The sequence below is a fragment of the Gilvibacter sediminis genome (assembly GCF_028561565.1).
Classification (GTDB): domain Bacteria; phylum Bacteroidota; class Bacteroidia; order Flavobacteriales; family Flavobacteriaceae; genus Gilvibacter; species Gilvibacter sediminis.
Map to the genome: position 1 here is coordinate 542,505 of NZ_JAQQTE010000004.1, position 110,231 is coordinate 652,735.

At 42.0% G+C, this 110,231-nt stretch carries 100 protein-coding genes, 2 tRNA genes and 1 pseudogene (1 of these 103 only partly in view); 41 read left to right on the top strand and 62 right to left on the bottom strand.

Going from position 1 to position 110,231, the window contains the following annotated elements; translation table 11 throughout:
- From POW22_RS09770 to POW22_RS09780, 3 genes are all read left to right on the top strand, one after another.
- A protein-coding gene (locus POW22_RS09770; RefSeq protein WP_272832483.1) for a Rossmann-fold NAD(P)-binding domain-containing protein crosses the window boundary here: on the top strand, nt 1-424 show its 3' portion. The gene continues 242 nt to the left of window position 1, outside the view; only the last 424 of its 666 coding nucleotides appear in the window; its start codon lies off the left edge, out of view; the stop codon is at nt 422-424.
- A complete protein-coding gene (locus POW22_RS09775) occupies nt 417-1,298 on the top strand; it encodes a helix-turn-helix domain-containing protein (protein ID WP_272832484.1) in 882 nt (293 codons plus the stop codon). Before POW22_RS09770 ends, POW22_RS09775 begins: the two co-directional genes overlap by 8 nt.
- Before the next feature lie 87 nt (nt 1,299-1,385).
- A complete protein-coding gene (locus POW22_RS09780) occupies nt 1,386-2,837 on the top strand; it encodes a nuclear transport factor 2 family protein (RefSeq protein ID WP_272832485.1) in 1,452 nt (483 codons plus the stop codon).
- Nucleotides 2,838-2,893: 56 nt separating this feature from the next.
- Here POW22_RS09780 and POW22_RS09785 read toward each other — a convergent pair whose 3' ends face one another.
- The 3 genes from POW22_RS09785 to POW22_RS09795 all read right to left on the bottom strand — a co-directional run bounded on the left by POW22_RS09785 (nt 2,894) and on the right by POW22_RS09795 (nt 6,661).
- Nucleotides 2,894-4,825, bottom strand: coding sequence for a c-type cytochrome (locus POW22_RS09785; protein WP_272832486.1), 1,932 nt, complete (start codon nt 4,823-4,825; stop codon nt 2,894-2,896).
- A gap of 173 nt (nt 4,826-4,998) precedes the next feature.
- Nucleotides 4,999-5,928: a LamG-like jellyroll fold domain-containing protein gene (locus POW22_RS09790; protein ID WP_272832487.1), complete on the bottom strand. Its 930-nt coding sequence runs from the start codon at nt 5,926-5,928 to the stop codon at nt 4,999-5,001.
- 34 nt (nt 5,929-5,962) lie between these two features.
- A complete protein-coding gene (locus POW22_RS09795; protein WP_272832488.1) occupies nt 5,963-6,661 on the bottom strand; it encodes a hypothetical protein in 699 nt (232 codons plus the stop codon).
- A 375-nt stretch (nt 6,662-7,036) separates the two neighbouring features.
- Between POW22_RS09795 and POW22_RS09800 the strand changes: the two genes are divergently transcribed.
- The 5 genes from POW22_RS09800 to POW22_RS09820 all read left to right on the top strand — a co-directional run bounded on the left by POW22_RS09800 (nt 7,037) and on the right by POW22_RS09820 (nt 9,453).
- On the top strand, nt 7,037-7,513 hold the full coding sequence (locus POW22_RS09800; protein ID WP_272832489.1) for an RNA polymerase sigma factor: 477 nt from the start codon (nt 7,037-7,039) through the stop codon (nt 7,511-7,513).
- Nucleotides 7,510-7,848, top strand: coding sequence for a hypothetical protein (locus tag POW22_RS09805; RefSeq protein ID WP_272832490.1), 339 nt, complete (start codon nt 7,510-7,512; stop codon nt 7,846-7,848). The genes POW22_RS09800 and POW22_RS09805 overlap by 4 nt, the downstream gene beginning before the upstream one ends.
- A gap of 10 nt (nt 7,849-7,858) precedes the next feature.
- Nucleotides 7,859-8,530 (top strand): SusC/RagA family TonB-linked outer membrane protein, encoded by a 672-nt coding sequence (locus POW22_RS09810; RefSeq protein WP_272832491.1) that lies wholly within the window; start codon nt 7,859-7,861, stop codon nt 8,528-8,530.
- Between the two features lie 159 nt (nt 8,531-8,689).
- Complete coding sequence (gene hpf, locus POW22_RS09815; RefSeq protein ID WP_272832492.1) at nt 8,690-8,992, top strand: ribosome hibernation-promoting factor, HPF/YfiA family; 303 nt, start codon at nt 8,690-8,692, stop codon at nt 8,990-8,992.
- Between the two features lie 14 nt (nt 8,993-9,006).
- Nucleotides 9,007-9,453 carry a hypothetical protein gene (locus POW22_RS09820; RefSeq protein WP_272832493.1) on the top strand — a complete coding sequence of 149 codons (447 nt, stop codon included), beginning with the start codon at nt 9,007-9,009 and terminating at the stop codon, nt 9,451-9,453.
- Nucleotides 9,454-9,465: 12 nt separating this feature from the next.
- On the opposite strand, the gene POW22_RS09825 is transcribed toward POW22_RS09820, so the two are convergent.
- Nucleotides 9,466-11,115 (bottom strand): S41 family peptidase, encoded by a 1,650-nt coding sequence (locus POW22_RS09825; RefSeq protein WP_272832494.1) that lies wholly within the window; start codon nt 11,113-11,115, stop codon nt 9,466-9,468.
- Nucleotides 11,116-11,231: 116 nt separating this feature from the next.
- On the opposite strand from POW22_RS09825, the gene POW22_RS09830 reads away from it, so the two are divergent.
- Complete coding sequence (locus tag POW22_RS09830; protein ID WP_272832495.1) at nt 11,232-12,464, top strand: multidrug effflux MFS transporter; 1,233 nt, start codon at nt 11,232-11,234, stop codon at nt 12,462-12,464.
- Here the strand turns inward: POW22_RS09830 and POW22_RS09835 are convergent.
- Together POW22_RS09835 and POW22_RS09840 are read right to left on the bottom strand one after the other, a co-directional pair.
- Nucleotides 12,448-13,863 (bottom strand): S41 family peptidase, encoded by a 1,416-nt coding sequence (locus POW22_RS09835; RefSeq protein WP_272832496.1) that lies wholly within the window; start codon nt 13,861-13,863, stop codon nt 12,448-12,450. The genes POW22_RS09830 and POW22_RS09835 overlap by 17 nt on opposite strands.
- Complete coding sequence (locus tag POW22_RS09840; protein ID WP_272832497.1) at nt 13,864-14,100, bottom strand: hypothetical protein; 237 nt, start codon at nt 14,098-14,100, stop codon at nt 13,864-13,866. It lies immediately after the preceding gene.
- Between the two features lie 63 nt (nt 14,101-14,163).
- Here POW22_RS09840 and POW22_RS09845 point away from each other — a divergent pair, with 63 nt between their 5' ends.
- From POW22_RS09845 to POW22_RS09875, 7 genes and pseudogenes are all read left to right on the top strand, one after another.
- Nucleotides 14,164-15,174, top strand: a complete 1,011-nt coding sequence (locus POW22_RS09845) for an SMP-30/gluconolactonase/LRE family protein (protein WP_272832498.1) — start codon at nt 14,164-14,166, stop codon at nt 15,172-15,174.
- Between the two features lies 1 nt (nt 15,175).
- On the top strand, nt 15,176-17,053 hold the full coding sequence (gndA, locus tag POW22_RS09850) for an NADP-dependent phosphogluconate dehydrogenase (protein ID WP_272832499.1): 1,878 nt from the start codon (nt 15,176-15,178) through the stop codon (nt 17,051-17,053).
- Nucleotides 17,050-18,393 carry a GntP family permease gene (locus POW22_RS09855; protein ID WP_272832500.1) on the top strand — a complete coding sequence of 448 codons (1,344 nt, stop codon included), beginning with the start codon at nt 17,050-17,052 and terminating at the stop codon, nt 18,391-18,393. The genes gndA and POW22_RS09855 overlap by 4 nt, the downstream gene beginning before the upstream one ends.
- Nucleotides 18,394-18,454: 61 nt before the next feature.
- On the top strand, nt 18,455-19,009 hold the full coding sequence (locus tag POW22_RS09860) for an ExbD/TolR family protein (RefSeq protein ID WP_272832501.1): 555 nt from the start codon (nt 18,455-18,457) through the stop codon (nt 19,007-19,009).
- Nucleotides 19,010-19,141: 132 nt separating this feature from the next.
- Nucleotides 19,142-20,365: pseudogene (locus POW22_RS09865) on the top strand (dipeptidase); the annotation flags it as partial.
- 153 nt (nt 20,366-20,518) lie between these two features.
- A complete protein-coding gene (locus POW22_RS09870) occupies nt 20,519-20,947 on the top strand; it encodes a hypothetical protein (protein WP_272832504.1) in 429 nt (142 codons plus the stop codon).
- A gap of 34 nt (nt 20,948-20,981) precedes the next feature.
- The gene (locus POW22_RS09875) at nt 20,982-21,593 is read left to right on the top strand and encodes a M15 family metallopeptidase (protein ID WP_272832505.1); all 612 of its coding nucleotides are present in this window, start codon (nt 20,982-20,984) and stop codon (nt 21,591-21,593) included.
- An 8-nt stretch (nt 21,594-21,601) separates the two neighbouring features.
- Here POW22_RS09875 and POW22_RS09880 read toward each other — a convergent pair whose 3' ends face one another.
- Nucleotides 21,602-24,433, bottom strand: coding sequence for a M16 family metallopeptidase (locus tag POW22_RS09880; protein WP_272832506.1), 2,832 nt, complete (start codon nt 24,431-24,433; stop codon nt 21,602-21,604).
- Nucleotides 24,434-24,588: 155 nt separating this feature from the next.
- Here POW22_RS09880 and POW22_RS09885 point away from each other — a divergent pair, with 155 nt between their 5' ends.
- A complete protein-coding gene (locus POW22_RS09885) occupies nt 24,589-24,873 on the top strand; it encodes a DUF3817 domain-containing protein (RefSeq protein WP_272832507.1) in 285 nt (94 codons plus the stop codon).
- Complete coding sequence (locus POW22_RS09890) at nt 24,873-26,129, top strand: mechanosensitive ion channel family protein (protein ID WP_272832508.1); 1,257 nt, start codon at nt 24,873-24,875, stop codon at nt 26,127-26,129. The genes POW22_RS09885 and POW22_RS09890 overlap by 1 nt, the downstream gene beginning before the upstream one ends.
- Here POW22_RS09890 and POW22_RS09895 read toward each other — a convergent pair.
- Entirely contained in the window at nt 26,126-26,524 is a 399-nt protein-coding gene (locus tag POW22_RS09895; RefSeq protein WP_272832509.1) for an acyl-CoA thioesterase, read from the bottom strand. The genes POW22_RS09890 and POW22_RS09895 overlap by 4 nt on opposite strands.
- Nucleotides 26,525-26,654: 130 nt before the next feature.
- On the opposite strand from POW22_RS09895, the gene POW22_RS09900 reads away from it, so the two are divergent.
- From POW22_RS09900 to POW22_RS09910, 3 genes are all read left to right on the top strand, one after another.
- Nucleotides 26,655-27,413 carry an outer membrane lipoprotein-sorting protein gene (locus POW22_RS09900; RefSeq protein WP_272832510.1) on the top strand — a complete coding sequence of 253 codons (759 nt, stop codon included), beginning with the start codon at nt 26,655-26,657 and terminating at the stop codon, nt 27,411-27,413.
- Nucleotides 27,414-27,529: 116 nt separating this feature from the next.
- Nucleotides 27,530-30,607 (top strand): WD40/YVTN/BNR-like repeat-containing protein, encoded by a 3,078-nt coding sequence (locus tag POW22_RS09905; protein ID WP_272832511.1) that lies wholly within the window; start codon nt 27,530-27,532, stop codon nt 30,605-30,607.
- Between the two features lie 130 nt (nt 30,608-30,737).
- Complete coding sequence (locus tag POW22_RS09910) at nt 30,738-31,145, top strand: glyoxalase (RefSeq protein WP_272832512.1); 408 nt, start codon at nt 30,738-30,740, stop codon at nt 31,143-31,145.
- Here POW22_RS09910 and POW22_RS09915 read toward each other — a convergent pair.
- From POW22_RS09915 to POW22_RS09940, 6 genes are all read right to left on the bottom strand, one after another.
- The gene (locus POW22_RS09915; RefSeq protein WP_272832513.1) at nt 31,122-31,853 is read right to left on the bottom strand and encodes a DUF3307 domain-containing protein; all 732 of its coding nucleotides are present in this window, start codon (nt 31,851-31,853) and stop codon (nt 31,122-31,124) included. The two genes, POW22_RS09910 and POW22_RS09915, sit on opposite strands and share 24 nt — an antisense overlap.
- On the bottom strand, nt 31,846-32,508 hold the full coding sequence (locus tag POW22_RS09920; RefSeq protein ID WP_272832514.1) for a hypothetical protein: 663 nt from the start codon (nt 32,506-32,508) through the stop codon (nt 31,846-31,848). Before POW22_RS09920 ends, POW22_RS09915 begins: the two co-directional genes overlap by 8 nt.
- A gap of 105 nt (nt 32,509-32,613) precedes the next feature.
- On the bottom strand, nt 32,614-33,288 hold the full coding sequence (locus POW22_RS09925; RefSeq protein ID WP_272832515.1) for a DUF2461 domain-containing protein: 675 nt from the start codon (nt 33,286-33,288) through the stop codon (nt 32,614-32,616).
- A 51-nt stretch (nt 33,289-33,339) separates the two neighbouring features.
- On the bottom strand, nt 33,340-34,545 hold the full coding sequence (locus tag POW22_RS09930) for a class I SAM-dependent rRNA methyltransferase (RefSeq protein ID WP_272832516.1): 1,206 nt from the start codon (nt 34,543-34,545) through the stop codon (nt 33,340-33,342).
- A gap of 6 nt (nt 34,546-34,551) precedes the next feature.
- Nucleotides 34,552-35,040, bottom strand: a complete 489-nt coding sequence (locus tag POW22_RS09935) for a 3-hydroxyacyl-ACP dehydratase FabZ family protein (protein WP_336407713.1) — start codon at nt 35,038-35,040, stop codon at nt 34,552-34,554.
- A 15-nt stretch (nt 35,041-35,055) separates the two neighbouring features.
- Nucleotides 35,056-37,062 (bottom strand): alpha-ketoacid dehydrogenase subunit alpha/beta, encoded by a 2,007-nt coding sequence (locus POW22_RS09940; RefSeq protein ID WP_272832593.1) that lies wholly within the window; start codon nt 37,060-37,062, stop codon nt 35,056-35,058.
- 166 nt (nt 37,063-37,228) lie between these two features.
- Between POW22_RS09940 and POW22_RS09945 the strand changes: the two genes are divergently transcribed.
- From POW22_RS09945 to POW22_RS09960, 4 genes are read left to right on the top strand one after another with little or no spacing between them, the layout of a single operon-like run.
- Nucleotides 37,229-38,179 carry an isopenicillin N synthase family dioxygenase gene (locus tag POW22_RS09945; protein WP_272832517.1) on the top strand — a complete coding sequence of 317 codons (951 nt, stop codon included), beginning with the start codon at nt 37,229-37,231 and terminating at the stop codon, nt 38,177-38,179.
- Nucleotides 38,180-38,512 (top strand): translation initiation factor, encoded by a 333-nt coding sequence (locus POW22_RS09950; protein ID WP_272832518.1) that lies wholly within the window; start codon nt 38,180-38,182, stop codon nt 38,510-38,512.
- A gap of 12 nt (nt 38,513-38,524) precedes the next feature.
- Complete coding sequence (locus POW22_RS09955; RefSeq protein WP_272832519.1) at nt 38,525-39,394, top strand: nucleoside phosphorylase; 870 nt, start codon at nt 38,525-38,527, stop codon at nt 39,392-39,394.
- Nucleotides 39,391-40,266, top strand: a complete 876-nt coding sequence (locus tag POW22_RS09960) for a substrate-binding domain-containing protein (RefSeq protein WP_272832520.1) — start codon at nt 39,391-39,393, stop codon at nt 40,264-40,266. Before POW22_RS09955 ends, POW22_RS09960 begins: the two co-directional genes overlap by 4 nt.
- 227 nt (nt 40,267-40,493) lie before the next feature.
- Here POW22_RS09960 and ung read toward each other — a convergent pair whose 3' ends face one another.
- Entirely contained in the window at nt 40,494-41,159 is a 666-nt protein-coding gene (gene ung / locus POW22_RS09965) for a uracil-DNA glycosylase (protein ID WP_272832521.1), read from the bottom strand.
- Between the two features lie 52 nt (nt 41,160-41,211).
- On the opposite strand from ung, the gene POW22_RS09970 reads away from it, so the two are divergent.
- The 3 genes from POW22_RS09970 (at nt 41,212) to POW22_RS09980 (ending at nt 46,110) form a co-directional block, all read left to right on the top strand.
- The gene (locus tag POW22_RS09970) at nt 41,212-43,383 is read left to right on the top strand and encodes an endonuclease MutS2 (RefSeq protein WP_419180999.1); all 2,172 of its coding nucleotides are present in this window, start codon (nt 41,212-41,214) and stop codon (nt 43,381-43,383) included.
- Complete coding sequence (locus tag POW22_RS09975) at nt 43,380-43,787, top strand: thiol-disulfide oxidoreductase DCC family protein (protein WP_272832523.1); 408 nt, start codon at nt 43,380-43,382, stop codon at nt 43,785-43,787. Before POW22_RS09970 ends, POW22_RS09975 begins: the two co-directional genes overlap by 4 nt.
- A 109-nt stretch (nt 43,788-43,896) precedes the next feature.
- Complete coding sequence (locus POW22_RS09980; protein ID WP_272832524.1) at nt 43,897-46,110, top strand: mucoidy inhibitor MuiA family protein; 2,214 nt, start codon at nt 43,897-43,899, stop codon at nt 46,108-46,110.
- Between the two features lie 28 nt (nt 46,111-46,138).
- On the opposite strand, the gene POW22_RS09985 is transcribed toward POW22_RS09980, so the two are convergent.
- The 3 genes from POW22_RS09985 to gshB are packed head-to-tail and all read right to left on the bottom strand — an operon-like array spanning nt 46,139 to nt 49,158.
- On the bottom strand, nt 46,139-47,296 hold the full coding sequence (locus tag POW22_RS09985) for a peptidase MATCAP family protein (RefSeq protein WP_272832526.1): 1,158 nt from the start codon (nt 47,294-47,296) through the stop codon (nt 46,139-46,141).
- A 3-nt stretch (nt 47,297-47,299) separates the two neighbouring features.
- On the bottom strand, nt 47,300-48,130 hold the full coding sequence (locus POW22_RS09990) for an N-formylglutamate amidohydrolase (RefSeq protein ID WP_272832527.1): 831 nt from the start codon (nt 48,128-48,130) through the stop codon (nt 47,300-47,302).
- Nucleotides 48,130-49,158: a glutathione synthase gene (gene gshB / locus POW22_RS09995; RefSeq protein WP_272832528.1), complete on the bottom strand. Its 1,029-nt coding sequence runs from the start codon at nt 49,156-49,158 to the stop codon at nt 48,130-48,132. The genes POW22_RS09990 and gshB overlap by 1 nt, the downstream gene beginning before the upstream one ends.
- A gap of 121 nt (nt 49,159-49,279) precedes the next feature.
- On the opposite strand from gshB, the gene POW22_RS10000 reads away from it, so the two are divergent.
- Nucleotides 49,280-50,092 (top strand): mechanosensitive ion channel family protein, encoded by an 813-nt coding sequence (locus tag POW22_RS10000; protein ID WP_272832529.1) that lies wholly within the window; start codon nt 49,280-49,282, stop codon nt 50,090-50,092.
- 55 nt (nt 50,093-50,147) lie between these two features.
- On the opposite strand, the gene POW22_RS10005 is transcribed toward POW22_RS10000, so the two are convergent.
- The 3 genes from POW22_RS10005 to aroC all read right to left on the bottom strand — a co-directional run bounded on the left by POW22_RS10005 (nt 50,148) and on the right by aroC (nt 53,931).
- The gene (locus POW22_RS10005) at nt 50,148-51,419 is read right to left on the bottom strand and encodes a hypothetical protein (protein ID WP_272832530.1); all 1,272 of its coding nucleotides are present in this window, start codon (nt 51,417-51,419) and stop codon (nt 50,148-50,150) included.
- A 107-nt stretch (nt 51,420-51,526) separates the two neighbouring features.
- The gene (locus tag POW22_RS10010; RefSeq protein ID WP_272832531.1) at nt 51,527-52,849 is read right to left on the bottom strand and encodes a dicarboxylate/amino acid:cation symporter; all 1,323 of its coding nucleotides are present in this window, start codon (nt 52,847-52,849) and stop codon (nt 51,527-51,529) included.
- Between the two features lie 17 nt (nt 52,850-52,866).
- Nucleotides 52,867-53,931, bottom strand: a complete 1,065-nt coding sequence (gene aroC / locus POW22_RS10015) for a chorismate synthase (RefSeq protein ID WP_272832532.1) — start codon at nt 53,929-53,931, stop codon at nt 52,867-52,869.
- Nucleotides 53,932-54,104: 173 nt separating this feature from the next.
- Here aroC and POW22_RS10020 point away from each other — a divergent pair, with 173 nt between their 5' ends.
- On the top strand, nt 54,105-54,938 hold the full coding sequence (locus POW22_RS10020) for a UDP-2,3-diacylglucosamine diphosphatase (protein WP_272832533.1): 834 nt from the start codon (nt 54,105-54,107) through the stop codon (nt 54,936-54,938).
- On the opposite strand, the gene POW22_RS10025 is transcribed toward POW22_RS10020, so the two are convergent.
- Nucleotides 54,925-57,837 carry an FAD-binding and (Fe-S)-binding domain-containing protein gene (locus tag POW22_RS10025; RefSeq protein ID WP_272832534.1) on the bottom strand — a complete coding sequence of 971 codons (2,913 nt, stop codon included), beginning with the start codon at nt 57,835-57,837 and terminating at the stop codon, nt 54,925-54,927. The two genes, POW22_RS10020 and POW22_RS10025, sit on opposite strands and share 14 nt — an antisense overlap.
- A gap of 116 nt (nt 57,838-57,953) precedes the next feature.
- Here POW22_RS10025 and POW22_RS10030 point away from each other — a divergent pair, with 116 nt between their 5' ends.
- Nucleotides 57,954-58,439, top strand: coding sequence for a hypothetical protein (locus POW22_RS10030; RefSeq protein ID WP_272832535.1), 486 nt, complete (start codon nt 57,954-57,956; stop codon nt 58,437-58,439).
- On the opposite strand, the gene bshA is transcribed toward POW22_RS10030, so the two are convergent.
- From bshA to POW22_RS10075, 9 genes are all read right to left on the bottom strand, one after another.
- Nucleotides 58,436-59,569, bottom strand: a complete 1,134-nt coding sequence (gene bshA, locus POW22_RS10035; protein WP_272832536.1) for an N-acetyl-alpha-D-glucosaminyl L-malate synthase BshA — start codon at nt 59,567-59,569, stop codon at nt 58,436-58,438. The genes POW22_RS10030 and bshA overlap by 4 nt on opposite strands.
- A gap of 88 nt (nt 59,570-59,657) precedes the next feature.
- Nucleotides 59,658-62,579 (bottom strand): serine hydrolase domain-containing protein, encoded by a 2,922-nt coding sequence (locus POW22_RS10040; RefSeq protein WP_272832537.1) that lies wholly within the window; start codon nt 62,577-62,579, stop codon nt 59,658-59,660.
- Between the two features lie 20 nt (nt 62,580-62,599).
- The gene (locus tag POW22_RS10045) at nt 62,600-63,085 is read right to left on the bottom strand and encodes an ABC transporter ATPase (protein ID WP_272832538.1); all 486 of its coding nucleotides are present in this window, start codon (nt 63,083-63,085) and stop codon (nt 62,600-62,602) included.
- A 1-nt stretch (nt 63,086) separates the two neighbouring features.
- Nucleotides 63,087-63,878: a (Fe-S)-binding protein gene (locus tag POW22_RS10050; RefSeq protein WP_272832539.1), complete on the bottom strand. Its 792-nt coding sequence runs from the start codon at nt 63,876-63,878 to the stop codon at nt 63,087-63,089.
- Nucleotides 63,879-63,880: 2 nt separating this feature from the next.
- Nucleotides 63,881-64,315: an LNS2 domain-containing protein gene (locus tag POW22_RS10055; RefSeq protein WP_272832540.1), complete on the bottom strand. Its 435-nt coding sequence runs from the start codon at nt 64,313-64,315 to the stop codon at nt 63,881-63,883.
- Nucleotides 64,293-64,628 (bottom strand): hypothetical protein, encoded by a 336-nt coding sequence (locus POW22_RS10060; RefSeq protein WP_272832541.1) that lies wholly within the window; start codon nt 64,626-64,628, stop codon nt 64,293-64,295. Before POW22_RS10060 ends, POW22_RS10055 begins: the two co-directional genes overlap by 23 nt.
- Entirely contained in the window at nt 64,621-65,946 is a 1,326-nt protein-coding gene (locus POW22_RS10065; protein WP_272832542.1) for a 4Fe-4S dicluster domain-containing protein, read from the bottom strand. Before POW22_RS10065 ends, POW22_RS10060 begins: the two co-directional genes overlap by 8 nt.
- A 3-nt stretch (nt 65,947-65,949) precedes the next feature.
- Nucleotides 65,950-66,906 (bottom strand): MlaD family protein, encoded by a 957-nt coding sequence (locus POW22_RS10070; protein ID WP_272832543.1) that lies wholly within the window; start codon nt 66,904-66,906, stop codon nt 65,950-65,952.
- 56 nt (nt 66,907-66,962) lie between these two features.
- Nucleotides 66,963-68,072 carry an N-acetylmuramoyl-L-alanine amidase family protein gene (locus tag POW22_RS10075; protein ID WP_419180998.1) on the bottom strand — a complete coding sequence of 370 codons (1,110 nt, stop codon included), beginning with the start codon at nt 68,070-68,072 and terminating at the stop codon, nt 66,963-66,965.
- Between the two features lie 192 nt (nt 68,073-68,264).
- Here POW22_RS10075 and POW22_RS10080 point away from each other — a divergent pair, with 192 nt between their 5' ends.
- Nucleotides 68,265-71,003, top strand: a complete 2,739-nt coding sequence (locus POW22_RS10080; protein WP_272832544.1) for a putative LPS assembly protein LptD — start codon at nt 68,265-68,267, stop codon at nt 71,001-71,003.
- 11 nt (nt 71,004-71,014) lie between these two features.
- Entirely contained in the window at nt 71,015-71,398 is a 384-nt protein-coding gene (locus POW22_RS10085) for a RidA family protein (RefSeq protein ID WP_272832545.1), read from the top strand.
- Here the strand turns inward: POW22_RS10085 and POW22_RS10090 are convergent.
- The gene (locus tag POW22_RS10090; RefSeq protein WP_272832546.1) at nt 71,395-75,837 is read right to left on the bottom strand and encodes a translocation/assembly module TamB domain-containing protein; all 4,443 of its coding nucleotides are present in this window, start codon (nt 75,835-75,837) and stop codon (nt 71,395-71,397) included. The two genes, POW22_RS10085 and POW22_RS10090, sit on opposite strands and share 4 nt — an antisense overlap.
- A gap of 37 nt (nt 75,838-75,874) precedes the next feature.
- On the opposite strand from POW22_RS10090, the gene tsaD reads away from it, so the two are divergent.
- Together tsaD and POW22_RS10100 are read left to right on the top strand one after the other, a co-directional pair.
- Nucleotides 75,875-76,912: a tRNA (adenosine(37)-N6)-threonylcarbamoyltransferase complex transferase subunit TsaD gene (tsaD, locus tag POW22_RS10095; protein ID WP_272832547.1), complete on the top strand. Its 1,038-nt coding sequence runs from the start codon at nt 75,875-75,877 to the stop codon at nt 76,910-76,912.
- A gap of 21 nt (nt 76,913-76,933) precedes the next feature.
- Nucleotides 76,934-77,653 (top strand): 16S rRNA (uracil(1498)-N(3))-methyltransferase, encoded by a 720-nt coding sequence (locus tag POW22_RS10100; protein WP_272832548.1) that lies wholly within the window; start codon nt 76,934-76,936, stop codon nt 77,651-77,653.
- A 71-nt stretch (nt 77,654-77,724) separates the two neighbouring features.
- Here POW22_RS10100 and POW22_RS10105 read toward each other — a convergent pair whose 3' ends face one another.
- From POW22_RS10105 to POW22_RS10120, 4 genes are all read right to left on the bottom strand, one after another.
- The gene (locus POW22_RS10105) at nt 77,725-78,600 is read right to left on the bottom strand and encodes a hypothetical protein (RefSeq protein WP_272832549.1); all 876 of its coding nucleotides are present in this window, start codon (nt 78,598-78,600) and stop codon (nt 77,725-77,727) included.
- Nucleotides 78,601-78,611: 11 nt separating this feature from the next.
- Nucleotides 78,612-80,039 (bottom strand): RagB/SusD family nutrient uptake outer membrane protein, encoded by a 1,428-nt coding sequence (locus tag POW22_RS10110; protein ID WP_272832550.1) that lies wholly within the window; start codon nt 80,037-80,039, stop codon nt 78,612-78,614.
- An 11-nt stretch (nt 80,040-80,050) separates the two neighbouring features.
- Complete coding sequence (locus POW22_RS10115) at nt 80,051-83,104, bottom strand: SusC/RagA family TonB-linked outer membrane protein (RefSeq protein WP_272832551.1); 3,054 nt, start codon at nt 83,102-83,104, stop codon at nt 80,051-80,053.
- Nucleotides 83,105-83,289: 185 nt separating this feature from the next.
- The gene (locus POW22_RS10120; protein WP_272832552.1) at nt 83,290-84,663 is read right to left on the bottom strand and encodes a helix-turn-helix domain-containing protein; all 1,374 of its coding nucleotides are present in this window, start codon (nt 84,661-84,663) and stop codon (nt 83,290-83,292) included.
- 324 nt (nt 84,664-84,987) lie between these two features.
- Between POW22_RS10120 and POW22_RS10125 the strand changes: the two genes are divergently transcribed.
- From POW22_RS10125 to POW22_RS10150, 6 genes are all read left to right on the top strand, one after another.
- Nucleotides 84,988-85,644, top strand: coding sequence for a DUF4159 domain-containing protein (locus POW22_RS10125; RefSeq protein WP_272832553.1), 657 nt, complete (start codon nt 84,988-84,990; stop codon nt 85,642-85,644).
- A gap of 2 nt (nt 85,645-85,646) precedes the next feature.
- Entirely contained in the window at nt 85,647-86,159 is a 513-nt protein-coding gene (locus POW22_RS10130) for a TrmH family RNA methyltransferase (protein WP_272832554.1), read from the top strand.
- A 44-nt stretch (nt 86,160-86,203) separates the two neighbouring features.
- Nucleotides 86,204-87,292 carry an AI-2E family transporter gene (locus tag POW22_RS10135; RefSeq protein ID WP_272832555.1) on the top strand — a complete coding sequence of 363 codons (1,089 nt, stop codon included), beginning with the start codon at nt 86,204-86,206 and terminating at the stop codon, nt 87,290-87,292.
- A gap of 1 nt (nt 87,293) precedes the next feature.
- The gene (locus POW22_RS10140; protein WP_272832556.1) at nt 87,294-88,457 is read left to right on the top strand and encodes a class I SAM-dependent methyltransferase; all 1,164 of its coding nucleotides are present in this window, start codon (nt 87,294-87,296) and stop codon (nt 88,455-88,457) included.
- Between the two features lie 84 nt (nt 88,458-88,541).
- Nucleotides 88,542-88,625, top strand: a tRNA-Ser gene (locus POW22_RS10145).
- Nucleotides 88,626-88,737: 112 nt separating this feature from the next.
- A tRNA-Pro gene (locus tag POW22_RS10150) sits at nt 88,738-88,812 on the top strand.
- Nucleotides 88,813-89,142: 330 nt separating this feature from the next.
- Here POW22_RS10150 and POW22_RS10155 read toward each other — a convergent pair.
- The 26 genes from POW22_RS10155 to POW22_RS10280 form a co-directional block, all read right to left on the bottom strand.
- Nucleotides 89,143-89,703 carry a hypothetical protein gene (locus POW22_RS10155; RefSeq protein WP_272832557.1) on the bottom strand — a complete coding sequence of 187 codons (561 nt, stop codon included), beginning with the start codon at nt 89,701-89,703 and terminating at the stop codon, nt 89,143-89,145.
- Nucleotides 89,703-91,136 (bottom strand): S41 family peptidase, encoded by a 1,434-nt coding sequence (locus POW22_RS10160; RefSeq protein ID WP_272832558.1) that lies wholly within the window; start codon nt 91,134-91,136, stop codon nt 89,703-89,705. The genes POW22_RS10155 and POW22_RS10160 overlap by 1 nt, the downstream gene beginning before the upstream one ends.
- Nucleotides 91,137-91,200: 64 nt before the next feature.
- Nucleotides 91,201-91,944 (bottom strand): AraC family transcriptional regulator, encoded by a 744-nt coding sequence (locus POW22_RS10165; RefSeq protein ID WP_272832559.1) that lies wholly within the window; start codon nt 91,942-91,944, stop codon nt 91,201-91,203.
- Nucleotides 91,945-92,505: 561 nt separating this feature from the next.
- Nucleotides 92,506-93,273, bottom strand: a complete 768-nt coding sequence (locus tag POW22_RS10170; protein ID WP_272832560.1) for an MBL fold metallo-hydrolase — start codon at nt 93,271-93,273, stop codon at nt 92,506-92,508.
- A gap of 60 nt (nt 93,274-93,333) precedes the next feature.
- Nucleotides 93,334-93,912, bottom strand: a complete 579-nt coding sequence (locus POW22_RS10175; protein ID WP_272832561.1) for a Crp/Fnr family transcriptional regulator — start codon at nt 93,910-93,912, stop codon at nt 93,334-93,336.
- 152 nt (nt 93,913-94,064) lie between these two features.
- Nucleotides 94,065-94,574, bottom strand: coding sequence for an SRPBCC family protein (locus POW22_RS10180; protein ID WP_272832562.1), 510 nt, complete (start codon nt 94,572-94,574; stop codon nt 94,065-94,067).
- A gap of 18 nt (nt 94,575-94,592) precedes the next feature.
- Nucleotides 94,593-94,949, bottom strand: coding sequence for a SnoaL-like domain-containing protein (locus POW22_RS10185; protein WP_272832563.1), 357 nt, complete (start codon nt 94,947-94,949; stop codon nt 94,593-94,595).
- Nucleotides 94,950-95,008: 59 nt separating this feature from the next.
- Nucleotides 95,009-95,626: an SRPBCC family protein gene (locus tag POW22_RS10190; RefSeq protein ID WP_272832564.1), complete on the bottom strand. Its 618-nt coding sequence runs from the start codon at nt 95,624-95,626 to the stop codon at nt 95,009-95,011.
- 57 nt (nt 95,627-95,683) lie between these two features.
- Complete coding sequence (locus POW22_RS10195) at nt 95,684-96,193, bottom strand: SRPBCC family protein (RefSeq protein WP_272832565.1); 510 nt, start codon at nt 96,191-96,193, stop codon at nt 95,684-95,686.
- A 116-nt stretch (nt 96,194-96,309) separates the two neighbouring features.
- Nucleotides 96,310-97,185: an RNA polymerase sigma factor gene (locus POW22_RS10200; RefSeq protein WP_272832595.1), complete on the bottom strand. Its 876-nt coding sequence runs from the start codon at nt 97,183-97,185 to the stop codon at nt 96,310-96,312.
- Nucleotides 97,186-97,503: 318 nt separating this feature from the next.
- Nucleotides 97,504-97,911: a hypothetical protein gene (locus tag POW22_RS10205; RefSeq protein ID WP_272832566.1), complete on the bottom strand. Its 408-nt coding sequence runs from the start codon at nt 97,909-97,911 to the stop codon at nt 97,504-97,506.
- A gap of 151 nt (nt 97,912-98,062) precedes the next feature.
- The gene (locus POW22_RS10210) at nt 98,063-98,536 is read right to left on the bottom strand and encodes a YdeI/OmpD-associated family protein (protein WP_272832567.1); all 474 of its coding nucleotides are present in this window, start codon (nt 98,534-98,536) and stop codon (nt 98,063-98,065) included.
- Nucleotides 98,536-99,069 (bottom strand): SRPBCC domain-containing protein, encoded by a 534-nt coding sequence (locus POW22_RS10215; RefSeq protein WP_272832568.1) that lies wholly within the window; start codon nt 99,067-99,069, stop codon nt 98,536-98,538. The genes POW22_RS10210 and POW22_RS10215 overlap by 1 nt, the downstream gene beginning before the upstream one ends.
- A gap of 75 nt (nt 99,070-99,144) precedes the next feature.
- Entirely contained in the window at nt 99,145-99,708 is a 564-nt protein-coding gene (locus POW22_RS10220; RefSeq protein ID WP_272832569.1) for a Crp/Fnr family transcriptional regulator, read from the bottom strand.
- A 154-nt stretch (nt 99,709-99,862) separates the two neighbouring features.
- Nucleotides 99,863-100,663 carry a DJ-1/PfpI family protein gene (locus POW22_RS10225; RefSeq protein WP_272832570.1) on the bottom strand — a complete coding sequence of 267 codons (801 nt, stop codon included), beginning with the start codon at nt 100,661-100,663 and terminating at the stop codon, nt 99,863-99,865.
- 269 nt (nt 100,664-100,932) lie between these two features.
- A complete protein-coding gene (locus tag POW22_RS10230) occupies nt 100,933-101,697 on the bottom strand; it encodes a DUF6090 family protein (protein WP_272832571.1) in 765 nt (254 codons plus the stop codon).
- Between the two features lie 282 nt (nt 101,698-101,979).
- Nucleotides 101,980-103,371, bottom strand: coding sequence for a T9SS type A sorting domain-containing protein (locus tag POW22_RS10235; protein ID WP_272832572.1), 1,392 nt, complete (start codon nt 103,369-103,371; stop codon nt 101,980-101,982).
- A gap of 151 nt (nt 103,372-103,522) precedes the next feature.
- The gene (locus tag POW22_RS10240; protein WP_272832574.1) at nt 103,523-104,086 is read right to left on the bottom strand and encodes an RDD family protein; all 564 of its coding nucleotides are present in this window, start codon (nt 104,084-104,086) and stop codon (nt 103,523-103,525) included.
- A gap of 214 nt (nt 104,087-104,300) precedes the next feature.
- Entirely contained in the window at nt 104,301-104,588 is a 288-nt protein-coding gene (locus tag POW22_RS10245; RefSeq protein ID WP_272832575.1) for a hypothetical protein, read from the bottom strand.
- 317 nt (nt 104,589-104,905) lie between these two features.
- Entirely contained in the window at nt 104,906-105,391 is a 486-nt protein-coding gene (locus POW22_RS10250) for a hypothetical protein (RefSeq protein ID WP_272832576.1), read from the bottom strand.
- Nucleotides 105,392-105,604 (bottom strand): hypothetical protein, encoded by a 213-nt coding sequence (locus POW22_RS10255; RefSeq protein WP_272832577.1) that lies wholly within the window; start codon nt 105,602-105,604, stop codon nt 105,392-105,394. It abuts the gene before it with no gap.
- 257 nt (nt 105,605-105,861) lie between these two features.
- On the bottom strand, nt 105,862-106,494 hold the full coding sequence (locus tag POW22_RS10260; RefSeq protein ID WP_272832578.1) for a hypothetical protein: 633 nt from the start codon (nt 106,492-106,494) through the stop codon (nt 105,862-105,864).
- A gap of 115 nt (nt 106,495-106,609) precedes the next feature.
- Nucleotides 106,610-107,293: a helix-turn-helix transcriptional regulator gene (locus POW22_RS10265; protein ID WP_272832579.1), complete on the bottom strand. Its 684-nt coding sequence runs from the start codon at nt 107,291-107,293 to the stop codon at nt 106,610-106,612.
- A complete protein-coding gene (locus POW22_RS10270; RefSeq protein ID WP_272832580.1) occupies nt 107,290-107,577 on the bottom strand; it encodes a DUF1905 domain-containing protein in 288 nt (95 codons plus the stop codon). Before POW22_RS10270 ends, POW22_RS10265 begins: the two co-directional genes overlap by 4 nt.
- Before the next feature lie 170 nt (nt 107,578-107,747).
- A complete protein-coding gene (locus tag POW22_RS10275) occupies nt 107,748-108,662 on the bottom strand; it encodes a T9SS type A sorting domain-containing protein (protein ID WP_272832581.1) in 915 nt (304 codons plus the stop codon).
- A gap of 33 nt (nt 108,663-108,695) precedes the next feature.
- Complete coding sequence (locus POW22_RS10280) at nt 108,696-110,090, bottom strand: zinc metalloprotease (RefSeq protein ID WP_272832582.1); 1,395 nt, start codon at nt 110,088-110,090, stop codon at nt 108,696-108,698.
- Nucleotides 110,091-110,231 lie beyond the last annotated feature (141 nt).

Consider the following 110,231-nt stretch of genomic DNA (forward strand, 5'->3'; position numbering starts at 1 on the left):
TGAAGCCAAGTATTCTGCCATTACCTATGACATCACCAAGATTTTTGCGGATGTGCTTTATGAATTGAATCCAAACATGGTTTTCAACTACGTCTCTGGAACTGGAACTGACAGTACAGCTACAGGGCAAGTCATGTGGGCTCGGGTAAAAGGAAAAACAGAAAATTATATTCTTGATAAAGGCTTTAAAGATGCCTATGCCTTTAGACCAGGCATGATCATCCCAGAGCGCGGAATTAAGTCCAGCACCGGCTGGTACAACGCCATTTATGTTTTACTGCGTCCCTTTTTTGGTTTGCTTAAGAAGAGTTCCAAAATCACGACAACTACTAAGCTAGGAGCCGCAATGATCGCTAGCATTACAGCAGATCAGCCTTTAAAGCATCTAGAGAATAAAGACATCAACAATTTAGCAAGTGGCTAAAAGTATTCCTAAAATAGCCTATCGTGAAGCGGTTACTTTAGATATTGAGGTGATGAGCATAGCTCAAATGAGCCAGCGATTAGTACAATCAAAAGATCACGATCCCTTTGCAACTCATAAGATCCAATTCTATTTAATGATTATTGTCACAGAAGGTGCTTATACACACTACTTGGATTTCAATAGATACACCCTAAAACCTGGGAGCATTCTTTTTGTGGCCAAAGAGCAAGTGCAACACTTTACCCAAGCCATCCATAAAACAAAAGGTTTTGCTGTGATCCTTAACCATCAGTATTTAGAGAATGAGTATTTGGGGTCTTCAGAAATTGGATTAAATCGGTTATATAATTACCATTTAGAATCTCCAGTGATCCATCAGGATCAAATGGCAGAAGACAGCCTGCTGCCACTAGCACAAGAATTACACAACGAGTATTACTTGAAGAATTCTTTCGGCAAGTCAGAAGTGCTGAGAAGCCTCTTACACGCTTTACTTGTGAAGGCCGAACGTGTTAAGGATCAAAATGCTCAAACAACAGTGAGTCAACAGTGGCTAAATCACTTCAGTTCATTTACCTTACTACTTCACAATCAACACACTAAAACGAGAAATGCGCAAGATTACGCAGATAAGCTCTACATTTCATACAAGCTTCTAAACGATGTAGTCAAAGCACTTACCCTTAAAACCGCTAAAGCTTTTATTGATGATTTTGTTTGTATGGAGATCAAAAGGTTGCTCATTAGCACCAGCTTATCTGTCAAAGAGATCAGCTTTAAAACTGGATTTGATGAGCCTGCAAACATGATCAAATTCTTTAAAAAGCAGGCCGAAACCACTCCTGCCCAATTCCGAAAGAATATGCTTTAGGTTAGAGATTTACTATTTTCTTCCTGAGATTGATAACGCCTCAGCCTGTGTGATTTAACAACTTTGTATCCAGTTAAATCATACACTATGAAAACCGTAAAACATACACTAATCACCTTAATCGCTTTAAGTCTACTGAGTTGTGGACAACAAGGCCCTATTTTAGAAGTAACCACCTTTAAGATCAATGATACTGCAGATCTTGAAGCTTTCATTGCCTTAGACGAAACCGTCGAAGATACCTTCACCAGCAAACAACCCGGATTTTTAAAACGACAAAGCGCCCTAAATGAAGAAGGGCAATTCGTTGTCTTGGTCTATTGGGAATCTGAAGCAGAGGCGGCAGCCTCAATGGACAAATTCATGAATGATACAAGTGTTGCCGATTACGCCTCCATGATTGACGGTAGGACCATAAATATGGCTCGTTATCAAATGCCTGAAGGCTACAGCGGTAAGAAATCTGAATTTATCGAGATCATGAGCTTTCAGCTTAACAATGCTGCCGACCCAAAAGCATTTGAGCAAATTGATCAACAAGTCGCGCAGCAAGTTACCGCCCCAAAAACAGGGTTTGTTCAGCGCATCAGTGGCCTAAACAAGCATGACGAAAGGGTAGTGGTGATCTATTGGGACACCAAAGCCAATTCTGATGCAGCCTTACAACCTTTTATGAATAATACCATTGCCCAGGACTTTATGGGTATGATGGATCAATCCACAGTAAAAATGGGACGCTACAGTACCCTAAACACCGTAAATATTAACGACATGCAATTATCTAACAAAGACAAAACAGTAGCTTTATTGAACAGTTTCAATACAGGAGACACCACACCGATAAGCTATATCAACCCTGAAAAATACATTCAACACAATCTAGCCGTAGGAGACGGATTGGCTGGTTTTGGCGAAGTCATGAAAAATGCGCCAGAAGGTGGTTTTAAAGCCAATGTAGTACGTGCATTCCAAGATGGAGATTATGTATTCACCCATACGGAGTACGATTTCTTTGGTCCTAAAGCGGGATTTGATGTATTCCGATTTGAAGATGGACTGATCGTAGAACACTGGGACAACCTTCTTGAAGTACAGGACCCAAACCCTAGCGGGCATACCCAATTCGATGGAGCTACTGCAATCACAGACCTTGATAAGACTGAGGCCAATAAAGCTAAAGTTGAAGCATTTATCACAGATGTGCTTTTGAATCATCAAATGGAAAAGGTGACCGACTATATCAGTACAGAAACTTACATTCAGCACAATCCTGCAGTAGCAGATGGTTTAGAAGGCTTTGGTGCAGCCATGAAATACTTTGCAGAAAACGGTTTGGTCATGGAGTACACCAAACTCGTTAAAGTGCTAGGTGAGGGGAACTTTGTTCTTACCCTCAGCGAAGGAAAATTTGGTAAAGGCGAGCTTACTGCTTTTTATGATTTATTTAGATTAGAAAATGGACTCATTGTAGAACATTGGGATGTTATCTCTCCAATTCCACCCAAAGAGCAATGGGCCAATGAGAACGGGAAGTGGTAAGCATTGAAAAGGAACATCGGAAGGTGTTCCTTTTTTTTTGATTTGGTTAAGGTAGTTTAACTACCACTACGCACCGGAAAGCCCATCTGCGCCCAAACCAAAACACCTTCATCTATAATAGCCGTGTTTTTATAATTGTAGCGCCTCAAAGTATTTAAAACCCGCTTGGACGCAGCATGTGGACACGCACAATAGATGACAATTTGTGTGCCATCATTTGGAATATCTTCTATGAATTCATCGGGTTCCGAGTAGTAGGGAACCGGGATTGCACCAGGAATATGCATCTGCCTCCAGGCGACTTCAGATCGTGCATCGAGAATGATCATGCGCTTTCCGGCCAATAAAGCTTCATTAACTTGTTCAGCAGAAACAAATTTATCGTCGCGCAAAGTAAATTCAGGAGCGATACTGTCTGGATTTAGCACATAAGCTTCTGGCTTAGGAACCACAATGGAGTCCAAACGTTGTGGAACATCCCAACCGGCAGCACGGCTTCTTAAAAAGGCCGTTATGTCATCAATGTTTGTCTCGGATAAGGAATCTTTAAAGGCCAACATAGGCGTTCCATCACGCCCTTCTGCGATCGCGTAACGTAAAAAATGATCTGTGGCTGTTGCCAATAGCATAGGATTGGCAAGGGCAGGGGCGCTCACGCCTTCACCTTTGCCGCCATGACATACCGCACAATTCTTTGCGTAGAGTTCGGCGCCTTGAGCAATATCTCCCGCGATGGGTTCTCGTGAGAGTTCAATCGGCTTATCCACACCAGCTGCTTGATATAGATATTCCAGTAATAGCTCAACCTCGATATACTCTAAAGGACCGCCTTGACTGTTTATATAACCCGCCATCGCCGTATTTGCGCGACCAAATTGAATGGTGTAGCGCATAAAATTGTTATTCTTACTACTGCCCAAAAGTGATTCAGATTTAAGGGAAGGAGCATTGTCTGCGGCATAACCTTCACGATCTGCACCGTGACACAAAGCGCAATATTTGGTGTATAGACCACTGGCATGTTCCACAGCTAAGGGATCCAGAGAATCTTTAGGAGTCAATTTCTTAGCCATTTCAGCTTGATAATCAGGCTCCTGGACAAATTCCAATTGGAGACCGAACGCATAGGAAGCTCCAACAATAAGGCGATCTCCTGTTTTTCTAAGGGCTGATTCCGGCAGTTCTTTTTTAAAGAAGGTATAGGTGGAATCTAAATTTTCCACATCAAATTCTACAGCATACAAACCGTCATTTCTTTCATCTAAGTAGTCTTTGGCCGAGCTGTCTTGCGCCGCGGTAACCAAATGCAATTCCTGATGTCTAAATACACTGTATTTTACAATGGAATCGTTTCTAAACAAGGGCTCAAATCCCATGGTGTCATAATATTTGGAAATAGAATCCAGATCTTTTACAGCGATCTTCACTGCAGAAGTTCCCACCACGCCATTAGCGTGTTTATTGAACATGCGCGTATAAACATAGTAAGTTTTCCAATCGTCCTGAACCTCGTTGTATTCGCTGCCTAATTGTTGTTCAAATCGCGGTAAAAAAGCAGGAGGGGAGTCTGCATTGAAATCCAAGCTCTTATTGGATACATCACCGGTTTCCCAAGACCAACCTTCTACTGGTTCTGAAGAGCCGCGGTAAGCTTTTACCGTGTCCAATTTCATACCCAAAACAGAGAGATCGCGATACACAGAATCAACCGCTGAACTTGACAAGGCAAAAAATCCTGAACCATTCAGTTCTTGTTTTCTCAAAAAGGGGATGGTGCTATCCAATACCACAGAATCTTTTTTAGATAAGAGTTGAAAAGAACTCAGATCTCCCAGAGAAATACCTTTCTGGATCGCGCCTGGAAAACTCCCGGGACTCGCTTCGCCTCGGATGGAAAAGCCAAGAGTATCTCTAAAGATGGCTATGGCCTCATCAATATCATCCACCATGAGCGTGGTTTTGTCTATTCCCGTTCCTAATCCAATCAAAAAGGGTTTAGCAGGTTCTGGCTTGTCCTGACAGCTCCAGATACTTAGCGTTAGAAAACTTAATAAAATGATAGAACGTATGCTACTTGGGCAAAGACGCGAATATGACATTGATAGGATATTTTTGTTTGGTCGCAAAAAGATAATGCTTTTCATGCAAAGCCTTGATTATCTTATTGTTTCAATAGCGATTGAACACCTTGTTCGAGTCCATACAGGGCCGCAACTTCCTCCGCATTGAGCATACGACTGTAAATAGAAAGCTCATCCATTTGGCCAATATAACCAAGGCCTAGATAGATGTTTGACAAGGAATAATCCCAAGTAAAAGGCGCAATAGGCAAGGGGTTGTTCCCTTTGAATTGCCCGTTCATATAAAGGGAAGCCTCTCCGCCAGATGTATTTAAGCCAGAAAAAGTGATCACAATATGTGTCCAAGTATCACCAGAAAACGGAGGGTTTTCTACCGCGATCAAACGTGCGTTAAATATAGGATTTTCATTGTCTGGGCCTTCTGGATTCGGGTTCCAAACCTCACGATCTCCAATAACCCCTAATCTAAAATCCCTTGGGTTCTCCTTGGTGAAATCTACCCAAATACCGGCATCGTTATAACCAGAATCTGTAATTTGAATAGGGTCACAATATCCTGGCTCCAGGTCTGTTTCTGGGTCTAATTTGAGCCAAAAAGATATGGTCGCTGCCCAATTGGTGGTATTGTAAGTGATGTTGTTTTCGCTGGGATAGTAGATGTATCCAGGGCTACGCTCGGTAAAGACTAAACCGGCTCCAAATTTCCCTTTACCATCCTCTCGACGAATATCAGGCTTGTGCAAACCGACGCGAGCAGAATCTCTGGCTTGACGGTTAGGCACCGTATATAATTTAGGATCACCTAAAGCAAAATCAGCATCTACTGAGGAGTCAAAAGAGGCGTAAAAGGTCAAGGATTCCTTTAGAGCATTAGTTGTTGAATATTGCTCAGTTGCAGTTTCTGAATCTGTTGTGTTGCTACTTTCTTCGGATTTGTTTTGCTTACAGCTGATTAAGGATCCTGACAAAATCAAAAGTGAGAAAGCGAATTTGATTGGTGAATTGTTCATGGAAGGATTGTTTGGTTTACTCTAACTTATTTAGCTAGGGTTGTTGGGCGATGAACTCCAGAATTTCTTTAAGCTGGTTTTCCTCTTTCAAAGACAAATCTTTGGATTCAATGAACGCTTTGATATCATCTGCCGAAAGCGCGTCAGTAGCAAAGAGTTTGGAAAAAGCTCTATTAGTTAATTTCAATTTCTCTAAAGATCCATTTATATCAACATAAAAACGCTCACTACGCATGTATTTATTAGTCCGTCGATTGATCATTGGATTGGGAGAACTTTTGGTATAGCTGATAGAATAGTGCTTGTATACCGTTATCCCTTTATTAAAAAATAGTTCAAATAATTTGAGTTCTCCATCTTGAACTAAAGGCCTAAATATCTTTCCATCTATGGCAAACTGTAGCAGTTCATCGGTATTAAAAGTAAAGACATTATTGTCATTGTAAAGAGTCTCTAGGGTATTATCATATAGATTAATGTTGGCGTTTTCAACTTTATATCGACCTTGTTCTTTTAAGTAAATTATGGCCTCTGAATCCCAATTTTCATAGTAGTAGGCAGATCCTTCTGTACGCGTCTTAGGATTGACAAAACCTACGGTCATATTAAGTCCGCGGTAATCTCCGAAGGATTGTCTGGTGGTCTGTAATGGATTTGAATCTTGCTCATCTTCTTGAGCGAAAACTGTTAGAGATACTAGCAGAAATAGACTGAAAGATAATTTGTACTTCATGTAAATAATAAAAGCTAAGTTAATGGGGAGTCAACCAAAGATACTAGAAGCTACTCACAAATAGAAACTGCAATCCCAGTTAACTTCTGAGACTGTTAGAATAATTTCGATAATTCCACCGCAAATAACTTTGTCATAATATCTGCCGATATAATTCACTTAGGTGAAGTTATATCTGATATTATGCCAAATAGCGTAGCTATACGTTATTTGCTATAATTGTATCATAATTTATATTATGTAAAATAGAATAACTTGAGTATTCCCTCACAGTCCTTTAAATACCTTCGGAAATCCCAGATATAGCGTGTATCTTTAAAAAACTTCAATGCTGTGTCATATACGCGCCCTATTTTTAAGACTAAGGGATAACCGATGAAAAAGAATCAACTGGAATCATTAATTCGCGAACATCATGAAGCTGCATATTACTGGGCGCTTCAATTGTGTAAGCACCAACCAGATTCTGCTCAGGATGTATTACAAATGACATATTTGAAAATTTTAGAGAATAAAGCGCGCTATAAGGAACAATCCAGTTTTAAGACCTGGTTGTTTTCTGTTATTCGTTTTACAGCCTTTGATCATCTTAAAACTCAGCGAAAATTTCAAGCTTTAGAAACTGTACAATTGACCACGGAAATAGATTCTTTTGCAGAAACACCAAATCTGCGACCTATTCTAGATCAATTGCCAGAGCGTCAAAAACAAGTCTTGTTGCTGGCTTTTTATCACGATATGACTCTTGCAGCCATTGCAGAAGTCTTAGACATCAGTATTGGAAGCGTAAGAACTCATTACAGCCGTGGTAAAGAGGCTTTAAAGCAACATTTAAAACCGATTCGATCATGAATGAAGATCAAGAATTAAGGGACTTATTCACTGCGGAGCGAAATCGAGATAAAGTCGATTTTCCTGCTCCTGCTGTGGAAGATATTATGTCAAATAGCAAGACGATCTCCTTTAAATGGTATCATGCAGCCGCAGCTGTATTGGTTCTTGGAGGTTTGATCGGTTTGCTGCAAAACAGCGACCCTCTTCCCGCTCAAGATGCAGTAAATGATGAATTGACGCTGAATTTAGATTTAACTGAAACAGAAACCACGGATCCATTAATGACCGAAAGCGCCTCACTTTTTAGTTGGGAAGCGGCCACAGATGTATTGATCCAAGAATTTGATGAATAAAACACACACCATGAAAAAGTACACCCTCCTCCTCTTTTTATTTGCCTTTGGATTTATGAGCCAGGCACAAGACGCGCTGACCACAGAGCTTTTTGATATTGACAACATCATGAAGTACAAGACCGAGATCAGTCTTACTGACAAACAAATGGAAGCCATCAAAGCTCACTATTATGAGGGCAATAAGAAATTTACAGACGCCAAATGGAAATTGGCTGAAGAAAAGGCCAAACTCGATGATATGCTCAGCAAGTCAGAGGTTGCTATTGAAGAAGCCATGGACCAGATGTATAAAGTGACTCAGGCAGAATCAGAAGTAAAGCTCGCCCGCTTATTTACCCTACTGAGTATCAAAAATGAACTCAAAGCCGATCAGCAGGTAATTCTTAAGGAAATGATCTCCGATACCGACAGAAAACCCTTCTTCATCACTACAGACATCAATAATGAGAAAAAGGTAAAGTTTCAAATCTCTGGTTCGCAGAGTGCTGGTCCTACTCCACTCTATATCATAAAAAGTAAGTTTGGCGATTATGAGATCAACTCGGAACAACTAAAGACTAAGGTAGACCCAAACAATATTGAAAGCATTTCTGTAATTAAGGGAAAAAGCGCCATTGCCATCTACGGAACCCGCGGAGAAAATGGCGTGATTGAGATCACCTTGAAGAAGGAAAATTAATCCTCCAGATTCATAAAAACAAAGAAGCTGCTTTCTCAAGGGAAAGCAGCTTTTTTTCTTTATTTCTAGGCTATAACGAAGCTTTAACACTTTGTTATAAAGTTATTTTAAAGTTTTTGTATTCTCAGATTCTCGAGTAATTTATAGTAAAACAATTCTATGAAAATCAATTTTGAATACCACGATGTCGCGGCCAGTGATGTCCTTGAAAACTACACCCAATCCAAAGTAAACCACCTGATCAAACGCAGCGACCGCATTACCGGAGTTGACGTTTATTTCAAGGTTAATGACGCTTCCCAGACGCAAGACCGAATGGTCGCAGGGATTCGTGTGGAACTTCCCGGCACTACCCTCTTCGCAGAATCCATCAATAACGAATTCCAGAAATCTGTAGCAGAATCTACCGATGAACTCCTGGTACAACTAGAAAAGTATAAAGCCAAATCGTCTAACCACTAAAAACCAATCAAACAATGCACATACTCAGCAATGATCAAAGACAAATCACACTTATCTATAACGGGAATCACGGCTTGCACCGCAGGGTGCGCGCCTTGTGCACCGCAACCAAAAAAGCCTTACTCACTTTAGACATCAGTCAAGAGAAGATCAGTCAAACGCTTTGGGCGGCCATTGAATCTTCTTTACCTGGAGATCTCAATGAGGTTGTTGACCTCTATGAGATTGAGGGGCAGCCTGCAGCAAATTATTCTCAGCATGACCTCATGAAGATCTTAGAGAAGAATCCAGATAGCTTGGCCTTTCCACTACTGTTTCACCAGGGAGAATGTCATATCATTAAGCAAGAAGCAGAGGTATTGAGATTCATCAATGTAGACTCTGGTGGCTTTGAAAAAACCATGCATACAGAAGCTCCGCGTATCAAATCAACCACTCGAGAAGAGAGCTTCACCAATTAATGGTGATAGCTATTATTCAAGGGCCTTTCGTGCCTTTTCTCCATGCGGTCCGTAAGGATCCATTTGACTTACCTTCATATAGACTTGCTTAGCTTGTTCTAAACTGCCACTTGCCTTTAGTGCCTCAGCCAATCCTAAGTACAACTGGGTAGAATCTGTAAACAGTTTACTGCTCATGTCAAAGACAAAAAGGGCTCCTTGTACCTGATCACTGTTGAGCAGATTATAACCTGCCTGCGTAAAAAGCGCTTCAAAATCTGTGTATTGATGCATGGGGTCGTTGACCAATCGTGCAGCTTCACTGTTGACCTTTTCCAAGTCACCAGCCATAAAAAGTTGGGTCAAGTGCCCCATCGGATCCAAGACAACATCATCTCCTATATCAGCCATAGCAGCCTCTAAGACAGGGTCTTCGTTATTCACATACTGCTCAAACGTGGTTGCAACTGCAATATTAGGTGGCATCCACTCCTGGTTCTCCCATTGCGGCTTGTCTTGCCACCAAGCCCAAGACAATCGGGCCGTAAAACCGCTATTGGGCAACAATAGCTTTCTGTTGTCTCCGTAGAAATTCAAATTCTCCGCCGTAGGCTCTCCCACAAAGATCACATTAGTGTAATTGTCTAATTCATTGACCATGTTTTGGCAGGCAGAAAAGGTTCTGCGGCCAATAATACAGAAGAATTTCCCCACCTCGTTCACCTTAGATTTTAGCAATCCCGTTATGATGGGTTTGTTTAAATAGTTGTTTCCGCCGCCGTTCAGTCGTACGTCCAAAATAAAGCGATCCACCTCGTTGTTTTCAATAAAATCAAAGACTTCGCCATAAAAGTCAGCGATGCTCTTTTGCGAAGGATCGTCTTGCACCTGACTCTGACGCACATAAACAGTCTTTGTCGCTTCATTGTAGTCAAAGTTGTAGATCTTGTTGATCTCCTTCAGATATAATGGTGTGGTGGATTGATCTCTCGCGCTGATGCGCCCATCTCCAGGCTGAATAAGACTGTACTGCGTTTTGATGGCGCCTTTGTCACCAGCGGTAAAGGTGTGGGTAAACACCTCCCCGTCCTTTTCTAAGGTAAATACAACATCTTTAGTATGTTCAGGTATGATGCGTTGGGCGTGAAGGATCTCCGGAATGGTCAAATCATTGAGTCCGTAAGCCTTAAAAAACTGATCGTTCTCTGCAGATACCGTTGGATAGATCAAAGCAATAGCCTGGTCAATACTCTTTTCACCTATTTTCAAAACCTTTGCGCCTAGGGCCTTTTCATTGCCTTGGGTAGTCCCTTCAATAAAAATACCGTCTGAAAACTGATATAGATTCACAGGGATCTTGTGATAATCTACCTTTCCTCCGTTAAGACTGAGGTAGGTATGCCCGTATTCAAATAAGGCAATAATTCTAGAAAGCCCCACCATGACCTCATGATCTGCCATATTGGGAATTTGTGCTCTGAGTTGGGCTACTTCCCCATCCCACTTTTTGGCCGTAACCTTTTTAAATAAGAAGGGATAGTCTTGGTGAACCGTCTTTTGCAAAAAATCAAGATCTTCTTGCCATTGTGAAGCGGAGAGCTGGTTTTGAGCGCTTAGTCCTGAACTCATCAGTAGCAAGAAGACTCCCAAGCCAGTCCAAAGACGTTTTAGTTGAATTTTCATAGTGTTGTAATTAGTTGATTGATGAATGATGCCTTATAAGTGAGTCAGAAATCAATTTGTTACAGATCTTATCAAATTAAATAGTTCCCTACTGCCAAATGGAGTAATTTTGCAGCGTGAATACACGAAGGCAAAAATCACAACTGGAATTTGTCGCCATGATGGCGGCCTTGATGTCTATTGTGGCCCTCGCCATCGACGCACTGCTCCCTGCTTTGGATATCATCGGATTCCACGTAGGCACTACCAATCCCAGCGACAATCAGCTCTTTATAATCATGATCTTTTTGGGCTTAGGATTGGGGCCACTGCTCTTTGGGCCGCTTTCGGACAGTTTGGGTCGCAAGCCTGTGGTTTATATGGGATTTGCTCTATTCGTAGTAGCTAGTTTTATCTGTGTTTCTACCGATACGCTTTGGGTCATGATCTTAGGGCGTATCATACAAGGAATAGGTCTTTCCGCGCCGAGAACCATAGCCATTGCGATTATTCGGGATCTGTACTCCGGAGATTATATGGCCCGCATTATGTCCTTTGTAACGGTTGTTTTCTTATTGGTGCCTATTGTTGCTCCAGCCTTTGGTAAGCTCGTCTTAGACGCATATAACTGGCAGGCCATCTTCTATTTTCAATTAGGTATAGGCGCTGTGGTGTGTTTGTGGTTTTATCTGCGGCAGCCAGAAACCTTAAAAGCAGAGAATAAGATTCCTATGAGTAAGAATCTTTTTAAAGATGGATTCAAAGAAGTCATTCAATATCCGGTAACCATTGGTTGTACGGTGATCTCCGGACTTATTGCAGGTTCGTTCTTTGTTTATTTAAGCGGATCCCAACAGATCTTTCAAGAGCAATACGGATTAAAAGAGGCCTTTCCGTACATCTTTGCGGGATTGAGTATCGCTATTGGTTTAGCCGTATTCTCAAACGCGAATATGGTATTGCGTTTTGGAATGGAAAAGTTGGTGACCGTTGCATTAAGTGGCTTTTTTGTGGTGTCGTTTATTTACGTTTTGATCTTTATGGGTAGTGATAATCCATCCATTGAGATCTTGCTGGCCTTTATGGCATTGCAGTTCTTGTGTATTGGATTTCTATTTGGAAACCTGCGCGCCTTAGCCATGGAACCCGTAGGACATATTGCCGGGATCGCTGCGGCTATCACTGGTTTTATCTCTACTATAATGGCTGTACCCATAAGTACTTTTATTGGTCGCTACTTAAAAGATACTGCTTTGCCTGTTTTTATAGGATTTTCGATTTGTTCTTTGGTAGCCTTGCTGATACTATTTTACCTAAAGCGTAAAAATCCACAAGGATTGAACAAATCAGCGATTACTGATGCAACTTAAGGACTTCTTCAATAGCAGTGTCTCCGCCATTATTAAGCTCGTCTAAGACCTGATAGAAAAATACGTAGCGGCTTCTCGGGTAGTTCATGACCACATCAGCAGGAATCCCCAAGCCTTCATAATTTTCACCCTTCATGGAATAATAAACCTCATTGGAAAGGCCAAATTCCATTCCGTTGGGCATTTCCCGATCAAAGATGTCACTAAATACTCCCTCTGTCCTATCTCCAATACGCGTCACTGAAGGAATTTCCAAACTGGTCAAGGTCATGATTTCAGTGGCCGAAGCGGACTCCGGAGAGATTAATAAGTAAACAGGCAACGTACTTTGACGCTCCCCGGCATGCAAGTAGACCTTATTCTCTGGCGTCAAGGCTCCTTGAAACCAAGCTTGTTTGGAAAAGACTTGTTTGCGTTGTGGATTGAAAAAACTCAGGACTTCCATCCCGATCTCGTCAGAACCACCGCCGTTGAAGCGTACGTCAATGATCAAGGCTTCAACATCTTCAAAATCATCCAAGACCTGGTTAAACAAACGGTTGATCCCGGCCACTTCATTGTCTGAATGACTGATGTCTTCTTCTGCCATTTCAAAATACTGCTCAAAGAAAGCTTCAATATCATCCGTTTGCTCAATGTCGTAATCTGCAAAACCAAGCATCTGATTGAGTTGTAAATAGCCTACCTTTTCGTTTATCTTTCCCCATTGAAAGAACCCAAAGGTCGATACCTTGAGGTCTTTGACGTAGTGGTTGGCAATAGAGTCTCTAACACGTCTACCGCTTATGGGTGTTGGCCCCGATTCTGACTCTTCGGATTCAGCGGCCTCTCGCAAAGCGTAGGCGGCTTCTTCTACTTCATCACTTGCGGAAAGCCCAATATGACCGTCATCAAAACTGTCCAACATATCTTCCAAAACGTTGTAAAGCTCAGCGTCTGTGGTCTGCGGAGTCACTTTAGAGCGATACAAGGCATAGGTAGAATCCCAATTGATGTTGCGCTCTTTAAAATAGGCGTAATGATCTCTAAAGGTCTCTGCCACCACTTCAAAATTTAATACCGGATCTGCATAGGCTGTGGTGTCTCGGTTTTTACAGATCAAAGGAGCGTCGTCAATACGAGTAAACGTATACCGATTGATCCCATTGTCCAGACGTAATGTGTCATTCTCCACATAAATTTGATCCCCAAACATGGTAATATCCCCAGAAAGCACGGGTAAACAAGAGATCGACGTAGTCTGAGCCAATTTAAAAGCTCCTTGCTCTATTTTAACTATTCGACCATAACCTACGGATTGCCAAACCCCGTCCATGGGGTTGGTTGATTCTTCTGAGTTGCCACAATTTGCAAGGCATAGGCATAAAGCCAAAGCACCTAAGATTTTGATTGATTTCATTTATTCTTTGTTTTTTGATTGATCCTTGAGTTGCTCGTTGATGATCCCCGCTCTAATGAGCAGCACCACGCCGCTTAAAACCAAACCGATACCGGCAGTTCCTCCCAACGTCCAAAGCCAGAAGTCGGCCCCATTGTGTTTGAGTTGAGAACATTCTAAGGCAACACTTAGACCGCTTCCCAGAAGTAATGCACCCACTACTCCATTGAACCACCACTGCTTTTTTTGCTTGTTCATCTTTGGTTTTTGTAGCCTAAAAATAATGAATACCTTAGTGCAAACAACTAAACAACTACCCGAATGATCCCAAATTGGCTCCGGCTATCGAGCTACAGCGCACTGCTCCTAACCTTATCTTTAAGTTGCAAATCAGAAGCTCAAAAACCCTCCGAAGAACCCCAAGACCCTCCTAAAGAAGCCGTTCAACTTGCCTTTGAAAACAAATCAGAACTCGGTGAAGGTCCGGTTTGGAATGCCAAAACACAAGAGTTGTATTGGGTAGATATCCTCAACAAAGAACTTCATATTTTTTCTCCGGATACTCAAGAAGATAGCGCGCTCAAGGTTCCGTCTAGAATAGGAACGGTGGTGCCATATAGTCCGCGACAAGCTGTAGTTGCTTTAGAAGATGGCATCTACAAGATCAACCTTCAAAGTGGTGATTTGGAACTCCTTTCTGATGTGGAAAAAGAAGAAACGAAGAACCGTTTCAATGACGGCAAATGTGACCCTGCCGGGAATTTATGGGTAGGAAGCATGAATTTGGCAGAAAATGAAGCTTCTGGGAATCTCTACAAGATCCAACCAGACGGCACCACCACAAAAATGTTAGACAGTATTACTATTTCTAACGGAATTGTTTGGGACCGACGCGCCACTACCATGTACTATATAGACACACCAACTGGAGTAATTCGCGCATTTGACTATGACAAAAATACCGCCAGTATCAGCAATGAACGCGTAGTTGTCAAAGTAGATCCAGCTGATGGTTTTCCCGACGGAATGGCCATAGATGAGAACAACAATCTCTGGGTTGGACTTTGGAACGGAAACGCCGTTGTGCAGTACAATTCTAAGACGGGTGAAATGATGCAAAAAGTTGAAGTGCCTGCACACAATGTAACGGCCGCAGCCTTTGGAGGCCCTGATCTGGATATACTTTATATCACTTCTGCACGCGTGGATATGACGGATGAGGAACTTGAAAAGTATCCCCTAGCCGGATCTGTTTTTAGCTATAAACCTGGAGTAAAAGGCCAAAAAGCAGACGTTTTTGGTCAATCAAGATTCACAGAAAACACCCCTTAAATTGAGTTTGATCTACGTAATCATGGGCGTTAGCGGCAGTGGAAAAACTACCGTGGGTAAGGTCTTGGCCAACCAATTAGGTTTTCCTTTTTTGGATGCTGACGATTTTCATCCGCAAGCCAATATTGATAAAATGCAAGCTGGAAAGGCCTTGAATGACAAGGACCGTAAACCCTGGCTGGAAAGCCTAAATCAGGAGTTGAAAAAACACAAAGACACTGGTGTAGTACTGGCCTGTTCTGCCTTAAAGGCTTCCTACCGTGAAAGCTTAGAAGAAGGGATAAAGGTTCATTGGACGCATTTAGCAGGAGATTTTGAATTGATTCAAGCTCGTATGCAGCTGCGATCGCATTTTATGCCCGCTTCCCTGCTACAGTCGCAATTTGACACCTTAGAACCTTTAGAAAGCGGTTTGACGCTTGATATAGACAGTGATGTTGAATTTCTAGTGCATATGATCCGCGCTAAATACGAGACTAAAGGACCAGCCCATTGGGGAATCGTAGGCATGGGAGTTATGGGACAATCCCTTGCCCGTAATTCGGTAAATGCGGGTATAAGAACAGCCGTCTTTAACCGTGCTACTGAGGGAGAAGAACTGGTCATTGCCAAAATGCTGACAAAATATCCCGACCCCAAGCTTTACGGGTATACCGATTGGAAAGAATTTACAGCTAAGCTGAGCCTGCCGAGAAAGATCCTACTAATGGTTCCTGCAGGAAAGGCCATAGACGCGGTATTGGAAGAGCTTTTGCCGTTTTTAAGCCCTGGTGATTGTATCGTTGATGGAGGGAATTCGCATTTTTCAGATACACAGCGTCGCATTCAAGAACTTATAGAGCGAGACATAGAATACCTAGGGATGGGTGTTTCTGGCGGTGAGAAGGGCGCATTAGAAGGTCCTGCTATGATGCCAGGCGGCTCTAAAGTTGCTTTTAATGCACTACAACCCATTTTAGACAAGATTGCAGCCAAAGACCCTAAAGGCAATCCCTGTGTGGGCTATTTAGGTCAAGGCGGTTGCGGACATTTGGTCAAAACAGTACATAACGGTATTGAGTATGCAGAGATGCAGCTTTTGGCGGAAGTATACAGTCTGCTATTGGCTTCTGATATTCCAAGATCTGAATTTGGATCCATTTTTAATGATTGGGACCAAGGGGAATACAGCAGTTATCTCTTAGGTCTTATGCCCTCTATAATGAATAAAAAAGAGGGTGATGCCTATTTGATTGATAAAATTTTACCCATGGCTGGGGCTAAGGGCACTGGGGCATGGACGTCTATAACAGCCTTAGAGAATGGCCAAGACATGAGTATTTCTACAGCTGCCGTTAACGCCAGAAATCATTCTCAAGCCATTTGGCATAAATTTCCTCAAATACAAGAAAATCACAGAAAGCCGTCAAGAGGTGTCAAACTAGAATTAGAGCGCATTTTAAAGGGATATCAAGCTGCGAGAATACTGAATCATCTGCAGGGTTTACAGTTCATTCACACTATGGGAACAATTAGCAATTGGGATCTAGATTTAAGTGAAGTGACGCGAATTTGGACCAACGGCTGTATTTTAAAATCTCAATTGATAGAATTACTTACCGAAAAAATTGCTGCAGATTTTGACCATTTAAATTTGTGGAGTTATAACTGTTACATTGCGCTATTTCAGGATTTTAAATACACCCTGAATCTAGGTTGGCAAAACGATATACACATGCCTGTGTTCAATGCAGCTTGGCAATATGGCCTTGGCGTTAGTTCTGCCGAATCAAATGCCAATATTATTCAGGCCCAAAGAGATTTCTTTGGAGCGCACACCTATAAGCGAAAGGATCATCATCCTTCAGAAAACTTTCACACCGACTGGACCAAACCATGATAGATTACAACTTACTTTTAGCCGTATTTGCAGGAATAGCGGTGCTTTTGGCCTTAATTCTGCGTTTTAAAGTTCAAGCCTTTATCGCTTTATTGATTGCGAGTATACTCGTTGGGATTTTGGCAGGTATGCCTCCATTAGAGATCATCAGTACCATGAAGGACGGAATGGGCAACACCTTGGGCTTTGTGGCTTTAGTAGTTGGATTGGGCGCTATGTTCGGCGCCATATTAGAACATTCTGGCGGTGCCGGAGCTTTGGCGCGTTACCTCATTGGTAAGGCAGGAGAAAAACGAACCTCATGGGCGCTTACTGCTACAGGATTTTTAGTGGCGATCCCGGTCTTTTTTGATGTAGCTTTCATCATATTGGTTCCATTGATCTATTCGCTTCAACGCACTACTAAAAAGTCTTTGTTGCTATACGGAATACCGCTATTGGCCGGACTTGCCATTACACACACCTTTATTCCTCCTACTCCTGGCCCGGTTGCTGTAGCAGATATTCTAAAGGCCGATTTAGGTTGGGTGATCCTTTTTGGATTCATCGTTGGCTTGCCTACTGCCATAGTTTGCGGCCCCATCTTTGGAAAGTATATCGCTAGTAAAATTCATTTGGACGCTCCAGAGGCGGACCTTCCTCCTGCTGAGGAAACACAATTGCCTTCTGTGGGTATGATTGTAACTATAATTGGAATTCCCATTGTATTAATAGTATTAAACACGCTGATCAATAGTCCTTTGGGTGAATCTTGGGGTATTCCAGAGGGTGTCAGCAATTGGATGCAAATGGTGGGACATCCCTTCTTTGCCTTGATCTTGGCCAATTTGATCGCCTGGTACTTTTTAGGTTTAAAGCGAGGAATGGCAGCAGCTACCCTTCAAAAAATTACCACCAAGTCCATGGAGCCTGCCGGAATCATCATTTTACTTACTGGTGCTGGAGGTGTGTTTAAGGAAATGTTGATCAACACCGGTGCTGGTGAAATGCTGGCCAATTACTTCGCAGAACAAGGCTTACCGCTTCTACTGTTTGCCTTTATTGTAGCAGCCTTAGTGCGTATCTTACAAGGTTCTGCAACTGTGGCAATGATCACGGCCGCAGGAGTTACCGCTCCCATCCTATCTCAGGTTGACGGTGAAATGGACAAGGCTCTTTTGGTTATTGCGATTGCGGCTGGTTCCACTATTCTTTCTCACGTGAACGATAGCGGATTCTGGCTGGTGAGTAAATACCTCGGAATGACCGAACAGCAAACCTTTAAAAGCTTTACTACCATGACGGTAATTCTAGCCTTGGTTGGTTTTACTCTGGTAAGTATCTTATCCTTATTGGTTTAGAATCGGATTGTGGCATAACCTTTGTATGTTAAAGACTTGTTAACTTAAAACAAGCTTTCTCATGCGAAATTCAAGAATCAGACCGGATGTAAACGCCGGTAGCGTAGCCGATATTGCCTTTTTACTGCTGATCTTCTTTCTAGTCTGCACCACCATCAATGTGGAAGAAGGAATAGCAAGAGACCTCCCCAAACCCTGTGCCGATGGTGCTCCATGTAATGTATTCATCGCGCAGAACAACTTATTAACCATCGCTCTAGGTGAAAATAATCAACTCCTTGTAAATGATATGGTTGAAGATATTTCAAACCTCAAATTTATCTTGTTGGACTTTATTGATAATAACGCTTCAGATACCTGTGATTACTGTTTAGGAGCGGGCCTTCCATTGGCTTCAGATCATCCACAAAAAGCCATGATAAGCATTGAAACCATGAGAAATGCGAGCTATGACAGTTATGTAGCTGTTCAAGATGAGATCACCGCTGCTTATTTTGAATTGCGGGTACGTTATGCAGTACAACAATTTGACAAACCACTCAACGAACTCAATCCGCAGGAGCTCAAAGAAGTAAAGGAAGCCTATCCATTTCAGATCATGGAATCCAGCTTGTAAGCAAGATTATTTGTACTTTTAGAAGGTCGGACATTCCGGCCTTTTTTTATAAACTGACCAAAAGTGAAAAATCTCTCCCTACTGGGTCTATGCCTGTTATTGGCAGTAGGCTGCAAACAAACCAATGAAACCATGAGTGACGATGCATTATTGGCCTCGGCCAAGGATATCCATGAGCGTGTGATTACTCTAGACACCCACTGCGATATCAACGTTAGTAATTTCACGGACTCCATCAATTATACTCAGGATCTACAAACACAGATCACGCTTCCTAAAATGAAGGAAGGCGGCTTGGATGTGGCGTGGTTTATTGTATATACGGGCCAAGACTCGCTTAACACAGCCGGTTATGCACGTGCTTATGAGAACGCGATGGCCAAGTTCAATGCCATTCACAGGCTTTGCGATTCTATTGCACCAAATGAAATTGAAATGGCCTATACCAGTGAGGATGTACGCCGAATCAGCGCCAGCGGTAAAAAAGTGGCCATGATCGGTATTGAGAACGGATATCCTGTAGGAGAAGATATTAGCAATGTCAAGAAATTCTATGACCTAGGCGGCCGCTATATGTCGCTCTCTCATAACGGACACAGTCAGCTTTGCGATTCCAACACCGGAGAAGAAGATGGTGTTTGGCTGCACGACGGTGTCTCTGAATTAGGGAAAGAAGTCATTGCAGAAATGAACAAATGGGGCATGATGATCGATGTTTCGCATCCATCAAAGAAGTCTATGAAAGACATGATAGAACTTACAAAGGCTCCTATAATCGCCTCACACTCGTCAGCCCGAGCACTTTGCGATCACTCTAGAAACCTAGATGATGAGCAATTGATGTGGCTTAAAGAAAATGGCGGTGTGGTTCAAACTGTTGCATTTAAAAGCTATCTCAATACAGAAAAGTATGAAGCCCGCCAAGAAGCGGAGATCGTGGTCGCTAAACAGATCGCTGATTCCATGGGAGTAACTTGGATGGAGCGCAAAGAAGTAATGGCCTTACCTATGGCAGAGCGCCGTGAATACTTCAACTTTTACATGACTATGATGCCCATTCAAAAGCAGAAATTAGCTAAAATGACCGACCTCCCTCCTGCTGTTGATGTTGGTGATTTTGTAGATCATATCGATTATTTAGTGGAGAAGATCGGCATTGATCACGTAGGCATTAGCAGCGACTTTGATGGTGGTGGCGGAATTGCCGGTTGGGATGACGCTTCAGAAACCTTTAATGTAACCTTAGAGCTCGTAAAGCGCGGCTATACAGAAGAGCAGATCGAAAAGCTTTGGAGCGGAAACTTACTGCGTGTTTTGGATGAAGTTCAAGCTGTTGCCGCTAAAATCCAAGCAGAAGAAGCTGATGCTTAAGCCTTTCACCTAAACAAACCAAACAATTAACTACTGCATTAAACCGTTAAACGAATAACGCAAGAATCCTAAAATATTTAGAGTTAGGTTTGATCATCATATAATACATTGATTGTCAAATACTAACCTCACCAACTTATGTATCTGAAAAATTCCCCCTACAAAGATCAGATCCTGAAAGAAGTTCAGTTTCCTTATGGAACCTTTTACTTCTTAGATCGCATCATCATCAGTGAAATCAAACAAGGTGTTAGTTTTACCTATGAACAGGCTAAGCCCGTCATTGAAACCGCCCTCGAATTTTATGGCGAGGACGCCAGTATTGGCTATATCTCCAACCGTATCAATAATTACGCTCTAGCGCCTCAGGATTGGCTTAAATTCTTTAGAGAACGTGAAAACATTCACACGGTAGGCATTGTTGCCTACACACCCATCGGTCTTACCAATATAATTTTAGAGAAGATCTTTATTAGAAGCCGCGTCAAACGCTTTACGAGCTTAGATTTTGCAATTGCTTGGACACGGACTCAAAACAGTATTGCTACGGAAGGAATCACCGCCTAAGGATTAAGAACGCATTTTTTGGTACCTTGAAGTCATGTTTGATCGACTTCTATTTGGAATGGCCCTTTTAATGGTGGCATCTTCCTTCAATCACCAAGATGATTTTATTCGTTTGGATTCGATTTCACCGCACTTCTATTACGACATACGCTATGCTACAGAGAATAATTTTGTCGGCGAGGCGGTCTATGACTGCGGAATCTGTTTATTGCGTCCTGAGGCAGCTCAGGCCTTGAAAGAGGCAAACGAGTACTTCATGTCCTTGGGCTACTGCATTCAACTCTACGATTGCTATAGACCCTATCCTGTTCAAAAGAAACTTTGGGAAAAAGTGCCCAATCCCGCCTATGTGGCCAATCCCTATGACGGAGGCTCCATTCACAACCGTGGCGCTGCGGTAGATCTGACTTTGGTTGATTTCAATGGAGATCCCGTAGATTTTGGAACCGATTACGACTACTTTGGCCGCGAAGCCCATATAGATTATATGGAGCACAGTCCAGAGATCTTGGCCAACAGAAAATTATTGTCGGAAGGTTTGGCTAAATTCGGTTTTAAAGGGATTCGTACCGAATGGTGGCATTTTAGCTATACAAAAAACAGCGGCTATCCGATTTCCGAACAGCCGCTGCCCTGCGAAGAGTAAACAAGCGTTTAGTTCACAGGATTTCCGAATATATCGAGTTCTACCACATCCAAGCCTAGCTTTTTAACCTCTGAGAATTGCGTGGCTTTATCACCTACAACCACATAGATCATCTCTGGTTCTTGAATGTATTGGCCAATGACTTCTTTAAAATCGTCTAAACTCATTTCCATGAGTAGTTTTTGCTCTTGATCTACAAAGTCCTTAGAAAGACCATACTTGGAAATACTTTGTAAAATTCCCAGCTTAGCCCCAAAAGACTCAAATGCTCTGGTGTTTTGCTTGACCACTTTATTCTTGGTAAGCTCCACATCGGCCTCTGTAAATCCAGGCCCGTAATCACGCACCATCTCTTGAATGATCTCTAAAGAAGGTAATGTAGCATTGGCACGTACACTGGTACTGATCGTAAATGGAGCAATATCAGCGCGCCCCGGAACTCTGGAATAAGCCCCATAAGTATAGCCTTTGCCAATACGAAGCACTTGGAACAAACGCCCACTTGAGCCTCCACCCAATATCTCATTGGCAAAACGCAATTTAGGCGCATCTTCATTTCCAGAGGACAATGCCATCTTTCCAATATACAATACCGATTGCTTAGAATTCGGTACGTCTATAAAGTAAAGCGTACCCGGAGTGCCCGCAGGATTCACTGCCCATTGGCTCTCAGCACTTGCGCTTCCTGTCCAACGCTCGCTCAATCCGCTCAAAGCGGCTTCAATTTCTGTTTGTGTCAAATCACCAACCACATGGAACGAGGCATTGCCTGGCTTGATGTATTGCTCATAATAAGCTTTGACATCATCCAAAGTGATATTATCTGCAGTTTCTAAAGTACCGTTAGTCGGAATGCTGTAGATATGGTCAGGACCGTAAATGAGCTTGTTGAAGTTGATCGCAGCAATAGCCGTTGGGTTGGCCTCTCGTCCTTTAAGCCCAGTTTTGAGTTCTTGTGTAAGACGGTCAAATTCCGCCTCATCCCAACGTGGCTGTAAAAGCATCTCCTCAACTAAAGCCATGGTCTGCTCAAAGTTACGCGCCAAACAGTTTCCGCTGATCACGGTTTCTTCCAAACCAGAATAGATTCCTAAACTTGACCCTAAAAGACCAATAGCCTCCTCCAATTCCGCAGGCGTCTTTAAAGCAGTACCTTCATTCATAAGGTCTGCCGTCAAGGACGCTAAACCAGCTTTATCCATAGGATCCATACGATGCCCTCCAGGAATGGTGATCGTAAAGTTGATCAGTGGCAATTCGCTATTCTCAATGCCGTAAGTCTTCATACCGTTGGCCAATTCTCCTTCCCAAACGGTAGGCATGGTAAACAAAGGCGCTTCGCCAAAGTCAGGCTCTGAACGGTCGTATTTAGAAGGGGTCTTCTCATATTCGGCCTCTTCTCCTTGACCTACCTGCTCACTATCACTCATTGCGGTGACCTCTTCAATCCAAACCTCTGCCTCAGTAGCTCCACTAATAGCCAATTCCGGGTTGTTTTGTGGAACCACACTGGTCATCACATAATTCTTTCCTTTGATATACTTTTCATAGGCGGCCATAACCGCAGCACGGTCTACCTCTTGGTAGTATTTGGTACGCTTGCTGATGTAGCCAGGATCTTGACCAAACTCATTGTCTTGAACCAGTTGAAAGGCTTTATTCAATACTGTAGATACCCCATTGTACAATTGGGTCTCTAACTCCGCCTTGATGCGTTGTAATTCATTATCGGTAAATCCGTTGGTCTCAAAATCCTCTAAACCAGTATCAATGGCAGCTTTAACGTCATCTAAAGCAACGCCTTCATTAGCGCGAACTCTAATTACAAATTCTCCAGCCAATTCTTGACTGTTTTGATAGCTGCCTACGTTTGGCGCAAGTTTAGCCTCTTCTACTACAGATTTGTACAAGGGAGACTTTTTGCTTCCGCTCAATAAAGACCCCAATACATCTAAAGCGTACATTTCCTTATTGTAGTCCTCTACTGTTGGAAATACCATACGCAGTTCCGGCAGTTTGGCAAAGTTGTCTTTAAAGTAAAGCGATTTAGTCTCTGCAAGCGTTACTGGCATAGGCTCCATAGGACTAACCTCAGGACCTCTTGGTATTTCTCCAAACCACTTTTCAACCAATTGCTTGGTCTCTTCAATATCAATGTCTCCAGCAATCACCAAGGAGGCGTTTGCAGCTCCGTAAAATTCATTGTAGAACTCTTTTACATCAGCTAAAGTCGCTGCTTGCAGATCCGGTAAAGAACCGATCACCGTCCAGCTGTACGGATGCCCTTCTGGATAAAGGTTTTTTCTGATGATCTCATCCGTGTAGCCATAAGGCGCATTGTCTACACGCTGACGCTTCTCGTTTTTCACCACTTGTTTTTCACGCTCTAAAGCGGCCTCGGTCACCGTATTGATCATGTATCCAAATCGATCTGAATCGATCCAAAGAATCTTCTCAAAAGCATCTTTAGGAACCACTTCATAATATACAGTACCGTCACTCCAAGTACCACCATTTCTGCTTCCACCCCATTCTGGGATCATCTTTCGGTTAGCGCCCACAGGAACGTTCTCAGAATCGTTAAAGGACATATGCTCAAAGAAGTGAGCAAATCCTGTACGGCCTGGTTTTTCTCTGTTAGACCCTACGTGCATCATGGTAGCCACAGCTACAATAGGATCACTTTTATCCACATGCAGAATAACCTCAAGGCCATTGTCTAATACAAATTTTTCATAGTCGAGACTGAACTCGGTGGTTGCCTCAGTGTCCGTAGACTCTTTACAGGCATTGGTAATAAGCGCAAGCGTCAATAGGCTCATAAGAAATCGATATCTCATTGATCGTTAAAATTTTAATGTTTGGTATTCAGCTGATTCCTTGAATCGGAAAAGATGATTTCAAGATAAGACCTTTTGGCCAATCAGAATTTAAAAATAATGCTAAAAAATAGCGGGAATATGCTCGGGCCAGTATCTTTGCAAAAAATTATTGTATGACACTGTCCTTGATCCGTATTTTTCGCTGGGTTAGCACTTTAGAAGCGATCTCCTTTCTACTATTGTTGGGAATTGCAATGCCTTTGAAATATATTTGGGATATGCCGCAAGCGGTATCTGTAATTGGCATGGCTCATGGCGTACTGTTCGTACTCTATTTGATCCTGGCCTTCTATGTGGGAGAAAAATTGAATTGGTCGCTCAAAACCTTACTGATTGTGATGTTTTGTTCGGTGCTTCCCTTTGGACCCTTTTACGCGGAACGCAAATATTTGAAATAATGCAGGAAACACCTTGGCTTCATTGGTTTAGAGATCTTTTCATCGATCAAGGGATGAGCGCTCAATGGGCAGTTTATCTCAACGCTGCCATTGTTCTCATTGCCTTAATGTTAGTGCTTTTTGTAGCTGATTACCTGTTGCGCAAAAGCATTGTAACGGTCTTTAGAATCTTTAGCGACAAGACCAAAACCAGCTTTGATGATTTTCTGTCGGAAAGTAATTTTCCGCGCTTTGTGGCTCATGTGATTCCCGTGCTTATTGTGCGCTACACCCTTGGCCATTTATTTGAAGATCTGCCTGTAGCGAGAGGCATCAGTCTAATGGCCGTAGACGTTTACTCAGTAATTTTGGCGGCGCTCATTTGCCGTTCGGTATTGCGTTCTTTACGAGAATATCTTAAGACCAAACCGCTTTTCAAAGACAAACCACTAGACAGCTACGTACAAGTATTGATGATCATCATTTGGGTTTTTTCCATGCTGGTCGTTGCCTATCGGGTGTCTGGGGAGAGTTTTATTACCCTCACCAGTTTGGGAGCCGTATCGGCTTTATTACTCCTGATCTTTAAGGACACCATTTTGGGATTCATTGCCAGCATTCAAATTACCGTGAATGATATTGTGCGCATTGGAGATTGGATCACCTTTAACAAATACGGAGCCGATGGTTATGTGACCGAGATCAACCTGGCTACGGTTCGCGTTCAAAACTTTGACAATACCTATACTACTATTCCTACCTATTCCCTGATCTCCGATTCCTTTCAAAACTGGCGCGGAATGCAGAATTCAGAAGGTAGAAGGATCAAACGATCGCTGCTTATTAAACAGAATTCTGTGCGTTATTTAACCGATGAAGACCTCAAGGATCTGGAGAAGATTCAGCTGATCACCTCATACATTCAGCAACGCAAAAAGACACACGTCGATTTTAATGAGCAACACGGATATGACAATTCCTTGATTATAAACGGCCGTCAGCAGACCAATTTGGGCGTATTCAGAAAGTATATAGACGCTTATTTGCATAAGAACAACGCCATTAACAAAGACCTTTTTCTAATGGTGCGTCATTTACAACCCACCGCTCAAGGGATTCCTGTAGAAGTATACTGTTTTAGTTACGATAAGAATTGGGTGAACTACGAACACATACAGGCAGATATCTTTGACCACCTAATCGCTGCAGTCCCATACTTTGACTTAGAACTTTATGAATACCCTTCCGGGCACGATCTAAAGGCAATTAAGGATTAATCCGTAAGATCGTTCAAGCGATCTTCCACATATTCTACCTTAGTTTTTCCGTGTGGAGTCGGTTTGCCATCAGGCCCCATACTTACCATGACAATTTGCTCAATGGTAATGATCACTTCTCGTGTCATTTTATTGCGGACCTCACAATGAAGGCTCAAAGAGGTTCGTCCAAAGTGAATCACCTCAATACCGATCTCAACAATATCACCAGGCTGGGCTGAGCTCACAAAGTTGATCTCTGACATATACTTGGTGACCACTTTTGGGTTCTCCAACTGAATGATGGTGTACAAGGCCGCTTCTTCATCAATCCACTCTAATAAACGCCCCCCAAATAGGGTTCCGTTGGGATTGAGGTCTTCTGGCTTGATCCACTTTCGGGTATGAAATCGCATAAGGCTCAAGGGTTTACCGCAAAGATAAGGCTTTGCCGCTGTTAAAATTTGTGAAATCCGTATCTTTAATGTAACAAAATTGGCCCTTTTGGGTCTAACACTTGTGATCAAAAAAATTAAAAATTATCCGATGAAAATCTTAAAAACACTAAGCATTCTTTTGGTTATGGCATTGGCCGTACCCGCACAGGCACAAACTGTCGATGAAATTCTCAACAATTATTTTGAGAATACCGGCGGTGCAGATGCCTGGAATAATCTAGAATCTCTAGAAATGACTGCCATGGCAAACGCTCAAGGAATGGAAATTCCTGTAACCATGATCCAGACTAAAGAAGGTAAAATGATGCTCAAGATCAACTTCCAAGGACAGGAGATCGTTCAGCAAGCCTACGATGGAGAGACGCTATGGTCAACAAACTTCATGACTCAACAACCTGAAAAGGCTGACGCTGAAACTACAGCAAACATGAAGCTACAGACAGAAGACTTCCCTTCTCCATTCCTAAACTATAAGGAAAAAGGATTCACCGTAGAATTATTGGGTGAAGAGGTTAAAGAAGGAACTGACTGTTACAAGATCAAATTGACGCAAAAGCCTCGCATGGTAGATGGAAAAGAAGTTCCTAACGTAAGCTTCTACTACTTTGAAAAAGAGAACTTCGTTCCAATCATGTCAGAAGTTGAGATCCCATCTGGACCAATGGCAGGACAAATGTCTGTTTCTACGATGAGTGATTATCAAGAGGTTGACGGACTTTACTTTCCATTTGATATGGGAATGGGTGGTCAAGCAATCATGATCAAAGACATCAAATTAAACCCAGACCTTGACGATTCAATGTTTGTATTCCCTGGTGATGCAGACGGCGAAGAAGACAAAGACTAATAATACTTCAAGGCTGTTTAAACGCGTGAGGGAGTTCTTCCCTTAATTGTGCACAGGAAAAGCTATCGGCACAGGCGTTTAAACAGCTTTTTTGCTAACCAATAATCACAACACAAATGAAAAGAATTCTCTTTGCATTGGGCGCTTTGCTATGTATGCCAGCTGTCCAGGCGCAAGACATTGCTTTGAAAGGTAAGGAACTCTTTGGCGACATGCGTGCGCGTCATATCGGTCCCGCTCTTATGAGTGGACGAATCATTGATATGGAAGCCCACCCAACTGACCCACGAATCATCTATGCAGGTACTGCTGGTGGTGGGGTTTGGAAATCGTCAGACGGAGCTGCAACCTTCTCTCCTATTTTTGACGAACACGCACAGTCTATTGGTAGTGTTGCCGTAGACCCGAAGAATCCAGATCAAGTGATCTGGGTAGGAACCGGTGAAATCTGGACCCGTAACTCTGTATCTGTTGGAGATGGACTTTATAAATCTACAGACGGCGGAACCAACTGGGATAAGATCGGTTTTGAAAAATCAGAACGCATTGCTTCCATCGTAATCAACCCAGAGAATACAGATATTGTATATGTTGGTGTTTTGGGCGCACTATGGAGCGACAGCGACGAGCGTGGTGTGTACAAGACCACAAACGGCGGTAAAACTTGGGACAAGATCCTTTATGTAGATCAAACCACAGGTGCTGCAGATGTTATTATGGATCCTGAGAATCCTAATGTTCTTTATGCCTCTATGTGGGAGTTTAGACGTTCTGGATGGGGATTCAGTTCTGGTGGAGCCAACAGCGCTTTGTACAAGTCTACAGATGCCGGAGCTACTTGGAACAAAATTCACAACGGTTTCCCTGCTGGAGATCTTGGACGTATCGCTGTAGCCGTAGCACCAAGTGACAACAGCATCCTTTACGCAGTATTGGAGACGGAAGACAAATCCAAGAACGGTTTGTGGAAGTCAACAGACGCTGGAGCGAACTGGGAACACTTAAACAATGATTTTGGACTGACTGTACGCCCATTCTACTTCTCAAGAATTACGATTGACCCGCGCAACCCAGATGTGGTTGTAAAGGGCGGCTTGAGTGGTTCTATCAGCCGTGATGGTGGAAAGACCTTCAAGTCTTTAGGAAATATGCACAGTGATATCCACGATGTGATCTTCCATATTAACGATAGTGATATTATGTACTCCGGAACTGATGGTGGTGTTTACCGCTCTTGGAATGGAGGAACTACTTTTGAGATCGTAGAGAATTTACCGCTTTCTCAATTCTATCAGATCAGTGTTGATGACGCAGAACCTTATAATGTATACGGTGGATTGCAAGACAACGGATCTTGGTGGGGACCTAACTCTTCTCCAGGAGGAGTGAACGCCCGCGACTGGAACTCTGTTGGAGCTGGAGACGGTTTCCGCGTATTGAAGCACCCTACTAAGAACATCATCTACTCGGAGATGCAAGGGGCTGAGAACGTTTGGCGCTATGACGTAGATAAGAACCGTACACGTACGGTACAGCCTCGTCCTAAAAAGGGAGATCCTGATTTGCGTTTCAACTGGAATGCTCCAATGGCGGTAAGTGCACACCAACCGGACCGTTTCTATATGGGAAGCCAGTTTGTGCATAAGTCTGAGGATATGGGAGACACTTGGGAGATCATTTCTCCGGACTTGACTACCAACGATCCTGCTAAGCAAGATCAGTCTCAATCTGGAGGATTATCCATTGATAACTCTGGAGCCGAGAACCACACTACGATCTTTACCATTGCCGAATCTCCTTTAAATGAAAAGGTGCTTTGGGTAGGTACTGATGACGGAAACGTACAAGTTACTCGTGACGGTGGAAAGAACTGGGAAAACGTAACTCCTAATTTAGTGGGTATTCCTGCTAACACTTGGGTTTATCACATCGAAGCTAGTGTACACGGAGAAGGAACTGCATATGCGGTTTTTGACGGTCACACTACGGGTGACATGAATGCCTACGCCTTAAAGACCACAGATTACGGAAAGACTTGGACCAACATAATTTCTGATGATGTAGTTGGTTTTGTGCGTAACATCCAAGAAGATTACGAAAGTGAGAACCTATTGTTCCTTGGAACTGAGTTTGGACTTTATGTTACTATTGACGGTGGAAAGAACTGGTCTCAGTTTACTAACAATATGCCTCCAGTTGCCGTACACTTCATTGATATGCAGAAGCAGACCAATGACTTGGTTATGGGAACTCATGGGCGTGGAGTTATCATCATTGATGATATTTCTCCACTGCGCGAATTGAGTCAAGAAGTACTGAACAAAGACGTACACTTCTTCGCTTCTGAGCCAACCATCATGGTTGAGGAAAGCGGATTTAGCGGAAGCTTTGGTGGAGAAACTCAATTTGTTGGGCAAAACTCACCTACTTCAGCGCGCATTGTTTACTACTTGAAAAAGCGTCACACTTTTGGAAAGATGACCATGGAAGTTCAGGATATGGACGGAAACGTGATCTCAACGCTTGGACCAGGTAAGTCAAAAGGAATCAATGTGGTTTATTGGAACTATACTTCTGCGCAGCCAAAGGTTGCCGAAGCCAAGACTTTGAGTTTTGGTGGATTTACTTCGCCGCGTGTTCCTGCTGGAAAGTACAAAGTTGTATTGACCAAGAAGAACGATGTGTATGAGTCTGTGATCGAGCTTAAATACGATCCAAATTCATTGACAACCCTAGATGAGCGCAAGCAACAAGAGGAAATGACCAAGACGTTATACGACATGGTTGAGGACATGGCTTATGTGGTTTATACCATGAATGAGACCATGGACTATGCAGAAAGCGTGATGGAATCCAATCCGAAGGCAAAGAAGACTGCTCAGAAACTTCACGATGCCCTTACGGCCTTGATGAAGGATATGGTTGTAACTACCGGTGATAACTATGTAGCTTCTGCAGAGCCTGAGCTTCGTGAGAAGATGACGGAGCTTTACAGCAATGTTGCTACGAATTTTGACGGAGTTAGCGCTTCTGATCTGGCCAGCTTTGAGCTGATCAATACAGAATATCAAGAAGCCCTTGGACGCTTGACTGCCATTATGGACAAGGAAGGCAAGAAGTTCAATAGCTTCCTAGCTAAGAATGACCTCCCTGAGGTAACACTAAAAAGTAAAGAAGAGTTCTTAGGAAACTAAGGCTCAGATTACCAATACATTAAGGGCTTCTTCGGGAGCCCTTTTTTTGTTGATTAAACTGTTCATAACTGAACTCCATTGACCCAAAGAAAGAAAATTCTTATCGTAACTTTATTAAAACCTTTCTGTTATGGATGATAGAGACGAGCAATTGCTAGCCCTCAGACCTCAGATCCCCTCGGCCAGAATTCTGGATTCAATGAGCGCCGAAGAGTATTTTCAAAACAGCACCCTCCGCCCTATTGCAAAGCTTCAAAACGATCTACTCTTAGATATGTTTCGCAACTATGTTCGCAAACACAAGAACGTGTTTTACGAACTCTCTGTAGAAAAGCGCATGGATTACATCGAGAATGCGATCCACAAGGACATGAAGTTCAGAAACGCGCTAAAGGGCATGATCATTGGGCAGTTCACCATAGAGGAATATAGACTGTATACCTTACATTCCAGCGCACTGAACAAGCGTATGATGAACATAGTCAAGGAGCGCTTGAAAAGTCAATTACAGGTCTTAGAATACCAGTACGCGTACTAAACTGCCCACAATTATACTTAAGGCAAAACTCATCAGCGTACCGATAAGCACGTATTCGGTTTGCTTTCTGGTATTTCCTGATTTGGAATCTCCAAAGCGCAAAATAGATTTGGCACCTATCAAAAAGCCAATAGCACCGAAGTTGTCCGTAAGGATGAGGGTTAAGATGAGTATGCGTTCAAAGATACCAATGACCCTACCTGCACTTTCCAGGCTGTTCAATGCTTCATCTGCTGCAATTTCTTCTTGCCAACGTTTAGTAGCCTTACCAATGATGAATCCCACTGGGAAAATAACGATCAAATAAGCCGCCAATACTACCAAAAAGGAAGTGTTTGTGCTCAATTCGGTTAGTAATTCTGAAAATGATGTAGCAGCGGGATTTAAATACCACCAAGCGCCTACCAACACCAGTAAATGCAGCGCTTGATCCAGCAGAAATACTTTCAAATTATCCTGTTTTTTATTGAGTTTCCAGAGGTCAATAAAGAAGTGCGTGATCGTAACCACTATCGGCACCAAGAAATTGGTCCATTGTTGCAGCAAAAGATAGGTCAATATACCCGCGAGCAAGGCGTGGAAATACAAAAACCAAGATCTGGCCTTTTTAGCTTGCTTATGAGCCACAGTTGCTTTGGTTTGAAACACAAAATCCGTCAAGATGTGCGCCAACAGCAACTGTACTCCAATTAGAACCGACTCATTCATGGTCCAAAGTATTGATTACACTTTCAAAACGTTTTAAAAGGCCTTGTATTTCTTGCCAAGATGCCGCTTTTTTACGCAAGTTTATCGCAGCTTGACTGCGCTCCAAAGTATCGGCGATCTCTTGCTCTTTAAACCCTTTAAGCAAATAGTAGATCACTTCTGATGAGGCAACGGACCATCTGTCCGTAACATTGTCTAAAAAGGCAAAAGTGGTGTCAAATTCTTCATTGACGCCTGTATTACCACAGACAAACTGAGTTTTTCTACCCAAAGATTTCATGCCGTCTAATAAGCGTCCGGAAAGTTGATAGGCTTCACCGTTAGCCGTATGGGTTTGCGTTTCTGGAAAATCTCCAGTCCCAACACCAATAGCCATTCTCACATCTCCAACAGGGATCACAGCCTTTGAGATCATGGGATCCAATTGCGCTTTGGTCACTGTGGCTTTAAGGCGCAAAGCAATGCGCAAAGCGTGCTGCGGACTCTTCACTACCCCTTGAAAACTATCTCCTCTAAACATATCAAAGTGAACTTGTGCGGGGTAATCCTTCTCCAAGACTTTAAATTCCTTTTGGAGTTCTTCTAAGATAAACGCCAAGGTCTTTTTGTTATACTTGGTAGAATCGATTAAATCTGCTGTGATAACGGCTATCATCCTTTCAAAATTTGCAGAGCAGCTGCCCTATTTATAAGCTAAAGTACTTATAATTTTTAAATATAAGCTATTTGACTTATAATTTATCGTTATAAGCCTTTTGACTTATAACAGAGATTCTCCGTTAAGGTCTGTGGTCAAAACCTCACTCATATAATCAAAATACGGGCGTAAAAGTTCAAAATGATAAAGCACTTTCTCGCCAAAGTCAGGAGCTAAAACCTCTTTGTCAGTGAAAGGATGCATTACAAAAAAGGCTTTGTTCTTAATTAGGTCGATGTTCCGATGGTCCTTGCTAAAACCTTTTGGCGCTGTTTTTACTTGATATTCGGTATTTAAACCACCAAAGGCCTCCTTGAACTTAGGTTCGGCTAGTATTTTACGGATCGGCTCCGCATCAAATTCAAATTCCTTGCGAATTCGCAATAGATCTGCAGGTTCTGGACCCCAGAAACCTCCAGCCATGGCAGACGCTCCGGGCTCTATCCGCAGATAATAACCCCCGCGACGATGCGCTCCTTCTCGACTAAAGCTCACTGAGCGATGCACATTATAAGGCGTCTTGTCCTTACTGAATCTAATATCTCTATTGATGCGAAACACCTTAGTACGTTCAATGACATCGTTGGCGTTAAGACCGTCAGTAATGTCTTGGTAAAAGGCTTTTAAGGCTGCCTCATTACGCTTGTATTGCGCGCGATTGGCATCCATCCAGTCTTTGTTATTATTGCGTTTGAGCGCTTTTAAAAAGTCAAAACATTCCTTGGGAACTCGATTCATACCTGAAAAACTTGTAGAACCCTAAAGATACGTAAAACTGCAGGCTATCGCTTACTTAAATTTGTAGTAACCGCATTTGAGATAGGCTCCTTGCTCAAAGCCTATGGGATGATCCAGATCATGAGTGGTCTGTTTCCAAAGCTTATAACGGACCTCTTTTTGAGCCAAGGTGTCTGCGACCAGATCAAAGAAGGCCTGAGATGAAATCCGCGATGAACAGCTGGCCATAACCAACAGACCACCAGGCGCGACCAAGTCAGCTCCTAGTTTGACCAATCGTGAATAGGCTTTCTTGGCCCGTGATATCTCTTCCTGTTTTTTAGCAAATGCCGGAGGATCAATCACCACAATATCAAATTGTTTGTATTGCTCTTTCAAGGCCTGAAGGATCTCAAAGGCATCTCCGGCAAGGCAATGGTGTTTCCCTTGGTGAGGGTTTACCGCTGCATTTGCTTTGGCCAGTTCGAGTGCTTGCGCGCTAAGGTCTACAGAAGTTACCTCCTTTGCCCCACCAGCTAAAGCGTGAACGGAAAAACCTCCTGCATAAGCGAAAACATCTAATACTGTTTTACCACCAGCCAAGGAGCCTACTTGCTTCCTATTGTGCCTGTGATCCAAGAAGTAACCGGTCTTATGGCCTTTGATCACATTGGCGTAAAAGTTCAAGCCGTGTTCCTTAAAGATCACATCAGCATTGTTCAACGCACCATGTAATAGCTCGCCATCGGTAAAGGACTTTAAAGCACGCTGCATGTTTCTACTCAAACGCAGAACCACAACTTCTGCCCCGATCAACTCAACCAGAAACTCAGGCAACCATTTAAGGTGCTGGAGCCAAATTCCGCTGTATAATTTGATCACTGCAACCCCCGCATAAACATCAATGATAAGACCCGGCAGGCCATCGTTCTCCCCAAAGATCAAACGGTAACCGTTGGTTTTTTGTTCCAAAAGTGGAATGCGCGAGCCGTAAGCGGCTGCAATTCTGGTCTTGAAGAAATCTTGATCAATATCAGCTCCCTTCCCGCTGTGCAACAATTTGATTCTAATGGATGACTCCATATCGAAATATCCCAACCCTATAAGTTTGTCCGTATGATTGTCATAGATTACCGCCAGATCGCCCGTGACGGGCTCTGGACTTGCCTTAACAATCGCATCTTGAAAGATCCACGGATGGCCTTGCTTTACACTTCGCTGTCCGGCTTTATTGAGTTTGACGGCTATTCGTCTGGATTTGAAATCGGCCTCAGACATAAGGCTTTATGATTTCATCTTGGAGTACGGGAAGATCACCCCACTGATGGTTCCTTTACAAGCGATCTTTCCATCTTCTTTGTGCATGATTACCTCACATTTTAGTTTATTGAATCTGTAATAAACCAATGTGGATTGAACACTCACCTTATCCCCCGGAAACACTGGAGTTTTAAAGTCAATATAAGTATCAGCCAATGCAATACTCACGTCAATAGGCTCTGGGTTCACCATACGGATGCGCGCTCCAGGATGATCCAAATTATAGAGGTATATCCCAAAAGCGACCACCCCAATCTGCGCCATACATTCTGTGAGAATTACTCCTGGGGTAATTGGGAATTCTGGAAAATGCCCTTGATAGAAATAGGAGTCCTCTGGAAAGGTATAATGCCCAGAAGCGCCCTTCTCGTCTACGCTGAGCAGTTTGTCTACAAACAAAAAAGGATGGCTGTAGGGTAAACATTCTTGGATCTCAGCAGGAGTCATTGCCATAGCTTGTTCTTTTAATTAATATGCCAAAAGCTTATCTATGGCAGTGTTAAGGCGTTGTTGGGGTAAATAGTTCTTTTCTAGTGCTCCGGCAAAAGGAATGGGTGTCTCTAAACTGGCGACGCGGACAATTGGGCCATCCAAATGCTCAAAGCAGTGTTCAGCAATCAAGGCTGATATATCTGAAGCAATGCCTCCAAACATAGAATCCTCCTGCAAAAGCAAAACCTTTCCGGTGCGTTTTACGGATTCATAAATGGCTTCCGTGTCCAAGGGTTGTAGCGTTCTTAAGTCAATAAGATCAATAGAAACATCAGGACGTTGCTGAATTTCATGCAAAGCCCAATGCACTCCGGCACCATAGGTTATGATACTGATATCCGTTCCTGCATTGAGTTGCGCTGCCTTTCCAATAGGAAGCGTATAATAATCCGTAGGGACCTCTTGACGAATACTGCGGTACAAAGCTTTGTGCTCAAAGAACATCACCGGATTTGGATCTTCAATGGCGGTGGCTAACAATCCCTTCGCATCGGCAGGAAAAGCAGGATAAACCACTTTCAGCCCAGGAGTATGTGTAAACCAAGCCTCATTGGTTTGACTGTGGAAGGGGCCTGCCCCAACTCCAGCACCACAAGGCATACGCACTACAACATCTGCAGCCTGAGCCCATCGGTAGTGAGATTTTGCCAGATAATTGACAATGGGATTAAAGCCTGAGGTCACAAAATCTGCAAACTGCATCTCCATAACTGCTTTATGATCATTGATGGCCAAGCCCATACTGGCAGAGACTATGGCTGATTCACAAATGGGCGTGTTGCGCACACGTCCTTTACCGAACTGCTCTAAAAAGCCTTCAGTGATTTTAAAAACACCTCCGTATTCTGCGATGTCTTGCCCCATGATCACTAGGTTATCATGGCGTTCCATGCTCTGCTTTAAGCCTTGAGCTATGGCATCTACAAATCGAAGTTCTTCTGCATTTGAATTTTTATCAATATGCTGATATTCAAATGCTTTGAACACATCATTTAATTCATTACTCTCGGTAGAGCTAATCGCTTCTTCTGCGAATGCAATATCTAAATTGTCATTGATCTCCTGAACGATTTCATCTTTAAAAGTACCGATCTGGGTCTCGGTCAAAATACCTTCAGCCTGTAAGAAAGCTGCAAAATTCTCCACCGGATCTTTGGCAGCCCAAGCGTCCATTAATTCTTGAGGGACATACTTAGTTCCACTCGCCTCTTCATGCCCACGCATCCTAAAGGTCTTGAATTCTACCAATACCGGACGTGGATTTTCACGCATATCATCCGTAATGGATTTGAGCTGTTTGTACACCTCAAGGATATTATTCCCCTCGATAATGTGGGACTCCATGCCGTAGCCTTTTCCGCGATCCGCGAGATGCTCACAATTGTATTGCTCAGAAGTTGGTGTAGAAAGTCCGTAACCGTTATTCTCAATACAGAATAAAACCGGCAAGCTCCAGACAGAGGCTACGTTTAGCGCTTCGTGAATATCACCTTCGCTGGTTCCACCCTCACCGGTAAACACAGCACAAACCTGTTTGTTTTCCTTGAGCAGATTCCCAAGAGCAATACCATCAGCAACACCAAATTGCGGCCCTAAGTGAGAGATCATCCCAACGATCTTATACTCTTGAGTACCAAAATGGAAACTGCGGTCCCGACCTTTGGTAAACCCGCTTGCCTTTCCCTGCCATTGCGCAAAAAGCCTGTGTAGTGGAATCTCTCGAGTAGTAAAAACACCCAAATTGCGATGCATGGGAAGGATATATTCTTCTTTAGACAAAACAGAGGCGACTCCAACAGAAATGGCTTCTTGTCCTATCCCACTAAACCATTTGGAAATCTTCCCTTGACGCAGCAGGATAAGCATCTTTTCCTCGATCAATCGAGGTTTTAACATGCGCTTGTATAAGGATATTAAGGTCTCGTTGTCGAGTCCATCGATCGCATAATCAAAAGGTATGCTATGCTCCGCAGTAGATTTCATAGGTGATTTCTTCTGGTCAAATGTAGAAAAATTAAGTCGATGCATCACAGCGCTTTTCATTTATTTTAACCGTATTGACTGCTGATTTAAAATCGAGCTAAAGCCCCATTAATTAACCAATGAGCGGGAATTTTGATATATTTGCAGTAGCAATTAATCCACTGACATGAACAATATTCCAAGCGTTGATCTGGCTGACTTTTTATCTGACGATCCCGAACGCAAACAACGATTCGTAGATCAAATTGGATCTGCCTATGAAGAAATCGGTTTTGTCTCTCTGAAAAACCATTTTCTTACGGACGAATTGGTAGATCAACTCTACAAAGAAGTAAAGAATTTTTTTGCTCTTCCCTTGGAGACCAAACAACAATACGAGATTGAAGGGCTTGGCGGGCAACGCGGTTATATCTCTTTTGGTAAAGAACACGCTAAAGGGCGCAAAAAAGGAGACCTTAAAGAGTTTTGGCATTTTGGACAAGAGCCAAGCGCGGATGCTAACTTGATTGAAGAGTATCCGGCCAACGTACAGGTTGACGAACTGCCTGAATTCAATGCAACGGGCATGGAGGCTTATCGAATGTTAGAAAAAACTGGGATCTATGTATTGAGAGCTCTAGCCCTGTATATCGGTGTTGACGAGCATTATTTTGATCACTGGGCCAGCAATGGAAACAGCATTTTAAGACCGATCCACTACCCGCCTATCACTGAAGAACCCGATGGTGCCGTAAGAGCCGGTGCGCATGGAGACATCAATTTGATCACCTTATTAATGGGAGCTTCTACCGGAGGATTGCAAGTGCTTCGCAAAGATGGAGAATGGATCGATGCCATTCCTAATGAAGACGAATTGGTGATCAATGTAGGCGATATGCTAGAACGCCACACCAACAATAAATTGCGCTCTACCATTCACCGTGTGGTGAATCCGCCTAGAGAACAATGGGACCAGCCTCGCTATTCCATTCCGTTTTTTATGCATCCAAGAAGCGATATGCGTTTAGATTGCATGCCAGAATGTGTGGATGAGCAGCATCCTAAAGCCTTTGATGACATTACTGCCGGAGAGTTCTTGCACGAACGCCTAGTAGATATTGGCCTAATTAAGAAGTAAATGGATCTTCAAGACCAATTAAAGAACTTATTTCCGGATCACGTTCCGGAGCCTAGTGAAGACAAAGAGAAGCAGCCAAAACCTGAGTTTTGGATTCAGGATGAACCCCTGCTCTGTAAATATGAGAAGCGCCGCGGCAAGCCCACTACAATCATAGCGGGTTATAACGGTGCTGCTTCTGATTTTAAACTCCTCGCTAAGAAGATCAAGCAATTGCTGAGTGTTGGCGGTGGGATTAAAGACGAACAGATCATCATTCAAGGCGATTATCGGGACAAGATCATGGAATTTTTGAAAGCCCAAGGTTTTCAGGTAAAACGTGTAGGCGGTTAATACTTCTAGGCTATGAATATTCCAGAATCGGAATTGGTTCTAAACCCCGACGGCAGCGTATACCACCTGCATTTAAAACCAGAGGATATCGCTTCTACGATCATCACTGTTGGTGATCCCGAGCGTGTGGCCAAGGTCTCTGCACATTTTGATTCCATCCGTTTTAAAACCAACAAGCGCGAATTTGTCACGCATACCGGCACCTATCGCGGAAAAGAGCTCACGGTTATTTCTACAGGGATTGGCACGGATAATATTGATATTGTCCTTACGGAATTAGACGCACTGGTCAATATCGACCTTAAAACAAGAAAAATTAAAGAGGAGCACACCGCTTTGGATATTGTGCGGATCGGTACTTGTGGAGGACTGCAAGAAGACGTTCCCTTGGATTCTTTAGTTGTGAGTGCGAACGCAATTGGCTTTGATAATTTTGTGTACTTCTACGACCATAAAGGGCGTTTTAATACATCTTTAAGCCAATCTTTTATGGAGGCCTCTAAATGGAGCGCTCCCCTCTCCGATCCTTACTGCGTTGCTGCAGACAACGGGCTTATGGATCGTTTTATCAAGGCCGGATTCCAACCTGGAATTACCGTGACCAATGTAGGATTCTATGGGCCTCAGGGAAGGAGTTTACGTATTCCATTGGCACAACCAGAACTCAACTCGGCTATGAAAGCCTTCGAGTTTGAAGGCAAACGTATTTTGAACTTGGAGATGGAAACTGCCGGTATTTACGCAATGGCAGAGCTATTGGGTCATAGAGCATTGTCCCTCAATGTGATCTTAGCCAACAGAGAATTGGAAACATTTAGTAAGGATGCTGGCGCAGCTGTCGACCGATTGATAGACATAGCCCTAAATGAATTAGCAAGATGACGAATTTAAAGATCGGAGGAGTTCCAGAACATTTTAACCTGCCTTGGTATTTGACCTTGCGTGAAAAGGCGTACCATCCGGAGGGCATTAATCTGCGATGGCAAGATTTTCCTGGAGGAACTGGGGCGATGTGTAAAGCGCTGAGAGACGGCTCTATTGATATGGCCGTGATCTTGACAGAGGGCATTATTGCAGATATTGTTAAAGGGAATCCTTCTAAAATTGTACAGGTATTTGTATCCTCACCGCTGCGTTGGGGAATTCATGTGGCTGCGGATTCTGATTACCAAACCGTTGACGATCTCAAAGGAACCAAGGCTGCGATCAGCCGCTTTGGTTCAGGTTCTCACCTAATGGCCTATGTACATGCCCAACAAGAGGGATGGGACCTAGATACGGATCTGGATTTTGAATTGGTTAAAAACTTAAATGGGGCGTTAGAAAAGCTACCGCAAGGCATTGGAGACTACTTCATGTGGGAGAAATTCACCACCAAACCTTATGTAGATTCTGGCCTTTTTAGGATTGTGGGCGAATGCCCTACCCCTTGGCCTTGCTTTGTGATCGCCGTCCGAGAAGAACTCTTGGAGAATCAACCGGAATTGGTTCGCGCTATTTTGGAGATCATCAACACGACTACTTATGAATTCAAGCAAATTCCCGCTATAGATCGCATGCTGGCCAACCGTTATGATCAAAAATTAGAAGACATTCAACTGTGGTTGTCTCAGACCCAATGGAGTCAACAGAATTTAACGTCAAAACAGGTCGCTCAGGTTCAGGATCAGCTTTTAAAACTCGATCTCATTGAAGAAAAGATAGAAACCGACAACATTCTTTTCGATCTAAACTACACGTTTACAGTCGATTAAACCCATGAGGTTTGTTTCTTGGAATTTTTTTAAACTTTTTTTAGCATTAAGCGCAACCCTTTGAGAATTCCCGCATCTAATTAGTGACTAATTAACAATTAAGGGATGACTTACTTCTTTATCATATTAGGCGGATTGCTTTTGACCAACTTCCTATTACTACAGTTTTCTTGTAACGACTGCAGCGAGGTGGAAGTTCCAGAAGAGGAATAACCAAACTACCGCCATTACCAGTTAATTGGAGCCGTTCCCCGGGTTTCCAAATAGTCGTTTGTTTTACTAAAATGTTTATTGCCAAACCAATAGCCTCGGTTCACACTGAGTGGTGAAGGATGTCCTGTTTCCAGAACCAAATGCTTATCTCGATTAATTTTGCGGCCCTTCTTTTTGGCGTAGCCGCCCCAGAGTAGAAAAACAAGCCCTTCTTGTTTCTCATTTAACTTTTGAATAACAGCATCAGTGAATTGTTCCCAGCCTTTATTTTGATGAGAACCCGCTTGGTGCGCTCTTACAGTCAAAGTTGCATTGAGCAATAAGACTCCTTGGTCTGACCAATGCTTTAGGTTACCGTGATTTGGAGGTGTGAAGCCAATATCGGACTGCAGTTCCTTGTAAATATTGACTAATGATGGTGGTATAGCAATTCCTGGAGGAACAGAAAAACACAGGCCCTCTGCTTGTCCTGGCCCGTGATAAGGGTCTTGGCCAATGATCACCACTTTGACCTGATCAAAGGGTGTAGCATTAAAGGCATTGAAAATTAGTTTACCTGGTGGATAGCAAGTATGCTGCTGATATTCACTGCGGACAAAATCGGTCAAAGACTTGAAATAGTCTTTTTCAAATTCAGCTTCGAGTACAGAAGACCAACTGGGTTCGATTTTTACCTGCATAATGCGTATTTTTATAGCCTTTAAAAACACGAATTTACAATATAATCTCAAGGTGGTTTCCATACCTAAAAAGACATTAGAAGATCTCGAGTTTCCGCAAATGCTGGAGCATATTGCTGAGGGTTGTATCACCGCTTCCGGAAAGGAAGCTGTGGGAGCATTACAACCTTTTAAGAGCAAAGCCCCTGCCCTTGTGGCCTTAGAACAGACGCGAGAATTCTTGGCATCGCTCCATGGAGACAACCGCATTCCGAATCACGGCTTTGACAGCATAGATAGAGAATTGCACCTTTTAGATATTGAGAACAGTCAGATAGAACTGGAAGGTTTTAGAAAGATCGCAGCGCAGATCGCAACTATAGATACTTTGCAACGCTTTTTTAAAAAGAACAGAGAGTTCTATGTTGAATTGCACGATCAAGCTGAGGACGTAGTACTTTGCGTCCATTTAAAGACTGCTATTGACGGGGTGATTGACAGGCATGGTTTGATTAAAGACGATGCTTCAGAACAGCTTTTTGAGGTCCGTAAGCGTCTTAAGCACGTGCGCGGACAGATCAGTAGTTCGTTCAATCGCGCGCTCACAGTAGCGATCAAAAGTGACCACTTGGATGAGATCCGAGAAAGTGTCGTAGAAGGCAAACGCGTATTGGCCGTTAAGGCTATGCACCGCAGAAAGGTCAAAGGCGTAGTTGTTGGGAGTTCCAAAACAGGCAGTATTGTCTATATGGAACCTCGCGCTACTTTAGAATACGAGAACGAACTCAGCAACCTGCTTTATGAAGAAGCTGAGGCGATCAAAAAGATCCTGAAGGAACTCACCGATCTGCACCGCCCATCTTTAGAGGATCTCCGCGACGGTCAGTCTTATTTGACGCAGATTGACGTGCTTTATGCTAAGGCTAAGTATGCATCAGCTATCAATGCCTGCAAGCCACGAATTGCAGGAGTGAAACAACTCATCCTCAAAGACGCCTATCACCCTTTGCTTTTAATGAGCAATGCCAAGCGCAAAGAAAAGACCATTCCCCAGACATTGAGCCTTACAAACGACAGCCGCATTATAGTGATCTCTGGACCTAATGCTGGTGGAAAGAGTATTACCTTAAAAACAGTGGGCTTGTTGCAACTCATGTTGCAATCGGGGATTTTAGTTCCTGTTGACCCAACGAGTAGTTTTGGTTGGTTTGACCGGGTTTTGAGTGATATTGGAGACAATCAGTCCATTGACAATCACTTGAGTACGTACAGCTACCGACTCAAACAAATGAATTACTTCCTCAAGAAGTGCAACGGCAAGACCTTATTTTTGATCGATGAGTTTGGGACCGGTTCTGATCCAGAACTAGGAGGCGCATTAGCAGAGACCTTTTTAGAAGAGTTTTATGAGCGTGAAGCTTTTGGGATCATCACCACTCACTATACCAATCTCAAGCTATTGGCCAGTGAATTGCCGCATGCTTTGAATGCCAATATGCAGTTCGATCCTAAATCGCTGGAGCCGCTTTACACCTTATTTACAGGTGAGGCGGGAAGCTCCTACACCTTTGAGGTCGCTCAAAAGAATGGGATCCCTTATGGACTCATCAATCGGGCTAAAAAGAAGATCGCCGCAGGAAAGGTGCGCTTTGACAAGACCATTGCCAATCTGCAAAAAGAGCGTTCGGAGATCCGTAAAACTACAGCCAGTTTAAAATCCGAAGCAGAAAAGGCCAAAGAAGAAACCCGTCAGCTGGAAGAAACTCAGCAGAAAGTACAACAGAAGCTGGAGCGCTATCAGGAACTCTTTGACAGCCAACAGCGCATGATTCAATTGGGAAAAAAGATCGATGCCATTGCAGCTTCCTTTGCCAACCACAAACGCAAACGCCAGCTCATTGATGAGGTGATGAAGTTGGTTGCTGTGGAGAACGCCAAGCGCAAGCCTGCTAAAAAACCCAAGGCTCCTGCCAAGAAAAAGGAAGAAAAGGCTAAAAAGCATCAGCTTAAAGAAGAAGTGGAAAAGGAAATGGCAGTAATTCGCAAGCGCAAAAAGAAAGAAAAAGCGCAGCAAACCAAACAAGAGGCTGCCAAACCTAAGGTGCTGCCAAAGATTGGAGACCGCGTGCGTATGATAGACGGCAAAGCCATTGGAACCTTGGATTCCATTGAAAAAGATACTGCTGTAGTGAATTACGGTATCTTTACGACTAAAGTATCAGTAACCCAATTGGAGAAAGTATGAGTCAGGCAGATGGACATAAAATAATCCTGTTTGATGGGGTTTGTAACCTCTGTAATGGCGCGGTGACCTATGTGATCAAACGCGACCCGAAAGACCGTTTTAGGTTCGCGGCCTTGCAAAGTGATATTGGGCAAGCCTTAGTAGCCGAACACGGTATTGATACTTCCGCAGTGGATTCCATCATCCTTATCGATCAAGGCCAAGCTTACACCAAGTCTTCTGCAGCCCTGCGTATTGCAAAATACATGAAGGGCGGCTACCCCCTACTTTACGGATTTATGATCATCCCAAACTTCATTAGAAATTGGGTCTATGATTTCATTGCTCGCAACCGCTACAAATGGTATGGTAAAAAAGAGAGTTGTATGATCCCAACTCCAGAATTGAAGGCCAAATTTCTTTGATCCCTCATCCACTAGCAAGACAGGCTTGGTCAAAAGCCCTGTTCAATCATTCTCTCTTGTAGTCGCTTAATTCTCAGGCTAGTTTTACACCAAACTAAATTATATCGCCATGAGAAGAATTATACCTTTACTTCTAGTATTATTGAGTCTTTCCGGCTGGGCTACAGAAAAGAATCCGGTTGAAACTAAAATAGAATCCGTAACTGTTTATCGCGAAGGGGCCACCGTGACTCGCAGCGGAAAGGTCTTTCTAAAAAGTGGAGAAAACAGCCTACTTTTAAAGGATCTAGCTCCTGATATTGACGAGAATTCCATTCAGATCTCCGGTCTGAACAACGCCAGTGTGCGTTCTATACTGTATCGTATAGATTACCTGGAGAAAAAAGCGCCATCTCAGACTTATCAAGCGCTTCAGCTCAGACAAGATCAAATTGAACGCTCTATTAAATTGATCAATAATACCGTTGCTGGATATAAAGAAGAGCTCAAAATCCTTGGCAAGAATCAAGTGATTCACGGAGACCAAAGCAATATCTCTATTGAGCGCGTTAAAGAAATGACGCAATACTACAGAGACCGTACCATCACTGTCAATAATGAATTGTTGAATTTGCAGTACGAGATAGACAGTCTAAAGCTGATCAAGGTGGATCTGTACCAAGAAATGACCGCCTTGCAAACCGAAAAGAACGAAAAGCGCGGGGTTATTGAATTCATTATTGACGCTCCGGTAGCAACAGCTATTGAATTGAGTGTTAGTTATACCGTAGCAACTGCGGGCTGGTACCCAACCTACGACATTCGTGCCACTAGTACCACGGCTCCTGTGGATATTCTATACAAAGCCAATGTTTATCAGCAAACCGGTTCAGACTGGAATGACATCGACCTTATCCTATCCACCGGAGACCCAACAACCAACAATACAAAACCCGTTTTATCTCCTAAATACTTAAACTTCGGAACAAGCTTTAGCAGCAGTTTGCCGGCTCAGAGCAGTGCTGTGAAGTACAACCCAACCATCCGTAAAGTGAGTGGAACCGTTGTGGACGCCTCTGGATTACCGCTACCCGGAGTGAATATCATTGAACAGAACACCTCCAATGGTACGCAAACCGATTTTGATGGGAATTACACACTTAACATTCAAGGCGGGCGCAATTTGATCTACAGTTATATAGGCTTTGAATCTGTGGTGAACCCGATTCACGCTTCGCGTATGGACCTGCAAATGCAAGAAGATCCAAACGCCTTAGATGAAGTAGTGGTGATTGCTCAAGGGATACGCAGAGAAGCAAAGGCCTTAGGGTATGCCGTATCAACCGTTACGGCTGATGATCTTTACGGTTACAGTCAATACGGAGTTGCCAGCGCATTGAGTGGCAAAGCATCTGGTGTTAATATTACGGCGCAAAGCGGAGCTAGTGGAAGCGCGACTAGTGTGGTTATTAGAGGTTACAGCAGCCTTACCGGATCTGATGAAGCCTTGTTCGTTATTGATGGAATCCCTTACAGTTCAGATACTTTGAATTTGTCTGGAAGTCTAGGGTCTACGAGCTTTTTGGACATACAACCTGAGGATATTATTGACGTTAACATCCTTAAAGGCAACGCTGCGGCAACACTTTACGGAACCGCTGGGCGCAATGGTGTGGTGGTGATCACCACCAAATCTGGGGAAGGCTTGACCGGAGTTGGAAATGTGAAATTTGCTGGTTTGACCACCATGCGCTTTGAGATCCCTAAAAAGCACACCATCAATTCTGACGCTAAGATCACGGCCATTGATCTGGACAAATTTGAACTAGCCGCAGAATTTAGTTATTACGCTGCTCCTGGATTGAATGAAAATGTATTCCTAACCGCTAAGATCAAGAATTGGGAAGCCTATGATCTGTTGCAAGGAGAAGCCAATATCTACTTTGACGGGAACTTTGCGGGAAAAACGCTGATCAATCCAAACGTGGCCAGTAAGGGAATTCAAGTTTCACTAGGGCCGGACACTGCTATTGTCATTGCCCGTAAAGAGAAGCAAAATTTTAAAAGCAAGTCCTTCTTGGGTGGAAACCGAGTGCTGGATCGCGCGTATGAGATCACCGTTAAAAATAACAAGCCTATTGATGTGGAGTTGATCATTGAAGATCGGATCCCGATCTCGCAGAACAAAGAGATCAAAGTAGAAGATATGGCCTACGGGGATGGAAATTACAACGAGCAGACGGGAATCATCCGTTGGACCTTAAAACTACCTCCAAAAGCTACGGGAGAAAAGAGCTTTAGCTTTACAGTCAAGCACCCAAAAGAAGAAATGATCAATTTATAAAGAAAGAAAGGCCCCAAGCGGGCCTTTTTTATTTTAAGTTCTGTAAGATGAAATCGATCTTGGTATTGGTATTGTCATTCTTTTCAAAAGCGTGATTCTCATACTTAGGCCCCAAGGCGATTCCTTCTTTAAGCCACAGATCAATGAGCGGTTTGTTCTCTAAGGTCACCTTACCGGTGAGTAAAGTATTGAGATCTTCGCCTCGATGATAGAAATCATAGATCTTCTTCAAACCTGTCAAGTAGAGATAATCCTTGGTGTAGCCACCGCCACGATGCACGCGCAAAGCAATGGAGAAGGCTTCATCCTTATTGAGTTTGTACTGCGCGTAAAGCAGATCAAAAGTGTCACAGAAGTTATAACCTTTAAGCAGGCTATCTACTGCTAAAACGCGATAGGCCAATTCTTTTAAACGATACAAGGTCAAGCAATCACTCATGTACTCGCTCATTACGGCCAAGCCTTCTTGAGTCTCCACGTTGTTTGGAAAACCGTTAAAGAACAGCTGAACAGGTTGTCGCATTCCATTAAAGGTGGTCACCATATGCACACCGATCTCATGATTGGCCAATACTTTAAGCTGATTGGCACTGAAACGATGGTTCTTTTTCAAAACCAAGGTCTGCGTATTGTTAAGCACCATGGCCGCGGCGCTGAGTTTGGTGCTCAGCTTGATCTTGAACTTAAAATCGTAGCGTTTGGTAAACTCCTTAAAATAGGCCTCCGCCTCTTCTACCCCGTAGACCGGAAACATTTCATTGTTGTAGACCTCGTCTTCAAAATGCAAGATGAAACGCGCGTTTTCAACATCTCTTTGTCTTGGCGTTCCAAAGCTACGGAGGGAATTGTAATAGAATTTCTTGCCCTGTCCAATGGTCTCGATACATTTAATCAGCGCAGAGTACTCATCAATCACTTCTTTATAAAAGCTGTAACTGGCCTGATCTTCTAATTCATCGATCTTTATGGAATAGAGCTCTCGCTGCAACAAATGCGGATCAAAATCGATCTTACGGTATCTAAAGTTGGGTTCTAGATTAAAGCGATGTGCAAAAAACTGTCGTTTCTGATCTTCAATATTGATGGGATTGACATAGTTCAAGAGTTCAATCTTACGCACCAATTTGTGCAATTGCTGATCTATTTGAAATAACTTCGGATGGGTCTCTTTTAGGGAATCAATCATAAATTAACGCGAAAATTCATTGTAAAAGGCCGTAGCATGGGCCTTTACGCGGTCTCTCATCTGTTCTTCGATCGCGTGTACTACCTCGGGATAAATGATCTGTTTGAGTTCATCACAATAGATCTTTTTGTATTCCGTAGCCAGTACTAAAGTATTGTCAAAATGTTGGGTAATGTATTTTAAGAAGTAACCGTTGCCTTCAAAAGTATCGTTGATCTTAGAAGTTGCTTCTATGCCACCAGGGATAATCAGTTCACTTAAACTCAGACGCCAAGATTCCACATGAGCGCCAAAACGATCGTTATCAATATTCTTTGTCCCTAGGTTGATCACTGGCACTTCCCGATCCCAACGACGCCAATTATAAGAGTGCATATCATAAACGATCACACTTTTGTGCTTGCGCTCCAATTGATCGATCAAGGCTTGGACCACGCGATAGAAATTGTGGTGTTTGTCTAAACTCCGCTGTTTCTTAACTGGATCTAAGGGAGATCTCCAAAGCTTCTTCCCCCATGCATCCTCATAGATGGCGGATTCTGGCGCGCGATTCAAATCGTATTCAAAACGCGAATCGCAACCCGCTATTACAATGGGGTGGCTGATAACCATATTTTTGGTCTCTGGATCTTCCTCAAACCAACGCTCGTATTCTGTGTGCAGGCAGTTGTCCCATAGTTCTTCCCTAAACTGATGTCCATCATGTACGGCACCACAAACATAGGGCACGTAATCGTCGATCTTAAGGGTAAAGGAATAATCCTCAGCTACGGCATGAAAAGGCCGCTCCGCCTGAATATGGGCAATAATTTGATCTACGCTGAGTCTTTCCATTAGGCTTCATCAACATGTTTGCGCAGCTTGGTGCGGCGTTCAAAGGCTTTAACGCGTTCTAAGACCTTATCTTCGACAAAATCGATCACCTTTTCTTGAAGGCGAGTCTTGTACACTTTGTTGATGTAGGTAATCCCACCTGGGGACATCACATTCACTTCAACCAGTTTGCCGTTGATCACATCGATCCCAACAAAATAAAGTCCATCCTTGACCAGTTTTGGGCCAATTCTACGACAGAGTTCTTTTTCTTGTTTGGTAAGGCTGTGTTTTTGTACTGAGCCACCGGCACTAACGTTGGAACGGTGATCTTCTTCACCAGGTACGCGTTTCATAGCGCCAATAGGACGTCCATTGAGTAGCAGTATACGAACATCTCCTTGGTCAGCACCCTCTATATAGTCTTGCAGGATCACATAATTCGTTGTCCCGTCATTATTGTCAATATAGAAGTCTAAAAGCGAGTTAATGCTGAGCATGGCGCGCTTCTCGATGAGGATAACACCCGAACCTCCAAAGCCGTTCAAAGGCTTCAAGATCATCTTATCCGGACCTTCCTTGATTATCTTTTTGAGGTATTCCTTGTTCTTGGTCACGTGCGTACGTGGGATGATCTCGTTGTTCTCATCTTCAAAAACCGCAGTGTAGAGCTTGTTATTAGCTCTGCGGATACCATCCAGATCGTTCATGATAAAGACATCATCCTTAACAGAATCCAGGAAATTCAACATGATCATGTCCAAAGGTGGATTAGACCTTAAAATGATCACATCAAAACCCGCCAAAGGAAGCATCTCTTCATAGAGCTCCGTTTTGGCATGGAAGGATTTTAAATTCTTAGAAACCTTGTCTGGTCGCTTGATACAGCGACAAAAGGCATAGGCCACACTGTCGCGTATGGTCAAATTAGCCGGCGTTGTTATGGCCGTACCGTGACCGCGGCGAACAAATTCGTGAATGAGCGACAAAGTAGTGTCGTTCTCTGGGTCCATATCCTCCCAAGGATACATGATAAAACAAACATTCATAATTGATTGGTGATTGAAGTTTATCGAACTTTTCTGCAATTTACACCGTAATGATATAAAAATTAAATTACTGCACTATGATTTTTTAAAGGCAATCGTACATTTACACAAAACATACTTTATGGATACTGAAAAAATTATGGATCAGATCGGGACTTTAGTCACTGAATACGGTCTAAAGGTCATTGGGGCCATTGTTATTTGGATTGTTGGTTCTTGGATCATCAAGCGCGCTTTGAAAGTGGTGCGTAAAGCGATGAGTAAATCCAACTATGAGGAAAGTCTTCAACGCTTTTTAGCGAATTTATTGGGTTGGATGCTTAAGCTACTGCTCATTTTGGCCATTTTGGCGAACCTAGGCATTGAGACCACTTCCTTTGCTGCTGTGCTTGCTGCCGCTGGTTTGGCAGTAGGGATGGCTTTGCAAGGATCTCTTGGGAATTTTGCAGGTGGAGTAATGATCTTGATCTTTAAACCTTTCAAGATTGGCGATGTCATTGAAGCTCAAGGAGAATTAGGTTCAGTTAAAGAGATCGATATTTTCACCACAAAGATCTTGAAACCTACCAACCGTTTGGCCATCATTCCTAACGGTGCGCTTTCCAACGGGAATATCATCAATTACACAGCAGAAGGAACCTTGCAAGTAAGACACACTATTGGAGTGTCTTATGATTCTGACATTAAGCAGACCAGAGAAGTACTCTTAAAAGTGATGCAAGAAACTAATCTTGTTTTGAAAGATCCAGCTCCTACGGTGACTGTTGGAGCTTTGGCAGACAGTTCTGTTAATTTTAATGCCTGGTGCTGGTGTGACACCGACAATTACTGGACGGTTTACTTTGAGGTACTAGAACGTATTAAAATTGCCTTAGACGAAGCCGGTATTGAAATCCCTTACCCACATCAAGTGGAGATCCAAAAGCAGGGATAGTCAATTAGAAAGAAGTTTAAATTAAAAAAGGGCCTTAGCGGCCCTTTTTTTATGTTTAGTTGCTGGTGATCCTTATGTTATCGATGGCGATGTCTTCATCGTCAGAATTCAAATTAAAGGTAATTCGAATGTCTAAGGTAGTCCCCGTTCCAGTGATTGCAGCGTTAAAGTTGGTCCACGTATCTGTGATCACCGTTCCGTCTCCTACTCCATCAAAATCGGTGTCTAGAGCAGGTTGACTATTAGAACCCGATGCAATGTCAGCCTCAACAGCCAAAAGGTTTTGATATCCTCCACCGTCTATTTGATACTCTATCAAGAGTTGATCGCCCGTAGCGTCCCAATCTTCATTGGCTCCCTCATCATCCTCAGCGATCAAAATATCAAGCTCTAAATTGATTCCTCCGGTGATATCGATACCCGTAATGGTCAAGGTTTGATCACTCGAATAACCTGCCTCTCCATCAATATCCTGCGCTGCAAAGAAATAGGTGCCGTCTGGTGAACCAGAGAAGGTCACAGCTTCCGTAGCGGGAGTAAAGGCTAGATCAGACAATTGAGCTCGAGAGAAATAATCGTCAAAACCAGAACGAATATATTGCGGGCTGCTAAGGGCATATCGCACTCCGGCTCCATCGGTCTCAAAAGACTCCGTATAGGGTAAAGCAGAAGTACCGTCGTCATCTAAAATGGTTAAGGTGTGAACGCTCGGAGTTCCTATAGTTGCTGTACCCAATCCGCCAGAAATAGTACTGATGGTGAATTCAACATCTTCTGCAGCTTCTACGGTGGTATCATCATCAATACTGAATATTGCGACTGCAGTATATGCCGTAGTATTTGCGGGAATGATCACGGTCTGAGCCATGGTTTCAGTGAGGTCGGTATAATCATCAGCTTCAATGGTTATGGTTATAGCATCTGTCGGTGATGGATTGTCTATGGTGAATTCCAGATCTACACGTCCACTTCCTTCTGATAGGGTTTGCGAGCTTGCAGAATAATAGACCTCAGAACCAATTACTGGGCTGGATAAACAGTAGACGTTTTCCCAGTCGGTTCCTCCCCAGATCTGTAAACAATAGTTGCCGTTTGTGGCATCAGCTAAGAAAATAAGTAATCCGATATCATCAACACCTGGATTAATTGTTGTTCGCTCCGCAATGGAGCTAACTCTTGGAGGCATGAAGCCTTTAAAATTCGTGCCGTCAGAAGAACTGCTTACTTCCAGCATCGCGGCATCGCTTGGATTGGTGGTTCCTATTCCAACTTGGGCAAGGGAAATTGCGCCCACCAGGAGGAAAAGTGAGGTTATTAAAGAACGCATAGGATTGAAAATTTGACACAATCTACGCGAAAAAAGTTAACTACAAGTTACCAATTTATAAACTTGTAGATACTTTCGTTAAAGGACGATTAATCAGGTTAAAAGGGCTATTTCACCTCCTCATAATGGTCGTCCCATTCCTGAGGTTTTGGATCTCCCAGCTTGCCAACGGACTTCGCAACTATCATAGATACTGTTGCATCTCCAGTGACATTCACTACCGTTCTGCACATGTCCAGTGGACGGTCCACAGCAAAGATCAAAGCCAAGGCGATCGGCATCATTTCTGCGGGAAATCCAACAGCTTCCAAGACAATGACCAGCATCACCATTCCAGCTCCCGGTACAGCGGCAGAACCAATTGAAGCCAAAAGTGCCGTAAGTACTATGGTCAATTGATTGCTAAAGATCAATCCTTCCGGCCAGAGCACCTGCATAATGAACACCGCAGCTACAGCCTGATAAAGACTCGTACCATCCATATTGATGGTCGCCCCTACAGGAAGCACAAAACTAGAAACCTCTTTATCCACACCGATATGCTCTTCTACGCGTTCCATAGTAACCGGCAAGGTTGCCGCGCTGGAGCTCGTAGAGAAAGCCAATAATTGTGCTGGACTTATTTGTTTTAAAAACCAGATCGGATTCTTTTTGGCAATAGTCGCCACAAGAATCATATAGAAGCAGATCATCAGCAATAAACCAGTGAATACAACACCGGCATAGAACAGTAATCTCTTGAGAATTTCAGGGTCATCGGCAGTCACAACTACTTGCGCCAATAGTGCAAATACGGCTACAGGCGCACTTAACATGATCAAGTCTACCATTTTCAAAACCACATCGTTGAGGGAATCAAATAGGTCTTTTAGCGGTTTCGCAGCCTTTTCACCGATCAAAAGCATAGAGATCCCAAAGAGGATGGTAAAGAAGATCACCTGAAGCATCAAACCGTTATTACTAAAGGCTTTAAACGCATTATCGGGAACCATTTCCACTAAGAACTGCAAAGGACCGCGTTCCTTCCCTGCTTCTTGGATCTTTGAAGTAACCCCAGAGTTATCTGCATAGGTTTCTGAGAGTTTCGCTACGGTCTCCTCAGAGATACCGTCTCCAGGCTGAGCAATATTTACCAGAACTAATCCTATAGAGATAGCGATCACTGTGGTTAAAATATAGGTCACAATGGTTCTGAGGCCAATATTTCTGAATTTGGAAATGTCTTTTAAGTCGGAGATTCCTTTGATCAAGGAAGCCAAGATCAAGGGTATTGCAATGAGTTTTAACAGCTTTACAAAGATGGTTCCGAAGGGATTGATCCAGTCGCCAACGAATTCCTTACCTCCAGAAACACTGGTCATGATAAATCCGAAGATAATTCCCAGAAGCATCCCGATGAGGATCTTCCAGTGTAAAGCCATTTTTTTCATATTTAAGTGGGTTTGGCCTACAATTTAGCCAATTTATTTAATAACCATGCATCTGCCAATACTAGAGCGGCCATTGCTTCAACGATAGGCACGGCACGAGGAACCACGCAGGGGTCGTGACGTCCTTTTCCTTGCATTTCTACCAAGGCCCCTTCACTGTTGAGGGCTTCTTGTTTTTGCATGATAGTAGCGACAGGCTTAAAGCCTACCTTGAAGTAAATGTCTTCTCCGTTGCTGATTCCGCCTTGTACCCCACCACTGTGGTTGGTCTTAGTTGAACCGTCTGCATTGAAAAGATCGTTGTGTTGACTTCCTTTTAAACGCGTGCCTTCAAAACCGGACCCGTATTCAAAACCTTTAACGGCATTAATGGAAAGCATGGCTTTGCCTAATTCTGCGTGGAGTTTGTCAAATACCGGTTCGCCTAAGCCAACAGGCACTCCTTGGATCACACAGCTAATGCTCCCACCCACTGTGTCACCTTCTTTTCGGATCTCTCGGATCAAGGCTTCCATTTGCTCGGCCATAGCCGGGTCTGGACATCTTACCGGATTGCTCTCGGTCAAAGTGAAATCTAGATCTTGATAGGGTTTTTCTAATTGAAGGTCTCCCACAGCAGATACATAAGCATTAATGCTGATGTTACCTAACAGTTGCTTTGCCAAAGCTCCGGCAACTACACGACAAGCCGTTTCACGAGCAGAAGATCTTCCTCCACCCCTATAGTCGCGCAGGCCGTATTTCTGTTGGTAAGTATAGTCTGCGTGTGAAGGTCTGTAGGTATCTTTTATGTGGCTGTAGTCCTTGGATTTTTGGTTGGTATTCTCAATGACAAAACCGATGGGCGTTCCTGTAGTAACGCCTTCAAAAATACCCGAAAGGAACTTTACTTGATCCGTTTCTTTACGTTGAGTTACAATTGCTGATTGCCCAGGTTTTCTGCGGATCATTTCTGCCTGAATGGCATCAAAATCTACCGTCAAGCCCGCTGGGCAGCCGTCAATAATTCCGCCTAAAGCTAGGCCGTGAGACTCGCCAAAAGTGGTGAGTTTAAAAACAGTTCCAAAAGTATTTCCTGCCATGATAATCGATCAGAGACAAAGGTAATTTATCAGTGGGAATATTAAAAGCTACAAACCGCTTAATATTCAGGAAACAAAGCCTAAAAATGGGTAACAGTTTTGCAACCTACTCGTAATAAATCACTAACGATTTCTCATAAAAAATTTGCGCCCTTTGTAATACTAAATCTACAGTGTTGAAAAGGAAGGTGAAAGTAGTGGTGATTTCTGATGTGCATTTGGGCACTTACGGCTGTCATGCGCGAGAATTGCTGTATTATTTAAATTCAGTACAACCCAAGATCTTGATCTTGAATGGAGATATTATAGACATCTGGCAGTTCAGAAAACGCTATTTCCCCAAGTCACATATGCTGGTGATCAAAAAGATCCTTGCGCTTGCGGCTAAGGGCACTAAGGTTTATTATTTAACCGGGAACCACGACGAAAAACTCAGGAAATTCACAGATACCCATATGGGTAATTTGCACGTCATGGATAAACTGGTTTTAAAGTTGGACGATAAAAAGGCCTGGTTCTTCCACGGAGATGTTTTTGACGCTTCCATAAAACACGCCAAATGGCTCGCTAAATTGGGGGGTTGGGGTTACGACCTTCTGATTTTGTTCAATCGCGCTTTAAACTGGGTTTTAAAACTGATCGGGCGTGATAAATACTCACTGTCCAAGCGGATCAAGAACAGCGTTAAATCCGCAGTAAAGTTCATAAGCAACTTTGAAGAAACTGCAGCAGAGCTGGCCATTGAGAACGAATACGACTTTGTAGTCTGCGGGCATATCCATCAGCCTGCGATCAAAAAAGTAAAGAACAAAAAAGGGCGCACCTTATATTTAAATAGTGGCGATTGGGTTGAGAATCTCACGGCCTTAGAATACAACAATAAAACTTGGAAGCTCTTCTCTTACAAGACCAGAGAACGCGTCATGAAATTGGATCGGACTGAAAATGTGGACGCTGAGATCATGCCAGATGTAATTTCTGCATTTGTAGGACTCAATGAGCTTTAAGTGCTTTTTTAAGGATAGTGACGGGGTGCTGCGCTATTCTACGGGTTCCGTCTTCAATTTGATGCCTGCAACTCGTGCCATTCGCTGCAATGAGGGTTGTTGAATCGGCTTTAGATACCGCCGGAAACAACGTTTGCGCTCCGATTTTCATACTGATCTCATAATGCTCCTTCTCGTACCCAAAGCTTCCTGCCATACCGCAACATCCCGATGGAATGATTGTGGGTTTATAATTCTCAGGCAAATTCAGCATATCAAAAGTGCATTTTTGATCACTCAAAGCCTTTTGATAACAGTGATTGTGAATTTTAACTCGAGCCTCTTCAGTCGTAAATTGAGCCGAGGAAATATTCCCTGCAGCAGCTTCTTGAGCAATAAATTCTTCTATGAGCATTGCCTGTTTAGCCAACTGCTCTGCCGCTGCTTTATCCGAACTCATATATCGGTATTCATCTCTAAAGCCCAATATGGCTGAGGGTTCTATCCCTACCAAGACGTCATTTGCTCCTAATTGAGGAGCAAGTTGAGCCACATTGCTATCAATAACCTCAGAAGCCTCCTCCAAATAGCCTTTGGAAAGTAAAGCCCTTGCACTGTTCAAACCGCGGATTGGTTTTACTGCGTAACCCAAGCCAGCCAGCAGGTCATAAGCATCTTGAGCGATCTCTTTGTCAAAATGCTCGCAGAATTCATCTATATACAAAAGGACTTGAGGTAAGGCATCTTTTTTTGCTTCTGACTTTGCATGGAATTCAAATTGATGCGTGCTTAATGCTGGCAGCTTACGTCTGCGGTCAATACCGTAGAATCGTTTAATGGGATTACTCATAAATCCTCTAATGAATAAAGCATTACTCAACTTCGGAAGTTTTGCCAATAAGGCCGTCTTGGCGTCACTCTTGGCAAAAAAACGATCCCTCGGCTTCTCCCCTTTTTCTTTGCGATGTTGGTATTGGATCTCCGCTTTGAATTTGGCCACATTCACATTGCTCGGACATTCATTACTACAGGCCTTACAGCTTATACAGAGGTCCATCACTTTGTGAAGTTCAGGCTGAGTAAAGGGGTTTGATTCTACAGTGTTGGTCAGTAGTTCTCTCAATACGTTGGCACGAGCTCGAGTAGTATCCTTTTCATCTCGAGTGGCGTGATAACTTGGACAAAGCGTCCCATTGCCAGGCAGTTTTCTGCAATCTCCGGAACCGTTGCACTGTTCTGTAGCACGCAGTAAACCTTGACTTTCACTAAAGTCCAAAAAAGTAGTCACCTTAGGCTCTTTACGATCGGGCACATATCGGAGCCGCTGATCAATAGCCCAGGCGTCCACGATCTTCCCGCGATTGAAAATACTATGAGGATCAAACGCTTGCTTTACAGACTTAATATAGCCATAGACCTCCTCTCCCAGCATTTCAGGCAAAAGCGATCCGCGGACAATCCCATCTCCGTGTTCTCCAGATAAGGAACCGCGATACTTTTTAACCAAGACAGCGACCGCTGCGGTGATGTCTTTAAATTTCTTTACGTCTTGTGATTGCTTGAGATTCAGAATGGGCCTTAAGTGCAACTCTCCTGCTCCAGCATGAGCGTAATAGACCACTTGCTGATCAAACTCAGTCATGAGCTGAGTAAATTCTGAGATGTATTCCGAAAGATCTTCTACCGCCACAGCAGTATCTTCTATACACGCAACAGCCTTAGCATCTCCAATCATATTGCCCAAAAGTCCAAGCCCTGCTTTGCGCAATTCCATGGCCTGATCTATTTGAACTCCTTTTAAAACAGGCAGTGCATAAGCCCTTCCAGAATCTTTTAAGCTTTTTAAAAGTGTATCAATAGCTCGGTTTAAAGATTCTGGGCTGTCTTCACAGAGTTCAAGCAGTAGCACGGCTTGAGGATCCTGCTCAATGAAAGCTCTATAAGGCCTATACTTAGCATTATTTACGGTACAATCCAAGATCTTTTTGTCCATGAGCTCACAACTGTAGAGTTTGTGTCTCATCAGCGGAGCTACATCTTTTAAACAAGCTTCAACGCTTGCGTATTGCGGTGCGATCAGCGCTCGATGCTTTGGAGGAAGCTCATCCAAGGCCAGAGTGATCTTAGTCACCAAGCCGAGCGTGCCTTCGCTTCCGGCAATGAGTTTGGCCAAATTGAACGGATTTTCACCCCCAAAAGGCTCCATTTCTAATAGCGCATCTAACGCATAACCCGTATTACGACGGTGAATTTCTTTTTTAGGAAAGACCTCATGGATCTTTTGCTGAGCTTCTTTGGAGGCCAGTAATTCCTTGAGTTGCCTGTAAATTTTACCCAACGCCGTTTCTGAATCTGCGACTTGGTTAAAGGATGCTAAGGTTTCCTCTTTAAGACTGACTTTACTTCCGTCGTAAAGGATCATGTCTAAAGCGATCAGTTTATCTCGCGTTACGCCATAACGAATAGAAGTTGTCCCAGAAGAGTTATTTCCAACCATCCCGCCAATCATACACCGATTAGAGGTGGAGGTATTCGGGCCAAAAAGCAAACCCTGAGGCGCTAATTGCTCATTCAGGTCATCCCTAATGACCCCGGGCGCTACCGTGACCCTTCGATTCGCAATATCAATATCGTGAACTTGTGTGAAGTGCTTTGAAAAGTCCAAGACTATTCCATCCGTCACACATTGACCCGCTAATGAGGTTCCTGCAGTGCGCGCTGTTAGGCTGATTTGATGGGTTGTCGCAAATGAAATCAAGGCTTGAAGATCTGCTTCAGATTTCGGATAAGCTACCGCCAATGGTAATTCCCGATACACGGAAGCATCTGTAGCATAAAGCTGCTTGTGCAACCGATCCCAATGGATTTCACCTTGAAGCTTTTCCTGTAAAGCCTTTAAAGAAGCGTCTAGCTTGGACATGGAATAAAGGTAAGAACTTAAAGCTCCATCTGCCAAGATTCTAGGATCGGGTTTTTAATTAAAATAATTTAACTGTTGTATCTTCGTTTAACTAGTAATTCTTAAACAGACTGAATATGAGAACTACCTTATTTTGTTTATTATGCCTTATCGGTATTGGGTTTAGTGCATCCGCTCAGCGAATTTCAAAAAACGCCTTGGGATTGCGTATTGGAGATGATGACGGTTTTGGCGCAGAGATCAGTTATCAGCGCGCCTTGTTTGAATCCAATCGTTTGGAGTTTAACTTGGGTATCCGATCAGGAAACAATTATGACGGGTTCAAATTAACGGCACTACACCAATGGCTATTTCCATTAGACGGTAACTTCAATTGGTACGTAGGTGCTGGTGGAGGTGCTGGCGTATACAGTATTGACAATGATCTTCCTGGAAATGATGATACCGATTCGTTTGCTTTTATAGCAGGAAACGCGGGTATTGAATACAACTTCAACATTCCACTAATACTCTCTATAGACGTGAGACCAGAAATTGGCTTCGGGGATTTTAACGACGATTTTGACTTTGACCTCGGGCTCGGTATTCGCTATCAATTCTAAAGCGTCGCCGTATCTAAAACACTTTGATATAGTGCCTCATATTGGGGCACTATTTTTTTGATGTCAAACAACTTGGCGTGTTCTCGGGATTGTGCTTTAAAACGAGCCAAAGTAGTATCGTCTTCTAAGATACTCAAGGCCTTCGCTGCCATATCATCAATAGCACCGACCTCACTTAAATAACCAGAAACTCCGGGTTCATTGACTTCTGGCAGACCCCCTGTATTACTAGAGATCACAGGGACTCCCGCAGACATAGCCTCCAAAGCTGCCAAACCAAAGCTCTCTTTTTCTGAAGGCAATAAGAACAGGTCACTAAAGCACAAGATCTTATCGATCTCATTACTATTACCCACAAAACGGACTTTGTCGGCTATACCGAGTTCCTTACAACGGTGTTCTGCGTAAGCGCGCTCTGGCCCCTCGCCTACCATAATGAGTTTGGCGGGAATCTTTTGAGCAATCGCTTCAAAAACATGTACTACATCTTGAATTCGTTTTACAGGCCTAAAATTACTGATGTGCGTAATGATTCGCTCTTCTGGGCTGGCCATCAATTCTCGTTGACATTCTGTGAATTCTTGTGGTTTTGATAGTGCATCAATGAAGTTAGGAACTACTTCTATAGGCACTTTGATATCAAACAACCGCAGGGTGTCCTGCTTTAAACTCTCAGACACGGAAGTTACCACATCACTTTTATTAATACTAAAGGTCACAGCAGGTTTAAAAGAAGGGTGATTCCCAACCAAGGTAATGTCTGTTCCGTGAAGCGTGGTTACCATAGGAAGATCAATACCTGCTTCTGCAAGCATCTTTTTTGCCATATAGCCCGCATAAGCGTGAGGAATGGCATAATGTACGTGCAGCAGCTCTATGCCGTGTTGCTTTACGGTCTCTACCAATTTAGACGATAAGGCCAATTCATAAGGCTGATACAAGAAAAGCGGATATTTCTCAACATGTACCTCATGGAAGTGGATATTCTTCGCTAGAAAATCCAGGCGAACCGGTTGCTGATAGGTAACAAAATGGATCTCGTGTCCCCGTTCGGCAAGGGCAATTCCCAATTCAGTAGCAACAACGCCACTTCCTCCAAAGGTAGGATAGCATACTATGGCAATCTTCAAAGTACTTCGTTTGATGTTTCAGTAGTAAAAGTACAAGGAATGTTTGTACTCTATCAAGGCAATAAGGAATTTTTAACAGCTCTGCCGCTTATTCCCGGATGATGGCGTCATAGATAGCCTGCTGGATTCGTGAACGCAGATCACTGCTAATAAGCATGCGATTGTCAGCCGTAGGATAGGTTCTGTTGGATAGAAACACGTACACGATCTCTTCTTCCGGATCGGCCCAAGTAAAGGTTCCTGTAAAGCCGGAATGTCCAAAGCTCGTCATAGATACACAACCACAGGTTGGTCCTACATCACCCAATTGAGGTTTGTCAAAACCAACGCCACGTCTCACATCATCTTCACAGAAATAACAGGTGTTAAAATCGTCCAGAGTGCTCTCTTTAAAGAACTGTTTGCCCCCGTAGTTCCCCTTCCAGAGATACATTTGCATGATCTTGGCTACGTCATTGGCATTGGCAAACAATCCCGCATGACCACTCACACCACCCAGCATAGCGGCCCCTTGATCGTGGACATAGCCTTTTACAGCCTGCATACGGAAGTAATAGTCTTCTTCAGTTGGAGGAATACGATTTTCAGAAAAACGTCCTAAGGGATTGTATCCCGTTAAATTCGCCCCTAAAGGCCCGTAAAGGTCGCGTTCTACCAGATCCTCTAAGGGACTTCCGTAAAAATCTTCCAAATACTTTCTGAGGATATAAAAAGGAAGATCGCTGTATTTATACCCTTTTCTACTGCGGAGTTCACTCTCCTTGATCGCCTCGTAAATGGAATCTCTATAGTCTTGTCGCATATAAAGTTCATTGGCTACCTGCACGTTGAACGTGTCATTAGCAGTGGCTCGGTAATACAACTGAGAAGGACCATCAATTACAGAGTCCAGGGTTTGTGTATAAAAAGGGATCCACGCACGCAGACGTCCCGTATGGGTCAACATTTTCTTAAGGGTGATGGTAGCTTTGTTAGACCGACTCCAATCGGGCAGCATTTCTTGAATTTCCGTTTCCATACCCAAAACACCTCGATCGTAAAGCTGCATGACCATAGGTAGGGTTGCCAATATCTTGGTCAAAGAAGCCAGATCGTAAATATCATCTGATTTTACGCGTCGCTTTTTATCGGGCGTATGATACCCAAAAGATTGCTGATACACCACCTTCCCTTTACGCGCTACCAAAACCTGAGCTCCAGGCATCATGCCAGCCCAGACTCCATTGCGGGTAAGGGTGTCAATTTTTTTTAATCGCTCTGGGTCCAAACCCACAGAACCCGCTGCTCCGTATTGTAGTCTTCCAATGGCTTTGGTGTCTACTCCAGTATCTACTGGGTATTCTGCACCAACACCTACTGGTAGACGTCCTTGTGCAGCTCGCGCACCAAATATGGCCTGAGCCGCCAATTGCTGGGCTACTTCACTGTTTTGATAAGAGACTATCACGGTCTCAAAGTTTGTCAGCGTCTCTACACCCAAAAGCGCATAAGGGCTGGTGAATATATTGAGGATTACTTTATTCTGACGCGCGATCTCATACAACCAAACCACTTCCTTGTCGGCCATTTTATAAGACTTCCAAGGATTGTCATTAGACTTGTGGAACCCGATGATCACCCGATCGTATTTCTTTAAACTAGAGTTGAGTTGTTCCAACGAATTCGCCTTTACCCAGTCGACATTCGTATACTTTTTAAGCTGCTCGTAAAAGGCAGAACCCGAAGCATCTCCGAAGTTCACATAAGCAATCTTCTGATCCTTCAATTCTTTTATCGGCACCAGAGCAGAATCGTTTTTAACAACCGTCAACGCGCGTTCCAGCAAGAGTTCATTCAAAGCCTCATCTTCTGGAGTATTGAGGTCCTCATATAAATTGTCTTCATTAACCGGTTGATAATTATTCAGACCGACCCAATATTTAGCCTTTAAGATCTTCTTTACCGAAAGTGCCAAACGCTCTTCCGTAATATCACCGGCTCTATACGCAGCGATAATTCGGGCATGTGCCTTTGGAACATCTTCTGAGATCAATAAAATATCATTCCCGGCCATAAATGCCGCTAGATCGATCTCACCCGGTTCACTAAAGTTAGAAGCTCCCTTCATATTCAAAGCATCCGTAAAGATCAAACCATTGAAACCGAGTTCTCCTTTGAGTAAATTGGTGACAATATTGGTCGATATAGAAGATGGATAGCCGTCTTTGGTCTCCAAAGCAGGAACATTTAAGTGAGCGACCATTACGCTCGCTATTCCCTCACGGATCAAGCGTTTGTAAGGACTGAGTTCCAGACTGTCTAAACGCGCCTTATCAAAACCAATGGTGGGTAAGGTCTTGTGTGAATCCACATCGGTATCTCCGTGACCTGGGAAATGCTTGGCATTGGCCAAGACTCCAGCATCTTGCATACCCTGAAAGAAGGCACTGGCCTTATCCGTTACATTGGCAGCAGATTCTCCAAAGGAACGGTTACCAATAATTGGGTTCTTTGGGTTGGTATTGATATCTACAACAGGTGCAAAATTTATGTGTACCCCCAAACGCTTGGAATGCTCACCTATTCGGCGTCCCGCCGCGCGTATGAGAGAATCGTTTTGAACAGCTCCGAGGGTCATATTCCAAGGATAGGCAAAGGTACTGTCCAATCGCATGGCCAGACCCCATTCGGCATCCATACCTACTAATAGTGGTACTTTGGAGAGTTCTTGAAATTCGTTGTTGAGTTTGGCTTGTCTGTAGGGTCCTCCTTTTGAGAAGATCACCCCACCCAAATGGTAGTTACGAATCAGCTCCTTGACCTTGTCTGTTTTACTTTTGGGATCTTCTGAGAATACATCGACCATAAAAAGCTGCCCTACCTTTTCTTGTAGCGACATGCTGTTGTAAATGGAATCCACCCAAGCAATTTGAGCCAATTGGTCTCCAGAAGTTTGTAAAAGAGGATCGATCTGCTGTGCGTTAGTCACGCTTGCTATCAACCCCAATATGACGACAAGAACTTTCTTCATAAAGTAACGCAGATCAAAAACTATGCTAAGAATCTGGCGTGCCAGCTGTCTTTAGCCGGAACTTCCCAATATTCTTCAAATTCTCCTTTAGTATTGACCAAATTATTGAATACAATAGTATTCTTTGAAACTGATTTATTCTTAGCCATTTTCTTAAAGTCGGCTAAGGATTTATGGGCAATGTGCGGCCCATTATAATAAGTGACATTGAGCTTATCTAACAAACTCAAGCCCATTTGCTGCTCTAAACCTTGAATGAAATGTACCGAAGCATCTATACTGCAGCCAGAGGCAGACGCTTGGGATTCATCCAAAGCAATGACGATGAATCTTTGGTAACGCATCTGAAAAGCTGCCTTTAAATTGGCACCATGAGCAGTCCATTGGGTTAAAAACTCTTCCAGTTTTGGCAAAATGGTACCGATCTCATCTTCAGACATTTTTCGATCTGCCTGATAGATCCAAATACGCGCCTCATCCGGCAATGAATCAAAGGGTACTAACATACTAAAGGTCTTGAGCGTTTGCAATCATCTCTGCCACATCCATCACTTGGACGCTATCTTCCTTTTCTGCATTTTTAACCCCATCGGTCATCATGGTATTACAGAAAGGGCAACCCGCAGCAATGATCTCTGGTTTAGTTTCTAAGGCCTCCTCAGTGCGTTCAATATTGATGTCTTTGGTGCCTGGTTCTGGTTCTTTGAACATCTGCGCACCTCCTGCTCCGCAACAAAGCCCACGGCTTTTGCAGCGTTTCATCTCAACCAACTCTACTTCCAATTTTTGAAGCAGCTCGCGAGGTGCTTCATAGATGCCGTTAGCTCGCCCTAAGTAACAAGGGTCGTGGAAGGTGATCTTCTTTCCTTTATAGGTGCCACCAGCAACGGTCAATCGGCCTTCATTGAGCAAGGACTTCAAGAATTGGGTGTGGTGCATCACTTCATAATTGCCTCCTAATCCGGGATACTCATTCTTAATGGTATTGAAGCAGTGTGGGCAGGTAGTGACTACCTTTTTGATCTCATAAGCATTCATAACCTCAATATTCGTCATGGCTTGCATCTGAAATAAAAATTCATTTCCCGCTCGCTTCGCCGGATCTCCTGTGCAGCTTTCTTCCGTTCCTAAAACGGCAAAATCTACCTCAGCCTTATTGAGCAGCTTTACAAAAGCCTTGGTGATCTTCTTTGCACGATCATCAAAACTTCCGGCACAGCCCACCCAAAAAAGTACTTCAGGGGTTTTACCCTCGGCCATCATTTGGGCCATTGTTGGAACTCGCAAGGTTTCACTCATAATTATTCTTTAAATACCTGAATGGTTACGTCTTTTTCTACCAGATCGGTGAATTTACCTTTGTAACGCGTAGCTTTTACAAGGTGATTGTCAATCCAATGGTAATTCCCTCCACGCGGTTTGCCCATCAAAAGACTGTGAAACTTAAAGCCGTGTTTGTTGAGCCAGTTCTCGGTCACTTCACGGTGCTCCTCAGTTCTGGAGGTGAAAAAACAGATGATATGTCCTTGATCGTACCATTTATTGAGCGTTTCTAAAGCGTCTGGAAATGGTTCACAGGTCTCCATACGTTCAGGCTCCTCATTGGGAACGTCCTCGGTAATGGTTCCGTCTATATCGATCAAATAGTTTTTAATTCCTTCTGGTAGGATCGGGCTTACGTGTTCCCCTTCGTCTACCTTTTGTTGGAGTAATTTATCTACGTCTTCCTTCTTCATTGTTTAGTTTTGAGAAATCCTTTTTAGCTATCCGGATAAACAAGGCCAATCGGCGCTCGCCTTCCTTAATTCGATTTTCTGGGGCATAACGTTGGTCATAGGTCATGCTCCATGCTCGTTTTTTAATTACTTCTACCTGCTCTTCATTGCAATAATCGCAAAAGACCTTGGTAACGTCAATTTTCTGCGGATGGCTGCCTTTATAATTGATCACAGTGTATACCTTTATCTGTAGGGAATCCTTGCGGAAGCTTTGGGAATGAGCCAAAGTCCCAATACAGATAAAGAGCAGTGTGAGCAACCATTTATTCATTCACCCAATTTAATCGGTCCATCTGATTATACGGCCAAGGAGCTCCATTGTTTTCAATATTGGTCATGGCTCCGTTAAGCTCATTGCTCGCTGCGGATTGTTCCATTACCAAGTACTGACGCATATCCATTATAATAGACAATGGGTCAATGCTTACCGGGCATGCTTCTACACAAGCGTTACAGGTGGTACACGCCCAGATCTCCTCATGCGTTATATAATCTCCCAAGAGTTGTTTTCCATCTTCTTGGAAGGAACCGTTCTTATCAATATTCTTTCCTACCTCTTGCAATCGATCACGCGTGTCCATCATGATCTTACGAGGCGATAATTTCTTACCCGTTTGATTGGCAGGACATTCACTGGTACAACGACCGCATTCCGTACAGGTATATGCGTTGAGCAATTGCGTGCGTGAGAGGTCCATCACGTCACTGGCTCCAAATTTCGCTGGCGCTTCCTCCTCTGCTCCAGGATCTGGTGCTGCAAAAGGGTCTGCGTTTGGATCCATCATGAGCTTTACCTCATTGGTCACTGCATCTAAATTGACAAACTGCCCTTTTGGAGTGACTTTCCCGTAAAAGGTATTTGGGAAGGCCAACAAGATGTGTAGGTGCTTTGAGAAGTATAAATAATTCAGGAAAATCAAAATCCCGATGATGTGCAACCACCAAGCCGTGCGTTCTAATAGAATCAGACTGGATTCACTCATACCCTCAAAAAGCGGCGCAATAAAACTACTCACCGGATAGCTCCCTGCCGCAGTATAATGAGCAGCGCCCATTTGCTGAAGGTTTAGATCTGCAGCGTTCATGGTTAGAAACAAAACCATAAGCACCACCTCAAAGTATAAGATGATGTTGGCGTCATTCTTGGGCCAACCATTCATCTCCGGACTCATAAAACGTTTAATGCGTTGTACGTTTCTTCGGATCCAAAAAACGATCACTCCAACCAATACCAACAAGGCAAGTATTTCAAAGGTTGCAATCAAGAAATCGTATAAACCACCTAAAAAGGCAAAGATGCGGTGGGTTCCAAAAATACCGTCAATGATGATCTCCAAAACTTCAATATTGATCACCACAAATCCTATATAAACCACAAAGTGTAGCAAACCAGCAACAGGTCTTACCACCATTTTAGACTGTCCCATGGCAATCCGCGCCATATTGCCCCAGCGTTCCTTGTTGTGATCTCCGTAATCCACTTCTCGCCCCAGTTTAATGTTGCGAATAACTTTACGAATGTTCATCGTAAAATAGCCAATGCCCAAAACAAGGGCGATCACAAAGAGAATGTTAGGTAGGTATTCCATAAGTTAGTTGTCGTCTGGCTCCTCCTCAGGGGCTTCGTACTGTTTAGCACGTTTCCCAAACAAAGAGAAGTGCACATAGCGCTTCGGATTGAGTTTCATATCCTCTAGCAGTTGTTCCAGTTGCCCAGAAGCTCCTGCCAGATTGTTGTATAGTTCGTCGTCTTTTAAAAGTTTTCCCATGCTGCCCTCGCCATTTTCAATGGCAGCCATAATTCCGTTCACATCGTTGATGGTCTCCTCCAAGGTCAGCACCATGCGGTTGAGCTCTAGCTTAGCCAGAGAATCTGAAAGTACAGCTACGTTAGCTGCTGTTTTGTCTAAGTTGGTAAAGGTGCGATCCAGCTTGGCGCGATTCTCTTTGATCATGCCATTTAGCTCTGCAGATGCGCTTTGAAAAGAACTCGCCGTTGCATTGAGTTTTTGCAAAGTCTCTTGCAAGGCGCGTTGTCCTTCCGCATCTAGAACATTATTCAGACCCACTAGAATGGTATCCAATTGTTCCAGACTGAAGTTCACTTTCTGTTCAATGGGTAAAAGTCTGTCAGAGACTGCATCCATCATGCCTTGTTCTAACTCACCAGAAAGCATATCACCGCTTTTGGCCAAAGGGGCATCAGAAAAATCAGGAATAATCGCTAGAGATCGACCTCCGATCAATCCGCCACTAAAGATCTTAGCGACACTTTTGTTTGAGAATTCAAAGTCTGTTGCTACGGAGAACTTCACCAACAGTTCGCCTTGCTCGCCTTGAAGTTGAATATCCAGTACCTTGCCTACATCCAGCCCATTGATAGAAACCGGAGCCGAAACTGCCAAACCTCCTACATGCGGATAAGTGGCATAAAAGATACGTTCATTCTCTAGTAGATTTGAGCCTTTAAGGTAATTAAACCCAAAGAATGCCAATAGCAAAAATACTACGGCAAGTATACCTGTTTTTAGTTCTCTGGAAAGTTTCAAAAAGTGCGTTTTTTGGGTTTAAACAAAGGTAGAAATAAATTCAAAACCGCTAGGGGCTAATTGGATTTAATAATCGTGGAGAGTTTTTGCTTTTTCCCGTCCTTGAAAGCTACAATATAACAAGAGGCATAGCCCTTCTCTTGGGCAAAGGTTTTCATGAGCAGGATCTTGTTGTAATCTGAGGTCTCTCCGTAGTAATATTTATACAAATTGCCTTCTTTACTACGACTCAATTCGCGTAATCCTTTAAAATTATAAGGCTGTAGCTCGAGTTCTTTGCTGCTTGCCGCTAGCTGTACCTTAAAGGTCACTCCTTCGTAGATGTTTTCCTCTGTGGTTGCGATAGCGGTCTCGATCTCTTTTTCTGTAATCTCCGGATCTTGGCTACCCTCGGTGGCGAGTAGTATACTTTTCTTGTACGATAGAATAGCATCGCTGATGGATTTGGCCATCTCTGTCTTTCCTTTATTGGAGTTCAGGTAAGCTCCCTCTTTCTTATTGGTAATGAAGCCCGTTTCTATCAGCACACTGGGCATATAACTCTGATGCAATACAATGAATCCGGCCTGCTTTACGCTGCGATCTTTACGCCCAAGCTGATTAACAAAATTGTTCTGTACCAAACTCGCCAGCATAATGCTTTGATCCAAATACTCTTCCTGCATCAAGGTCAAACCAATGAATGATTCCGGAGAGTTGGGGTCATAACCTGCGTAATTTTCCTCGTAGTTGTCCTCCAAAAAGATCACTTCATTCTCCTTTTTGGCAACTTCTAGGTTCTGTTTGTTGGCATGTAGCCCGAGCACATAGGTCTCTGCGCCGTAAGCACTTGAATTATGCGCATTACAGTGGATGGATACAAAAAGGTCGGCATCGGCTCGGTTAGCAATGGCACCGCGCTCATAGAGATTCACAAATACATCCGTGTCTCGGGTATAGATCACTTTAATGCCCGGTTGCTTCTCTAACAAAGCTCCAACCTTCAAAGTAATGTCTAAGGCAATCTCACTTTCCTTGATACCGTTGTGGTATTTCCCGCTGTCTTTCCCACCGTGACCGGCATCTAAGACCACGACGAATTCATTTACCCAAACTGGATTCTCAAAGGATTGAAGGGCTAAACCGCTCGTAAGGAGTATCGCAAATGTTAAAAGTATTCTACGCAAATCGTTAATCTTTCTGTTAATAACGCAGCTTTAAGCGCAAAGTTGCGTCTGATTTTTATAGGTTGGACGCTGCTAATCAACCACCACGCACTTATGGGTTTGAATTTAGGGCATTTTTAAAAGGCTGCCTAAAAAATTAATGTAATTTTGAGACGTCAAAAATTGAGCCACTTTTTAATAAATAATACTGCATTGCCCGGTATCACGAAACGTCTGCTTTTTGTGATCGGCTTGTTGTTGGTGACCCTCGCTCCAACAGATGCTTTGGCTCAAGACCTACCCGATTCCACTTCCGTTGTTATTCCAAGAGCCCGCAGAGACTCCACCCGAGTGGCTATGGACAGCTTGTTTACCCAGCCTGTCAATATCGCTCAAAGAGACAGCATTACCGGAGACAGTTTAGTTCCAGAACAAGAAGTGATCACCGATGTGGTGGATTATTTTGGGAAGGATTACGTTTTTATCAACCGCAGGGAAAACAAAGTATACCTCTACAATGAAGCTTTTGTGACCTATCAGGACATGAAGATCGAGGCCGGTATCATCGTCTTGGATTACAACAAAAACGAGGTGACCGCCAAAGGGATCGTTGATACCGCTGGCACTTACACGCAAATGCCTGTTTTTACTCAAGGCCAAAGCGAGGTAGAACCGGATTCCATCATCTTTAATTTTGACACCCAAAAAGCGCTTATATACAATTCAAGAACGGTTCAAAATGGATTCCGAGTGCGTGGAGAAGTCGCCAAAAAGGTGAATGATTCTGTGGTCTATATGAGCAATGTGCGTTTCACGACCTCAGAGAACGTTGACGACCCGGAATATTACTTTTACGCGCGGAAGGTGAAGTTTGTGCCCAAAAAGAAGATCGTTACGGGCTTGACCAATATGTATATCGCAGACGTGCCGACGCCTATTGGCTTGCCTTTTGCTTTCTTTCCGCTGACTGAGGATAGAAAGTCTGGTTTTATTTTACCGCTTATTGGAGAAGATAACGACCGTGGTTTTTTCTTTCAGAACTTCGGATACTACATCCCTATTGCCGATTATGCCGATCTCACCGTAATGGGAGATTATTTTACCAACGGTAGTTATGGAGTCAAAGTAGAAAGTGCTTATCGGGTTCGCTACAAATTCAACGGTAATTTGAGTTTCCGCTTTGAGAACAACCTGACCAGTGAACGTGGATTCCCCGATTTTGCGCAGCAAACCATTTACAACTTGCGATGGAACCACTCTCAGGATACCAAGGCCAACCCGAATTCACGATTCTCTGCCTCGGTAAACTTAGGTAGTTCGCAGTTTTACCGTCAATCGGTTAACCAAAATAACACGGCTAACTTTTTGAACAACAACCTGTCCTCATCAGTCTCATACACCAAGGTATTTCAAGGAGATCCTCAGATCAACCTTGCGCTAACGGCATCGCATCAACAGAATGCTCAGACCGAACAGATTACCATGACCCTGCCCACATTCACAGGGAGCGTTTCAAGGGTCTTTCCTTTTGCGCCTAAATCGGGAAGTAAAAAGGGTATCATTCAAAACATCAACCTGCAATATGATGTGCAGGCCATCAATCAGTACAATACCACAGACAGTCTATTTTTTAGACCAGAAATGTTTAGAGACGCGCGTTTGGGTGCGCGACATACCATTCCCATCACCACGAACTTTAAGTTGTTTAATTACATCAGTGCTTCTGTAAACGCCAACTATCAAGAGGTTTGGGTGTTCAAAACCTTTGAGCAGAGTTTTGATCCAGAGCTCAATGAAGGCGCAGGTGGAGTTGCCATAGATACCGTTCGCGGTTTTGACTCCTACAGGACCTACAACTTCTCAGCAAGTTTAGGAACAACCATTTACGGTAATTTCCCCATGGGGCTTAAAAAGGACTCCACAACACGGAAGATTCAAGCCATTAGGCATGTTTTAAGGCCTTCTGTTAGTTACAGTAACACCCCGAGTTTTGACCAGTTCTATGATGAATACACGGCTCAAGTCGCAGGAACTCCAGACCGGGAAGAGGTCATACAGTATTCTCGTTTTGAAAATACCTTATACGGAGCTCCAAGCAACTTTGCTTCCAGCAATATTGGTCTGAGCATTAGTAATACCATTGAGGCCAAAGTGCGGGATAAAGACTCCACGGCCACGGAGCCCAAAAAGATCATGCTGCTCAACAACCTCTCGTTCAGCACTAACTACAATTTGTTAGCGGACTCCTTGAATTTGGCACCTATAAGTTTTAGAGGAAGTTTACCGGTACTGCCCAAATTAGACCTCAACTTTGGTGGAAGTTTGGACCCTTATGCGCTGAATAATAATAACCAGCGGATTGATATGCTCAACATTAATAATGGCGGGAGTTTATTTAGACTCACCGACTTTAATATGAGCATGAACTACGCCTTTAACAGCAAGGACTTTTTGACGGGTGGTGCTACGGATGAAGATCGATTGGACAATGAAACCTTTAGAAACGGTGGACGCCCAGACGACCTTTTTGGTAACTCCAACGAGTTTGGCAATAATGCGCGGAACCGCAATCAGAATCAAGACCAAGAAGACCCGACAGAATTTAAACGCTATCGCTACAATTTCCCCTGGGATCTGCGATTGGCTTATACCATTACCTATTCCAACAGGCAACGGGAGAACACCATTTCTTCTCACTCGCTCATGTTTAGTGGAAATGTAGAATTATCGCCCCGGTGGTCCGTAGGAGCTTCTTCTGGATATGACTTTACCAACAAAGGCTTTACTTTTACGCAATTCCGCTTTAATCGAGACTTAGAGAGTTGGAACATGAACTTTACCTGGGTACCTTTCAGCAACAGAAGTTCCTGGTATTTCTACATTGGAATTACTGCGGATGTGCTTAGCGACATTAAATACGATAAACAACGCCGACCCGATCAGCGTTTATAAAACCCAACACTATGGCTAAAAAAATCATCAATACTGCAAATGCTCCCGCTCCCATTGGACCTTATTCACAAGCAGTGATGTACGGAGATCTTCTGTATACCAGCGGTCAGATTGCGATCAATCCAGCCACTGGTGAAATGGTCATGGACACTATTGAGAAGGAGACCCGCCAAGTCATGGAAAACCTCAAGGCTGTGCTTTCTGCGGCTGATATGGGCTTTGAAAACGTGATCAAAACCACCATTTTCTTAAACGATATGCAGCAATTCGCTGCGGTAAATGCGGTTTATGGCGAGTATTTTGATGAACAGAACGCACCGGCGCGTGAAACGGTACAAGTGGCCAACTTACCTAAGTACGTCAACGTGGAGATCGGAATGATTGCTGGGCGCTAGTTGTTATTCTTTTTAGCACCGAAGTTTACAGGACCTAGATCTGGGTCGGAATCATCTGGAACTATGTTAAGCGGAGCGTCCTGATCTAGGGCAATGTCTTTATTGAAGATCTTTTTAACCAATTCTCTAAAGGTGTCAAAGTCTACCGTATAGGAGATTCCCGCACCTTGTTCAAAGTTGAGCTGCTCTCCAATGAATTGAATCTGTGCTTGACGGTTAAAGAAGTTCATCCGCAGCGAACCGTCCTCATTGATAAGCCATTGGATCTCCACATCCCCTGCAACTTGAGTATCGTTCACGCCACCCACAGGAATACCTACTTCTCCGTTAATGATGATTCGGTCTGTGATATTTGCAGAAATAGACGTTCTAAATCGGTCTCCAGTATCTAAGTCAGGACGGCGGTCCCCAACGTCATAGGCAACAGAAATATTGAGCTTGGAGTCTTTGTCATTCAAGAGATCGTTCAATACAGAGCCCACAGCTTGAGATACCACGCTGCCCACTGGATTGTCAAAACCTCCAGCGGTATCTTGGAATTGATCAATGGCCAAAAGGAAGATCGCCTGTTGTTCACGTTGCTCTTTAGAGCGAAGCTTATCGGCCAGCTCATCCGCCACTACATTGTTAGCACGCGGAAATTCTACAAAGAAATCCAGTTCTGGCTTTAATATCTCACCACTCAAGGCAACAACCGCATCTACATTGATCTTTCTGTTGGCTCCTGGGTTGTCTAGCAATACCGATGGATTTGCTGTTGTTTTATACCGTGCTTTGATGTTGAGATTGGCCCGAGTTGGATCTCCGTTCCAGGAAATAAGGCCGTCATCATCCACGTCAATCGTCTTGGAAATGATGTTCTGGTATTTGAAATCGTACTTCCCTTCTATCACCCGGAATTCTCCCCACATGTTGAACTTCCCTAAAGTGTTGAGCTCAACCAAGATCAATCCCGCTCCACGTCCTCGAAGCGTGGAACCGCTTTTTTGGTCAATAACCACCTCTACTAAGGCATTTGAGTTTATATCCAGGTCAAAATTCATTGCCAAACCAGTGATTTTTTCTTGCTCAATGATCTCTCCCCTTAAGCGGGCAGCTTTCTCTTCTGGTGACAAAAAGCGGATATAGCCTTCTTCACCTAAGGCTTCCACATCACTCAGTGGAATATTGAAAACAGTATTGGGCTCCGTAGTGGCCAAAACGTCTATAGTCAGCGCATCTGTTGGCCCGTAGATATCTGTTTCTCCACTTACAAAGGCGGTACCGTAATACAAGGCATCTTCCTCAAAAGGTGTGTCTAAAACAAGCAGATTATCTGTAATCACTTTCAAATTCAGGTTCCAGGTCTGAAAGTTTTGATGCGACACGTAGCCGGACAGTATTCCTCCAGAATTGTATTTGCTGTCTTTAAAGGGGATGTTCCCCAAATTCCATCGGCTTCCACTAATGAAGAGTTCTGAAGCATCTGCAAAGGCGTAATCAACATTTAGAACAGGAATTGCCAGACCACTGGCGTCCAAGGTGATCTTACCATTCACATCGGGTTTTTTATAACTTCCGCTGACTTGAGCGTAACCGCTGGCAAACCCACGTATGTCTGTGATCACGTCGGTCCCGAAGGGTGTTAACGCACTGAGATTCAATCGGTCTAAATTCACATCCAGATCGATCTGTGGCTCTCTCGGTCTCAGATCTATGCTACCTACGGCCGATATGGCTTTGACATTACCGCTGGTTAAGGTGCAATTGACATCGTATTGCGAGAGGTCTTGATTTCCGGTAACCTTAAGCAATAGATCCCCGTAATAGACCTCATTGATGTTCACATCGGAGATCTTTACGTTAGAATCTGGGTAATAGGCGCCATCCCGTTGTAAAAAGTTTAAACGACCGTTCACAATACCGTGAAGGTCCAAATTCTCAACAAGTGGAGTGATGTTTCCAATGTCTACATCGGTAAAATTGAGCTTAAAGTCCTTGTAGTCACTACCGCGCAAGAAACCGGCCATCTCAATGTATTCATTGTCGTGATTCATCACCAAGGAATCGATGCTCACATCTCTAAAGTTGTTGTCAAAGACGATCTTATTGCGTCTGTTGTTGTTTCTGTTGATATACCACACATTTTCTTTGAACTCCACCGTAGAGCGCTTAATACCCACCACCGACTTGCCGTCTGGATTGATAGTATGATATAAAGAAAGGTTGTATTTGTCTTTATTGTCAAAGCCTCCGGTAAATTCAGAACGAATGAACAGGGTGTCCTTTAGGGTGAAGTTGATCAACTCTACGTCTTTGAGATCGTAAAAGCCCATGTCTAGGGAATCCACTTGAATGTAGGTGTTAAAGAGCGGATTGTCATTGTCTACACGCAGATTGACCTTTCCGAGATAATTACCATAAACGCCGATCTCCGGCGAAATGAAATTGAGCTTGAACTCAGACTCATCAGAAGAAACCGAACCCGATACTTTAGAATTCTCGCCCAATTTGATCTCGGGTACAAATACATCCACAATTTTACTGAATACTTCAAACTCGTAATCCAGGTATTGATTGGTAGTCACCTCTATGGGTTGATAGTTTGCGTAAATACTACCCACACCGTTGCGGAAGAGATACGGCAGGTCCATGATCTTGAATTGCCCGATCAAACGACCGTCAATGACATCTGGAGAGATCACTTTGATCTCGCGCTCCTCGCCTACATTACCTGCTTGGACGATCAGATCATCAAAATAGTAGTAGTCCTCTAGGTTTTGATAAATGGTTTCCTTGAACTCAATCATCCCCACAGCATCATCTACATTAGTTCCTGTCATATCCATAAGGATCTCTCCGGAGAAAATACTGATGGAATCGCGCTTGATCAAATTGAGCTTGTTGAGATCTGCGAATTCCACATCCGCAGTAAAATCATAACGATTAATGGCAGCAGAAACATCGATCAAACCTTCAAAATCCATTTGGAGGTTGGGGTCATTGACCGTAAAGGCTCCGTTGAATTCAGGCTTTTGAAGTGTTCCACTTACAGAGACCCCTCGATAGGGGTAATCCATGACCTCCAAAACATTAAGGCGGCCGTTAATGCTTGATTTCACCGTCTCTACATTAAATCCTTGACCGTCAAAATTCAAGGAACCGTCTAGAATTCCAATACTTGAGGTACCCACAAAAGTGCCCAGATTGAATTGATCCATCCGCAGAAAACCTTTGTAAGTAGCGTTCTCAATCTCATTGATGCGCCCCATTTTAAAAACGGTCTGCAGATCCCCAAGGCCTGTGGCAATATATACGTCAGATTCTAAAGTGGTACCCGTAACGGTAGAACTACCGTTCACATCAAAGACCCCTAAACTCAACAGTTCTTGCGGCAAGTCTGCGAAGGTATTGGGCAATAAGCGTCTCAGATCGGAATAGCTGGTAGAAATTCGATGGTTCTTGGAATCTATGCTAAAACCTTTTTCTGAGCTGAGCAGGTTCACTCCGTGATAGCGGCCTCTGAGTCGTGTAGATCGAAAACGCGTATTGTCAGAATTAAAAACAAAATCGTTAAGTACTCCTTCAAATTCTCCAGAAACAAGGAGTGTTTCATCAGCTCCAAACTCGTTGTAAAAAGCGCGCAAGTCATTAGTACCAATTTCTGAAGGCTCAAAGTCTGCCGTGATCTTCACTTTGTTGATGAAATCCCCCAGCTTGTCTGGATAATCCAACATTACTGAAGCCGAGATATTGGAATAACCCGTTTGTAAAAGCAGGTCTTTGATCTCCATATGAGCAGGTCCATAGGTATAATGGCCACTCATATGATTCACACAAACTCCGTTGCGTTCGTTGAAGTAAATATGCCGAACCCAAAGACTCACGACATCGTCGTTGATCTCAAAGTCTTCAGCATTAAGTATGAAATCCCGAAAGTCAAACATCAAGACCAACTCCTGATTCTCATCGCGAATGCGAATGTGTGTCTCTTCCATGTTCACCTCAGTGGCTTTAAGCACAAAAGGTTCTCCACTGGGCGGATTGTCACTTTCAAATTTCTCAATGAAGAGGGTTAAGTTATCATCCTCTTCTCCTTCATAGGTGGTCAAGTGAAAATTTAATCCCGCAAAATCAACATGCCCTAAGTCTGGATTGCCATCATACAAGCTCTTGAAGCTCAATATGGAAGCCGATAGCTTTTCGGTGAAGATCAAAGTATCGTCATGGTGGTCTCTGATCATCAACTCCTTAAGCACCACATCGCCATTCCAGCCAAGCCCTACCCGCTCAATACTGATGTTGGTATTGAAGTCCTCATTGACTGTTTTGGTGAGCTTTTTAGCTATTGCGGTCTGAACCACCGGCAAGGAGATCAAGATGATTCCGGTCACCAAAAACAACAGCAGGATCAATAAGATCCGCAGGAAACGTTTTCGGTATTTTTTCAGAGCGCTCAAAGTCGTAATTTTGTAATCAATAAACGTACCACGTATTATGGCAAAGCCTACTTATATCTTGGGAATAGAGTCCTCTTGCGATGACACCAGTGCTGCTGTCATTGCAAACGGGAAAATGCTTTCGAATGTTGTCGCTACACAGAAAATTCACGAGCAGTATGGCGGGGTTGTTCCCGAGCTTGCCTCGAGAGCGCATCAGCAAAATATAGTTCCGGTGGTACATCAGGCCTTGGTTCAAGCAAATATCGAAAAAAAAGACCTAAGCGCCATAGCTTTTACCAGCGGACCTGGACTTATGGGATCCTTGCTTGTTGGCACCTCATTTGCCAAGTCTTTAGCTATGGGATTGAACATTCCGCTCATTGATGTGCACCACATGCGCGCGCACATTTTAGCACACTTTATTGATGTTGAGGGACAAAAGCCTCCAGAGTTTCCTTTTATCGCCTTAACCATTAGTGGTGGACATACGCAGTTGGTACTAGTTCACGACTATTTTGATATGGAGCTTTTGGGAGAAACGATAGACGATGCCGTTGGCGAGTGTTTTGATAAGTCTGGAAAGATCTTAGGCCTGCCATATCCTGGCGGCCCGCTTTTTGATAAATTGGCTCAGCAAGGGAATCCTAAGGCTTTCCCTTTTCCAAAACCTAAAGTCGGACCTTATGAGTTCAGCTTTAGTGGCCTCAAGACAGCAGTCTTGTATTTTGTGCAGAAGAATACGGCCCAAAACCCGAATTTCATTGAGGAGAACATTAAAGATATCTGCGCCAGTGTGCAGTTTACCATTGTGGATTATATCATGGATAAACTCAAGAATGCAGTGCGTGATACGGGTGTGAATCGAGTCGCTATAGGCGGAGGAGTTTCTGCCAACAGCAGTATTCGTCAAGCTATGGTAGACGCCAAAACCGAGTTAGGTTGGGACACCTTTATCCCTCCGTTTCAGTTTTGTACAGACAATGCGGGGATGATTGCCATGGTAGGTCAACTCAAATACGAGCGCGAGAACTTTGCGGGTTACGAGTTGCACGCCAAAGCGCGCATGCCTTTTACGCGTCCTGCAGAGATCTAAGTCTTTTTATACCTTTACTACATGCAATTGTTCTTCCAGCCCGATCTTGACTCCAACAGTACCAGTGTTGGATTTGATAAAGACGAAAGTCGTCATATAACGCGCGTTTTAAGGAAATCCACTGGCGATGTGATTCACATCACCAACGGTAAAGGTTTGCTTTTTACAGGCGAATTGGGCGTGGTGGAACCCAAGCATTGTGAAGCCTATATCACCAAGGTAGAAAAGCTGCCTGCCCTTCCCTACCGTTTGCATATGGCGGTTGCTCCGACCAAATCTAACGACCGATTTGAATGGTTCTTAGAAAAAGCTACGGAGCTAGGAATAAGTACGATTACTCCGCTGCTTTGTGATCACAGCGAACGCAAGCAGATCAACTGGGAGCGCTACAACAAGATCGTGGTGAGTGCCATGAAACAATCGCTACAAACCTTTTTGCCAGAACTCAATGAGCTGACTGCTTTTAAAGACTTTATCAGCAAACAGGCGAATCTTAAAGCGGTAAAGGCCATTGCTCATTGTGAAGATGGCGCCAAAGAGCCTTTAAAAGACCTTGTTAGCAAAGAGCAACAGCAAATTGATGTTTTGATATTAATTGGTCCTGAAGGCGACTTTAGCCCAGAAGAGATCGCCTTTGCTGCCGAGGCCGGTTTTGTTCCGGTATCTTTAGGAACACAGCGCTTACGCACAGAGACCGCTGCAATTGCAGCCTGTCACACCCTAGCCTTATTGCGCGGATAAAAATTGAAACCCAGAGCCGAAGCCCCGGGTTTCGCTAACCAACCTTGATTCAAAAAAATTGAAAAAAAGTATCATTGTTTGGTCCACTGCAGGGTCACATCAGGGGAACCTTCTCCACAGGCATCGGTAATATCATCCTGAAAGGTCAAGGTAAAACTGCTGTCGTCTCCAGATATATACATTCCATTACCTCCCACTCCTGGACCCAAGAATATGGAGTTCTCGCCACAAGCGGTAAAGGTGAACTGCTCATCGGCAAAGATCACCTCCTCGCACACAAAATCCATCACATATGAAGTAAGGTTGTCTATGCCAACAGAAGCCACATAAAAGGCTTCAAATGCGCGTTGGTTCGGGCCTGTTAAAGTCACTCCTAAGGCAGCCTCAGATGTGGATTGATCAAAGAGCGTTAACACCACGCCGCCTCCGTCAGGATCAAAGGTATCCAAGCCAAATATGGTAGGCGTCACTTGCTCCACTAAATAATCTCCAGTAAATGCGCCAGGCTCTACAGGACATGTAATGAAAATCCTGATTGTAAGTGTACTAGATACAACTACCTCACCAGAAACTTCAATACTTACAATCACCTCTTCTGTAGGGATCTGCTCTCCTAAAGGGTCTATTCCAGAGATGGTAAAACTCCCTTGATAGGCGTTTGCAGGAATGGTGAAACTACTCGGGATATTATAGTATTCTGAACCCAAATCGGCGGGTGCGTTTATTGATAGATTAAAGTTTCGATCCATCGGCGCACGGGTGGAGCTGTTCACCACCACTTCTGCCGTTCCAGAATCGTTGATCAGAATGGCGAGTTCTACAGTAGATTTCGCAAAACTGAGTAGGGTCTGACCGTTATCCGGATCAAACAGGATACGGTCCTTATCGGAATCGCAGGCGGTAAATGCCACGCAATTCAACAGTATTAAGATGATATACTTTTTCATAATTGCTACATTTAATTGGTGTCATAACCAGGGTTCTGTTCAATATTCGGGTTCACATCGATCTCTGCCTGTGGGATGGGCAACGTAAACTTGAAGTCCGTAGGCAGGAGTTCGCAAGGCGTTGGTCCGCCGCAATCGGCATCGTTACGAACGATCCCCAAACCAGTGATATCACGGGTTCTTCTCAGATCAATAAATCGATGCCCTTCATAGGCTAATTCTTTGCGTCGCTCACTTAAAATGTCAGTAATGGCTTCGAGAACAGTGGAATAATTAGGAGCCGGCTGATCGGATCCAAAGCGCGCGTCACGAAGGGCATCGATGGTTATGGCTGCCTCGGCCAGCTGCCCCAAACGGGCTTGAGCTTCGGCTTTGATTAAATATTGCTCGGCCACGCGATAGAGTTTCAGGTCATTCAACCCAAACTGTCCATCACGACCGGGATATTTCTTGATAAATAACGTCTCGGGAGGATTACTTACCGGATCAATGGTTCCGCCATCTTCATCATCGTCTAACAAAACATCATAGCGGATATCTAAAGGGTCTAAGGAATCAAAGAGTCCAAAAGACATCTCAAAGAAAGCACCTCCGGTACCTGTGAAATAGAACAATCCTCCAGCTCTCCCGTCTGCTACGGTACGGGAAGCCTTAAAGATCACCTCCGTGTTGTCTGCATCGGCATACATAGCTACATATTGAGCTCTATCGGCCAAGGGATAGGTGGCGATCAACTGATCGGCCAAAGAGATGGCTTGCGCATTGTTTCCTCGGTATAGGGCGATACGCGCCTTCAGCGCCGTGATAAAGTCCTTATTGAGAAAGATATTGGCGGAATCCTCTAAAATGGCTTCAGCAGCATCTAAATCGCTTAAAATACCCGCAAACACATCTCCAACGCTGTCACGCCCGGGCAGTTCCAAGATGACCACAAAGTCTATATAAGGCACTCCCAAGTCGCCATCGGCAAAACCTGGGGCGAAAACCGTTAGTAGATCAAAATGCGCCAAAGCTCTCAAGGCTAATGCTTGTCCTTCAATTTGCCTTAGACGATCTACCTGAGCCTCCGTCAAGGAAGATGAGTCTATAGTCTCAATGGCTTCTAAAACGCGATTGGCGCGATTGATCACCGCGTAATAGCTGGAATAAATATTATTTACCACGCCACTGCCTGCGTTTATGGTCTGATTGTGCTCAACGGTTCCCTGACCGCCGTTGTCTACTCCAAAACGCAGATCGTCTGTGAATCTGGAGGAGAATTGAATGATCAGCTGTGGATTGTAAGCCGCATAGGCCCCGCTTAGCGCAAGGTCAATGTCTTCCGGAGTGGTCAAGGCGCCCTCTGCAGCTACGGAATCTACCGGAAGTATGTCCGTAGCGTCACGGCAGCCTGCAAACAGCAGCGCCACCGAGGCGATATATATAAATAACTTCTTCATGATTTCAATTTTTAAAAGGTTAAGTCTAAACCGAGTGTAAATGTTCTGGCGGTCGGGAAATCGAAAAAGGAAGATCCTGTATTGGTCTCCGGATCGAAGCCTCGCCAACGACTAAAGGTTAACACGTTCTGTCCTTGCATATAAATACGCGCAGCTGCAAACGGTTTCTTCTTGAACTGTTCTCCACGCAGGGTGTAGGACAGCACAATATTTCTCAAGCGCAAAAAGGAACTGTTTTCCAAATAGCGGTCTCCAGCTTGAAATCTAAATCCGCCCAAGTTGGGATCCGGAACATCGGTGATGTCTCCCGGCTGACTCCAAGCGTTAAGCACTGTGGTGCTCTGATTGGCAAATCCCGCTAAAGAGGGATCCTCGGTTACCGCAAGGGAACCGTTAGTGCGGTACTGCTCCGCAGCAAAACTCCAAAGGCAAGAAAGTCCAAAGCCTTTGTATTGTACATCGGCACCAAAACCACCGCTGTAGAGCGGCTGAGTACCCTTTCCTAGGAAAACGGCATCATCTGGATTGAACTGATTGGTGATCTGCCCGTTGGCGTCTAAATACAGTGGTTCTCCGTTAGCCGGATTCACACCTGCATAGCGCACCAAGCGGAACTCTCCAATAGATTGACCCACTCCAAGATTACCGACTCGCTCTTCTCCGTCAAAAAGACTGAGAATCTCGTTGTCGTTGTAGTTCACATTACCGTAGAGGTTGACAAAGAGCTGCTTGGCTTCATTGCGCACCAAGGCATAATTGAATTCAAAGTCAACCCCTTTGTTTCTGAGCTTTCCGACATTGTCTGGGAAGGTGTTGAAACCTGAAGTCAGAGAAACGGGGCGAAAAAGCAAGGCATCTCTGGTGGTGTTGGAATAGAAATCCAGGTTTCCACTAAAGCGGTTCTCAAAGAAGCTGAAATCAATTCCAAGATTGGCCTGGGTGGTTTCCTCCCACTTCAGGTTATCATTACCAATAGCGCTTGGAACTACACCTGGCGTAGCATTGTAGCCAATGGCTGGAGAAAACAGACTGAACTGCCCAAAAGGAATAAACAGCTCCTGATTTCCTACCGTACCATAACTGACACGCAAGGCGAGCTCATTAACCCACTCTTGTTTGGCCATAAAAGCTTCATTGGCAATATTCCATCGGCCGGAAACGGCATAAAAAGTTCCGAACTCATTCTCATCTGGGAAAAAGGACGATCCATCACGACGCAAACTGGCCTGCAGCTCATAACGCTTGTCGTAACGGTAGCTCAGCACTCCAAAGTACGAGAAGAGCCCGCGATCGTTCTGAGATCCAAAAAGAATGGGGATGTACGGTCTGGTTTCGGCTCCGCCTTGTAACTCTACCACTTGCCCAGAAGTGATCCCGTTGATTGACTGCTCAAAAAGCGGATTAAGTCCAAAACCGACAAAACCGAAGGAACGCACATGCCGTTTATTGTACTCGGTAAACAGCGAGGCCGTTACATCGTGCACATCCCCAAAGGTGTTCTTATATTTTAAACTGGCGTTGAAATTCAAGCGCAGGTCTCTAAAATCACTTTCTTGGCGCGAGCCTTTCAGATCAGAATCCGCAGTGGGTGTAATTAAACCGCGAATACTCCCTGGTGTAGTGATAATGGTCCCGTTCTGTTGGCGGTAATCCGCTCCCAAAAGGGCTCCTAACTTGAGATTCTTGGCCAATTCATAAGAGGCGTCCAAGGAACCGATCAAGCGCAGTTCTTCTTCATTATCGGTGTTGAAAGTGGCCGTATTCAGTGCCAAATAAGGCGTGTTGAGAAAGCCATTGGCTCCCGAGGCATTGATGGATCCATCCGCGTTAAGCGCTCCAGAAGCCACAGTACCAAAGGTGTTCAAACTTCCATCAGCATTAAATGCGTCCTGAAACGGCAAACCGATATAAGGCACAATGAACGGATTGTCCAACTGACCTCCTGTATTGCCGCCACGAGCGCGATCGACCACAAAATTACTCTTGCTAAAATTCGCTGTGAATTGACTGGAGAGCTGAAAACGGTCTGAACGCACTTCATTGTTCGTTCTAAAGGTGAATCGCTGCAAGGAAGATCCTAAAGTGATTCCCTCCTGCTCAAAATAACCCAAGGAATTGAAGCTTCTGCTGTTCTCACTACCGCGAGATACGGCGATCTCATGAGAAATGGTCGTTCCATTTCTAAAGAAGATATCGCTCCAATCCGTGTTGATCTGTGCAAGATCTGCGATCTCTTGATCAGTCAGGCCGTTCCCGGCTCCTGTACCGATGAGTCTTTGGTATTCCAACAGCTCACGCGAGGATAGCACGTCAAAGTTCGGATCGGGTTTTAAGGAAACACCATACTGAGAACGATAGGTCAAAGTGAGTGGGCTGTTAAACTTACCGCGTTTGGTAGTCACCACGATCACCCCACCGGCTGCACGGCTTCCGTACAAGGCAGAAGCAGAAGCGTCCTTAAGGACTTGAATGTCTTCAATGTCGTTGGCATTCAAACTGCGGAAGTTGTCTTGGTCTACAAAGACTCCATCAATTACAAACAGCGGTTCACTGTCGCCATTAAAGGAATTCACCCCACGAATGGTAATGGTTCCCTGTTGTCCCGGCTGTCCAGAACCTGTGGCTACGTTAAGTCCGGCAACACGTCCCTGTAAGACCTGATCTAAGGAAGCAATAGGCACTTGCTCTACTTCTTTGGCTTTAACCGTGCTCACGGCGGCCGTTGGATTCTCCAAACCGTAAATAGGCGCTGAGATCACGACAGTCTCTAAAGCTTCGGACTCCAGAACCACGTCGATCTGGCTGCGTCCATTAATAGCGACTTCCAATGGCGCGGTTGATACATACGAAAACACCAGGGTTTGACTGCCATCTACATTGATGGTATACGTTCCGTCAAGGTCGGTTTGTACCCCTAAATTGGTGTCTTTGATTTGCACAGTGGCTCCAAACAAAGGAAAGCCCTCTGTGTCTGATACGGTACCTGTTACTGTGAGCTCTTGCGCCATCCCTAGCCAAGGGACCAACAAGAATAGCAAGCAGGCATTTTTCAAAATACTCTTCATACTAGCAAATTTTGATGAAACAAAAACGAGGCTTTAAAAGCAGAGCTGCTCTTAAATGCGCTAGTACAAAGATTTAATGGAAACCCAGGCTTTATGGGTGCAATGGATAAGGATTACCCTTTACCTTTTTAAAGTTTACCTAAGCCCGTTCGGGCTTTACCTTTACCTTTTTAAGGAATGTAAGCCTATGTATATAAGGCTTTTACGTATTGTGAAGGAGTAACCTCGTTGATCTTTTTGAACGATTTGTTGAAGGTCACCTTGTTGTTGAAGCCTACCTCGTAAGCCACGTCTATGATGTTCTTCTCACGCTCGGTATCGGCTTTGAGAATTTCCATAGCTTCCTTAATTCTGTAGCTGTTGATCAGCTCAAAGAAGTTCTGTCCAAAATGCTCATTAATGATCTGAGAGGCGCTGTGACGTGTAGTCCCTAAACGATCCGCCAAAGAGTCGAGATTAATATCGTTCTCCCGATAGATCTTCTCTTCATCCAACAAACGCATGAGCTGGTTTTTCAGTTCAAGAGAATAACTATTGGTCAAACCAGAGTTCTTGTATTTGAGGTAGTTGGATTCTAAATGGAAGCCCATCAATACCTTTGGACGGCTGTAGGCCACATAGGCGACATACAATACCATACCAGACATTAAGATCAACTGGGAGTTGAAAATAAGCCCTGTGTTGATATCGGCCATCAAAAGAATACCGTAGATCACATATACTAAGGCATACAAGATCTGAAAGCCCACAATGTTGCGCTGCCACAAATACAATGGTGTTTGCACTTGGGTACGATGTGTTCTGGTCTTTAAGAACAACATGAGCGTCAATGAGGCGTAAACGATCAAAGAAATGATCTTACCTCCTGCAACAATCTGACCGTAAGGGTTAGCACTGTAAGTTCCTAAACCAAGCATCATACGCAGCTTTTCTTCTGCGGTTAAAGAATAAATGGGTAGAAACATGATCACCAATGCCAATGTTGGTAATAAATGCAGGGCATCGATTATTCTTGGTTTATAACCTGTCTTGATTCGTCTAAAATAGAAGTACAGCAGCGGTCCATAAAGGAAAGAGAATACCGTAGACATACTTTGTGTATGCGGTAATTCAAAGGTGTAATTCATGGTGTATAATCCGACGTGGATGATGAACACAGAGTGGATGAGCAAAAAGAGGCTCAAAAAGAGTGCTGCGAGCTTATCCTTTCGTTTTCTGATGTTGATGATAAAGACTATGAAGAACCCAATAAGCCCTGAATAGATATAAAAGAGCGCGATCCATTTAAATTGAGGCACGTATTGATCTACTAACGATATATACTCTGGTGCGTCAGAAATGTAATTGAACGAGCTGTGCTCTACAAAGTGAAAGTCTAGAGTTCGCTTTACGTATTTGTCAATGTAGATGGCAGCGGTCTCTGCATCATTGGTCTTTGCGGCCTTAAATGCCAACTCGCGGAACATGAGGACAGAATCTATCTGAACTTCCTCTTGCATATGGGCTGATGAGATCTGGGCAAAAGAAGTTGTGCCGCTCAAAACGAGGAGCAGTAGCACAATTGTTTTTTTGAATTTCGCCTGGATGGTTAGCATAGCCGAATTTTACATTAAAGATAAGCCTCAACAAGGTAAAATAAAAGCGGACCGTAATTCCCGATAGAAGTTTACTCGTAAACCTTTATCAGGAAACCTATGTAACTACTTGTCTTACAAATATATAAATCACCTCTCAAAAACGAGCAAAATTTTAACATCTGTAAAGCAATAGATTCGTTAAACCTTGTAAGATCTTTAGTAATTGAACAATTTACCCTCAAAATACCCTGCAATTTTATCACTTTTTGGCATTTATTTATGAGAAAGGAAGCTTACCTTTAAACCATGTCAAACAGACTGAGAAATCTTCTGCTATTCATTACTCTCTTAAGTGGTATTTACACATCACAAGCGCAAGAGATCGCTGTGTTGCAATACGGTGGTGGTGGAGATTGGTACAGTAATCCTACAGCGGTTCCTAATTTGGTGCGTTTTTGCAATCAAGAGATCGGGACGGTGATGAAAGATAGAATTACCAGCGTAAAACCAGGCAGTATTGATCTGTTTAACTATCCGATGTTACATATGACGGGACACGGCAATGTCTATTTTTCTGACGAAGAAGCCGAGAATCTACGCGCCTATTTGTTAAGCGGAGGCTTTTTACACATTGACGACAATTACGGTATGGATCCTTATTTACGCAAAGAGTTGGTAAAGATCTTTCCAGACAAAGAATTGAGGGAATTACCAGCCTCCCACCCTATTTTTAGCGCGCACTTTAAATTTCCAGAAGGATTGCCCAAGATCCACGAACACGACAGTGGCAGACCTCAGGCCTTTGGGATTTTTGAGAATGATCGTCTTTTACTATTGTATACTTTTGAGTCTGATATAGGCGATGGCTGGGAAAACCCAGAGATCCACAACGATCCGCCAGCCGTGCGTCTCAAAGCCTTGCAAATGGGCGCTAATATTGTCAAATTTGCCTTTAATCAATAAAGGTGAATCAACTTACTCACGATCAAAATCCATTCAAGCCCAAAAGCTTTCCCATAGCCTTACTTACGGATGGCGTGCGCTCTCCAGCCAATATTGGCGGGCTTTTTAGACTGATGGATGCTTTTGGAATTAAGGATATTTTCTTGGCTGACTCTCAGGTTGATTTGAACTCCTCCAGACTCAAGCGTACTGCGCGTGGCACCGAACGAAAGCTTAATATCCTAGCCTATGACACTGCAGCCGATGCCCTTGCCGCTATTCAAGAGCAGCGTCCTGAAGCAAAATTGATCGCCTTGGAGATCACGTCCGACAGCGAAGTGATAGACAGCTTTGAAGTTGCTTCTACTGTAGAGTATATCTTAGTTCTCGGCGGAGAGCTTCACGGAGTAAGTGAGCCCATTTTAGCGCAATGCGAAAAGGTGGTTCACATCCCTATGTACGGCAACAACAGCAGCATGAATGTGACCCAGTCTGCGGCTATTGCGCTGCATACACTAACTCAAAAGCTTTTGTAGTTGCGCTGCTAAATGCCTACTTTTAATTCATCAAACTGACTGAAATGACCTCCAAGACCATCTCCAATGGAATTTTACGTGCAATAGGAATACTGGTCGCAATCGCCATGCTTATTTGGTTTCTTTACCAAATACGCTCAGTTTTGGTCTATATCTGCTTGGCGGCAGTGATCACCTTGATCGGCAGACCCATCGTGGTCTTTTTAAGAAGACGCCTGCGCTTTGGAAATACTTTGGCGGTAATTAGCACCATTACGCTGATGTTTGGGGTCTTTTTAGGAATCATGTCGCTTTTTATTCCGCTTATTGCCAAACAGAGTAAAAACCTCTCCCTGCTGAATATGAATGGCTTGCAGAGCAATTTTGAATCACTTTTTGATCAAGCCAATGCCTATTTCTCTAACAAAGGCATTGATATCCTGACTTCATTGGAAGAAATGGACTGGCTCTCTAAGATTGATTATAATGCCGTTCCAGACTTTTTGAATCATATCTTCGGAGCCTTGGGTTCCTTTAGTATAGGGCTGTTCTCTGTGCTGTTCATCACCTTTTTCTTTTTGAAGGACAGTGCCCTTTTTGACAATGCCGTCTTGAGTTTGGTGAAGAATTCTGATGAGAATCGGCTTAAAAAAAGCATTACCAAGATCCGCAACCTCTTGACGCGCTACTTTGTAGGCCTCTTGGCACAGGTGATGGTGATCTTTATTCTCTACACCATTTTACTGCTGATCTTTGGCATTGAGAACGCTGTGGTAATTGCGTTTTTATGTGCGCTGCTGAATCTAATTCCCTATGTAGGACCACTTATTGGTGGGGGATTGATGTTGCTTCTGAGCATGAGCAGTAATATAGGTGCGGACTTTCAGACCGTGATTCTGCCTACAACTATTTACGTTATGATTGGAGTGGTGATTGTGCAACTCATTGACAATTTTGTAAACCAACCGCTGATCTTCTCTTCCAGCGTTAAATCACATCCGCTAGAGATCTTTTTGATCATTATTATTGGCGGATTACTACTGGGAATTGTTGGGATGGTTGTCGCTGTTCCTGTCTACACGGCTGTAAAAGTAATTGCCAAGGAATTCCTTTCTGAATACAAGGTGGTACAACGCCTGACCAAAAATCTATAGCGTGAACCTGGAGCTTTTAGCATCTGAGGCGGTTCAGGCCTTTATTTTGCAACATTTAAAGGAGGATCCGCATCAATTGGCACTAAAAAAAAATGAGGTTGCTGGAGTGTCCATGCCGGAGATCGCGCAACAAGTGGCGGCTAGACAGCGCATCAAAGCCAAATTACCTAAGCTTTATGACCGAGCGGGTTTGGTGTTTCCTCCCAAGCTGAATTTAGAACAGAGCTCCTCGGAGCAGACGGCCAAGTACAAAGCCGCTTCACACAACGGAACGCGTCTATTAGACCTCACTGGAGGCTTAGGGATTGATTCTATGGCCTTCGCGGAGCGGTTTGAATACCTTACCTATTGCGAGCACAATGCAGCACTGGCGAAGCTGGCTGCGCATAATTTTAAAATCCTCGGATTTGACAATATTAGCGTACACATCGGTGACGGAACAGCACTTTTAAAAACCCAAGCTTGGGATATGATCTATTGCGATCCGGACAGGCGTTCTAAGGTACAGCGTGCCTTTAAACTGGAGGATTGTGAGCCCAGCGTTATTGCCTTACAAGATGAGCTTTTGGCCAACAGCGCTAAGCTACTGATCAAAGCCCCGCCGATGTTGGATCTGCAACAGGCGCAATCCGCTTTAAAGCATTTAAGCAGCATTGAAGTTGTTGCTGTTAAAGGCGAGGTTAAAGAACTCTTACTGCTCGCGGAACTCAATGCCACACAGGTCATGGAACGCGCGGTAAACATCGGAACCGATGACACTGTAACAGACATCATCACAGCAGATGCTGAGCCTCTGGCCTATTCTGATCCTCAGCGCTACCTCTACCTCCCTCATGGCGCGCTGATGAAGCTGCAGGCCTATGATTATATAAGCGCTCAATACGGCGTTCACAAGTTTGCGAAACACAGTCATGTTTTTACGGCAGACCGATCCTTTGATTTCCCAGGAAGACGCTTCCAGGTTATGGAGGTTTTGCCTTATGATAAACGGCAGATGAAATCCTTTCTTAAAAAGGACTATTTGGTCATTGCGAAGAACTTTCCGCTAACCGTGGCGCAATTGCGGCAGAAATTCAAGCTGAAAGACGCCGGAGACAAATACCTCATATTTACCACATTAAAAGACGGGAGTCGTATTGTGATCACAGCCGAACTGGATTTGTAAAAAAATCTAAGAATTGGTTGTGTTATCTAATTCGAAAAGTTAACTTTGCCTCCGCTAAAATCAGCAATGGTATTAGTGTTTATTGGAGAGGTGCCAGAGTGGTAATGGAGCAGATTGCTAATCTGTCAACGGGCAACCGTTGCCCGGGTTCGAATCCCGGTCTCTCCGCAACGATCTTACAAAGGATAAGCGTTACAATTTTAATTGTGCATGAACAGCCCGCCCGCCGGCTGGCCCGTTCGCTAAAAACATCCACTGGATGTTTTCTTAACGCTCCGTCCGGGGTGTAGCGTAGCCCGGTTATCGCGCCTGCTTTGGGAGCAGGAGGTCGCAGGTTCGAATCCTGCCACCCCGACAAAAGAAAAAGCCTGTACAGCGTAGAAAGTTTACTTTCTTAAGCGGTACGGGCTTTTTCTTTTAGCAACAAACCAAAACCAGGATCACGAGCGTGCCTCCTTCGCCGTAGGCTACGGAGGCTGAAGAGCGAGTAATCCTTTGGTTTGTTGCATTTCTTAAACAACAGATACTTGTTTCCGGTGAGCGAGGGAAACAAAAAAGCCAAAAAATCGCCCTGCGATTTTGGCTTTCTCTAGCAACATCCCCCACCCAGGATCTTTTGCGAAGCAAAAGAATCCTTTCATGAATACATCTTACAACAGTTTAGTTTATGCGTTGTTAACTCTAGCTATTTTTCTCTTTTTGGCAAATTAATTTTGTCATCAACAACCCATTTTTCATCTTCATATATTGATGAATATTTTAAGTGAAAATTCCATTGTGGGTCGTAATTTTCTGGATTCAATTTTAGATACTTTATAATTTGAGGTACGTTTTTAAGAGGTGCTTCGAATTCAAAAATTACGATTCTGTCATTTGGTGAAAGAGTTGTTCCATTGTCCAAACCACTTGTTTGTCTAAGAATTCCAAGAGTTTCTAGTTTATCAAATTTCTCAAAAACAAAAGTGCCAAAATCTAAAGGATACGTTTTGCCCTCAAATACAATGTTTGCAGTATTCACAATTGCAGGACCTAAACCTTTATTTGTTATTGATTGTTCAAAAATGACTAAGGAATCTATTGTAGTCTCAGATGAGGAAAATGACAATCTTGGTTTGACAGATAGTTTACTTTGCTTGCTTATTATGTTTGTTTGGTAAACAAAAATTATCAGAGTTAAAAGACTGATTAGCATTGCAGATAAACCAATTAATCTGTCTGTTTTTGGTAGCTTTAATTTACGCTTCATTAATTTGATTCATTTGAATTGGTAATCAAGTTTAAGGTAAATTCTAATTTAGTGTTCTTATTTGTCATATAATCTTCCCAAGTTTGTGGAACTTTATAATCTGGTATAATTCCTCTACCTATTTCTTTTGGATTAACGTCTATTTTAAAGTGTACGGTAGGAATGTCAAACTTGATTTTTGTTTTTGGAAGTTTTACATCTTCTGAATATCCACTAACATTGCCTTCGTAAGCTCCTCCAGTCTCCTCGCCAATAAATACTCCTCTATTTGTCATTTTTATCATACTTGCAAACTCAGCGCCACCAGAAAAGGTAACACCACTTGTTAGTATATATAATTTACCGTTATATATATAGTCTTCGTTAGGTTTCTGATAGCCTAAATCAGAAAAATAATCACTATAACAAGTGAATTCACCACGGTAAGCAATAGTATCCTTTAATTGCCACTTATCAAATATATAATCTTTATCATTTTTGTTTTTTAGATAAGCCGCCCTTAACATGGTGACTTCTTTATACTTTTTGATAACAGTTGGTGTTAGGTAGTGGAATAAAAGATTTTCATTGCCTTCAATTCCACCAACATTATCCTGTATATCAAGTATTAAATGCTTTATGTTTTGCTCCTTAATTTTTTTAAAAGATTCTTTATAAAAAAAAGGGAAATCTGATCTGCTGTAGAAGTCTGGAATACTTAAATAACCTACTGAATCATTAATCCGGCGATAAACGAATGACTCATATTCAAACTGTTTAAAATTAAATTTTCCGTTTTTAGATTTAAATTTTGTGAATTTTACAGCAGGTAATTGAAAGCTTTTAACCTTTTCGGTACCATATTCAATAACTTCCAGATTGAACGTTTCCTGTTTGCCATATACTAATCTGTAGAGTAAAGAAAGGTTAACACCACCTAACCATTCGTAGCTGGACGTTTCATTAAACCCGTCGGTTGGAATTAATGGTAACAGCCTGTTAATTACATCCTCTATACTTTTTCCGTTTATACTAATAATCCTATCGCCTTGTAATAGTCCTTTAGTATTATCGCCATAATTTTGAGTCACTACTAGCTTGGAATCGAAAAATTGGACACTTAATGGAAAGAATGATTTGGACAAACCTGTTTTAACCATAGTCCACGTAGGCAAATCGACAGAGCCGTGACCTTCATTCATTATTCCAAGAAGTTTTCGCATTATTTCATAGAATTCGAGTTTGGTCATTGGACTATCGATTTCATTTTTCAGCTTTTCAATTTTTGCGTCAACGATGTCTTTTTGTTCATAATTGTAGAATCCTTGGTGTAAAAGATGTAGCTGCTCTACTGCAAAATCAAAATCTATCAGTAGTTTTTCAGTTTTGAATTCTTTTTGCGAGAATCCTAATTGAAATAGAAATAATAATATGAATGTCAGCGTTGTCTTCATTTCAGATAGTTTAATTATCAAAGAGAAGAAAACTAATTTTTGCAGATTGGTATAATATTGACTTTTAAGGCAAGAATTTTTGCTGGTAGGTCGTGGGCCTTACACCAACAAATTTTTTGAACGCTTTTGAAAAATGTGAGATGTCGGTAAAGTTATATTCATAGGCCTTTTCGGTAAGGGTACATTGCTTTGTTATAGTCTCTTTACAATGAAATACTTTTTTCATAAGCGTATAGTGCACAGGTGTAATACCTGTAGTGTCTTTAAACTTTCGTGAGAAGCTATATTTGTTGAGATTGGCAATACTTGCCAATTGGTCTAGGCTTATATTTTCTTTTATATGTTGCTCAATATAAGTCTCTATATCTTCCCAATTATCTAAAGGCTTGCTGATTTTTGGTTCTTGGGTCAATTCGCTATAAGAGGACAACTTTACAACAAACTCTTCTAATAATGGTTTTTCCACTTCAGTTGAAGTAATCATTATCTTTTCAAACAATTCATTAAGTTTCAAGTCTCTTATAACTCTATTATCAAAATGGAACGTCTTGCCTAAGGGAAGTATTTCTCTTATTAATGCGTCTGAAACGTAAAGCGTGTCAAATGATAGCAGGTTTGTTTCAGAATACATAGGATTAGCGTGCAGTTCATAGGGATGTGTAATGGTAATATCGTTAGCTTGTCCAACGAATTGTTTTTCCTTTATATTTATAAGTTCAACGCCTTTTTTAATTAGCGATATGCAAAACTCAGAATGATAATGAAGTGGAAAAGCGTCTTTTTGATTTTTGAATGATAATTTATCCACAGTATTTTTCAGCTTGCAAGTGACGGTAACGTATAAGAATAGTAGCAGACTTTTGATCATTTACCATTCCGTTTGTAACCGCTGTTTGATTTATATATTTCAATTTGGTTGTAGCGATTAAACCGGTTTTTTTTTATACAATGTTGTACGCTGGCTTTTTTATAGCATAGTTGGCATTTCCAATTCGTTAATATTTGTCCTATTAGTTAAATTTAAGATTGTTCCTATAACTACAAATACATCATCTAACGGTGAGGCGTAGTCCATTGATGTGTTTGATTGTTAAAAATCTTCTATGACTTCTGGTGTCGCAATGTATCCTGGTTTCAACTAAGCTGTTCCAATTTTCGCTACAGCATTTTCTATATCCGACAGTTTTGTAATGTCCGTTTCAATCCATTTTCCGAATGGTGATTTTCTTCATGAGAGCGAAATTAACTCTTCACACTTATCACTCAAATATTTGGCTGTAGCTAATCCAATTCCACTACTACCTCCAAAAATTATTATTCTTCCGTATTTCATTTTTCAGGTCTAATATGTTTATAATGTTTATTTCTCTTAAAAATCCATAATCTCTCCGTCTTGTGGAATTAGGGTTTTTTCCTTGAGATCTTTGCTTGCTAATTCAAATGCTAATTCTTTTCTTGTAATTGGACAATGATTAACTGCTTCTAAATGGTTAGCTATAACTTTGTTGGGTGAATTTTTAACGAATTTTATGATGTCTTCCATTCTCATCAATAATGGTTGGAAAAGGTCTAATTGAGCTCTACCGCTCGCTACCACACTAATATCTGGTTTGTATTCCGATAATACTTTGTGAACATCATCTGTGTAAACGGTATCAGCACTTAAATAGATGGATTTCTCATTTGGCAACTGTATATAAAATCCCATTACATTGCCCATAGGTTTGGCTATGAATCCATATCCGTGAACTGCTGGTATTCCTTCTATTGTACCTTCTAAAAATTCGGAAGTTTCCCAATAGTTTACTGTTTGTATAATATTTAATCCGCGTTTACGAAGTTTTTTTTCATCTTTTACACTACAGATTATAGGAATGTTTTTTGATTTTAGAAATGCTTCCGCTTTTTTGTCCAAATGGTCAGGATGCAAATGAGTTATCAAACAATGTGTAGTTTTATTCACAATGTCTATTGCATTGGCCGGTAAATCGATTATTGGGTTCTTTCTTGCTTTATATCTAAATAATGTAAATGTTGGTCCTGCTTTACCCTTTGCACCTAACATTGGGTCAACCAAAATTACCTTGTCTTTAGTTTCGATGACCATTGTAGCATTTCGAATGTGTGTTATCTTCATAATTTTGCCTTTCTAAAGGACAAAATTAGATTTACAGTTATTCAATTCCATTGATTTGAATCAAGAAACGCGTTTGCGAATTCTACTCAATGTTTCAGGTGTAATATTTAGAAAAGAAGCAAGGTGATATTGTGGAATAGTTAACAACCAATTTTGTTTATAAATAAGTAAATCGTTATATAATTCTTCGGGTGATTTGGTTACTCTGTTGTATTCAAAAAGTTCTTTTTGTTTTAATAGTTTTTGAAAAGATAAATCAATAAATGATTTACCACATTCATATTTTTTTAAAATTTGTCTGAAAGAATTTTTATCAATTACCAACAATTCTATATCCGTTAAGGCTTCTTGATATTTTTTAGTAGTTAAATCGTAAATAAACGATGATAAATCTGTAATAAACTGAGGTTCAGTGTAAAAATTTATGTTTGTTTCTCTGTCTTTAGATGTATAAAATTCTCTAACAATACCTTGATTCAAAAAACGTAATTGCTTTTCTTCTGTATTTGATATAAGAATTTTTGAATTTCGCTTAAATCTCTTTACGCTAAATAGGTCTAATAACTCTTTTAATCCATCTTTATTCAATGGATATTCTGTTTCAAAAAATGATGATATTTTGGTTAAATCACGGTTCATTTAGCTTGCGTACAACGGTTTTGTGTATGAGCAGTAGCGGATTTCAAACAACTACTTTTCAGATTACAATATACTTTAATCTAACAAAAAAGCGGTTCGAGTTAGCACTCAAACCGCTATTGTTTATACACTTTGTTAAGCACAGGCTTTTTTTACTCCATTGCTAATTTCGCATAGTTAGTTACTATTTCAGTACTTGCTCCTTTAAAAAAAGCTTTAAATTGTTCTTCAGTCATATTCGGATTTTCCATAAACTCAAAATTTGACCTAAAAATTATCATCGACTTGTTGTAGCCCAAGTCAACCACCTTGAAGCTATTTTTGACGTTTTTAGCTGGAACTCCCTCTACCACTTCCCATTGATAGTATCTTTGGGTATCATCAAATTGTTGTATTTTTTCTACATAATATCCTTTTCCATCAGGTGCTACGCATTTTCGTTCGCCACCAACTCCTTTGTTGCCTTTCCAAGACAGTTTGGCCACATATGAAGATATTTTATCGATGTTATCCATCTTCCTAATTTGTTCCCACACTTTATCTGCCGAAGCATCGACCTCTAAAGTGTATGACAAATCTGGATTGCTGTTCTGTGCGTTCACATTTGCTGTGAATAGTGTAATAGTGAATAGTGCTATTGCCGTTTTAAATATTGATTTCATTTTGCTGAATTTTAAGAATTAATAAAAGAATTGTTCGAGAATGATTTTTCCATTTTCGACTTGATAAATGATGATTTCATCCAACGCTACCTTGTTGCCATCTTTCATCGTAAAAGATGCCTTGTAAGGTAAAGCGATAAAATCTTTACTGGTAATTGCTTCGCCAACCTTTATCGAATGAAACTCTGCAATGTTTCCTTTCATTACCTCGTCCTTTTCTTTGATTGCTTTTACTCCTGTTAGGTTTGAGAAGTATGTCGATTGTGGTTCTATATGTTTAACCTTTTCTTGGTCAAACAAAGTGTCATAGATTTCTTCAAATTTTCCCTCTCGCAAAAGGGCTCCAAGTCTATTTGCTATTTCTTGATTTGTCATTCTATAAGTGTTTTTGATTTTGGATAATTGCAACTGCCGTATGTTATAGCAACCGCACATTATTTACTTTTAATTTCTGTTGGCTCTGGATAATTGGCCTTGATTTTCTCGTACACGCCATTGCCACCCGTTACTCGTTCTCCTGTTTCTATATAATGCTTAAGCCCTACAAGGGTACCTTTAAGTTGTTTACGAAACTGTCCCTTTGCGATGAAACCCATAAACGCAGGTTTTGTACGGAATTGAAACTCGTATTCTGCGGTAGAAGTACCATCTCCGTTATCGGTTACTCTGTAAAAGGCTTGTGAATTGTCTAAATTGAGCGGTAACTTTTTACCCTCAATAATAATATTCCGCATAATCATATCCTGATGGTTGATTTCTGCTATTTTTTCGTGAGACCATTGTGTTCCCTTTTCGTTGAAATTGCACTTACGCGTTGCACCAACCTCTCCTTTTAGTGAGCCATTTGTATATTCAGAGGTGTAGATGTAAGGTGAGAAGTTTGAAATTTCTCCATAGTCCAACACCATTGCCTCCCATACTCTTTCTGCTGGGGCATTGATTTCAAGTTTTACGTGTACTGTCTTGTATTTTTTCGCCATAGATTGAGCGAAGGTCGATGTCGAGGCCAAGATAGAAACCAAGACGATTGTTGCTTTTAATACATTTTTCATTCTTAAAGATTTTCCGATTTTTATTTTGATACAGTTATGATATAGGTGTTACAAAACTTACGCTACCGCTTTTACTTTTTTTTTGTTCTTTTTGATGTCCTTGATTTTTTCTGGGGAAGGCTTACCGTTTTCTACATAAAACTTAAAATCTTGCAAGGCGTCTTTTATAGTTATGCTCAAGTTTAATTTCATCATTGGCTTCATAATCACGCCAAGAATTCCTTGAGTTTCCCCAAGGAAGTGAATATGTACTTTAGTTCGATTGTCATTTAATTTGGTCAGATACCAATTGTTAAGACCGCTTTTTATGAATCCAGGAAACCCCTCAATCACTTCGTAGGATAGTTGTTGATTTGGTTTAAAAACATTTATTTTTTCCTTAATCGCTCCAAAAGAGGTATTGCAAGCCCTATTGCTACAATGCGCATCTTCAACTGCTGGTTGCCCAAAACTTTCGCTATGGTAAAGTCCACGAGCCCACTTGTAAGCATCGCCAAATTGATTGCCCAATATTCCCCAAACTTCAGAAATGGGTTTGTCGACTATGATTTCTTTTTTTACTTCCATATTTCTTTAACTTTTGATGTTCACAGTTTGGATACGGAAAAACGGATGGTGTTACAAAACCAAAAAAGCCTTTCAAGAATTAGTCTCGAAAGGCTTTTGAAAAAGTGTTGAACAAATTAGTTTATACGCAAGTGTTTTCTTAAATCATCGTCTTTAAGCAACTCGTCCACTATGGTTTTCTTGCCAAAATCTTCTTTGGTGGGATGTTCTCTAAAAAGTTCGGTGTATTTGTCTTCGATGGTGTCCATCAATTCTGTATGGTTTTTAGAAGCGTAGTCTTTGATTTTCTTTGTTGTATCAATGTTGAAAACCATTGTGTCCTCATTCAAATAGCCCGATTGCTTTAGAGCCTTAGTTTTTTTGGGACATCTACACGGATTTGATTTTTTGACCAATCCGCATTTGTTGTTCATAAAATTGTACAGTTCTTTTCTTGCTCTGTGCAATTTTATTCTAAAGTTCTGTGGCGAAATCTCAAAAATATCTGCACCCAAGTTGTGGTCTATGCCAAAAGTATCGCCCAAAATATAAATGAGCCGTTGCTCTTCGTTTAGGCACATTAGCATACCCGACATACAACTTATCTGCATTTCTTTAGATAATTCGGCGTACTCAATTTCTTCTTCTTTAGTCAATGCTGGGTTTGGGATATTGTCTAAGGTATCACCATAATACTCAAAGGAAACAAACTGGGGATTTTTTGATTTGCGTTTGGTCTGCAAAAACTCATTGACAACAATTCTATATAGCCACGTTTGAAATGCACTTTTGAATGAAAATTGGGAAAGGTTGGTAATCACTTTGATAAGGACTTCTTGTGTCAAATCCTTAGCATCAGTAGGATTGTGCGTCATTTTCCAAGCCACGTTGTAGATGAATGGTTGGTGTTTTCGTATCAATTCGTCTAATGCGTTACGGTTACCATTCAGCGATTTTTCTACCAAACTTCTGTCGGAATTTTTTGTGTCTTTCTTTGCAAGTGGATTGTGCATCTTTTTCACGGTTTTTCTTTTAGATGCAAATTTTGAATTGGTGTTACAAAGTTTTTTTCAGCTTGTGCCTAACGTCCCCGTATACTGCTGTAACGAACTATTGCGAAGCAATAGCAAATGTCCGGTGGACATTTGGTGGAGGCATCCCGAAGGGAAGGCTATCTCTTTGTTTACAGTCTAGGTAACGTTGTTTCTTTTTAAATTAAATTTTCTTCTCTGCCACCCTTGCCTTGTGAGCAATGGTTGCTTCGCAACGTCCCCTCATCAAAAGGTCTACTAGACCTTTCTCTTCAAGGAATATGCGTTGTTGGTAACTGTTTAAGATAGAATTTGATCTATTGATTCGTAGTCCACACCTATGGATTTAAGAATGAACTTGGCAAATTCAACTTCAGTTTCTTTATACTTTTTAAACAAGTCCATTAGACCAGTAAGATATAATCTTTCATTAACTGTTGTGGCCTCAAGACTTTTAGCTTTCGAAATGCCTTCATTTACTTTTTGCTGTAACTCAAACCACTCGATTTGCCTTTTCATTCTTTTAACTATCTCATCATCACCATCATTATAAATATCTCGTAATGTATAATTTGGATGTCTTGGATCGATAGTTTCTTTAAACTGATTAATGCCAAGATTAAAGATTGCTTGCCCAAATCGTTGATCAGGATGATCTTTTAAATACGACTTTAAAAGTTCCAATATTTGATGATGCTCTTTTTTCAATTAAATTGTTGCCAACGGTCTAGTTTATGAGCAGTAGCGGATTTAAACGACTACTTTTCAGATTACAATTTACTTTTTTTATATGAAAAAACGGTTCGGGTTAGAACCCAAACCGCTATTGCTTAGAAACGTTGTTAGGTGCAGTATTTTTTCACGATTTTATTTTCCGTCTCTCTATTTCTATGAAGTCTTGAATGTTTTTTACTTGACTATCGATGTCTTTGACCTTTAAAATTCCATAAATCAAACTACGTTTTTTTCCGTCCGTAAGCTGGTCAAAGATTCGTTTGGATTCGGGCTCCTGCTCCAAAAAGGCGGTCAATACTTCTGGTATATCAACTCCCAATTGGTCTGGGTCTTTCTCGATTTTGTATTCAACTGTGTCGCCAAGTTCTTTTTCTAATTGGTCAAGGTATTTACTTGCAAGAATTATAAAGTAGTTACCATCGCCCAAATGGTTTAGTCCGCAACGATAGGTAACATTTTCATCAATCGTACAAATCAATCGTGTTGCTCTTTTACGACTAAATTGTTCAATAATTTTTGAATCAATTTTCAAGTAGAAGTAGCCACCTTTTCGTTTTTCAAGTTGTTTGATTGACTGCGTGTCTTGATAAAAATCCATTATTGTTCTTTTTCTACGTATTCCTTTAGTCCTGCCAAATCTTTTAAGTGCATTTTGTGTGTCCAATTTATAATTCCAAAAATGTGCGGAAAGACGTGACTTGGTCGCTTTAATGTATTGTCAAAATACAGAGAAACATTGGTTTGATTTTCATTGATTGGTCTTAAATAGAAATGCATTTTTGTATGTTGCTCGAAAGGTGCTTTACTTGTAAGATAAAAGCTGACTTTTTCATTTTCAACAAGTTCAGTTACTTCTTGATAGCCGAACTGTTTTCCTTTTTGCAAATAGACGGTTTGAGCCCCAATTTGTCCATCCACATTTTTAACGGCACATTGTGAATTGGTTTCTGAAGGCCACGCAGACCAATCCATTAATTGTTCCTGAAATCTTACTGCATCGTAAACTTTTTTAACTGGTGCGTTTACTCGGATTTCCTCAACGTACTGGATTTTGGTAGGAAGTTTGAATACTAAAATTAGTAAAGCAACTAAAATTCCAATACCTGTTGCTATTAAGATTGTTGTTATCATCTTTTATGTGTTTTGTTAGACGGTTACAAAACTAAAAATGATAATTTCAGCAATTTTTGCCCTATGGCAAAAAAATCAATCTTTTTTTGCTCTAACTCTGCTCAACGAACTTTGGGTAACTCCAATAAAGCTTGACACATATTTCAAAGGATATTTTTCGAGCCAATTCTTCTCTTTTTCCACTCTTCGATAGCGTTCTTTGGCGTCTTCACTTTGGAAGGATATGATGTTTCTGGACATACTCGCAAAAGCCTCCTCAACCGTTCTTCTCAAAAGTGTGTTGTATGCAATAGACTTCAGAGCAAGTTTGTCACTTTTTTCCTTTGTAATTCGATAGACCAAACTATTTTCCAGACTCTCAATGGACACAAGTGCAGGACTTTGATTGAGGTAACTGTCCAATTCCGTGAATATCTGTCCCTCTTGACCAAGCCAAACGGTAAATTCTTTATCTTCTTTCATATAATAAAGTCGAACCGCTCCACTTTCGACAAAGAAATATTGATTACAAATGTGTCCTTGTTTCAATAAAAAGTCGCCTTTTTCAAGTACGGTCAATGTCAAATTATCGTAAATCTCGTTTATCTCGGATTCCGTGCCATTTGATAGTCGTTTTATTTCGGATTTTAATTTGTTCACGGATGTTTTTTAATATTGCACCTAACGTTCTCGGCTATGAGTAGTTGCGTGGTTTAGCGGTTAACTTTGCAAGTACACACCAAATTGAAAATCCGCGAGGATTTTCAGAAGTAGGTGGGAACAAGCAATTACTTGTAGCCAATGTTGTGCATCGTTATTTGTTAGTGTCCAATATTTGGTCATACATTCCAGACATATGATTTACCAAACCTTTGTTTGTATTCTCGATAGAGCCTCCTTTTAATGGTGGTTTTGGGTCGTATTCTAAGTTCAGCATTACCAACTTTGCATAAGTTTCTCCTTTAATTTCGTTGACAAGAGCTAAGCTCATATCAATTCCAGCAGAAACTCCAGCAGAAGTCCATAATTTCCCGTCTTGGACATATCTTTCTTGGACGAATTCAGCATTGTAAGACTCAATCTTTTCCTTAGCTCGATACCAGTTTGTTGTAGCTTTTTTATTTTTTAAAAGTCCCGCTTCACCAAGAATCCAAGCACCAGTACATACGCTTGTTGTATATTTTGTTGTTTGGTCAATTTTTTTAATCCAATTAATTAAATTTTGATTTTTACTTGCTCGAACAGTTCCAACAGTACCTCCAGGAATTAGTAAGATATCAAGTTTATCAACTTCTTCTATAGTTTTTGTAACTGAGATTTCAATTCCAGAACTTGTCTTTACTGAGCCTTTTTTCTCAGCCACAAAAAAAACATCAGTACCAATCATACTGGATAATACAGAATGTGGTCCAAAAGCATCTAAGTCAAAAAATCCATCATAGACTAAAATACCGATTGAATTTATTTTAATTTTTTCTTCAGTCAATATTGCTTGTCCAATTTCTTCATCAGTTAAAATTTTTTCATCAATAGCTTCATTTTCATCAGTCTTAACTTTGGTGTTTTCTTGACATGAAAGAATAAATAGAAATAATAAAATTGTAAGGTGTTTCATATTCGTTTTCTAATGTTGCACAACATCCCCGTATACTGCTTTAACGAACTATTGCGAAGCAATAGCAAATGTCCGGTGGACATTTGGTGGAGGCATCCCGAAGGGAAGGCTATCTCTTTGTTTACAGTCTAGGTAACGTTTTATCTTTTTAAATTAAATTTTCTTCTCTTCCACCCTTGCCTTGTGAGCAATGGTTGCTTCGCAACGTCCCCTCATCAAAAGGTCTACTAGACCTTTCTCTTCACGGAATATGCGTTGTTGTGCTTTCGTTATTTACATTTTTTATTTCTTAAAAGTTTTATGGGTTCTTGTATTTCTTGCTTTAAATTAGAAAAATGTTGTTTCTGCCTAATTTGCATACCCAAAATAAAAACAAGATTATCCTGAAATTTAATGAATATAGGGTGAGTAGGGTCGTTGGTCCAATTCGTTTTCGGTAATAAAGCAATATGTTCTTTATCGAGTTCTCGATTCATATAATCAATATCTTGATACCCTAATTCGGTAATAAGCTCAAAATCTGTATATCTTTTAACAACTTCATTCCGATTTTCTTTTAATAGATTTAAAGTGTTGTTCAAAAATGTACTGTGCTGAATCAGTCTGTTCTTTAATTTAATATCAGTTAACAGTTTTAATTGTCCCGAAGATGTTAAATCATCGAAGGTAATGTTACTGGGTGTAGAAACATCGTGTCTTAAAGCAACTACAAATTTATTCAGGATTGAACTTCTATCATTTGGTATGTTGTTTAAATCTTTTAAAAGCTCTTTGGTGAGTTTTATTCTGTTGATTGTCAGCTCATAATTTTCATCAATTAACTTCTCATTGAGCTCGAAGTCATCTAAAATTCTACAGTAATAATCAGCCTCGGCAATTTTATTTTTTCGATTTTCGTTCCAATTGTTAATTTGAAGAGCAATTAGTATTCCTATTACAACCAAAATTATTTCTCCAATAGCATATTTAAAGTACTTTCCGGTTTTTCTTTCGGAAAGTAAATTTTGTCTAATTTTTCTAAAGAATTTTATCATTGGTTAGCGGTTTCTGATAATGAAGCACAACGTCCCCGTATACTGCTGTAACGAACTATTGCGAAGCAATAGCAAATGTCCAGTGGACATTTGGTGGAGGCATCCCGAAGGGAAGGTTATCTCTTTGTTTACAGTCTAGGTAACGTTGTTTCTTTTTAAATTAAATTTTCTTCTCTTCCACCAAAGCCTTGTGAGCGATGGTTGCTTCGCAACGTCCCCTCATCAAAAGGTCTACTAGACCTTTCTCTTCACGGAATATGCGTTGTTGGCCAACGTACTCCTTTAAATCTTCACAATTTTTGAGGTTTGATATCCAGAATCTGTATGCAATACAATAAAATATAATCCCGACCTCAGCGAAGAGATGTCTACTTGATCAAACTGATCCATAATACTTTTCAATTGATTACCCAATGAATCAAATATTTCTATGCGTCTGATTAGATTCACATCTGATACATTGAAAATTCCAGAAGTTGGATTTGGATAAATTATTAACCTAGGCTCTGTGAATTCATCAACGTTTAGGATTGTTAAGTTCTCATACCAAGCAATCGTGTTATCATTTTGAGAAGCAGATAGAACATCCATATCTCCATCATCATCAACATCCCCAGCATGAACACCTGTTGCAAATGTTAGGGTATTTATTATGTTTTGTTTGGGACCAAAATTACCAAGACCGTCTAAATTTTCGCACCATCCTACCTCAGAGGTATTTTCAACGGCCGACGGAGTAGATGTATAAAGTACATCATTATCTCCATCATTGTCTAGGTCTGCCGCGTGTAGGTGGAATGCCCCAATCAAATCTAAGGCGATAATTTGCTCAGGTCCAAAGTTTCCTGATCCATCATTCTCATACCACACCAATCGTCTCGGAAAAGCAGGATTCGCGATTATGTCTAAGTCGAGGTCGCCATCTAAATCAACTAAGAATAAATTGGTAGTTGAAGCCGGTTCGGTAACCGAGGCGACCGGGTTTTCAGAACCAAAATTTCCTAGCCCATCTAAATTTTCAAACCAAAAAATGATTGTTGAACCTGACGCTGATGCAACTATATCATAATCACCGTCATCATCAAGGTCACCTGCTTGTACATTCCATCCATTACTAATAGATGAAATTACTTGAGCCCCACCAAAGTTACCTGCACCATCATTTTCATGCCAGGCCAGAATCCCATCACCCGTAGATCCTGTTATCACATCAATATCATTATCAGAATCCAAATCCACTGCGATAACGGAAAGTGGATTGTTAGCTGAAGAGGAAATTATCTTATCATTACTATAATTGCCTAAACCGTCGAGATTTTCATACCATACCAACCTGTCTAATGACAAGGACGTTGCCAAAATATCAATATCTCCATCACCATCAAGGTCTGCAGCAGTTAAAGCATAGGATTCTTGTAAAGAAACGTCCACAACTATAGGAGCTCCAAAAGCACCTAAGCCATCTTCGTTTTCATACCACGCGATATTAAAGTCACCTGAAATACTCCTGCTTGCAGATAAAACATCCAAATCCCCATCACCATCAATGTCTGCGGTAAAGACATCTCTTGCAAGTTGAGCCTCATCAGTAATGATCTGTTGAGGCCCAAACTGTCCATAAGTCCAAGAATGGATAAAAATTAATATTCCTGTAATTGTCTGATTTAGGGACATTGTTGATGTTTTAGAACCACGGGGAGTATGATGGCTAACGTCCCCGTATAAACCACGTGCGTACGAGTTGCCTGGCCTACACTAAGATGTTTCTTTTTGTTTTAATTAAAGTTACTAGTTTCTGGGGAGGCCGCAAACTAGCCATGCGGATTTATGCGTTGTTGGCAATTGTGTTACTTTGCTTCTTAACAACATATGTTTTGGCAATGAAATCCTTTAATGATCTTTGATATTTACTCATGTCTGAAAGATAAACTACAATATCCACTAGAGTTGAATATGACAAAAATGAAGCTATCGTTGTCAATAAAGGATATTCCTCACCCATTCTCATGCCAAATTCTATTACGCCGTCTGATCCTGTCACGTAAGAATTATTAAATGCAAAGAAATGCACAACTATGTAAACTAGAGAAGGAACTATTAATATTAAACTTCTCATTAAAGATCTTTGTAGATCGATATAGTTGTAATTAGTATCAGTTACCTCAATTTTCATTGCAATTTTCCCGAGAGTGGCATTGTACTTTGCCTCCATGTAAGGCTTATAAAGTATTGCTATCAAAGTAAAAAGGAGATAAATCCAAAAGCTTTTGAATATAGAGAAGTTCACAGAATTGACTAAAAAGGTAAGCCCTCCTATTAAAATTGCATCTATTAAACTTGCAAAAAACCTATCTGAAAATTCGGCATGTTTTCGTGTTTCACTATTCATTTCTAACATAATTGCCAACGTCCCCGTATACTGCTGTAACGAACTATTGCGAAGCAATAGCAAATGTCCAGTGGACATTTGGTGGAGGCATCCCGAAGGGAAGGCTATCTCTTTGTAAACAGTTTACGTAGTGTTGTTTCTTTTTAAATTAAATTTTCTTCTCTTCCACCAAGGCCTTGTGAGCAATGGCGATTATGCGTTGTTAGGTGCTGTATTAATCACTAAATATGATAGATACACCAATCACAATTAGAACTAAAATCACCAAACTTAGTATTAAAGCCCGTACTGGTTTTAAAGATATCTCATATCTATTTATACCTGTTGACTCGATTCCAGAGTCGATACCATTTTTAACTATTATTTCATCAATTATTTCTCGATCGGCTTCCTTCAAATAGTAACGTATCGAATCTGAAACGCCAATTTGCTTTTCCACATCTGTAAAATATTCAATCCCATTATTTCGAAGCTCTTCTTCAAACATAAATCGATTCTCCATAAGGATATAGAGTTTGAAATGTGGGCTCTTATTTATATCTAAATTCAAGGTTTTTGTGAATATTGCACCTAACGTCCCCGTATACTGCTGTAACGAACTATTGCGAAGCAATAGCAAATGTCCAGTGGACATTTGGTGGAGGCATCCCGAAGGGAAGGCTATCTCTTTATAAACAGTTTACGTAGTGTTGTTTCTTTTTAAATTAAATTTTCTTCTCTACCACCATAGCCTTGTGAGCAATGGTTGCTTCGCAACGTCCCCTCATCAAAAGGTCTACTAGACCTTTCTCTTCACGGAATATGCGTTGTTGGCTTTAGTTATTTCAATTCTTGATATACACTTATTAGTGATTCAAATCGCGGCTTGTCAGGATTAAAGTACTTTTTTTTGTAGCTCTTATTTTCAACTACGTTAATGATTTCATTTTTATATTCTTTTCGAAATCGATCTTTATCAATTTTATTATCTAAATATAGCATGCAGGCGCGGTCATATTGATTAATGAAATCTTCAACAATTGAGTAGAAAAATTTTTTCTGATAAGATAAATCCTTCTTCGGGTTCTCGTTTTGGGTCTTCTGATATTCTAAACCAAAGTCATTGACTTTTGTTCGGGCCGATGAAATTGAATTTCGAATTTCAATTTCAATAGCACCTTGTGAAATTTTAATGGCCTCTTCAGCTTTCGCCATTGTAGTTTTGTTGTTGTGATTATTTGCCAGACGATCAATGATACTCACAAACAACGCTAGAATAGAAATAATGATAGAAGCATGCTCTAATTGAAAAGCAATGAAACACATTTATCTTTTAGGTGGTTTAAAATCATTAATGATTTCATTTATTACATCCATAACATCGGAGTTATCACTCCTTTGTTTTTCTTGCTCAAGTTTACCTAGAATTATTACTTGCTCATTTAAAGGCAACTTTCGCAGTTCCCTTTTAATGGACATAACCTCAAGCGATTTAAACCTAGCTTCTTTTAATCGCAGAACAATTTTTTTGTGATCCATTTATCCCTTATATTAAATTAATAATCAACAATATACTTTATCTAAATTGTGGGGAGGTTATAAAATAGCATTCTATATCAACAAAGATTTCAACAGCAAAAATTTAAATCATAATTAAAGCCAACGTGTTTGTGTATGAGCAGTAGCGGATTTTGTTCGACCACTTTTCAGATTGAAATATACTTAATTTAAACGGAAAAACGGTTTGAGTTAGTACCCAAACCGCTATTGCTTATACACGTTGTTGTGCCCAGTTATTACTTATATTCTTGGAAATACTGATGAACTAATTTAATCTCCTTTACCATTTGAAAAACTTTCCCGATTTCTGGATTATTTTGCATTGCCTTTGATGCTTCTTTAGCGTTTTCAACACGTTCCCAAAATACAAATTCTGCCCATTGGTTTTCTCCTTTACTATTTTCCAATACATAACGATTTTTATATCCTTCTGCCATTGATATTCCCGTTGAGTAAGCTTTTTTGAACTTATCTATTTTTCCTTCAGGTTGCAGTTGATAAACGACAAGTTCAATGACATCAGAATTACCATTATTCTTTGAATGAAAGTCGTTGATAGAATAGTGTTCAAATACCTCTGTCTTGTCAATAAGTCCAACAAATTCCTTTAATTCAGGTATGGTCATCATATCTTTTGCTGCCTGAATAGCATTTTCCATAGTATCCCATTCAACCCAATCGAATAATAGTTGTGGGTCATCAATAGATTGATAAATGGTTCGTTTTACAAAACCTTTAAGTTTTGCCAATCCTTGATTTGTTTGTTCTATGATTAATTGCTTGTTTTTTTCAGGATTTTCTTTAGCACGCCAAACTGCTACTTCGTAAGCCGAGGCTTTGTTCATTCCAAATATTATTGAATGTTCCATTTTACTTTTTTTAGTGTCCGACTTATTGCAACCAAATGAAGTCAAGACGATTAAACCAATGATTAAATTTTTCACAGTTCAAAAGTAGAATGGTGCGGTGACAGCCCTATGTCAACTAGGTTTGAAAACTTTCAAAATATTCTTGCAGATTGAAGTTGGTAAGTTTTTGAAAAGGCTCTAAAGTAGAGTACAAATGAATAATTCTATCTAATCGAAATTCTCTCACCTCATTCCGCAGATGGCAGAAAGTAATCACAATCCAAGCGTTATTGATAAAATATACAGCTTGTGGCTCAATTTTTCGATTAGTCAATTCTTTTTTATAGAGGGATTTATAAGTGATTTTAAGTTGCGTTTTACTGGAAATACTTCTTTGTATTTCTGAAAGCCAATTACTCTCAAATATCTCTCCTTTGCGAAAGCTATAAGTGCGTGATGAGAGCAACTCCAGATTGTCTTTTTGTAAGTTTTTAAGTGTGGCTTTGATTTTTATGAGCAAGGAATTAAAATTTCTTACTAGTGATTTATCCCCTTGTTTTTTAATGAAATTTTCAGAAGTGATCAAGGCATTTGCTTCTTCTTCGGTCAAGGATATTGGGGGAAGTTTGTAACCATCTACAATAAAATAGCCTACGCCATTTTCTGAGCCTATTGGTACTCCTGCATCTTGTAATGTTTTAATGTCTCTGTAGACTGTTCGCAGGCTTACTTCAAATCGTTCTGCTATTTCTTTAGCTGTTACTATTCTTTTCGACTGAAGTTGAATTAAGACTGCGGTTATTCTTGTAAGTCTGTTCATATGGCAATGCTTACGTCAACAATTTCATTCAATTCTAAACTCGCTTTCTTTCTAATATCAACCTTTAGGGGAAGAAGGTATGTGTCGTGCTTGGTGTCAAACCAAATGGCTGTATTCCATTCAATTTCCTTAATTATGACTGTGGCTTTCATTCGTCCCCAGCCTTCTTCTTGCCATTTTAATTGTTCTCGGATTTCTTTGGAAATATCTTTTGGCAAAGAGACAAAAAACCAGCCTCCAGCCCATATTTTTCCAGAAAATTTATATTTAATTTTTGCTTGCAATTATTATTCAGTTCTTGGTTTGTTTTAATTGGGCACAACGTCCCCGTATAAACGCCGTGCGAACCCTCCGACGCGCGCTACACGTAACGTTTTATCTTTTTAAATTAAATTTTCTTCTCTGCCACCAAGGCCTTGTGAGCAATGGCGATTATGCGTTGTTGGGTAACGTATTATTCTATTACCAGTTTTTCAACCCAAATACCATTCTCATGCGTAATTTTTAGAAAGTAAATACCTTTTTTTAAACCAAAAACAGAAAAAGTAGACATTTGGGCATTAAATTTCTTCACCAATTTTCCTCCCATATCGTATAACTCAAGTCGCTCAAGTTCTAGACTATTTTTATTGTCAATTTCAAAAAATGTAGAGACCGGATTGGGATAAATAACCAACTGTAGCTCTTGAAAATCTGAAATACTCAAAGCTTTACATTCAGCTTCATTTGAAACAAAATTAGATGTGGCATCAACGTTTGTCCAATTGGCTTCACTATATGCAGGATCATCCACAAATATGCATTCTAAATCAGGATTATTTGTACTATTAAATGAAGTGATGCTTGTGTTGTTCCCATTTCTTAAATCCAGACTTACAAGAGAATTAAAGTTACAAATTACTCTTGTTAATAGGGTGTTTAATCGTAAATCTAGAACTTGAATACTATTTAGCGAACAAGATAAATTACTTAACTGTAGGTTGCTTGATAGGTCCAATGACAAAATATTATTGGACTCAATCATTAAATTTTCGAGTTGTGGACACCCACTTAAATCAATTGTCTCTAGTTGATCATTTATATTTAGTAGAATGGTATGAAGATTAGGTAATGCCCCAAAGTTTATCTCGATACAATCGGTAAAGCCTGCCGTAAACGATTCTAAATTCCCGAAATCCTGAATACCAGCAAAATTGAAAATGTTATTGTCGGAATTAGTTATTTCAATTTCAACTACAGAAAGAGCATCTGAAGTTAATATTTGACCGTCTAAAGTACCTTCAGAATCAATACCTGCATCTAGTAACCATTGTTCAAAATTTGGATCCGGAATTGCAGTGTACTGAGCAGATGCAAATTTAGCAAGCAAAGTGAATAACAGTATGAATTTGAAGCGAAGCATTTATTCGTTATCCTTTAATATCACTTTTTGATCTTGTGTTCCATCATCAAAGTTGGTCTCAATTAAAAATAAACCATTTTCGAGATTATTCACAAGGTTTGGATCATTAATCCCGAGCGAATCTTTCGCTGTTGCAGTTACATTTGCGTTAAAAACTCCGTCGTTGAATTTCACAATAGTGCCGCTATTTGCATTTTTTGCGAGATTGGAGTAGCATCTTCTCGGAGTTTCTTCTAATTGAACTATTCTTATTGCGGTATTATTCAAATGTACAATATCTTCATAGACATCGTAATCACTTGGAAAACTATAAACCACATCGCCAGTATTAAAAGTCAAATCGTCATATGGCCAAGGAAGTGGCCTTCCGAGTGACAAGATACTTGAATCAGAACATGCCACAAATTCATAATCAAATCCAGGCTGAAACCTTGGTGGATTCTCATTTGCCTCTGGTTGCCAGCAACATGTTCTGTAAATCCCAGAATAAGGTTCATATAAGGATTCTATCGTTGTTAGTCTATCTTGCAAAATAGTCTCATTCGCAATGGTTTCGCGCATTCTTACACCTTGACCAATTGTCAAATTATCGAGATATTGGAATTCATTGTAGCTCATGATATTCCTTACATCAATGTCAAGGTATGGCGTTCCAGTCTCGTCAACAACTTCATCAGAGTAGATATAGTAAGAAATACCTGTAGATGGGTCACTGCACACATTCGGTTCCTGAAATGTAGCAGGTGTATCTACGACAAAATCTCCTGCAATAGCAGCATTGTAGTCTGGAGAAGAAGTATCACGTGTTACATTCTCTGCATCCAAATCATCTCCAGGAAGATCTTCGAAAAAGTATCCTGTTTCCCTTTGAGTTCCAACCGGATCAAACTCACAAGTCAACGGATCAACGAATGTACTTTCAGTCCTTGGCGAGCCTTGGAATGTATGCGATAAACCGAGAATGTGACCTACCTCATGAGATATTATAGGTAAATCAGAAAGGAACGTGGTATAGCTAATATTAATAAAATTAGGGGTAAGTGCTGATCCATCACCAGCAGTTTCCCTAACTAAAATGTTAAACATATTAGTTAATGGCGTAGGATCATCTTCAACAAACCCTCGATACTTAAAGAAAATATCAAATTGGTTATATACCTGGTTTAGATATGCGACGGCTCTCAAATAATCATTTTCTGTTAATTCAATTATATCCTGCTCATTGTGAAAATATATGTTAAATACAAAAGGGTCGCCACTAGCTAACGAAACTCCAGTTGAACCAGTATGATAGGATTTTTTACCATAAATAGAGTTAGTGTTTCCACAATTAATTGAGGATTGTGCGTAAAAATAAAGGGGAGAGAAAAACAGTACTAATAGGAGATTTCTCATTTTAAGATTTATTTTAGGTTATTTGTGTTTAATATGTTACCCAACGTCCCCGTATAAACGCCGTGCGAACCATCCGACGCGCGCTAAACGTAACGTTTTATCTCTTTAAATTAAATTTTCTTCTCTTCCACCATGGCCTTG

What these genes read in the sequence shown, in the direction of transcription:
- POW22_RS10105 (WP_272832549.1), bottom strand. Translation starts at nt 78,600, where the DNA reads ATGAAAAAGTATATCATCTTAATACTGTTGAATTGCGTGGCATTTACC.
- POW22_RS09985 (WP_272832526.1), bottom strand. Translation starts at nt 47,296, where the DNA reads ATGATTGATTCCCTAAAAGAGACCCATCCGAAGTTATTTCAAATAGAT.
- POW22_RS09915 (WP_272832513.1), bottom strand. Translation starts at nt 31,853, where the DNA reads ATGAATGAGTCGGTTCTAATTGGAGTACAGTTGCTGTTGGCGCACATC.
- POW22_RS10155 (WP_272832557.1), bottom strand. Translation starts at nt 89,703, where the DNA reads ATGAAGCGTAAATTAAAGCTACCAAAAACAGACAGATTAATTGGTTTA.
- POW22_RS09810 (WP_272832491.1), top strand. Translation starts at nt 7,859, where the DNA reads ATGAAAAAGTACACCCTCCTCCTCTTTTTATTTGCCTTTGGATTTATG.
- POW22_RS10200 (WP_272832595.1), bottom strand. Translation starts at nt 97,185, where the DNA reads ATGCACAATCCACTTGCAAAGAAAGACACAAAAAATTCCGACAGAAGT.
- POW22_RS10235 (WP_272832572.1), bottom strand. Translation starts at nt 103,371, where the DNA reads ATGTCCCTAAATCAGACAATTACAGGAATATTAATTTTTATCCATTCT.
- POW22_RS10180 (WP_272832562.1), bottom strand. Translation starts at nt 94,574, where the DNA reads ATGAAATCAATATTTAAAACGGCAATAGCACTATTCACTATTACACTA.
- POW22_RS09900 (WP_272832510.1), top strand. Translation starts at nt 26,655, where the DNA reads ATGAAAATCTTAAAAACACTAAGCATTCTTTTGGTTATGGCATTGGCC.
- POW22_RS10265 (WP_272832579.1), bottom strand. Translation starts at nt 107,293, where the DNA reads ATGAACAGACTTACAAGAATAACCGCAGTCTTAATTCAACTTCAGTCG.
- POW22_RS10280 (WP_272832582.1), bottom strand. Translation starts at nt 110,090, where the DNA reads ATGAGAAATCTCCTATTAGTACTGTTTTTCTCTCCCCTTTATTTTTAC.
- POW22_RS10170 (WP_272832560.1), bottom strand. Translation starts at nt 93,273, where the DNA reads ATGAAGATAACACACATTCGAAATGCTACAATGGTCATCGAAACTAAA.
- POW22_RS09910 (WP_272832512.1), top strand. Translation starts at nt 30,738, where the DNA reads ATGGATGATAGAGACGAGCAATTGCTAGCCCTCAGACCTCAGATCCCC.
- POW22_RS10025 (WP_272832534.1), bottom strand. Translation starts at nt 57,837, where the DNA reads ATGTCCAAGCTAGACGCTTCTTTAAAGGCTTTACAGGAAAAGCTTCAA.
- POW22_RS10185 (WP_272832563.1), bottom strand. Translation starts at nt 94,949, where the DNA reads ATGACAAATCAAGAAATAGCAAATAGACTTGGAGCCCTTTTGCGAGAG.
- POW22_RS09955 (WP_272832519.1), top strand. Translation starts at nt 38,525, where the DNA reads ATGAATATTCCAGAATCGGAATTGGTTCTAAACCCCGACGGCAGCGTA.
- POW22_RS10115 (WP_272832551.1), bottom strand. Translation starts at nt 83,104, where the DNA reads ATGAAGAGTATTTTGAAAAATGCCTGCTTGCTATTCTTGTTGGTCCCT.
- POW22_RS09840 (WP_272832497.1), bottom strand. Translation starts at nt 14,100, where the DNA reads ATGAACAAGCAAAAAAAGCAGTGGTGGTTCAATGGAGTAGTGGGTGCA.
- POW22_RS09930 (WP_272832516.1), bottom strand. Translation starts at nt 34,545, where the DNA reads ATGTCTGAGGCCGATTTCAAATCCAGACGAATAGCCGTCAAACTCAAT.
- POW22_RS09780 (WP_272832485.1), top strand. Translation starts at nt 1,386, where the DNA reads ATGAAAACCGTAAAACATACACTAATCACCTTAATCGCTTTAAGTCTA.
- POW22_RS09960 (WP_272832520.1), top strand. Translation starts at nt 39,391, where the DNA reads ATGACGAATTTAAAGATCGGAGGAGTTCCAGAACATTTTAACCTGCCT.
- POW22_RS09940 (WP_272832593.1), bottom strand. Translation starts at nt 37,062, where the DNA reads ATGAAATCTACTGCGGAGCATAGCATACCTTTTGATTATGCGATCGAT.
- POW22_RS10175 (WP_272832561.1), bottom strand. Translation starts at nt 93,912, where the DNA reads ATGAACCGTGATTTAACCAAAATATCATCATTTTTTGAAACAGAATAT.
- POW22_RS10225 (WP_272832570.1), bottom strand. Translation starts at nt 100,663, where the DNA reads ATGAAACACCTTACAATTTTATTATTTCTATTTATTCTTTCATGTCAA.
- POW22_RS10085 (WP_272832545.1), top strand. Translation starts at nt 71,015, where the DNA reads ATGGCTAAAAAAATCATCAATACTGCAAATGCTCCCGCTCCCATTGGA.
- POW22_RS09795 (WP_272832488.1), bottom strand. Translation starts at nt 6,661, where the DNA reads ATGAAGTACAAATTATCTTTCAGTCTATTTCTGCTAGTATCTCTAACA.
- POW22_RS10110 (WP_272832550.1), bottom strand. Translation starts at nt 80,039, where the DNA reads ATGAAGAAGTTATTTATATATATCGCCTCGGTGGCGCTGCTGTTTGCA.
- POW22_RS09990 (WP_272832527.1), bottom strand. Translation starts at nt 48,130, where the DNA reads ATGGAAAGACTCAGCGTAGATCAAATTATTGCCCATATTCAGGCGGAG.
- POW22_RS10210 (WP_272832567.1), bottom strand. Translation starts at nt 98,536, where the DNA reads ATGGATTTTTATCAAGACACGCAGTCAATCAAACAACTTGAAAAACGA.
- POW22_RS10195 (WP_272832565.1), bottom strand. Translation starts at nt 96,193, where the DNA reads ATGGAAGTAAAAAAAGAAATCATAGTCGACAAACCCATTTCTGAAGTT.
- POW22_RS09980 (WP_272832524.1), top strand. Translation starts at nt 43,897, where the DNA reads ATGAGAAGAATTATACCTTTACTTCTAGTATTATTGAGTCTTTCCGGC.
- POW22_RS10050 (WP_272832539.1), bottom strand. Translation starts at nt 63,878, where the DNA reads ATGAGTGAAACCTTGCGAGTTCCAACAATGGCCCAAATGATGGCCGAG.
- POW22_RS09855 (WP_272832500.1), top strand. Translation starts at nt 17,050, where the DNA reads ATGATAGATTACAACTTACTTTTAGCCGTATTTGCAGGAATAGCGGTG.
- POW22_RS09835 (WP_272832496.1), bottom strand. Translation starts at nt 13,863, where the DNA reads ATGAAATCAATCAAAATCTTAGGTGCTTTGGCTTTATGCCTATGCCTT.
- POW22_RS09885 (WP_272832507.1), top strand. Translation starts at nt 24,589, where the DNA reads ATGACACTGTCCTTGATCCGTATTTTTCGCTGGGTTAGCACTTTAGAA.
- POW22_RS09860 (WP_272832501.1), top strand. Translation starts at nt 18,455, where the DNA reads ATGCGAAATTCAAGAATCAGACCGGATGTAAACGCCGGTAGCGTAGCC.
- POW22_RS10190 (WP_272832564.1), bottom strand. Translation starts at nt 95,626, where the DNA reads ATGAAAAATGTATTAAAAGCAACAATCGTCTTGGTTTCTATCTTGGCC.
- gshB (WP_272832528.1), bottom strand. Translation starts at nt 49,158, where the DNA reads ATGAATGTTTGTTTTATCATGTATCCTTGGGAGGATATGGACCCAGAG.
- POW22_RS10135 (WP_272832555.1), top strand. Translation starts at nt 86,204, where the DNA reads ATGACCTCCAAGACCATCTCCAATGGAATTTTACGTGCAATAGGAATA.
- POW22_RS10215 (WP_272832568.1), bottom strand. Translation starts at nt 99,069, where the DNA reads ATGATAACAACAATCTTAATAGCAACAGGTATTGGAATTTTAGTTGCT.
- POW22_RS10125 (WP_272832553.1), top strand. Translation starts at nt 84,988, where the DNA reads ATGTCAAACAGACTGAGAAATCTTCTGCTATTCATTACTCTCTTAAGT.
- tsaD (WP_272832547.1), top strand. Translation starts at nt 75,875, where the DNA reads ATGGCAAAGCCTACTTATATCTTGGGAATAGAGTCCTCTTGCGATGAC.
- POW22_RS10040 (WP_272832537.1), bottom strand. Translation starts at nt 62,579, where the DNA reads ATGAAGAAAGTTCTTGTCGTCATATTGGGGTTGATAGCAAGCGTGACT.
- POW22_RS09880 (WP_272832506.1), bottom strand. Translation starts at nt 24,433, where the DNA reads ATGAGATATCGATTTCTTATGAGCCTATTGACGCTTGCGCTTATTACC.
- POW22_RS10030 (WP_272832535.1), top strand. Translation starts at nt 57,954, where the DNA reads ATGAGAACTACCTTATTTTGTTTATTATGCCTTATCGGTATTGGGTTT.
- POW22_RS10005 (WP_272832530.1), bottom strand. Translation starts at nt 51,419, where the DNA reads ATGCGTTCTTTAATAACCTCACTTTTCCTCCTGGTGGGCGCAATTTCC.
- POW22_RS09890 (WP_272832508.1), top strand. Translation starts at nt 24,873, where the DNA reads ATGCAGGAAACACCTTGGCTTCATTGGTTTAGAGATCTTTTCATCGAT.
- POW22_RS09925 (WP_272832515.1), bottom strand. Translation starts at nt 33,288, where the DNA reads ATGAATCGAGTTCCCAAGGAATGTTTTGACTTTTTAAAAGCGCTCAAA.
- POW22_RS09790 (WP_272832487.1), bottom strand. Translation starts at nt 5,928, where the DNA reads ATGAACAATTCACCAATCAAATTCGCTTTCTCACTTTTGATTTTGTCA.
- POW22_RS09800 (WP_272832489.1), top strand. Translation starts at nt 7,037, where the DNA reads ATGAAAAAGAATCAACTGGAATCATTAATTCGCGAACATCATGAAGCT.
- ung (WP_272832521.1), bottom strand. Translation starts at nt 41,159, where the DNA reads ATGCAGGTAAAAATCGAACCCAGTTGGTCTTCTGTACTCGAAGCTGAA.
- POW22_RS10240 (WP_272832574.1), bottom strand. Translation starts at nt 104,086, where the DNA reads ATGAATAGTGAAACACGAAAACATGCCGAATTTTCAGATAGGTTTTTT.
- POW22_RS10045 (WP_272832538.1), bottom strand. Translation starts at nt 63,085, where the DNA reads ATGTTAGTACCCTTTGATTCATTGCCGGATGAGGCGCGTATTTGGATC.
- POW22_RS09945 (WP_272832517.1), top strand. Translation starts at nt 37,229, where the DNA reads ATGAACAATATTCCAAGCGTTGATCTGGCTGACTTTTTATCTGACGAT.
- POW22_RS09920 (WP_272832514.1), bottom strand. Translation starts at nt 32,508, where the DNA reads ATGATAGCCGTTATCACAGCAGATTTAATCGATTCTACCAAGTATAAC.
- POW22_RS09975 (WP_272832523.1), top strand. Translation starts at nt 43,380, where the DNA reads ATGAGTCAGGCAGATGGACATAAAATAATCCTGTTTGATGGGGTTTGT.
- hpf (WP_272832492.1), top strand. Translation starts at nt 8,690, where the DNA reads ATGAAAATCAATTTTGAATACCACGATGTCGCGGCCAGTGATGTCCTT.
- POW22_RS09950 (WP_272832518.1), top strand. Translation starts at nt 38,180, where the DNA reads ATGGATCTTCAAGACCAATTAAAGAACTTATTTCCGGATCACGTTCCG.
- POW22_RS10260 (WP_272832578.1), bottom strand. Translation starts at nt 106,494, where the DNA reads ATGGAACATTCAATAATATTTGGAATGAACAAAGCCTCGGCTTACGAA.
- POW22_RS10160 (WP_272832558.1), bottom strand. Translation starts at nt 91,136, where the DNA reads ATGAAGACAACGCTGACATTCATATTATTATTTCTATTTCAATTAGGA.
- POW22_RS10250 (WP_272832576.1), bottom strand. Translation starts at nt 105,391, where the DNA reads ATGTGTTTCATTGCTTTTCAATTAGAGCATGCTTCTATCATTATTTCT.
- POW22_RS10065 (WP_272832542.1), bottom strand. Translation starts at nt 65,946, where the DNA reads ATGGAATACCTACCTAACATTCTCTTTGTGATCGCCCTTGTTTTGGGC.
- POW22_RS09845 (WP_272832498.1), top strand. Translation starts at nt 14,164, where the DNA reads ATGATCCCAAATTGGCTCCGGCTATCGAGCTACAGCGCACTGCTCCTA.
- POW22_RS10230 (WP_272832571.1), bottom strand. Translation starts at nt 101,697, where the DNA reads ATGATAAAATTCTTTAGAAAAATTAGACAAAATTTACTTTCCGAAAGA.
- POW22_RS10100 (WP_272832548.1), top strand. Translation starts at nt 76,934, where the DNA reads ATGCAATTGTTCTTCCAGCCCGATCTTGACTCCAACAGTACCAGTGTT.
- POW22_RS09895 (WP_272832509.1), bottom strand. Translation starts at nt 26,524, where the DNA reads ATGCGATTTCATACCCGAAAGTGGATCAAGCCAGAAGACCTCAATCCC.
- POW22_RS09805 (WP_272832490.1), top strand. Translation starts at nt 7,510, where the DNA reads ATGAATGAAGATCAAGAATTAAGGGACTTATTCACTGCGGAGCGAAAT.
- POW22_RS09870 (WP_272832504.1), top strand. Translation starts at nt 20,519, where the DNA reads ATGTATCTGAAAAATTCCCCCTACAAAGATCAGATCCTGAAAGAAGTT.
- POW22_RS10245 (WP_272832575.1), bottom strand. Translation starts at nt 104,588, where the DNA reads ATGGAGAATCGATTTATGTTTGAAGAAGAGCTTCGAAATAATGGGATT.
- POW22_RS10255 (WP_272832577.1), bottom strand. Translation starts at nt 105,604, where the DNA reads ATGGATCACAAAAAAATTGTTCTGCGATTAAAAGAAGCTAGGTTTAAA.
- POW22_RS09935 (WP_336407713.1), bottom strand. Translation starts at nt 35,040, where the DNA reads ATGGCAATGACTCCTGCTGAGATCCAAGAATGTTTACCCTACAGCCAT.
- POW22_RS10010 (WP_272832531.1), bottom strand. Translation starts at nt 52,849, where the DNA reads ATGAAAAAAATGGCTTTACACTGGAAGATCCTCATCGGGATGCTTCTG.
- POW22_RS10055 (WP_272832540.1), bottom strand. Translation starts at nt 64,315, where the DNA reads ATGAAGAAGGAAGACGTAGATAAATTACTCCAACAAAAGGTAGACGAA.
- POW22_RS09820 (WP_272832493.1), top strand. Translation starts at nt 9,007, where the DNA reads ATGCACATACTCAGCAATGATCAAAGACAAATCACACTTATCTATAAC.
- POW22_RS10060 (WP_272832541.1), bottom strand. Translation starts at nt 64,628, where the DNA reads ATGAATAAATGGTTGCTCACACTGCTCTTTATCTGTATTGGGACTTTG.
- POW22_RS09875 (WP_272832505.1), top strand. Translation starts at nt 20,982, where the DNA reads ATGTTTGATCGACTTCTATTTGGAATGGCCCTTTTAATGGTGGCATCT.
- POW22_RS09905 (WP_272832511.1), top strand. Translation starts at nt 27,530, where the DNA reads ATGAAAAGAATTCTCTTTGCATTGGGCGCTTTGCTATGTATGCCAGCT.
- POW22_RS09825 (WP_272832494.1), bottom strand. Translation starts at nt 11,115, where the DNA reads ATGAAAATTCAACTAAAACGTCTTTGGACTGGCTTGGGAGTCTTCTTG.
- POW22_RS10000 (WP_272832529.1), top strand. Translation starts at nt 49,280, where the DNA reads ATGGATACTGAAAAAATTATGGATCAGATCGGGACTTTAGTCACTGAA.
- aroC (WP_272832532.1), bottom strand. Translation starts at nt 53,931, where the DNA reads ATGGCAGGAAATACTTTTGGAACTGTTTTTAAACTCACCACTTTTGGC.